This is a genomic window from Streptomyces sp. NPDC001231 (assembly GCF_042896885.1).
GTDB lineage: Bacteria > Actinomycetota > Actinomycetes > Streptomycetales > Streptomycetaceae > Streptomyces.
Window position 1 is genome coordinate 23,169 of sequence record NZ_JBIAXS010000003.1, and the last position, 111,066, is coordinate 134,234.

Sequence of the window (111,066 nt, forward strand, 5' to 3'; positions counted from 1 at the left end):
TCTGGGCCTGATGTCCGGCCTGGTTCCGGGACCTGACCTGGTCTCTGGGCCTGATGTCCGGCCTGGTTCCGGGACCTGACCTGGTCTCTGGGCCTGATGTCCGGCCTGGTTCCGGGACCTGACCTGGTCTCTGGGCCTGATGTCCGGCCTGGTTCCGGGACCTGACCTGGTCTCTGGGCCTGACGTCCGGCCTGACCCCGGGACCTGACCCGACCCCGGGACCCGACCTGACCCCGGGACCCGACCTGACCCCGGGGCCTGACCTGCCCCGGGACCGACCCGACCCCGGTACCGCGCAGGCGTATGGCGGGCATCTCTCGGTCCCGGAGTCAGGTCGGGTTCCGGGGTCACGCCCCGCCCGCGAATGAAGGAAGACGGTGGGCGGCTCCCCAGCCGCCCACCGTCTTCTGCCTGCTACGCAGCTACTCCCGTACTCCCGGCCGAGGAGGCCGGCGAAGCCGGAACCCCTACGCCGTCACCTCCGACCGGTCCCCGCCCCACAGCGTGTGGAAGGAACCGTCGCGGTCCACCCGCCGGTAGGTGTGGGCGCCGAAGAAGTCCCGCTGCCCCTGGGTGAGCGCGGCGGGCAGCCGCTCGGCGCGCAGGGCGTCGTAGTACGCGAGGGCGGCGGAGAAGCCGGGGGTCGGCACGCCCTGCCGGGTCGCGGCGACCAGGACCTCGCGCCAGTCGTCCTGGGCCGCCGCGATCTCCTGGGCGAAGGTGTCGTCGGACAGCAGGCTCGGCAGGTCCGGGCGGGCGTCGTAAGCCGCGCGGATCCGGTCCAGGAAGGCCGCGCGGATGATGCAGCCGCCGCGCCAGATGGCGGAGACCGCGCCGAGGTCGATGTCCCAGCCGTACTCCGCGCTGCCGGCGGCGATCTCGTGGAAGCCCTGGGTGTAGGACACGATCTTCGAGGCGTACAGCGCCTGTTCCACCCGGTCGGCGAAGGCGGCCGCCTCCGACTCGCTCAGCGGGGACGCCTTCGGGCCCGCCAGTCCGCGCGAGGCCTCCCGCAGGTCCGCGTGGCCCGACAGGGAACGGGCGAAGACCGCCTCCGCGATGCCCGAGACCGGCACGCCCAGGTCGAGGGCGATCTGGACCGTCCAGCGGCCGGTGCCCTTCTGCTCGGCCTGGTCCACCACCACGTCCACGAACGGCTTGCCGGTCGCCGCGTCCACGTGGGACAGGACCTCCGCCGTGATCTCGATCAGGTACGAGTCGAGCCGGCCCGTGTTCCAGGTGCGGAAGATCTCCGCGATCTGCGCGGGGGAGTACCCGGCCACGTCCCGCAGCAGCTGGTACGCCTCGCCGATCAACTGCATGTCGGCGTACTCGATGCCGTTGTGCACCATCTTCACGAAGTGCCCGGCACCGTCGGGGCCGACGTGCGTGACGCACGGCGCGCCGTCCTTCGCCTTCGCGGAGATCTTCTCCAGCATCGGACCGAGCGACTGGTACGACTCCTTCGAGCCGCCCGGCATGATGCTCGGCCCGTGCAGCGCGCCCTCCTCGCCACCGGAGATCCCGGCGCCCACGAAGTGGATGCCCTGCTCGCGCAGCTGGCGTTCCCGGCGCCGGGTGTCCGCGAAGTGCGCGTTGCCGCCGTCGATGATCATGTCGCCGGGCTCCAGGAGCGGGGCGAACTCCTGGATCACCGCGTCGGTCGGTTCGCCGGCCTTCACCATGATGACCAGGCGGCGCGGCCGCTCCAGGGCCGCCACGAACTCCTTCGCGGTCTCGGCCGCGACGAAGTCCCCCTCGTGCCCGAACTCCTCGACCAGGGCGTGCGTCCGGGCCACCGTCCGGTTGTGCAGTGCGACCGCGTAGCCGTTGCGCGCGAAATTGCGGGCGAGGTTGCGGCCCATGACCGCGAGTCCCGTGACGCCGATCTGGGCTGTAGTGCTCATACCGCCTGCTCCTCGAAAATCCGGTGAATCATCAAGTGGAACGCTGGGGCCCGCCGCCGGTGCCGTCGGCCGGTCCGCCGCCGGTGCCGCTGACGGCCGGTCCGCCGCCGGTCTCGTCGTCGGCCTGCCGTCCGCCGCACCGCTGCCCGCCAGTATCGCCGTTCATACCCTTTCGACCATCCTGACGTGCCGGTACGGCGGGCGCACATCCGGACCCGGCACCCTTCCATACGCGCGGCGGGGGCCCAGTGGCTCAGCGTGCGGCCCGCGGATCCGGCCAATCAGGGTCCGTAACTGGCCGGTTGGGGTGACGAACCGGCCGATAGCCGTCTTGTCACGGCCTGTTCGCGGCGGTTACTTTCGCCCCTCCTGACGCATGTCGAGGGGGGCTTGAGATGGCCGTACGCGGCCGGCACCGCCGGTACCAGCCGAACAGGATCAACCGCGCCTCGCTCACCGTCACGGCGGGCGGCGCCGGTATGGCCATTCCGCTCATCGGCGCCGGAGCCGCGCACGCCGCCGACGCGTCCACCTGGAACAAGGTGGCCGCCTGCGAGTCGAGCGGCAACTGGCACATCAACACGGGCAACGGCTACTACGGCGGGCTCCAGTTCACCCGGTCCACCTGGGAGGCGTACGGCGGGACGCGGTACGCGCCCCGAGCGGACCTGGCCACCCGGGACCAGCAGATCGCCGTCGCGGAGAAGGTGCTCGACGGGCAGGGGCCCGGTGCCTGGCCGGTGTGCTCGACGCGGGCCGGTCTCGCCCGGGGCGGCGGCGCCCCCGACGTCCACCCGGACACGGCCGGACAGCGGACCGTGCGCGGTGCCAAGAGCACCGCCCGCGAGGTCGACGTACGGCCGCAGACCGCCCCGCAGGCGCGGGCCGGCAGCGCCGAGATGTACAAGGTGGTCCGCGGCGACACCCTCTCCGGCATCGCCGAGGAGCGTCATGTCTCGGGCGGCTGGCGGCAGTTGTACGCGGCCAACCGTACGACCGTGGGCACCGACCCGAACCTGATCCTGCCGGGCCAGCGGCTCGCCGTGCCCAAGTCGCGTACGACGACCGAGCCGCACCGCAAGCCGTCCACCGCCACGCGTCCCGCCAGAGAGGCCAAGCCCGCCGCCGGCACGCCCAAGTCCCGGCCCCATGCCACCACGCACACCCTCGTCGCCCCTGTCGGCGGCAGCGTCGGCACGCCCTACCACGCGACCGGCGCCCACTGGTCGAAGGGCTACCACACCGGCGTCGACTTCGAGGTGCCCACCGGCACCTCGGTGAAGGCGGCCGCGGCCGGCCGGGTGGTCAGCGCGGGCTGGGGCGGCGCCTACGGGTACCAGGTGGTCATCCGGCACGCCGACGGCCACTACACACAGTACGGCCACCTGTCGGCCATATCCGTGCGGGCCGGGCAGACGGTCGCCGCCGGGCGCGGCATCGGCCGCTCGGGGGCCACGGGCAACGTCACCGGACCGCATCTGCACTTCGAGGTACGGACGGGGCCCGGCTTCGGCACCGACGTCGACCCGCTCGCCTATCTGAGGGCCCGCGGCGTCAGGATCTGAGCCGCCGCAACAGGTCCGGAACCCGGGTCCAGAGCCGGACTCGGACCCGTACCCGGATCCGGACCTGTACCCGGACCTGGACCCGCACCCACCCAGACCCAGTCCCAGGTCCGGGCGCCGGAGGTCAGGATCCGACGCGGGACTCCTGTCGGTCGGGCGCGGGCACCGGTACGCAGGGGTTCGCGTAGAACTGCCCGCCGTAGCACGGGGCACCGTAGAACAGGCCGAGGATGAGCGGCGGTTCGCCCTGCGCGGGGTCCTCCTCCCGCGCCGCCGGTACGACCGGGACGACGACCGCGTCCACCCTCACGCCCCGCCCGGAGGCCCCGGACGCCTCGGCGGACAGCGCCGCCTCGGCGGGCGACGCCAACCCGGCGGGCGACGCCTCCCCGTCCGGGACCGGCCCGCTCACCACGACCGGAGCCGTACGCTCGATGCGCTCGGTCGTCAGCAGGATCAGCCCGCCCGCGGCCACCACACCGCAGCCGAGGGCGAGCACGGTGCCCGTCGTGCCGTAGCGGAAGGTCTCGCCGAACAGCGTGAGCCCGACCGCGGCCGCCATCACCGGGTTCACCACCGTCAGCGTGGCCAGCGGCGCCGCCAGGCCACCACCCCGGTACGACGCCTGCGACAGCAGGATCCCGGCCGTGGCCAGGACTCCTATCGCGGCCAGGGACGGCAGTTCCGACGCCGCGATCCCGCCGGTGAAGTCGACCGTGACGGTCTTGGTGAACACCGAGGACATGCCGAAGGCGATGCCGGAGCCGGTGGCGAGCAGCACGCTGCGCACCGCCGGATGCCGGTGCGCCGCCCGGCCCGCGACCGTGAGCGCCGTGACCACACCGGCGGTCACCACGGCCAGGCCCCCGCGCTGCGCGGTGCTCAGCGACTGGGCCTGGGAGGCGCCCACCAGGGACAGCAGACCCGCGAGCCCCACCGTCGCCATGATCGCGCCACGCCAGGCGGCCGCGCCGGCCCGCCGGCCGACGAACAGCGCCGCCATCGGCAGCGCGAACACGATGGTGAGGGCGCCCAGCGGCTGCACCAGGCTGAGCGGTCCGCAGGCCAGGGCCACCACGTGCAGCAGCCCGCCGAGACCGTTCAGCACCAGCGCCGCCCACCAGGCGGGCCGGCGCAGCGGCGCGTACCGCTCGCCGGGCGAGGACACCGCGACCCGCTCCTGGACGATCGCACCGCCGGCGTAGGCCACGGCGGACACGAAGGACAGCAGCACGGACAGCGCGAGGGCGCTCATGAGCTGCACCTCCGCGTGGGGCTGGGGCGGCGACCCCGGCGCGACGAACGGTCGGCTTCCATGGTTGACCACCCTGCCGTGCCGATCGCCTCCCGTCGTCGTCCCTGAGCAGTCATTAGGTCCTACTGCCGATGGAGTACGCCCCGCCCGCCGTCCTCCCCTGGGTGGGCGACACGGGGGCGCGCAGCGCCTGCCGGAACCCCTTGCGCACCGCTCGACGGGCCTTGGTACTACTGCTTCCCGTGAACCTCGCCCCCGACCTCGCCGCACTGAACGACCTCGGCGGCTTCTTCGTCCTGCGCACGGGCGCCCCGCCGCACCGGCCACTGCCCTCCCTCGCCCAGGCCTACGCCACCCCCGTCACCGATCCCACGACCGCCCCCGTCACCGATCCCACGACCGCCCCCGTCACCGATCCCACGACCGCCCCCGTCACCGATCCCACGACCGCCTCCACCACCGACCCGGCGACCGACCCCGACGGGCATCCCCTGGCCGTACGGGTCCGCCGGGTCGCCGACGGCATCGGCGCCCCCGAAGCCCGGGTCGCCGCCTCGGTCGCGCACCAGGCACTCGCCGCCCGGCTGTGGTCGGCCGCGCTCGGCTGCGCCGTGCTGTACGGGCGGCTCCCCGACCTGGACGCCCGCCTGATCCGCTGGGACCCCGCCGGCAGCGCCCCGGACGACCTGTGGCTCACCGAGGTGCGCGCCCGCCCGGCGGACCCGGACACGGTCGCGGACGCCGTCCTGCACGGGCACCTCGAACCCCTGGCGGCCGCCCTGCGCGCCCGCTACCGCCTCGCACCCGGGCTGCTGCGGGGCAACGCGGCCTCCGCGCTGGCGGCCGCGGCACGCCTGCTGGAGAGCCGGGCGCGCGACAGCGGCCGTACCGCGGCAGGCCACCACGCCCGGGAACTGGCCGCACGCCTCCTCGCCCACCCCCTCCTCCACGGGGCCGGCACGGGCACCGGCACCGGCTTCCGGCGGCGCAGTTGCTGCCTCTACTACCGCGTCCCCGGCGGCGGCCTCTGCGGGGATTGCTGCTTCACCCGGGTGCCGGGCTCTTCCCCACGGGCCGCATCTGAGTGACCATGAAGGCGACCGGCCGCTTCGGACCAGGGGGTTGCGGGTGCGCGTGGGACTGCTGACCCGGGAGTACCCGCCGGACGTCTACGGCGGTGCGGGCGTCCACGTCGAGTTCCTCGCGCGGGAGCTCGGGCCGCTGGTGGACCTGGAGGTGCACTGCTGGGGCGAGGGCCGCGCCGACGGCGTCGTACGCCACCGTCCCTGGACCGCGCTGGACGGCGCCAACGACGCGCTGCGCACCTTCTCCGTCGACCTCGCCATGGCCGCCGCGCTCCAGGGCCGCGAACTCGTCCACTCCCACACCTGGTACGCCAACCTCGCCGGTCACCTCGGCAAACTGCTGTACGGCGTGCCGCACGTGATGACCGCGCACTCCTTGGAGCCCCTGCGCCCCTGGAAGGCCGAACAGCTCGGCGGCGGCTACGCCCTGTCCGGCTGGGCCGAGCGCACCGCGATCGAGTCCGCCGACGCGGTCGTCGCCGTCTCCGGCGCCATGCGCGAGGACATCCTCGACTGCTATCCGGCGCTCGACCCGGCCCGGGTGCGCGTCATCCACAACGGCATCGACACCACCCTCTACCGGCCGGACCACGGCACGGACGCCCTCGAACGCGTCGGCCTCGACCCGGACCGCCCGTACGTGCTGTTCGTCGGCCGCATCACCCGGCAGAAGGGCGTGCCCCATCTCCTGCGGGCGGTACGGGACATCGACCCGGCCGCGCAGGTGGTGCTGTGCGCGGGTGCGCCGGACACACCGGAGATCGACCGGGAGTTCCGGGACCTGTACCAGGAGCTGAGCCGGACCCGCGACGGCGTGCACTGGATTCCGCGGATGCTGCCGCGCCCGGACGTGATCCAGCTCCTCACCCACGCCACCGTCTTCGTCTGCCCCTCCGTCTACGAGCCGCTGGGCATCGTCAACCTGGAGGCGATGGCGTGCGGCACCCCCGTCGTGGCCTCCCGGGTCGGCGGGATCCCCGAGGTGGTCGACGACGGACGGACCGGGGTACTCGTGCCGGTGGACGACGATTTCGAGACCGGGCTCGCCCGCGCCCTCGACACGGTGCTCGCGGACCGGGACGGCGCCGGCCGCATGGGTGAGGCCGGAAGGCGGCGCGCGGTGGAGGAGTTCGGCTGGGACGCGGTCGCCCGGCGCACCGTGCGGCTCTACGAGGAGATCCTCGGACAGGCTTAGGGCTCCATCCCTCCTGCTCAGGTGCAGGAGGGAGGCAACCGGGTGAGGGGAGCGACCATGCGTCGTGGTGGACCTTCGGTCCTCGGGATCGTCCTCGCGGGCGGAGAGGGCAAACGGCTGATGCCCCTGACCGCGGACCGCGCCAAACCCGCGGTCACGTTCGGCGGCACCTACCGGCTCGTCGACTTCGTCCTGTCCAACCTCGTGAACGGCGACATCCTGCGCATCTGCGTGCTGACCCAGTACAAGTCGCACTCGCTGGACCGGCACATCACCACCACCTGGCGGATGTCCAGCCTGCTCGGCAACTACATCACCCCGGTCCCGGCCCAACAGCGGCTCGGGCCCCGCTGGTACCTGGGCAGCGCCGACGCGATCCTTCAGTCGCTCAACCTGATCCACGACGAACAGCCCGACTACGTAGCGGTGTTCGGTGCTGACCACGTCTACCGCATGGACCCGCGGCAGATGCTCAAGGAGCACATCGAGGGCGGCGCGGGCGTGACGGTCGCGGGCATCCGGGTGCCGCGCGCCGAGTCGTCGTCGTTCGGGGTGATCACCCCCGGTTCGGACGGGCAGACCGTGCAGCGCTTCCTGGAGAAGCCTGCCGACCCGCCGGGGCTGCCCGACGACCCGCAGTGCGTCTTCGCCTCGATGGGCAACTACGTCTTCTCCACCAAGGTGCTGATCGAGGCACTTCAGCGGGACGCGGAGGACGAGCGGTCGGTGCACGACATGGGCGGCTCGATCCTGCCCCAGCTCACCGACCGCGGCGAGGCGCAGCTGTACGACTTCGGTTCCAACCACGTGCCCGGCGAGACCAGCCGCGACCAGGGCTACTGGCGGGACGTCGGCACGCTCGACGCGTACTACGAGGCGCACATGGACCTGATCGCCGAGCGCCCCGCGTTCAACCTCTACAACCGCGACTGGCCGATCTACACCCACTCGGGTCAGCTCTCACCGGCCCGGTTCAACGCGGGCGGGATCGCGGGCGAGTCGATCATCAGCGCCGGCTGCCTGATCCGGGGGCAGGTCACCCGCTCCGTGCTGTCGCCGGGTGTCCGGGTCGACCCGGGCGCGGTCGTCCAGGGCTCGGTGCTGCACGACAACGTCCGGGTGGGCCGGGGCGCCATCGTGCGCGGCGCGGTCCTGGACAAGAACGTCGAGGTGCCGCCCGGCGCGACGATCGGCGTCAACCCCGAGCGGGACGCCGAGCTGTACACCGTCTCCCGGGGCGGGGTGATCGCCCTCGGCAAGGGACAGCTGGTCCCGTAGCCCGACGCGGCGCGTCCGAGGGCCGCGCGGGGGGCGCCGATCCGCGACGCGTCGCGCGCGACACCCGCCGGTTGCCGGGCTGACCGGCCCTCAGACCTGATCATGCAGGCAGTGACGTCTCCTTCGGAGGTCTTCCTGCATGAGATGGACCCGGCACCTGCGCCTGTGCGCGACGGTGGCGGTGGCAGCGTCCGCGCTGACCGCCGCTCCCGTCGCCGCACCGGCCGCCGAAGCGCGCGACGACCGGCTCACCGATCTGGTCGACCCGTTCATCGGCACCGCGAACGAGGGCAACACCTTCCCCGGCGCTGCCGTGCCCTTCGGCATGGTGCAGCTCTCGCCGGACACCGGTCACAGCACCGGTTACGACCACGCCCAGGACCGTGTCCGCGGCTTCTCCCTGGTCCACCTCTCCGGCGTCGGCTGCCGCATCGGCGGCGACCTGCCGGTGCTGCCGACCACCGGTGACGTCACTCGGACGGACTACGCCAAGTACGCGGCCGTCTTCAGCCACGGCACCGAGCGGGCGAGCCCCGGCTACTACCGCGTCGGCCTGTCCTCCGGTACCGGCGGTGCCGGCGGTATCGGCGCCGAACTGACGGCGAGCGCGCGTACCGGGGTGCAGCGCTACACCTTTCCGGCCACCGGCAAGGCCAACATCCTGCTCAACGCGGCCCAGGCGCTGCACAAGCCGGTCGCCGCGAAGGTGGAGATCCTGGACGACCGCACCGTGCGGACCGCGATCACGGGCCGCGGCTTCTGCCGGGACACCCGGCCCTACACGGTCTACACCGTCACCCGCTTCGACCGGCCGTTCACGGCGTACGGCACCTGGGACGGCACCACGGTCACGGCGGGGTCCAGAACCGGACACGGCGGCGCCTATGTCCGCTTCGACACCACCGAGGACCGCACGGTGGAGGCGACGACCGCGCTGTCCTACGTCGACGCGGCCGGCGCGGCGGGCAACCTGGCCGCGGAGGGCGGGCGTTCCTTCGACGCGGTGCGCGACGCGGCCCGGCGGTCCTGGGAGAGGCGGCTGGGCGACGTGCGCGTCCGGGGCGGCGGGGCGGTCCTGCGCCGTACGTTCTACTCGGCGCTGTACCACTCGTTCCTGGCGCCGAACACCGGCAGCGACGCCGACGGCCGCTACACCGGCTGGGACGGGCGGATCCACCGCGCGCGGGGTTTCACCTACTACCAGAACTGGTCGCTTTGGGACACCTACCGCACCCAGGCCCCGTTGCTGGCCCTGCTCGCGCCGCGCGAGTCCCGGGACATGGCGATCTCGGTGATCAGGGTCGCAGAGGAGAGCGGCTGGCTGCCCAAGTGGGGCTACGGCACCGTCGAGACGAACGTCATGACCGGCGACCCGGTCACCCCGTTCCTGACCAACGCCTACCAGCAGGGTCTGCTGAAGGGGTACGAGGAGCGGGCCTACCGGGCGCTGAGGCGGAACGCCGACGGGGTGCCGCCCGCCGACTCCCCGGCCGTGGGCCGCGACGCCAACCGGGACTACCTCGGCCGCGGCTACGTCCCGTACCGCAAGGGCCACGAGCCCGCGAAGCCCGGTCACTCCGACTACGCGTTCGGCGCGTCGGCGACCCTGGAGTACGCCCTGTCGGACGCGATGCTCGCGCAGATGGCCCGCGCCCTCGGCCACCACGGGGACGCCGCGCGGTACGCCGCCCGCTCCCGCGCCTACCGCGAGCTGTTCGACCCCGCCACCGGCTTCTTCCGTGCCCGCGACGCCTCCGGCGCCTTCACCGGACCGGCGGACCCGGCCCGCGGCGTCGGCTTCCACGAGGGCACGTCCTGGCAGTACCAGTGGCTGGTGCCGCAGGACATGCCCGGCCTGGTGCGCCTGATCGGCGGCCGGCGCGCCGCCAACGAGCGGCTCGACGCGTTCTTCGCCTACGCCGACCTGCTGAGGGACCCGGAGCGCACCGTCCGCGAGACCTGGGTCAACGGGCCGTACGCCTACTACGGCGCGGACAAGTACAACCCGATGAACGAGCCGGACCTCGCCGCGCCGTACACCTACCTGTCGACGGGGCAGCCGTGGAAGACCACCGACGTCGTGCACGCCGCGCTGACCCTGTTCACCGACGAGCCGGCCGGGCTGAGCGGGAACGACGACCTGGGCACCATGTCCGCCTGGAACGTGCTGGCCTCCGTCGGCCTGTTCCCCGTCCAGCCCGGCTATCCCGCCTGGGGCCTGTCCACGCCCGTCTTCGAACGCGTCGACCTGCGACTGGACCGCCGCTACTACCCGCGCGGTGGCCTCACCATCACGGCACCGGGCACCTCGCGGGAGGACCGGTACATCCAGTCGGTCCGGGCCGGCGGGGTGCCGCACGAGCGGACGTATCTGACCACCCGCGCCCTGCGGTCGCTCGGCACCCTGAGCTACACCGTGGGACCGCGGCCCTCGGCGTGGGGCACGTCCGCGCAGGCCGCGCCACCCGCCCTGCGATGACACCCGCGGCAGGCCCGAAGTGACCTCAAAGGCCCCATGTGTCCCACCCCTTTCTCCGAGGGTCCGACTTAATCTGTTGTTAACTGAGAGTAGCTTGATCGTACTTGACTGTAATCAGTCGAGGGCGGTTGACTGCCTACACACCCACCGCCGATGCGAGGCAAGCCATTGACTCCCGACCTGCTCGCTCCCCTCGACCTGGCGTTCTGGAACATCGAGTCCGCCGACCACCCCATGCACCTCGGTGCCCTCGGGGTCTTCTCCGCCCACTCGCCGACCGCCGGCGCGCACGCGGCCGACCTGCTGGCCGCCCGCGCGGCCGCCGTGCCCGGCCTGCGCATGCGGATCCGGGACGTGTGGCGGCCGCTGGACCTGCGCCGGCCCCTCGCCCAGGCGCTGCGCCCGCCGCTCGGCTTCGGCGGCGCCGCCCGCGAGCCCGACCCCGGCTTCGACCCGCTCAACCACGTCCGGCTGCACGCCCCGGCCACGGACTTCCATGCCGAGGCGGGCCGGCTCATGCAGCGCCCGCTGGAGCGCAACCGCCCGCCCTGGGAGGCGCACGTGCTGCCGGGCGAGGACGGAGTCTCCTTCGCCGTGCTGTTCAAGTTCCACCACGCCCTCGCCGACGGCCTGCGCGCCCTGACCCTCGCCGCGGCTGTTCTGGACCCCATGGACATGCCCACCCCGCGGCCCCGTCCGGCCGCGCCCGCCCGCGGTCCGCTGCCCGACGTCCGCAAGCTGCCCGAGGCGCTGCGCGGTGCCCTGTCCGACGTGGGCCGCGCCCTGGACATCGGCGCCTCGGTCGCCCGCTCGTCCCTCGCCACACGGTCCACCCCGGCGCTCACCGCCGAGCCCACCGGAACCCGCCGCACCGCCGGCGCGGTCGTCGACATCGACGACGTGCACCTGGTCCGCAAGGCCGTCGGCGGCACCGTCAACGACGTGCTGATCGCGGTCGTCGCCGGCGCCCTGCGGCGCTGGCTCGACGAGCGGGGCGAGGGCACCGAGGGGATCGCGCCCCGCGCCCTGATCCCGGTCTCCAGGCGCCGCCCGCGCACCGCCCACCCGCAGGGCAACCGGCTCTCCGGCTACCTGATGGAGCTCCCCGTCGGCGACCCGGACCCGCTGCGCCGGCTCGGCGCCGTGCGCACCGCCATGGACCGCAACAAGGACGCCGGGCCCAACCGGGGCGCGGGCGCGGTCGCGCTGCTCGCCGACCACGTGCCCGCCCTCGGCCACCGGCTCGGCGGACCACTGGTCGCCCAGGCCGCCCGGCTGTGGTTCGACATCCTGGTCACCAGCGTGCCGCTGCCCGGCATCGGCCTGAAACTCGGCGGCCACCCGCTGACCGAGGTCTACCCCTTCGCGCCGCTGGCCCGCGGCCAGTCCCTGGCCGTCGCGATCTCCACCTACCGCGGCCAGGTCCACTACGGGCTCGTCGCCGACGCGCAGGCCGTGCCCGACCTCAACCGGCTCGCCCGCGCCGTGGCCGAGGAGGTGGAGACCCTGATCACGGTCTGCGGATCCTGATCACCGCGGTTTGGCCTACTGGCCCGGCGCTGCCGTAAAATCCCCGGTTCGAAAGCGGACGCGAGTCGGAGCGCCGCACGGGTGATCAGGGAACGGCAGCGCGATGACGGTGACAGACGAAGGCTCGACGGCCACGGACGAAGTGGTGTACGGGCCCGGGATCGACCCCGAACGCCTCGCCGTGTGCCTCGGCGTGCTCAAGGAGCTCGACGGGATCGACGTGGACCACCCGGACGCCGTCGCCGTGCGCCGGGCCACCTCGCACATCTACCGCACGGTCAAGCAGCGCCGCCGCCAGGAGCGCCGGGCCGCCAAGACCGCGAACGACAAGGCGGTCACGGAGGCCACGGCCACCGGCTCCGCGCAGCGCATCGACGACGAGACCGAGGGCATCCTGCCCTCGTCCGTGACGCGGGCGGGGCAGATCGCGGGCATTCTCCAGCGCCCGCGCTCCTGCTACGTCTGCAAGACCCGCTACGTCGAGGTCGACTACTTCTACCACCAGCTCTGCCCGCGGTGCGCCGCCGAGAACCGCGCCCGCAGGGACGCCCGCGCCGACCTCACGGGCAAGCGCGCCCTCCTCACCGGCGGCCGAGCCAAGATCGGCATGTACATCGCGCTGCGGCTGCTGCGCGACGGTGCGCACACCACGATCACGACCCGCTTCCCCAATGACGCCATCCGCCGCTTCAAGGCCCAGCCCGACAGCGACGAGTGGATCCACCGGCTGAAGATCGTCGGCATCGACCTGCGCGACCCGGCCCAGGTGGTGGCCCTGGCCGACTCGGTCGCCGCCGAGGGGCCCCTGGACATCCTGATCAACAACGCAGCCCAGACCGTACGGCGCTCCCCGCAGGCCTACAGCGAGCTGGTCGCCGCCGAGTCGGCCCCGATGCCGGCCGGTGAGCTGCCCGCGGCCGAGGTGATCGGCACGTTCGGCTCGGGGGCGGTCGCGGAGCTGCCGGTGGCGGGCGGCGGCGCGCTCACCGCCCAGGACGTCACCGACCTGGCACTGGTCTCCGGCTCGGCGTCCCTGGAGCGGATCGCGGCCGGCACGGCCATCGACGCCGGCGGGCTGGTGCCCGACCTGCACCACACCAACAGCTGGATCCAGGCGGTGGAGGACGTCACGCCGGTGGAGCTGCTGGAGGTCCAGCTGTGCAACTCGACGGCGCCCTTCATCCTGATCAGCCGGCTGCGTCCGGCGATGGCGGCCGCCGCGGCCCGCCGCACCTACATCGTGAACGTCTCCGCCATGGAGGGCGTGTTCAACCGCGGCTACAAGGGCGCCGGCCACCCGCACACCAACATGGCCAAGGCCGCCCTGAACATGCTCACGCGCACCAGCGCCGAGGAGATGTTCGAGAAGGACCGCATCCTGATGACGGCCGTCGACACCGGCTGGATCACCGACGAGCGCCCGCACCCCGACAAGGTGCGCCTCGCCGAGGCCGGCTTCCATGCCCCGCTCGACCTGGTGGACGGCGCCGCCCGCGTCTACGACCCGATCGTCCGCGGCGAGGCGGGCGAGGACCTGTACGGCGTCTTCCTCAAGGACTACGCGCCGGGCAAGTGGTGAACCGCCGGCCGGGACGGCCCTCCGGCCGCCCGGCCGGGCCCCTCCCGACGTCGTGTCAGTCCACGGTCCGCAGCCGGTAGTTGCCCGCCGCGAGCAGCTCCAGGACCGTGCGCCAGTCCTCCAGTACGCCGGCGTCGAAGCCGGTGCTGCGGGCCTCCTCGGCCGCCTGGCGCAACGACAGCGCGTCCTCGTCGGACTCGTCGGGCAGACGGCCGCCGGCGGGCGCCGCGTGCCGCCGTACGAGGCGGGAGACGCGCTCGCCGAGCAACGCGTGCACCGCGTCCGCCGCCGGGTCGGAGGCACCGGTTCGGCCACCTGGCCGCAACAGCCCGCCGATGCCGTGGACCAGGCCCGCCACCTGGAGCTCCTTGTCGGCCGGATGGTGCCGGCGCAGCAGGGCGGCGGTGCGCAGGGCGTGGGCGCGGGCGTCGGGCGGGCAGGCGTACAGCAGGTCCATGAGCTCCTCGGCGCTGCGCAGCTCCATGCGTCGGTCCTCCCGCGAGAAAGCCGTCGTGGTGGGTCAGCAGATCATGGCGAGCTTGCGGCGCGGCCAACGGAACCTGAACTGTCCCATGGATGTGCCGGGTAGCCCTCAGGGATGAATCCCGCCCCGCACATGATGCGACAAATCACCCTGTAAGTGGTCCAATCAACACGCGCGACGTCAGATAGTTACCTGCTCTTTGCAGCCCCATCGAGCAGGGGTCCGCTCATTTGGTTAATCTGGGGTGGACGGACAGCGACTAGGGGTTCCATCCACACCCATGGTCCGTCCCGGGGCAAGCCGGTGCACCACGGCCTGCTCGCACCTCAGTTGCCGACGCCACCGCGTCCGAGATGCCAAAGAACCAGACCCGAGCGGGCTTCGGGCGGCGCGGTGCGTACCGGCCGCTGCCCCGAGGGTGACCGACACATAAGGAGTGCGCGGTGACACCGGAGAAGACGAATCGCGAGCAGCGCCCCAACGAACGCACGGAGCGCGCGGGCCGACGGCCCGCAGAACTGGGCAGCCTCGACGTGTGGGCCCGCTCCGCCCCGATCCGCCTGGCGGGCTACGAGGACGACCTGGCCGAGCCGCACATCCTGCCCAGCGTGGACTGACCGGCCAGAACCCGTCGCGATCGCCGACCGCATGGGCGTGCCAGACTCACGCCCATGCTGATCAGAGAAGCCGCGGCCGAGGACTGGCCGCGGATCTGGCCCTTCTGGCACCGGATCGTCGCCGCCGCCGAGACCTACGCCTGGGACCCGGACACCTCCGAGGAGGATGCCCGGGTCCTGTGGATGAGCCCCGCCAAACGCGTGTACGTCGCCGAGGACGACACCGGGACGATCGTCGGCTCCGCCTACGTCACCCCCAACTACGGCGGTCCCGCGGCCCGCGTCGCCAACGCGGGCTTCATGGTCGACCCCGACCAGGCCGGACGCGGCATCGGCCGCGCCCTGGCCGAGCACGTCCTCGAAGCCGCGACGGCCGCCGGCTACCGCGCGATGGTCTTCAACGCCGTAGTGGAGACAAACCCCGCCGTCGGGCTGTGGACCTCGCTCGGCTTCCGGATCCTCGGCACGGTGCCGGAGGCGTTCGAGCACCCCCGGCACGGCCTGGTGGCCCTGCACATCATGTACCGGGCCCTCTAGAGCGGGTCCTGCGGGCCCGGCGGCAGGTCCGCCGTACGGGGCCACGGGCGCAGCCGCTCGACCTGTTCCGCCAGGTCCAGCAGGTCCGCCTCCGAGCCCGGCCGGCCCACCAGCTGAACGGCGCACGGGGCGCCCGAGGGCAGCGTGCCGAACGGCACCGTCATCGCGGGCCATCCGGTCAGGTTCCACGGCGGGGTCATCGGCGAGTAGGAGGTGTCGGCCAGCACGTTGCGCAGCCAGCCACGCTCGTGCCAGGGCCCGGCCTGCGGGGAGCGGCGGGCCAGCGCAGGGGTGAGCAGCACGTCGTACTCGGCGAAGAACGGCTCCATCCGCCGCCGCAGCGCCTCCCGCCGCGTGTCAGCGCGCACCCCGTTCAGGAACCGCCGCCCCACGGCCGCATGCACCCGGGTGCGCCGGGTCAGCCGCCGCGGGTCCAGGCCCGCGGCGTCGACGGCCGTGCCCGCCGTCCAGTGCCGCAGAGCCGTCACGCCCAGCGACATCGGGTACGGCGGCTCGGCCCGGCGCACCCGGTGACCGGCCCCGGCCAGCAACCGTGCCGCGTCCCGGGTGGCGGCGGCGTAGGGCCTGCTCACGCCCACCCCGGCGAGCGGGCTGCGCACGGACACGGCGATGGAGCGCGGGGCCGCCTCCCGACCGCGTACGGCCTCGGTGCCGGTCAGTACGGAGAGCATCAGCCGCGCGTCCTCGACGGTCGTGGCGAGCGGCCCGTTCTCGGCCATGCCGAACCAGTCGCCTTCGCCGATACCGGCGGGCACCACCCCGTGACCCGGCTTGATGGTGACCAGGCCGCAGTTGGCGGCCGGGATGCGCAGCGAGCCCATGCCGTCGTTGCCGAGGGCGATCGGGACCATGCCGGCGGCGACCGCCGCCGCGCTGCCGCCCGAGGAGCCGCCCGCGTTCCGGGAGGTGTCCCACGGGTTGCGGGTGGTGCCGTGGACGCCCTCCGTGGTGCCGAAGACGCACAGCTCGGGCACGTTCGTCACCCCGACGACCACCGCGCCCGCCGCCCGCAGCCGGGCCACCGTGACATGGTCGTCGACGGCCGGCGTGTCCGAGGTCGCGGCCGAACCCACGCGGCTGGACTCGCCCCGCACCGCCAGGTTGTCCTTGACGGCCACCGGCACACCCGCGAGCGGCAGCCCGGCCAGATCGCCGCGGGCCGCCACCTCGTCGGCCTCCTCGAGCGCGGCCTCGGCACGGACGGCGCGGAAGGCACCGACGCGGCTGTCGAGCCGCTCGATACGGGCGAGGTGCTCGGCCACCACCTCGCGGGGCGTGGCCCGCCTCTCGCGTACGGCGGCGGCGATCTCGGCGGCACTGCGGCCGGCCCAGCTGGTCACGGGCGCTCCTCGGATGGGGGACGGGCGGTTTCGTACTCGTGAGTACGCAGGGAGAACTGTGCCCGGCGGCGGGTGCCGCGGTCGAGAGGTGCCCGTCGCGGAAAGGCCGGTGCAGCGGCGTATGCGGCCCGTCCGAGTGGGTCTAAGGTCGAAGGCAGAGGACGCGTACGAGGGGAACCGGTCGGCGATGGCACAGGACGAGGCCGTGATCGGCTGCACGGGGGAGCTTCTCATCGGAACGCGCGGATCCGCCGGTCCGGGCGAGATCCTGGTACGGGTCAGAGGCGGTTCCGAGACCTTCCTCGCCTGGTCGCAGGAACCGCTGCCGATCGGTGCGACGGTGCTCGTGGTCGAATCACGCGGATGTCGCGAGGTCGACGTCATCGCGTGGGGCGACCCCTTGGAGAGATTGCGGGACGATCTTGTGGATCGGGGCTGATCCGGCCTGATCCGGCCTGATCCGGCCTGATCCGGACTGATCCGGACTAAGGAGAACAAGACCATGTTCGGTTACCGCGTTCCCGCCCCCGACGAGGCGATGCTGATCTCCGGAGGCAGGCGGGGACTGGGTGGCGCGCCGTTCCGGGTGGTGACGGGCCACGGCAAGTTCGTGCTCCCCGTCTTCCGCAAGGTCCGCTTCCTCACCCTGTCCATGTGCGAGTCCGAGGTCGTCGAGACCTGCGTCACCAGGCAGGGCATCGCGCTGCACGTGCGCGCCGTCATCGCCTTCAAGGTCGGCAACGACACCGAGAGCATCATCAACGCGGGCCAGCGGTTCCTCTCCGACCAGGACCAGATGTCGGTCCTGACCGGCCGGATCTTCGCCGGCCACCTGCGGGCCATCATCGGCTCGATGACGGTCGAGGAGATCGTCACGGAACGGCAGAAGCTCGCCGCCGAGGTGCTGGACACCTCGAAGACCGAGATGGCGAAGATCGGCCTGATCGTGGACTTGCTGCAGATCCAGTCGATCGACGACGGGGACACCGGCTACATCGACGCGATGTCCGCGCCGCACAAGGCGGCCATCCGGCGGCAGGCCCAGATCGCCCAGGCCCAGGCCAACCAGGCCGCAGCCCAGGCGGAGCAGGAGGCGGCGCGCAAGCAGGCCGAGTACGCCCGGCAGACCGCGGTGGTGAAGGCGGAGTACTCGGCCGAGGTGGACCGTGCCCAGGCGCAGGCGGCCCAGGCCGGCCCGCTGGCGCAGGCACACGCCCGGCAGGAGGTGCTCGACGCCCAGACCGAACTCGCTCAGCGGCAGGCCAGGCTGCGCCAGCAGGAGCTGGTGGCCGAGATCGTGAAGCCCGCCGAGGCCGAGGCCGAACGCGTCAGGGTCCTCGCCGCCGCGGAGGCGCAGCGGATGAAGGTCCAGGCCGAGGCCGCGGCGTCGTACGACCGTGTCGCCCTGGACCGGATGCTCATCGACCAGCTGCCGCTGATCGTGAAGGAGGCGGCGGGAGGCCTCTCCGGGGCCAACGTCAACGTCCTGAACGGTGCCGACGGGCTCGGCGAGATCGCCGCCGGTCTGGTCGCCCAGGGCCTGACGATCCTGGACTCGGTCCGGCAGAACCTGAACGGCCACGGCGACCGGAACTCCGGCGGCGCCCGGCCCGAGGAGGGCGACGGCCGGCTCGCACTGCGGGGCCCGAGCGCACCGCGGCCGGACACCGGGGAAACCGAGCCGCGCGAGGGCAGGGCCGACGGGGAACGGCCGGACCCCCGGACCCGCTGATGCCCGCGCCGGGCCTGGACTCTCGGACTCGCTGATGTCCGCGCCGGGCCTGGACTCTCGGACTTGCTGATGCCCGCGCCGGGCCTGGACTCTCGGACTTGCTGATGTCCGCGCCGGGCCTGGACCCCCGAACTCGCTGATGTCCGCGCCGGGCCTGGACTCTCGGACCCGCTGATGCCCGCGCCGGGCCTGGACTCTCGGACTCGCTGATGTCCGCGCCGGGCCTGGACTCTCGGACTCGCTGGTGTCCGCGCCGGGCCTGGACCCCCGAACTCGCTGATGCCCGCGCCGGGCCCGGACCGCCGCCCGCCCACCCCCACGGAGCGTCCCGTATGCATGATGACCGCGGCCTCGTCGAGGCCCGCCTCCGGCGGGTGCTCGACGAGCGCATCCGTCCCGCCGTGTATCCCGAGTCCGTCCCGCTGGAGGTGGCGGTGTGGCACGCGCCCGGCGAGCCCGTACCCGTCGCCGAGGGCCTAACCGCCGAGCCCGAGCCGATCGAGGTGGGCAGCCGGTGGGGTGCGCCGTGGGGCACCAGCTGGTTCCGGGTGACCGGCACCGTGCCCGAGGCATGGGCCGGGAGAACCGTCGAAGCCCTGCTCGACCTCGGCTTCGACGAGAACATGCCCGGCTTCCAGTGCGAGGGCCTGGTCTACCGGCCGGACGGCACCCCGGTGAAAGGGCTCAACCCGCGCAACCAGTGGGTCCGCGTCGGTGCCCCCGCCCTGGGCGGCGAGGAGGTGCGTCTGCACATCGAGGCCGCCTCCAACCCCGTCATCCCCGGTTTCCTGCCCACCCCGCTCGGGGACCGGGAGACGGCGGGCGACGAGCCGCAGTACACGCTCACACGCATGGACCTCGCCGTGTTCGACGAGAACGTGTGGCAGCTCGTCATCGACCTGGAGGTGCTGGGCGAGCTGATGGCCGAGCTGCCGGCGGACGCGCAGCGCCGCTGGGAGATCCTGCGCGCCGTGGACAGGGCGCTCGACGCGGTCGACCTCCAGGACGTGAACGGCACGGCGGAGCGCGCCCGCGCCCGGCTCACCGAGGTGCTGGCCGCGCCCGCCGCCGCCTCCGCGCACCGGATCAGCGCGGTCGGGCACGCCCACATCGACTCGGCGTGGCTGTGGCCCCTGCGCGAGACCGTGCGCAAGGTGGCCCGCACCGCGTCCAACATGACCGCGCTGCTGGAGGACGAGCCGGAGTTCGTCTTCGCCATGTCCCAGGCCCAGCAGTGGGCGTGGCTCAAGGAACGGCGGCCCGAGGTGTGGGCGCGGGTGAAGAAGGCCGTGGCCGACGGGCGGTTCGTGCCGGCCGGGGGCATGTGGGTGGAGTCCGACACCAACATGCCCGGCTCGGAGGCGATGGCCCGGCAGTTCGTGCACGGCAAGCGGTTCTTCCTCGACGAGTTCGGCATCGAGAACGACGAGGCCTGGCTGCCCGACACGTTCGGCTTCGCCGCCGGACTGCCGCAGATCATCAGGGCGGCGGGCTCCACCCGGCTGCTCACGCAGAAGATCTCCTGGTCACGCACGAACGCGTTCCCGCACCACACCTTCTGGTGGGAGGGTGTCGACGGCACGCGGATCTTCACCCACTTCCCGCCCGTCGACACCTACAACTGCTCCATGACGGGCGGCGAGATCGCCCACGCGGCACGTACCTTCAAGGACAAGGGCGCCGCCCGGCACTCCCTCGCCCCCACCGGCTGGGGCGACGGAGGCGGCGGCACCACCCGGGAGATGGTCGCCAAGGCGGCCCGGCTGCGCGACCTGGAGGGCTCCGCGCGGGTGGTGTGGGAGACACCGCGGGCCTTCTTCGACCGGGCCGAGGCCGAGTACCCGCAAGCCCCCGTCTGGGTCGGTGAGTTGTACCTGGAGCTGCACCGCGCCACCCTCACCAGCCAGGCCGGGACCAAGCGGGGCAACCGGCGCAGCGAACACCTGCTGCGGGAGGCCGAGCTGTGGGCGGCGACGGCGGCCGTACGCACCGGATTCGCCTACCCCTACGAGGAGTTGGACCGGATCTGGAAAACCGTGCTGCTGCACCAGTTCCACGACATCCTGCCCGGCTCCTCCATCGCCTGGGTGCACCGCGAGGCGCGGGCCACGTACGAGCGGATCGCCGGGGAGCTGAACCGGATCGTCGAGTCCGCGCAGCGCGCCCTGGCGGGTGAGGGCGCCACACCGCTGGTCTTCAACGCGGCCCCGCACGCGCGGGCGGGCGTCCCGGCCGGCGGCGCCGCCACCCCGGCCACCGGGGGAAGCACGGAGCTGAGGCCCCGCGCGGGCGGCGGACACGTGCTGGACAACGGTCTGCTGCGGATCGGGATCGACGACCGGGGCCTGGTCGTCTCGGCGTACGCCCTCGAGGCCGGCCGGGAGACGATCGCTCCGGGCCGGGCCGCGAACCTCCTCCAACTGCACCCGGACCTCCCGAACATGTGGGACGCCTGGGACGTGGACGAGTTCTACCGCAACACGGTCGCCGACCTCACCGACGCCGAGTCCGTCACGGCCGGCGAGGACGGTGCCTCGGTACGGGTCGTACGGTCCTTCGGGGACTCCCGGGTCACCCAGGTGCTGTCGCTTCCGGCGGGGGAGCGGCGGCTGGTGCTGGACACCGAGGTGGACTGGTACGAGACGGAGAAGTTCCTCAAGCTGGCCTTCCCGTTCGACGTGCACGCCGAACGGTACGCGTCGGAGACGCAGTTCGGGCACTTCTACCGGCCCACCCACACCAACACCTCCTGGGACGCGGCCAGGTTCGAGGCCTGCAACCACCGTTTCGTGCATGTGGCCGAGCCCGGCTGGGGCGTCGCCGTCGTCAACGACTCGACGTACGGCCACGATGTGACCCGCACGGTCCGCACCGACGGCGACCGGGGCACCACCACCACGGTCCGGATGTCCCTGCTGCGCGCCCCGCGCTTCCCCGACCCCGAGACCGACCAGGGCACGCACCGCTTCCGGCACGCCTTGGTGCCCGGCGCGGACATCGGGGACGCGGTCCGCGAGGGCTGGCGGATCAACATGCCCGAGCGGCGGCTGACCGGCGGCGGGGAGGTGGCTCCGCTGGTGACGGTGGACGAGGACGCGGTGGTCGTGACGGCGGTGAAACTGGCCGACGACGGCAGCGGTGACGTGGTGGTCCGTTTCCACGAGGCCCACGGCGGCCGGGCGAGGGCGACCTTGACGGCCGGGTTCGGGGTCGCGGACGTGACGGTGACGGACCTGCTGGAGCGTCCCCTGCCCGAGACGGCCGAACCGGAGCGGGACGGCGGCCGGATCGTCGTGCGGCTGCGCCCGTTCGAGCTGGTGACGCTGCGGCTGCGGCGCGTGTGAGGTCCTGAACCGGGGGCGGCGCGGCGGGATCGCGCGCCGTGCCGCTCTTTCCCGGTGAGGTGCGCGGCCACGATGATGTGGCGATGACACGAAGAACGGTGCCCGACCACTCCTGGGCCGCCCAGCCGGATCCGTTGCTGGCTCTGGCCGAAAGGGAGTTGACGTTCTACATCCGGTCCTGTGACCGGGCCAGGCGGCTGCACCGCGGCACGGAGCTGGGCGCCCTCGCCACCACCTCGGTGACGGTCGTCGCCGCCGGTCTGCACGCACCGGCCTGGCTGACCGCGGTGATCGCGGGCGGTGCCGTGTTCTTCACCGGCATGCGACAGCTGTTCGACCCCGGCTCCCGCTGGGTGCTCACCGCGCGGGCACGCGAGACCCTGCGCCGGGCCGTCGACCGGTATCTGCTCCTGCCCGAACCGGAACGCGACGCCGCGGCCCGGCAGACCCTGCGGACAGTGATCGAGGAGGTCGGCGCCGATGAACTGCGCGAATGGTCCGAGTCCCGGACCCGTGGTCCGGAACCGCCACTGCCGGCCCCCGGCCCCTGAGTACGACCGGAATTCAGGCCCGACCGCGCGAGTTCCCCCGCCACCGACCGAAAGGCCATCCGTGTCCGCGACGCCCGCCCGCATCACCGCGGTCGACACCTACGACATCCGCTTCCCCAGTTCGCGCGAACTCGACGGCTTCGACGCGACGAGCCCGGACCCCGACTCCTCGGCGGCCTACGTCGTACTGCGCACGGACGCCGACGACGGACCCGGAGGGCATGCCGCCGCCCCCGATCCGGCCGCCGAACGCGCCGCGCCGGAGGCCCGCCGGCCCAACGGACGCATGGTCGCCGCGGTTGGAGTCGCCGCGGCCGTCGCGTACTTGGCGAGCCCGCTGTCCGGTGCCACCACCGGCACCGCCCTCGCCGTCGCCGGCGGCATGCGGGGCCTGCGGCCGCGCCGGGAGGCCCGGTGAGGACGCTGGGCGGGAGCGGGGTCGAGGTCAGCGCCCTCGGCTTCGGCGCCGCCGCCATCGGCAACCTCTACACCGAGGTGGACGAGGAGCAGGCGCGGGCGGCCGTGGCCGCCGCCTGGGAGCAGGGCATCCGCTACTTCGACACCGCCCCGCACTACGGCCTCGGCCTGTCCGAACGCCGCCTCGGCGCGGCCCTGCGCGGCCTTCCCCGGTCGGAGTACACGATCTCCACGAAGGTCGGCCGCCTGCTCGCGCCCACGAACCAGGGCGGGAGCGACCTCGCCCACGGTTTCGCCGTGCCCGCCACCCACCGCCGGGTGTGGGACTTCAGCGCCGACGGGGTACGGCGCGCTCTGGAGGCCAGCCTCGAACGGCTCGGCCTGGACCGCGTCGACGTCGTCTACCTCCACGACCCCGACGACCACGCCGAGCAGGCCTTCCGCGAGGGCTACCCGGCGCTGGAGGAACTGCGTGCCCAGGGCGTGGTCGGGGCCATCGGGGCGGGCATGAACCAGTCGGAGATGCTGACCCGTTTCGTGCGCGACACGGACGTGGACGTGGTGCTGTGCGCCGGCCGGTACACCCTGCTCGACCAGCGTGCCCGGACGGAGCTGCTGCCCGCGGCCGCCGAGCGGGGCGTGTCCGTCGTCATCGGCGGCGCCTTCAACTCCGGCCTGCTGGCGGACCCCAGACCCGGAGCCACGTACAACTACGCCAGTGCAGCAACAGAGTTGGTGGAGCGAGCCCAGCGCATGAAGGCGGTTGCCGACCGCCACGGTCTCACCCTGCGGGGCGCGGCCCTGAGGTTCTGCGCCGACCATCCGGCCGTGGCCTCCGTCCTGGTCGGTACCCGCTCGGCCGAGGAAGTCCGCGACTGCGCCGAGCAGTTCGCCACACCTGTGCCCGCCGCCTTCTGGCAGGAGCTGAGAGACACCGGACTGCTGCCCCCGGAGGAACCGCCACGAGGAGCGATGCCGTGACGGTCGACGCCCACCACCAGTCCGGGACCTGACGGTGCGCGACCAGGACTGGATCAGGGGAGACGAACCGCTGCCGCCGCGCCGGAACCTCACCGTCGAGGACCTTCAGCCGCAGGCCCGTGCCGCTGGAGCCGAACGCCCGGTCCTCGTCCAGACGGTCACCGTGCCCGAGGAGCCCCCGAGCTGCCGGCCCTGGCGGACGCGCACGACCTGATCGCGGGCGTGGTCGGCCGGGTGGACCTCACCCGGCTCGACATCGCGCGCCGAACGGGCCCGGCTGCGGGACCTGCCCGGCGGCCGCCACCTCAAGGGCGTCCGCCACCAGGTCCAGACCGACCCCGCCACCTGGACCACCGCCGGTCTGTGCCCGTACGACGACGTGGTCCTGGACGCCTTCGGCCCGGACCGTCTGATGGACGGCTCGCACTGGCCGGTGTGCGCCCCGGCTGTGGGATACGCCGAGGTCCTCGCCGCGGCCCGGGAACTGACCTCGAAGGCCGCCGCCGAACGCGCGGCGGTCTTCGAGGGGGCGGCGACCCGGGTGTACGGACTGTGACCGGGCGGGCGCGCCTCAGCCGAGTTCGTAGTCGAACCAGATCCGGTGCGTGCCGTCCGCGTCGATCCGCAGGCCGCCGGTGCCGGTGATCCCGGCCAGCTCGCCGGTGCCGCTCGCGGGGACGACGGTGAAGAACTCGGCCGTGCGGTCGGTGCCGGTCGTCGTGGCCGAGTGGACGAAGTTGAAGGCGCCCCGCCGCTCGTTCAGAGTGCCCTCGAACGACTCCATCGCCACATACGTGCCGACGCCGGACTCCTGGTCGTACGCGGCGGTGAACAGGGTCGCCGCACGGCCGGTGATCTCGCCCTCGAAGTGCTTCTCCAGCGTGGCGACGCCGACCGGGAGGCCGGTGGAGACGTCCGGGTCCGGCTTGAGACCGGTGGGGTTGAACGACTTCACGGTGAAGGTGCCCGTAGCTCTCATGCCCGCGACCGTACCGTCCGGGTCCGACGACGGGGTCCGGTCACGGCTCCCGGGCGCCTGCCGCCAGCCGGGTCGGCGGCAGGAAGTCCCGCACATAGGTCCGGTCCCAGCAGGCACCGGTCGCCCGCAGCTGCCGCCAGGTCGTGTAGTGGTAGCGGAAGAGCCGGGCGCGGACGTAGCGCGGGGGCTCGTCGGGCGGGAAGGGGGAGCGGCGCAGCAGCCGGAGGGTGTCGCGGTCGTTCTCCAGGAGCCGCTCCACCAGCGCGCCGAACCAGACGCCCGCGTACGCCGGGGACAGCGCGGCGAACCACATCATCCAGTCCAGGCGCAGATGGTAGGGCGCGAACTGGCGCGGCCAGTGCCGGGGATCACCGGGCTTGCCCCGGAACTCGTACTCCCGCCACTCCGCGTCCTCGTGGTCCTCGTCCCGCACCTCGTCCAGCGTGCCCTCCACCACCACCTCGTAGCGGACGCGGGTGACGCTGCCGAACGCGCCGTAGGTGTTGACCAGGTGCAGCGGGTCGAAGGAGCGGTTCATGACCTGCCGGCGGGAGACCATGTTCACCACCGGGCGGTAGCTGAGGAACACCACCAGCGCGGCCACGGCGAGGACCACGACCTCGTACCACAGCGGCGCGGCCGGCACGGACGGCGCGCCCCCCGGGAAGCGGACCGCGGACAGCGCCAGCACGATGGTGATCCAGTTCAGCCAGGAGAAGTTCCCGGACAGCACCAGCCACAGCTGGGTGACGATCATCAGCGCGGCGCCGGCCGTGGCGATGGGCTGCGGGGTGAACAGCAGGAACGGCACGATCAGCTGCGTGACGTGGTTGGCGGCCACCTCCGCCTTGTGCAGCGGGCCCGGCAGATGGTGGAAGAACCAGCTCAGCGGGCCCGGCATCGGCTGCGTCTCGTGGTGGTAGTGCAGACAGGTCAGCTTCCGCCAGCAGGCGTCGCCGCGCAGCTTGATCAGCCCGGCGCCGAACTCGACCCGGAAGAGGATCCAGCGCAGCAGGAACAGCACGACCACCGGTGGGGCCACCTCGTCGTTGCCCAGGAAGACCGCGAGGAACCCGGTCTCCAGCAGCAGCGACTCCCACCCGAAGCCGTACCAGGTCTGCCCGACGTTGACGATCGACAGGTACAGCGCCCAGGGGACGAGCCACAGCAGCATGCCGGCCCACAGCGGCACCAGCGAGTCCACGCCCGCGACCAGCGCCGCCGACACCGCGCACCCGGCCCAGGCGACGACCGCGAAGAGCCGGTCGGAGTAGCGCAGGTGGAACAGGCTCGGCGCCCGGGTGAACGGCACCCGCTGGAGGAAGCGGGGGATCGGCAGCATGCCCCGTTCGCCGAGCAGCGCCCGGAACTGGAGGGCCGCCGTCAGGAAGGCGACGAGGTACACCACGGCGAGCGCCCGCTGGAAGACCAGCCGGCTCAGCCAGTACTCGGGTGCGGTGAACCAACCCACGGTCGAGCGCTCCTCTCTCTTCGTCCTCCGGGAAAGTCACGGGCCCCGGCTACCCCACCCCCGGCTCGAAGAATCAGCCGATCCCTGGCAAGGTGTCCCCATGGCTGAACAGGGAGCCCCCGCCCTGTCACTCCCGGAGGACTGGCCCGCCCACCCCGATCCCATTCTGGCGCTCAACGGCATGGGCACCTTCGACTGGGACCTGGACGCCGGGCTCGTACACCTGGACGCCCAGGCCCACCGGATCTTCGACCTCACCCCCGGGGAGGACGACCGCCGTCCGGGCAGCGTGGGCCGGCGGCTGCTGCGGTCCGAGCGTGAGCGCCTGGACGCCCTGCTGGCCCGGGCGATGAAGGAGGGCCGCCAGAACTACGGCACCTACGTCCGCCTGCGCCTGCGCGACGGCGGCCTGCGCTGGGCCCACGTGCAGGGCTACATCCAGCGCGACGAGACGGGCCGGCCGCGCAGGATCACCGGGATCCTCCGCGACGCCTCCGAAGAACTCGGCGACCTCGCCGCCCGCCGGGAGCGGGCCGACCAGGCCGCGGCCCGGCGCAGGCAGACCAACGTCGTGGAGACCGCCACCGCCGCCCTCGCCCACGCGCGCACCGTGCAGGACGTCATCGACGTCGTCAAGGACTCCCACGGGCTGGCCCTCCTCGGTTCCAAGAGCCTGGTCCTCGGCCTGGTCGAGGCCGGCCGCATCCGGCTCGTCGCCGAGGGCCCCGAGGGCTCCTCCGTGCCCGGCACCCGCGTCACCCGGATCGACGAGCCCTACCCGATGAGCGAGGCCGTGCGCACTCTCAGCCCCCGCTTCATCGAGTCCCCCGAGGACTTCGCCGAGCGCTACCCCATCCTGTGGCCGCACATCACCGGACTGGACATCACCTCGGCGGCCTATCTGCCGCTGATCGCCCAGGCCCGCCCGATCGGCGGTATGGGCCTGCTCTACAGCGACCGGCGGGGCTTCACCCCGGAGGAGCGCAACGTACTGATCGCCCTCGGCAGCAGCATCGCGCAGAGCCTCCAGCGGGCCATGCTCTACGAGCAGGAGAAGGACCTCGCCCAGGGCCTGCAACAGGCCATGCTGCCGCGCACGATCCCCAGCGTGCCCGGCGCCGACGTCGCCGTCCGCTACCGCTCCGGCTACGCGGGCGGCTCCCTGGGCCGGGACATCGGAGGCGACTGGTACGACCTGATCCCGCTGCCCGGCGGCCGGGTCGGCGCCGTCATCGGCGACGTCCAGGGCCACGACACGCACGCCGCCGCCGTCATGGGCCAGCTCCGTATCGTGCTGCGCGCCTACGCGGCCGAGGGCCACGCACCGGCCACCGTGATGGCCCGCGCCTCGGTCTTCCTGCACGAACTCGACACGGACCGCTTCGCCACCTGCCTGTACGCGGAGGCCGACCTGTCCACCGGCGTGGTCCAGCTGGTGCGGGCCGGGCACATCGATCCGCTGGTCCGGCACAACGACGGAAGCTGCCACCGGGTCGCCGTCGACGGGGGGCTGCCGCTCGGCCTGTCCGCCGAGTTCGGCAGCCTGGAGTACCCGGTCGGCACCATGGAGCTCGATCCCGGGCAGTCCTTGGTGCTGTGCACCGACGGCCTGGTCGAACAGCCCGGCGCCGACCTCGACGACGGCATGCGGGCCCTGGCCCGGTCCGTCGCCGCCGGCCCCGGCGACGTACGGGACCTCGCCGACCGGCTGATCGCGATGGCCGAGGCACGGGGCGGCGACGACGACGTGGCCCTGCTGGTGCTGCGCCGCCGGGTGCCGGCCGAGCGGCAGCCCGTCGGCCGGCTCCAGCAGTACGTGGCCCCCGGCGATCCCGAGGCCCTGACCCGGGCCCGCCACATGATCCGCACGGCGGTGCGGGACCGGGGCGCCGGGGAAAACGCGTACGAGATCGAACTCGTGGCCGACGAGCTGATCACCAACGCCCTGATACACACCGAGGGCGCCGCGATCGTCACCCTGCGGGTCCTCAGCGGCCCGAACCGGCGGCTGCGGATCGAGGTCGAGGACTCCTCCAGCGCCCTGCCGCGCCGCCGCGAACCGGGAGAGGAAGGCGTCTCCGGCCGGGGACTGCTGCTCGTGGACCGGCTCACCGACGTGTGGGGCGTGGAGGCGCGCGGCGGCGGCAAGTGCGTGTGGTGCGAGTTCGCGGTCCCTGACCAGAGTTGAGGGGCGAGAACCGAGAGCTGAGAGCCGGGAGCCGAGAGCCGAGGCGTTCGGCGCACCGTATGGCGCCCCGGGCCCGCGGTGGCACTCTGGACCCATGCCGGAACTGCCCGAGGTCGAAGCGCTCAAGGACTTCCTGGCCGACCACCTGGTCGGCCACGAGATCGTGCGCGTGCTGCCCGTCGCGATCAGTGTGCTGAAGACGTACGACCCCCCGGTCACCGCCCTCGAGGGCCGCGAGGTCACCGCGTTGCACCGGCACGGCAAGTTCCTGGACCTGAGCACCGACGGCGGCCCCCACCTCGTCACCCACCTGGCCCGCGCGGGCTGGCTCCAGTGGAAGGACCGTCTGCCCGACGGCGCGCCCCGCCCCGGCAAGGGCCCGCTCGCCCTGCGCGTCGCCCTGGAGAACGGCGCGGGGTTCGACCTCACCGAGGCAGGCACCCAGAAACGGCTCGCGGTGTACGTCGTACGGGATCCGCAGGAGGTGCCCGGTGTTGCCCGCCTCGGTCCCGACCCGCTGGCCGAGGACTTCGACGAGGAGCGGTTCGCCCGGCTGCTCGCGGGGGAGCGCCGGCAGATCAAGGGCGCCCTGCGCGACCAGGGCCTGATCGCGGGTGTCGGCAACGCCTACAGCGACGAGATCCTGCACGCGGCGAAGATGTCCCCGTTCAAGCTGGCCGCCTCCCTGACGCCGCGGGAGACGCGAACCCTGTACGAGGCGCTGCGCACCACCCTGACGGAGGCGGTCGCGCGCTCCAGGGGCCTGGCGGCCGGACGGCTGAAGGCGGAGAAGAAGGGCGGCCTGCGCGTGCACGGCCGGACCGGCGAGCCCTGCCCGGTGTGCGGGGACACCATCCGCGAGGTGTCCTTCAGCGATTCCTCGCTCCAGTACTGCCCGACCTGCCAGACGGGCGGGAAACCGCTGGCAGACCGGCGCCTGTCCCGGCTGCTCAAGTGACGGCTCAGCGCGCGTCGAGGGTCACCAGGGGCCGCCCGTCCGCGGTGCGCACCTCGAAGCGGTCGATCTGGCCGGGATGCATCGTCGTGCCGCCCGCCACCGTGCTGGACCCCGCGTCGTGCGGGGGGACGTTCCAGGTGGTCACGGTCTGCTCCGAACCGTCCCGGCCGATCACGACGAGCCGGCAGGAATGGGGGCCCGCGCCGTCCTTGACCCGCACTTCCACATCGGTGCCCCAGTCCCGGTCGGCGGCCCTGACCTCGGCCCACACACCCGTGGTCGCGTCGGTCGCCGCGTACCGGGCGGGCCCGCCGTGGTGCCCGACGACGGCAACGACCGCGGGTCCGCCCACGGCGAGCACCACCGAGGCGGCGAGACCGTAGAGGACGCGCCGGCGTCCGGCCCGGCGCCGCCGCGCCACTTCGCCGAGCAGCCGGTCCAGCAGCGCGGGGCCGGGCCGGGTCATGGGGTGCACGAAGCGCGGCGTGGCCCGCCGGTACAGCATCAGCTGCCGCGCCGTGGGTCCGAACTCGGTGACCTGCGCCGCGCAGCGAGGGCACTCCATGAGGTGGTCCTCGAAGCGGAAGGCGTCCGCCTCGTCCAGCATGCCGAGCGCGTACGCGCCGACGTCGCGATGCCGTTCCAGGGACCTCATGCCGAATCCTCGTGCCTGTGAGTGCGGGTGGGGTTACTCCTTGCTCCCACCCGTACGCACCCGGCACCGGATTCACTCAGCCACGTTCCGAATCGTAATCAAGACGTTCGGAGCAGCCGGCGCCGCGGATTGGTCGGATTCCAAGAAAGATCTAGAAGAGGTGGATGGCCAGATGCCCGAGGGGCAGTCCGAGCCGCCAGGCGGGCGTCCACACCTTCGGCCCCTCGTCCTCGCCGACCACGCCCGCGCCGCCCGGCACCGCGTCCAGATCGGGCGCGAGCAGTTCGGTCTCCTCCAGCCAGCGCCAGGCCGCCTCGGCCAGCGCCAGGTCCGGCGAGGGCACCCCGCGGGCGTCCGCCTCGGCCGCGAGGCAGGCCATCCGCTCGCCCACCCAGTCCTGCCACGGCTGGTCGTACGCGGTCAGCGACAGCCAGGTCTCCAACTGGGAGACCACCCGGACACGGGAGAGCTCGCCGCCGGTGTCGGAGAGGAAGATGGTGAGCGCCAGCGCGTCCCGCCCGGCGCGGAACTCGAACGACGTCGGCGGCATCAGATCGCCGGTGCGCAGCAGTTCGTCGGCGATGTACTCGGCGTACAACCAGGCCATGGGGACGGCCAGTTCGCCGCCGCCCTGGCCGTCCGTGCTCTCGTGACCTCTGTGCAGCATCCCTTCCTGCCTTCCTCCGGTGCGCGCTCCTCGCCCGACCCCGGGTCCCGGGGTCATGCCCCCTGTCGGAACACGGATGAGGACAGCCGATTACTCAACAGCGGTCCACGGCAAGGCGCTTTACGGAGGTTTGACTCGGCAGTCGGTTTCACCGCAGGTCGGCCGCGTATCCCGGAAGCATCCGGCGCAGGGCGCGCAGCGCGTAGTACGCGCGGGACTTCACGGTACCGGGCGGGATGCCCAGGGTCCGGGCGGCCTCCGCCACACTGGCCCCCCGGAAGTACACCAGCACCAGGACTTCACGGTGCTCGGGAGTGAGTGTCTTCACAGCCTTCCGGACGTCGAGCGTCGCGGCGGACCGCTCGGCGTGGTCGGCGATGACCCGCGCGTTCTCCAGGTCCGCGTCCCCGACCTCGGGCGGCCGGGCCTGCCGGGCGCGGCGCGCGTCGATGGCGAGCCGGCGCGCCACGGTCAGCAGCCACGGCCGCACCGAGTCGAAGGCGTCGGCGCGCAGCGCCTCGGGGTGCTGCCAGGCGCGCACGAGCGTCTCCTGGAGCAGGTCCTCGGCGCGCTGGCGGTCGCCGTCGCACAGGCGCAGCAGCAGTGCGAAGAGCGGTCGGCCGTGCTCGCGTTGCAGTGCGGCGAGCTCGTGCTCGGCGGTCGTCGTCCCGTGCGGGAGGGTGGTTCCGGCCGTCATGGCCGTATGGCATCGCAGGGGGCCGCACGGGGACAGGGCGCTCACACTGCTGTGCGACGGACGGTCGATCGCGTCGACGAACGGTACGACGAACGGTCCGTCAGGCCCCTTGTCGCACACGGACGGGCTAACGAAGCCCCGATACCGTTTGCGAAAGCCGTCAGATTCGTACCCATTTGTCTGTCCATACGACCGCCCTGGGGTGAACTGATGATCGCACGCAGACAGCAGGTGTCCCTGGTCGTGACGGCCCTCCTCACCGCGGCCGCCGCCTGCCAGGCCCACCAAAGGGAAGAGCAGCACCCTCCGCCCGGACGGGCCGCCCCGGCCCCGGCCCCGGCCCCGGACTCCGCGACCGCGCCCGCCGCGTTCACGCTCGTCGCCTCCGGCGGCATCCTGCCCGAGACCCCGGTGCTGGAGCGGGCCGCCTTCGACGCGGGCGGCTCGGGCCACGACTTCCGTCCGATGCTCGAAGGCGTCAAGGACATCGTCTCCCGGGCCGATCTGGCGCTGTGCCAGCTGGGCACCGTCTTCGGCGCGAACGCGCCCTACACCGGCGCCCCGAGCTACAAGTCCCCGCCCGAGCTGGCGCCGTCCCTCGCCGCGGCGGGCTACGACAGCTGCGCCACCGCCTCCGAACACGCCCTGGACGACGGCGCCGACGGCGTCCGGCGTACCCTGGACGCCCTCGACGAAGCCGGGCTGCGGCACGCCGGTACGGCGCGCGGCGAGAGCGAGTCGCGCGGCACGCTCCTCCAGGCCGGGCGCGCCGTGGTCGCCCACCTCGCCTACACCTACGGGACGAACGAGGACCTCCCACCCGATCAGCCGTGGGCCGTCCGCGTGATCGACGAGAAGCGGATCATCGAGGACGCCAGAGCCGCCCGCCAGGCGGGTGCCGAGGTCGTGGTCGTGTCCCTGAACTGGGGCCGGGCATGGCAGGACGCGCCCGACGCGCAGCAACTGGACCTCGCCCGGAAGCTGACCGCCTCGCGTTCCGGCGGCCGGCCCGACGTCGACCTGATCCTCGGCAGCCACGCCCATGTCCCGCAGGCCTACGAGAAGGTCAACGGCACCTGGGTGGTCTACGGCCTCGGTGACCAGATCACCGGAGCCACGACCGACGACAGCGGCGCGCGGAACCCGCGCGCCAACCAGAGCACCCTCGCCCGCTTCACCTTCTCCCCGCCCGCCCGGCCCGGCGGGCGCTGGGAGGTGGCCCGGGCCGAGTTCGTCCCCGAGGTGTTCGACCTCGACGCCGGCCGGGTGCTGAACCTGAGCAGGGCCATCGCCCAGGGCGCCGACCTCCGGGGCGTGCGCGACCGGATCCGCGCCGTGGTGCTCAGCCGGGGCGCGGCGAAGGACGGGCTCGTCATGGGGGAATGAGGCCGGTCAGTCGACGTCCACGTGCTCGAAGAGGTCGAGCATCTCCCCGAGCACGCGCAGGCAGGCCCGTACCTCGGACTCCGTCAGATCGCCCCCGACCCGGCGCAGCAGCAGGTGCTCACGGGCCAGCACCGCGATGATCGCCGCCCGGCCCGCGTCCGTGAGCCGGATCAGCGACGAGCGCTGGTGCGCCGGGTTCGGGACGCTGCGCACCAGGCCGCGGGCCGCCGCGTCGTTCACCATACGCTGCACGAACTGGCGGCTGATCGCCTGCGCGCGGCCCATCTGCGGAACGGTCATCGGGCCGTGCTTGTGCAGCAGGTCGAGCACGGCCCGTACGCCGACGGACAGCCCCTCGACGGCCTCGCCCTGCTCGACCTTGCGCTGCACCCGCCGGTACAGCGGGCCCACCAGGTCGAACACCTCGGTGAGGCGGCGGCCGAGTTCGTCGGGCGGGAGGGGGGCCCCGGGATCGTCGTCGATGTCGCTGTCGATGTCGCTCATCGCACCATCATGACACCTCGGTTGCCAAACCCCGCCCCGAAATGACACCCTGGTTGTCATGACTGCTGCTGCGGATCTGCGTTTCCTCCCTTCCTCCGACGGCGACCTCGCCTACCTCGACTCCGGCAGCGGGGACCCCGTGGTCCTTCTGCACTCCGGCTGGGTCGACCACCGCGTCCTCGGCGCCCAGATCACGGCCCTCGCCGCCGAGTTCCGGGTCATCGCCCCGGACGTACGCGGCCACGGCTTCTCCGCCAACGCGACCCGGCCGTTCCGGTGGGCCGACGACCTCGCCGCGCTGCTGCGCCACCTCGACGCCGGCCCGGCGGTCCTCGTCGGCGTCTCGATGGGCGGCGCCATCGCCACCGACACCGTGCTGGAGTACCCCGAACTGGTCCGCGGGGTGGTCCCCTGCGGCGCCGCCACCAGCGAGTTCCAGTACACCGACCCGTGGGCGCGGCAGACGCAGGCCGAGTCGGCCCGCGCCCTGGGCGCCGGCGACATCGAGGGCTGGCTCGCGTCCTTCCTGAGCTTCGCGGCCGGCCCGCACCGCACCCCGGACGACATGGACCAGGACATCCTGCGCCGGCTGCGCGACATGGCCCTGCACACCCTGTCCAAGCACACCGCCGACGAGAAGAACTGGCACGTGCCGCTGACCGGCTCCTGGGACCGCGTGCCGAAGATCGGCGTACCCGTGCTCACCGTCAACGGCGCCCTCGACGTGCCCGACCTCATCGCCGAGGCCGAACGCCTCGCCCGCACCGTCCCCGACGGCCGCTCCGTGACGATCGAGGGCACCGCCCACTACCCGAACCTGGAGAAGCCGGAGGAGTTCAACGAGATCGTCGCCGACTTCGTCCGCGCCCTCCCGGCCCGCTGAACGCCGCCGCGGTCCCCGGCCCGGCACGACCCGAACGAGAGGCCCTAACGCCGGGCCAGCTCCGAGCGCTTGTACGAGTACCCGAAGTAGACCACGCACCCGATCAGGAACCACACGGCGAACCGCACCCAGGTCTCCCACGTCAGGAACGTGATCAGCCAGAGCGAGAAGACCACACCCAGCGCCGGCACGAACGGCATCCACGGCGTACGGAAGCCGCGCGGCAGGTCCGGCTGCCGGTAGCGCAGCACGATCACCGCCGTGCACACCACCACGAACGCCAGCAGGATGCCGATGTTGGTCAGTTCGGCCGCCTCCGCGATCGGCAGGAACCCCGCGATGACGGCCGACGCCACCCCGACGATCCACGTCACCCGCGTCGGCACGTGCCGCGTGGGGTGCGTCTTCGCGAACCACTTGGGCAGCAGCCCGTCGCGGGACATGGCGAACCACACCCGGGTCACGCCCAGCATGAACGTGAACATCACGGTGAGGATGCCGATGATCGCGCCCACCGCGATCACGTCCGCCAGCCGGCTCAGCCCCACCGACTTGAACGCGGTGGAGAAGCCGCTCTCCTTGTTGATGTCCTTGTAGTTCTGCATGCCGGTCAGCACCAGACACGCCGCCACGTACAGCACCATCGCGATCGCCAGCGAGTAGATGATCGCCTTCGGCATGTGCCGCTGCGCGTCCTTGGACTCCTCGGCCGCCGTAGACATCGCGTCGTAGCCGAAGACCGCGAAGAACACCGTCGCCGCACCGGTGAACGCCCCGCCGACCCCGTAGGGGAAGAACGGGTGGTAGTGGGCGGTGTTGATGTGGAAGACGCCGACCACGATCACCACCAGCACGACCAGCACCTTCAGTCCCACCACGATCGTCTCGAAGCGGGCCGCGCTGCGGATACCGAGGTTCAGCAGCCAGGCGATCAGCAGGCACAGGATCGCCGCGAACAGGTCGACCTTGTGCCCGGCGCCGGTGCCGGGCGCGCCCAGCATCCAGGCGGGCAGATGCGCGCCCATGTCCTCGACCAGGAAGCTGAAGTAGCCGGAGATGCCGATCGCGACCACCGCCACGATCGCCGTGTACTCCAGGAGCAGGTCCCAGCCGATGAACCAGCCGGCGAACTCGCCGAGCACCGCGTAGCCGTAGGTGTAGGCCGAGCCCGCCTTCGGGATCATGCCCGCGAACTCGGCGTACGACAGGGCCGCCGCCGCGCTGGCGACGCCGGCGACGAGGAAGGACACCAGCACCGCGGGACCCGCCGTACCGTTGGCCACCGTGCCGGCGAGAGTGAAGATGCCCGCCCCGATGATGCCGCCCACGCCGATCGCGGTCAGCTGCCACAAGCCGAGTGATCGCTCCAGCCGTGGTCCCTCGGCGGCTTCCGTCTCCTCGATGTGTTCGATGGGCTTACGACGGAGAATGCCCTCACCCATCCGGAGCCCGGCCATGCGTCTCACCTCTTCACAGACGGCAAACGGCTGACGGCGGATCATGATGGCCCAGCACCGCCGGGTACGGAAGACGCCACGCACGGTCCGGGCGGCGGCCCCCGGCCGCCCGCCGCGCCGGCCGAGCGCCGTGAACGGGCCCTACGGAACCACCGTCACCGGCCAGCGTCCCGCCTTCACCAGGCGGACCGCGACCGATCCGATGATCCGGTGGCCGGCCTGCTCGGAGGCGCCCACCACCACCGCGTCCGCCCGCAGCTCGTCGGCGGCCTTCATCAGACCGTTGTACGGGTCGCCGGGGAAGGTGTGGAACTCCCAGCGGACCTCGAATATCCCCTTCAGCCGCTCCGCGGACTCCCGGATCTGCTGCACGAGGTCCTCGGCGATCTCGTCGGTCGTCTCCGCCACCGGAGCCCCGAGCGCCGCCCCCGCCGTCATCACCGGCTGCACGTACACCACGGCGAGCAGCGCGCCCTGCCGGCGGGCGAGACCGGCGGCGTACGCGGCGGCCCGCATGGAGGAGTCGGAGCCGTCCACGCCGGCGACGATGACCTTCGGCCCGTCCGTGCCCCGCTCGAACCGGTGCGCGTGCCGCTCGTGCTGCTCGTGCTGTTCCGTCACATGTGCGAGGCTATCGGAATCCCCCGTTCCCAACGCCGCGCGGGTCACCTCTCGACGGGCGCCCCGCGCGCCCGGTTCCTACAGTCGGAACCATGAGCGCCACCACGTCAGAGCCATGACCGCCGCCACCGGTGCCGCCCCCTCCCGGGGCGCCGCCGATCCCGCCCGGACGCCGCGGAGGAAGGGCCTCCTCAGCAGGGTGCCGCAAGGCTTCGCCACCTTCTTCGGCGCTCTGGCCATGCTCTGCGCGCTGCTGGACCTCATCGCCCCGCTGCGGGTCCTGCTCCACCCCGTCGTCCGCGTCCTGGACCTGCTCCTCGTCCCGGTCAGCGTCAACCTCGCCTACGCCGTCTTCCTCGTCCTGCTGGCCGGCGCGACCGCCGCCCGCAAGAAGGTCGCCTGGTGGCTGGTCGTCGGCTATCTGGGCCTGGTGATCCTCGGCGACGTACTCGGCCTCGCGGCCGGCGAGTACGCCGAGTCGGTACCGTCCCTCGTGCTGTGCGGTCTGGCACTGGTGCTGCTGATCACGGCCAGAGGCGAGTTCTACGCCGCCTCCCGCCGCGGCTCCTGGTGGCGGGCGCTGGCCGTGCTGGCCGCCGGACTCGCCGTGGCCGTCCTGGCCGGCTGGGGCCTGGTCGCGCTCTTCCCCGGCACCCTGCCCTCCGGCCTGCACCTGGCGTGGTCCGCCAACCGGGTCATGGGCGGACTGGTATCCACCCGCGACTTCGACGGCCGCCCGCCGCGCCCGGTGACCTTCCTGCTCGGCCTGTTCGGAGCGCTCGCCCTGCTCAACGCCGCCGCCACGCTGTTCCGTTCGCAGCGCCTGGAGGCGGCCCTGCACGGCGACGAGGAACCCCGCATCCGCGCCCTGCTCAAGGCCTACGGCGAGGACGACTCCCTCGGCTACTTCGCCACCCGCCGCGACAAGGCCGTCGTCTTCTCGCCCAGCGGCAAGGCCGCCGTCACCTACCGCGTCGAGGCCGGAGTGTGCCTGGCCAGCGGCGACCCCGTCGGCGACCGCGAGGCCTGGCCGCACGCCATAGCCGCCTGGCTGGACGCGGCCCGCCGCTACGCCTGGGCGCCCGCCGTCATGGGCGCCTCCGAGGAGGGCGCCCGGGCCTACGCCCGCGCCGGACTCGGCGCCCTCCAACTCGGCGACGAGGCGATCGTGCACGTCGCCGGCTTCGACCTCGACGGCCGGGACATGCGCGTGACCCGGCAGGCGGTGCGCCGCGTCCGCCGCACCGGCGCCACCTGCCGCATCCGCCGGCACGCCACCCTCACCGACGCCGAGATGGAGGAGATCGTCGACAAGGCCGACGCCTGGCGCGACACCGAGACCGAACGCGGCTTCTCGATGGCGCTGGACCGCCTGGGCGACCCGGCCGACGGCGACTGCCTCCTGGTCGAGGCCCTCGACGCGGAGGGCCGGCTGCTCGCACTGCTGTCCTTCGTGCCCTGGGGCCGCGACGGCGCCTCCCTGGACCTGATGCGCCGGGACCGCGCCGCACCCAACGGCGTCATGGAGTACATGGTCGCCGAACTCTGCGCCGCCGCCCCGAAGCTCGGCGTACACCGCATCTCGCTGAACTTCGCGGTGTTCCGCTCGGTGTTCGAGGAGGGCGCCCGCATCGGAGCCGGACCCGTGCTGCGGCTGTGGCGCGGCCTGCTGCTGTTCTTCTCCCGCTGGTGGCAGCTGGAGGCCCTGTACCGGTCCAACGCCAAGTACCACCCCGCGTGGTACCCGCGTTTCATCTGCTACGGCGAGACCGCCTCCCTCGCCCGTATCGGCCTGGCCTCCGGCATCGCCGAGGGCTTCGTCGCCGTACCCTCGCTGCGCAAGCTCTGGGGCAAGGGCCACCCGGCTCATCCGGCCACCGGACCGCGCCCGGCCACCACCGAGGGCCTGCCCCCGCTGACGGCGCTCGGACTCGACGAGGAGGCACGGGCCGAAGCCGGCGGTCCGCTCGCCGGCCTGCCCGAACAGGTCCGCGTCCGGCACGCCGGGCTCGACCGGCTGCGCGCGGCCGGCACCGACCCCTACCCGGTGGGGACGAAGGCCCGCACCCGCACCCTCGCCGAGGTCCGCGAAGGGGAGCAGCTCACCGTGGCCGGCCGGATCCTGCTCGTCCGGGACTTCGGCGGCATCGTCTTCGTCGTGCTGCGGGACTGGTCCGGCGACCACCAACTCGCCCTCACCCGTGACCGGACCGGGCCGGCCGCCCTGAAGCGCTTCACCGCCGACACCGACATCGGCGACCACATCACCGCCACCGGCCGGGCGGGGCGGAGCGACAAGGGCGAGCCGACCGTCTTCGTCACCTCCTGGCGCCTGCTCGGCAAGTGCCTGCGCCCGCTGCCCGACAAACGCCGGGGCCTGACCGACCCCGAGACCAAGGTGCGCCTGCGCTACCTCGACCTGGTCACCAGCCCCGAGGCCCGCGAGGTCGTCCGCATCCGCTCCACCGCCGTACAGGCCCTGCGCCAGGGGCTGCTGGACCGCGGCTTCCTCGAAGTCGAGACGCCGATGCTCCAGCAGATCCACGGCGGCGCCAACGCCCGCCCGTTCACCACTCACATCAACGCCTACGACCTCGACATGTACCTGCGCATCGCACCCGAGCTGTACCTGAAGCGCCTGTGCGTCGGCGGTCTGGAGAAGGTCTTCGAGATGGGCCGCACCTTCCGCAACGAGGGCGTCTCCCACAAGCACAACCCCGAGTTCACGATGCTGGAGGCCTATCAGGCCTACGCCGACTACGACGTCATGCTCGACCTCGCCCGCGAGCTGATCCAGGGCGCCGCCACCGCCGCCTTCGGCCGACCGGTCGCCCACCAGGACGGCATCGGGTACGACATCTCCGGGCCCTGGCCGGTCAAGACCGTGCACGGCGCGATCTCCGAGGCGCTCGGGGAGGAGATCGGCCCCGGCACCGGCCCGGAGACACTGCGCCGGCACTGCGACCGCGCCGGCGTGCCGCACACCGCGGACGACACCCCCGGCGAGATCGTCCTGGAGATGTACGAGCGGCTGGTGGAGGAGCGGACCGGGCCGCCCGTCTTCTACAAGGACTTCCCGACCGAGGTCTCCCCGCTCACCCGGCAGCACCGCACCGACCCGCGGCTCGCCGAACGCTGGGACCTCGTGGCCTTCGGCACCGAACTGGGCACCGCCTACTCCGAGCTCACCGACCCCGTCGAACAGCGCCGCCGGCTGACCGCCCAGTCCCTGCTCGCCGCCGGGGGAGACGCCGAGGCGATGGAACTGGACGAGGACTTCCTCGACGCCCTCGAATACGCCATGCCGCCCACCGGCGGCCTCGGCCTCGGCGTCGACCGGCTGATCATGTTCCTCACCGGCCTGACGATCCGTGAGACGCTGCCGTTCCCCCTCGTACGCCGCCGCTGAGGCACCCGCGCACAATTGCCGCCGGGCGCTGGGCCGGGCGGGTGCTTTCGTGGCGCCGTGCCGGTGGAGAGGCGGAAGGCCCGGACACTGATGAGTCATGCAGAAGGATCAGTTGCTCACGCGGCGCCGGGCGTTGTTCGCCGGGGCCGTCGCCCTCGGAGCGGCGGGCACGGCCGGCACGGCCGGTCTGCTGCTCTCCGGTTCCTCCGACACTCCGGTACCGCCCGCCCCCGCCGCGGGCCCCGAGGCGCGCGGCGCCCTCAACTCCTCCGCCTACCGTCTGCGGCCCCTGGCCGGTGACGTCCCGCAGCGGGCCGCGCCGCTGCCCGCCAAGGTGCGGACCACGCCGATCCTGCGTTTCACCGGCCGCGGCGACACCATGATGCTGTCGTTCGACGACGGACCCCACCCCGAGTTCACCCCGCACGTCCTGGACACCCTGGCCAAGTACGACGTCCGGGCGACGTTCATGGTCTGCGGGGAGATGGCCGACTGGAACCGGGACCTGCTGGCCCGGATGGCCGACGAGGGACACGTCGTCGGCAACCACACCTGGAGCCACCCGCTGCTCACCCAGCTCGGCCGCCACGGCATCCGCGACGAGATCGAGCGCACCAGTGACGTCATCGAAAAGGCCTACGGCGAGCGGCCGTTGTGGTTCCGTGCCCCCTACGGTGCCTGGAACCGCGACGTGTTCCGGATCAACGCCGACCTGGGCATGGAACCGCTGGCCTGGAGCGTCGACAGCCTCGACTGGACCACCCCCGGCACCGGCGTCATCGTGCGCCGGATCGAGCACGGCGCCGCCCCCGGGGTCGTGGTGCTCTCCCACGATGCCGGGGGCGACCGCTCGCAGACCGTCCGCGCGCTGCGCGACTACCTCCCCAAGCTCCTCGACGAAGGGCACCACTTCACCGTGCCGCGCCGGGAGTACACCTGAGCCGGGCCGCGCGCACGGCCCGGCGCCCGCCGGGTCGGGGTCCGCTCAGCGGACCCCGACCAGGCGGGCGAACACGACGACGTTCCCCTGATATCCGTTCTGCTTCGTGTAACCGCCGCCGCAGGTGATGACCCGCAGTTCCGGCGTGCCCTTCGAGCCGTACACACGGTCTCCGGGGAAATCGTTCTTCGCGAACACCTCGACGCCGTACACCTCGAATACGGCCGTCTTCCCGTCCTGGCGGTTGATTTCGACGCGGTTTCCCTTCCGCAGGGCGCCGAGTCCGTAGAACACGGCGGGTCCCGCATCGTTGTCCACATGGCCGACGACGACCGAAGTTCCCTTTTCCCCGGGCGTCACCGCGCCGTTGAACCAGCCGGCCAGATTCGGGTCCGCGGGCGGCGGCGCGGCGACCCAGCCGTCGGAGTCCACACCGACCGGGGTGATGGGCGCGTCGATCTGGAGGACGGGGATCCTGACCCGGTCCGGCACCGAGCGCGACAGAGGCTGCAGGATCCCGCCCGAGGGGAGCGGCGTGTGCTTGAGGTCCGGTGCCGCCGCCGTCGCGGGCTGGGGCGGGCCGACGTCGAACTCCCCGGAGCCGTTGCGGATCAGGGCGAGTCCGGTCAGCAGGGCTAGCGCTATCACGCCCCACGGTGCGCGCTTCCTCGGTGTCTCCCGCTCCTCCTCGACGAATCCGGTCAGCTCTCTCGCAGGCATTCGGCATCCCCTCTCGACACGGCCGTCGCCGTGTCAATCGCGCATGCGAGAAACGCTAAGTCCGGCGCGCGCAACCGGCGACGGGACGCACGCGAACGGGTGGCGGAGCCGTTTTGCCGTGCGCCATCCGAGGCGGTCCGGAAGGGTCATTTCTGACGGTCCGTGACCTGCATCGATATTCAATGGGGTGAAAGTCCTGGTGGATTCGCTCACCGAGACGGACCAGCCCCGAAATGCGCCCGCGTGGAGCGCGTCCGAGGGTCGGTGGCGGGAGGTGCTTTCTCACCGATCGACCGGGTACGGGTCCCCGGGGCGCCTTCCGCGGAGGATCACATGCGTACTACTCGTACCCTCATGGCCCGCTCGGCCCCCTCGGTCTCCTTGGTGGTGCTGGCCGCGGCGGTCGCCGCGGTGGGATTCACCGCCCCGGGGGCGGTGGCGAAGGCCGGCGAAGTCCTCGGCATCACACGGGACGGCGGCGTGGGTGGGGGCCAGGGAGGCGGTGCAGGTGGAGGTCCCGGAGTGGGTCCGGGAGGAGGCACGGGACTGGGACCGGGGTTCGGGACGGGAGTGGGCCCGGGGTTCGGGACGGGAGTGGGTCCCGGATTCGGAACGGGAGTGGGTCCGGGATTCGGATTCGGCCCTGGAGTGGGCGGCCGGGGGGATCGGTTCGACGAGTTCCGTGGTGGCGGCCGGGGGGATCGGTTCGGTGAGTTCCGTGGCTTCGGTGAGTTCCGTGGTGGCGGTCGGGGGGATCGGTTCGGTGAGTTCCGCGGGTTCGGTGAGTTCCGTGGTGGCGGTCGGGGGGACCGGTTCGGTGAGTTCCGCGGGTTCGGTGAGTTCCGTGGTGGCGGTCGGGGGGACCGGTTCGACGAGTTCCGTGGTGGCGGCCGGGGGGATCGGTTCGACGAGTTCCGTGGTGGCGGCCGGCGGGACCGGTTCGATGAGTTCCCCGGTGGTGGCCTTGGCGTTGGCGGCTTCGGAGGGAACTTCGGCGGGGACTTCGTTGGCCCCGTCGGCCCCAATGGCCTGGGGGGCCTCGTTGACAAGGGAGGCGAGGGCGCGGGCGTCGGCGGTCTGGGGAGCCTCGGTGACAAGGGAGGTGAGGGGGCGGCGCCCGGCGTCGGAACGGGTGGCGGTTCCGGGGTCGCTCCGGGCACCGGCCTCAGCGGCAGCCAGGGCCCGGGTGGCGTCCAGAGCATCGTGCCCTCGCCCGGCGTGATCGCCCGCGGCGGTCAGCTGGTGGTCACGATCGACGGCTGCCGCGGCGGGACCATGTCGTCGACCGTGTTCTCCCGGTCGACGCTGCGGCCGTTCGACGGCGTCGGCGAGCGCGCGAGGGGTGTCGTGACGATCCGCGACGACGCCCGTCCCGGGACGTACGACATCACGGTCGACTGCAACGGCCGGCGGCTGACCCGGCCGGAGGCCTTCACCGTCGTCGGCGGTGTCCGCGGCGGAGTGGGCGGCGGCACCACCACCGGTGCCACCCCGGCCGACATGGCCATCGGCGGCGGGCTGATGGCGGCGGGTGCCGTCGGCGGCGGCGTGCTCTGGATGCGGCGCCGGTCCGACAAGCGCTCCTGACGGCTCCGTACTCCGGATCCGGCCCCCGCCCTCGTGTGCGGGGCCGGATCTCTTTCTGCCGGCGGGGCCCTCGGTCTTCCTGCCGACGGGGCCTTCGCCTCTGGTCCGTGTACGCCGGAAGGCCTTCGCCCCGGACCTGGAGAGGTCCGGGGCGAAGGCCTGTCCCAAGGGAGAGGGCACGGTCAGGCGGTGCCCTCCTCGCCGGTGCGCCGGCGGGAGAGGCGGTACGCCGTGCCGACCGAGCCGCCGATGAGCGCGGTGCCCAGGCCGATCTGCTTGAGGTCGAAGCCGGCGACGGTCCCGCCCACGCCCGCGCGGACGCCGTGCCGGAAGTGCTCCGAACCGCCACCTCCGCCGCCTCCGCCGCGACCGCCGAAGCTCCCCTCGTCGTCACCGCCGTAACCGGAGCGGCCCTTGCCGCCGTAGGAGCTGCCGCCCCCGCCGCCGTAGCGGTCCTCGTCACCGCCTCCGCCTCCGCCTCCGTAGGAACGGCTGTCGCCGCCCCCGTTGCCGTAGGAGCGGCCGTCACCGCCGCTGGCGACGGCGGCCGGCGCGCAGAAGGTGAGGGCGCCGACGCCCAGCAGTGCGGCCGATACAACACCTATTACGCGCATGGTGGGTCCTCCGGTCCCCGAGGAGCAGCAGCGGACCTCTTCCGCTTGTGCCGGGTATGCGCCTCGCTGACCAAAACGCTAGGGAGGTGTGCACTCCGGCGCGATTGCACCCGGGCGAACGGGGCAACGGTTGGGCCGCACAGGGGATTCACACGGGGCCGTCAGTGTGTCAGATGGGGGAACAGGTCCAGGAACGGCCCGGCGGTGGCAGAGACCCCGCGGCTGTAGGGGGCGTCGAAGTCCCAGATCAGGAAGAGGAGGAAGGTGATCAGCGCGGAGAACAGCCCGGCGAGGATCAGCTCCCGTTTCGTGCGCCGGATCTGGAGCGCGAACACCATGCCGATGGTGATGACGCCCCCCGAGATCAGACCGAACCACACCACACCCGGCATCGTCGCCCCCATGGAGCCGGCGCGTGCGGTGCGGGCCTGGGCGGCGGCGGCCACCTGGTCCACGAGTGGCTGGTAGGCCTGCGCCTCGAAGTCCGATGTGGGCTGGTAGTCGGTGACGTCGGCGCGGAGGCGGGCGAGCAGCGCGTCGCCCCGCTCGGTGACATGGCCGTGGTCGGTCATGGTCTTCCACTCGGTGGTCACGACGTGTCCGGCGTAGGTGTCGACGTCGGCGCGGATGCGGTCGCGGACGTCGGGCGGATAGACGCGGACGCGCTCGGAGACCTCGTGCAGCGCCTGGGCCTCCGCCTGGACGTGGTCCTGGGCGGCGACGCGCGCCTCCCAGACACCGGCGATGGCCAGCCCCAGCACGATGGCGTAGACCACGCCGATCCACATGGTCATGTACTCGATGACGTCCGGGGTCTCGGTGGGATCGTCGTCCACGGCCTTCGTGCGGTGCCGAAGGAGGGTGATGACCACGACCACCGCACAGGCGGCCAGCATCGCGAGAACGAGAACAAGCCATTCCGACAACGGGTTCCTCCAGGGGGTCAGCGCGGGCGGAGCGCGGCCACGGCGGCCAGTGCGGGTACCGCGATGAGCAGGACGTAGGTGAGGGGTGAGGGGCTGCGCCGTGGTGTCGGCCGGTGCGGCTGGGTGTAGTGGCGCGGGTAGGTCACCGGCGCCACGGACGGGCGGGGACGGGGCTTCGGGGCCGGCGGTGCGGGTGGCGGGGGTGGTGCGGGCGGTGGGGGCGGTGGGGGAGTGGGCCGGGGCTGCGGGGCGGCCGGGGCCGGGCGTGGGGGCGGCGGGGGTTTGGGCTTGGGAGTGGGCGTCGGCTTCGGCGGCGGTTCCGGCTTGGGCGGCGGAGGCGGCGTGGGCGTCGGTGTGGGTGTGGGCGTGGGCGTCGGTGTGGGTGTGGGCGTGGGCGTCGGTGTGGGGGTGGGACTCGGGCTGGGCGGCGGCGTCGGCCGCGGGCACGGCGGCGGAAGAGGCGGAAAGGAGGGCCAGGAGCCGCTGCCGGCCACTGCCACCGCCTCTGTGCCGTCCGGGCCCGTGGAGGCGTACGCGCAGGCGTCGGCCGCGGCCGGGGCGGCTCCGCCCACACACGTCCACGCCAGCAGTGCCGGCGCCAACACCCGCAGCACCAGGGCGGATCGCGTTGGTTCGGGTCGTTGCACGAGCAAGATCATGAGCTGTCGCGGACCGTGGCACGCCGCGGTGGACGCGGATTGCCCCGAAGGTGGGATGCCGCAGGCCGGAGGGTTTGATCGGCGGGCCGGCTCGACGCCGCCGATGGGTACGCGCGTACGAGGTGGCGCGGAACGTGTCACGGGTTCCGGAAAGAAATCTCTGCCGCGGTTGAACACAACCACCTGTGCCGTGCGTACCCAGTGTCGTGCGGCGGCGCAGTAGGGCGCTGCAACACCTTTTTGATTATGGGGAGTTGACGATGAACACCTCCTGGCGGAGCGCCTCACTCGTGGCGGCGGCCGCGGCCGTGCTGGCGCTGACGACGGCGTGCGGTCAGGAAAGCGTCCCTTCGGCGGGCAGTCAGAACGTGGGTGCGACCGCCGCGGCCGGCGGATTCGGCAGCGCCGGGACGAGCACCGGCACCGGTGCCGACACCGGCAACGGTTACGGCGCCGACGGTCAGCAGGCTGCCGCCAAGGCCGCCGGGGAACTCGCGGTCTCCGCCAACGCGGAGCTGGGCAAGGTGGTCACCGACAGCGCCGGGATGACGCTGTACCGATTCGACGCGGACACGGCCCAGCCCCCCAAGTCCACCTGCGACGCCGACTGCGCCACGGCCTGGCCGCCGGTTCCCGTCGACGACGCCACGGCCGGCGCCGGAATCGACAAGGCCCTGCTCGGCGAGGTCACCCGCGCCGACGGCACCAAGCAGCTGACCATCGCCGGGTGGCCCGCCTACCGCTACGCGAAGGACACCAAGGCCGGCGAGACCAGCGGCCAGGGCGTGAACGGCAAGTGGTTCGCGCTGGCGCCCGACGGCAAGAAGGCCTCGTTGGTGAACCTGCCGGGCCTGTCCGTGAAGAAGACCGAACTGGGCGACGTCGTCGTCGACAAGAACGGCATGACGGTCTACCGCTTCTCGAAGGACCAGGCGTGGCCGAAGTCGGTCTCCGCCTGCACCGGTTCCTGCCTGGAGAAGTGGCCGGCCGTGGCGCCCGTCGCCGTCAGCGACACCAAGGGCGTGTTGAAGAAGGGCATGATGCCCTTCACCCGGCCCGACGGCGTCAAGCAGATGACCATCAACTGCTGGCCCCTCTACACCTTCTCCGGGGACGAGGCGCCCGGGGACGTCAACGGCCAGGGCGTGGGCGGCACATGGTTCGCCGTCTCCCCCGACGGGAAGGCGATCGGCGCGCCGCAGTAGGGGCCGCTTTCCCCGGCTTTCCCCCTGCTCCCCCCTGCCCCCCTGCTCCCCCCCTGCTTTCCCCTGCTTTCCCTCCAGACCGGACCGCCCCCTCCGTACCGCACGGAGGGGGCGGTCCGCCGTGTGCGCAGATCGTGGCAATCCACCGCGATGCGGGTGCGACGAGCGGGCCGGAAGCGCAGGTGGTGACCGGGAACGGATGGTCAATTTCCGTTTCCGCTCGCCCGTTCGGCGGGCGATCAGTAGCCTCAGCTCGAACACCGGATCGCCTACGCAGTGGAGAGATGGATGGAGCGTCCCGCCTGGGCTCCGCGAAGCATCGACATCTCGGTGCCGAGCGTCGCTCGAATCTACGACTTCTACTTGGGCGGTTCGCACAACTTCGAGGTCGACCGGGAAGCGGCCCGCAGGGCCATGGAGTTCATGCCGGGGCTGCCCAAGATCATGCAGGCCAACCGGGCCTTCATGCGCCGGGCCGTGGACTTCGCCCTGGAGGAGGGCATCACCCAGTTCCTGGACATCGGGTCCGGCATCCCCACCTTCGGCAACGTCCACGAGGTCGCCCAGGCCGCCCGGCCCCGCGCGCGGGTGCTGTACGTCGACCACGACCCGGTGGCCGTCAGTCACAGCAAGGCCGTTCTGGCGGGCAACGAGGACGCGGACGTGGTCGCCGCCGACCTGCGCAAGCCCGGGGAAATCCTCGCGAGCCCCGAGTCGGGGCGGCTGATCGACCTGAATCGGCCAGTCGCGCTGCTTCTCGTTGCCATACTGCACTTCGTGGAGGACGCGGACGACCCCTACGGTGCGGTGGCCGAGCTGCGCGACGCGCTCGCGCCGGGCAGCCTGCTCGTCCTCTCCCATGCCGCGTACGAGGGAATCCCGCTCCCCACGGCGCGGAGCCGGTCCCTGGTGGACGTGTACAAGGACATTCGCAACCCGCTGATCATGCGTTCGCGCGAGGAGATCGCGCGGTTCTTCGAGGGGTACGACATGGTGGAACCCGGGCTGGTGCCGATGCCGAACTGGCGGCCGCGTACGGCGCCGGAGGACGAGGACCCGTATGCCTTCTCCGGTTTCGCGGGCGTGGGGCGTACGGCGTGATCGCGGAACAGGACGGGCCGGAGGGCAGACTGCGCCGACTGACGACGATCTGGAGCCGGGCCGTCTTCCCGGTGACCTCGACGTCGCTGACCCGCCCGGAGTTCGAGGAGCGACTCCTTCCGCTCGCCCGCCGGTTGAGCACGGCGCTACGGGACCGGGCCTTCGCCGCGGAGGAGGGTGAGGCGGTCGGCGCGGCCCTGGTCGACGCGCACTGCACCGCGCCCGAGGCGCTCAGCCGCTCCCTGGACTGCCTCGACGCCTACCTGGTGCTGTACTGCGGTGAGGACGGCGACCAGGAGGACCTGCGGGCCCGCTCCGCGCGGTTGCAGCACTCGATGGCGGCCGGGTTCGCGCGGGCGCTGCGCGAACGCACACTGGCCGAGCAGGAGGCGATAGCCCAGGCGGCGCTGCGCGCCCAGGGCGTGGTCGCCCAGGCCCTGCACGCCAGCGAGGCCCGCTTCCGCGCCGTGTTCGAAGGCGCGGCGATAGGCATCGCCATCGCCGACCTGGAGGGCAACGTCCTCCAGGTCAACAGCGCGCTGCTGCGCATGTTCGGCGGCTCCGAGCAGACCGTGCGCGGCCGCAACGTACGGGAGTGGACCCACGCCGACGACGCCCCGCAGATGTGGCGGCTGTACGAGGAGCTGGTGCGCGGCGAGCGCGAGCACTACCACGTGGAGAAGGCCTTCTACCGGCCGGACGGAACGGTTCTGTGGACCAACCTGACGGTGTCCCTGCTCCGCGACGCCGACGGCTACCCGCAGTACCAGCTCGCCCTCATGGAGGACACCACCGAGCGGCGGCTGCTCAATCTGAGACTGCGGTACGAGGCCACCCACGACGCGCTCACCGGCCTGCCCAACCGCACCCTGTTCTTCGAACGCCTGGAGAAGGCGCTGAACGCGGGTGAGGACCAGCGCTTCGGCCTGTGCTACCTCGACCTGGACGGCTTCAAGACCATCAACGACAGCCTCGGCCACGCGGCCGGCGACCGGCTGCTCGTCGAGGTCGCCGACCGGCTCCAGGCCTGTGCGACCGCGCCCGGCGAGATGGTCGCCCGGCTCGGCGGTGACGAGTTCGTCGCGCTGACCACCGGCCCCGGCACCCGGCACGAGGTCGACGAGCTCGCCGCCCGGATCATGAACGCGCTGGTCGCTCCGATCCGCATCGACGGCCGGGAACTGGCCGTACGCGGCAGCATCGGCATCGTCGAGGGACCGGCGGGCGAGCGCAGCGCGGCCGAGGTGCTGCGCAGCGCGGACATCACCATGTACCGGGCCAAGTCGGCCGGCGGCAACCGCTTCGAGCTCGCCGATCCGGAGGCCGACGCCCGCGCCATCACCCGGCACGGACTGACCACGGCGCTGCCGGCCGCGCTCGACCGGGGCGAGTTCTTCATCGAGTACCAGCCCCTGGTGCACCTCGGCGACGGCAGCGTGCGCGGCGCCGAGGCGCTGGTGCGCTGGCTGCATCCGCAGCACGGCGTCCTCGGCCCCGACCGGTTCATCCCGCTCGCCGAGCACACCGGGCTGATCGTCCCGCTGGGCCGCTGGGTCATGGAGCAGTCGGTGCGCCAGGCCCGCCGGTGGCGGGAGACGCGCGGGGACGGCGCCGAGGGACCGCTGCGCATCAACGTCAACCTCTCGCCGTGCCAGCTCACCCACCCCGGGCTCGTCCAGGACACCGTCGACATCCTGGAGCGCGCGGGCGTGCAGCCGGACGCGCTGTGCCTGGAGGTCACCGAGACGGCGCTCATCGGCGCCGACGACGACCTGCTCAAGCCGCTGCGCCGGCTGGCCGAGATGGGCGTCGACATCGCCCTGGACGACTTCGGCACCGGCTACTCCAACCTGGCCAACCTGCGCCGGCTGCCGGTGAGCGTGCTCAAGCTGGACCGTTCCTTCACCCAGGGCATGCAGCGGTTCCCGGCCGACCCCGTCGACCTGAAGATCGTCGAGGGCATCGTCGCGCTCGCCCACAGCCTGGACCTCGCGGTCACCGTGGAGGGCGTGGAGACCGCCGCCCAGGCCGAGCAACTGCGCGTCCTGGGCTGTGACACCGCCCAGGGCTGGTACTACGCCCGCCCGGGCCCACCGGACCGCCTGCACGACCTGGCCCTGGCGGACGCGACAACGTAACCGGCGACGCCCGACGGCTCCGAGGGGCGCGGGGAACAACGCGCCCAGCCACGACGGACCCGCGGACGAGCACGTTCCTCGGGGCCCCGAAGGGGTCCACAGGGGCGCGGGGAACCGCGCGCCCAGTGACAACGGACCCGCGGCCGAACACGGTCCTCGGCCCCCAGGACGTGGGCCCGACACGGGCGAGCGCCTGCCGACACCCGTTTGGACCCGGCTCTACCGGGCGGCGTCCGCGGCGCATCCGCAGACCATCTCGCTGTCGGCCACCATGCCGGTGTCCGGTGCGCACCGCACCCTGCGGATGTACGAGTCGGTGGTGGCCGGTCTTGAGCGCGGCGGATGGCCGACCGCTTCGGTCGTCCCCGTCATGGTCGGCGTGGAGGGGATGGTCGACCGCTTCGGTCATCCCCGTCATGGTCGGCGTGGAGTCGTTCGTCCTGGGTTCGGCGCTGGATCTGGTGGCACCGGCCGCGATGTTCGACCCGGGGCCGGACTCGTCCCAGGTGCCCAGGTTCACCGCCGCGGTGCACGCCCGGGACGAGGTCTCCGCCGCGCAGGGGCGGCCCGCCGCGGACCTGGCCTTCGAGGTAGCCCTCGCGGCGCCGGTCGACGGCCTGCGTGCTCGACCGGCCGCGGAAACCGCCTCCGGCGCATGTTAGTTGACGTCGAGTCGGGCAGACGCTCAGTCAAACTGACTGGCAATCAAGTGCACGTTCGGAAGCGCGGAGGCCGCTCAACGGTCACCGCTCCAGCAGCATCCGCTGAAGTTCCCTCGCCGCCCTGGGCGGAGCCACGTCGCTGCGGTGGGCCAGCGCGATCGTGCGATGCAGTCCGGGACGGGCCAGCGGGGTGACCCGCAGACCGTGGCCGGCGCGCGTCGCGACCATGCGCGGGACGACGGCCACCCCGAGCCCCGCCCGTACGAAACCCAGCACCGCGTCCATCTCGCCGCCCTCGACGGCGAGGTCCGGCTCGAAGCCCTCGGCGCGGCACGCGGCGACCGTCAGCTCCCGCAGGTCGTAGCCGTGCCGGAACATCACCAGACGCTCGCCCTCCAGATCCGCGATGCCGACCGAGCGCCGCCCCGGGCCACCGGGCGCCGACGCCTCCGGCGAGGAGACCACCACCAGGTCCTCGCGCAGCAGCTCCACCGTGGTCAGGGCGGGGGAGGGGGTCGGCAGCGGCAGCACGACCAGCGCCAGGTCCAGGGCGCCGCGGGCCAGCTCCCGCACCAGGTCGTGGGAACCCCCCTCCTCGACCAGCAGCCGGATGCCCGGGTAGCGGTCGTGGAAGGCGCGCAGCACGTCCGGCAGCAGGCCGGTGCACAGGCTCGGGGTGGCGCCGAGCCGCACCCGGCCCCGGCGCAGCTGCACCAGTTCCTGCACCTCGTGCCGCGCCGTGTCGGCGTCGGCGAGGATGCGCCGGGCCAGCGGCAGCAGCGCCTCCCCGGCGTCGGTGAGCGTGATGTTGCCCCGCGCCCGCAGGAACAGATCCGCGCCCAACTCCCGCTCCAGCGCCTTGATCTGCTGCGACAGGGACGGCTGGGCGACATGCACCAGATCGGCCGCCCGGGTGAAGTGCCGGGTCTCGGCGACCGCCACGAAGTACTGGAGCTGCTGGAACTGCACGAGACCAGCATAGCCAATACCTATCGAAACCAGCTGGACCATGTCTTGGACCGATGGGGTCCTTCGGCCCTAGCGTGCTGAGACATGGCACTGGCAACGCGGACGGACCGACGGCCGTCCATGGCACGCACCGTGTGGGGCTCGACCGTCGGCAAGAAGACCGTGATGGCGGTCAGCGGGCTGATCATGCTGCTGTACCTGGTCGTCCACATGATCGGAAACCTGAAGATCTACTTCGGGGCGGCCGAGTTCAACCACTACGCCCACTGGCTGCGCACGCTCGGCGAGCCGTTCATGCACTACGAGTGGACGCTCTGGCTGGTCCGCGTGGTGCTCGTGGCCGCCGTCGTCGCCCACGCCGTCTCCGCCTACCAGCTCAGCCGCCGCGACATCAAGGCGCGGCCCAGCAAGTACGTGCACGCCAGGCCCCGGGCCAGTTACGCCACCCGCACCATGCGCTGGGGCGGGATCATCCTCGGCCTGTTCATCGTCTGGCACATCCTCGACCTGACCACCGGCACCGTGCACTCCGGTGGATTCCAGCCGGGCCACCCGTACCAGAACGTCGTGGACACCTTCTCCACCTGGTACGGCAACGTCATCTACATCGTCGCCATGCTGGCGCTCGGCCTGCACATCCGGCACGGATTCTGGAGCGCCGCCCAGACCCTCGGCGTCGGCAGCCGCACCCGCGACCGTGCCCTGAAGACCGCCGCCAACGTTCTCGCACTGCTGCTCACGGCCGGCTTCATCGCCGTCCCGGTGGGCGTCATGACCGGAGTGGTGAGCTGACATGACCTCCTACGCCGACTACGCGACCGGTGCGCCGGTCGCCGACACCAAGGCCCCGTCCGGCCCGATCAACGAGCGCTGGGACAAGCGCCGCTTCGAGGCCAAGCTGGTCAACCCCGCCAACCGGCGCAAGCACACGGTCATCGTGGTCGGCACCGGCCTCGCGGGCGGCTCGGCCGGCGCCACCCTGGCCGAACAGGGCTACCACGTCGTCCAGTTCTGCTACCAGGACTCCCCGCGCCGCGCCCACTCCATCGCCGCGCAGGGCGGCATCAACGCGGCGAAGAACTACCGCAACGACGGCGACTCCATCCACCGCCTGTTCTACGACACCGTCAAGGGCGGCGACTTCCGCGCCCGCGAGTCCAACGTGCACCGCCTCGCGCAGATCTCGGTGGAGATCATCGACCAGTGCGTGGCGCAGGGCGTGCCGTTCGCCCGCGAGTACGGCGGCCTGCTCGACACCCGCTCCTTCGGCGGCGTCCAGGTCTCCCGCACCTTCTACGCCCGCGGCCAGACGGGCCAGCAGCTCCTGCTCGGCGCCTACCAGGCGCTGTCCCGGCAGATCGCCGCCGGCAACGTCGAGATGCACCCGCGCACCGAGATGCTCGACCTGATCGTCGTCGACGGCCGGGCCCGCGGCATCGTCGCCCGCGACCTGATCACCGGGAAGATCGACACCTACTTCGCGGACGCGGTCGTCCTGGCCAGCGGCGGCTACGGCAACGTCTTCTACCTGTCGACGAACGCCATGAACTCCAACGCCACCGCGATCTGGCGGGCGCACCGGCGCGGCGCGTACTTCGCCAACCCCTGCTTCACCCAGATCCACCCCACCTGCATCCCGCGCACCGGCGACCACCAGTCCAAGCTCACCCTGATGAGCGAGTCGCTGCGCAACGACGGCCGCATCTGGGTCCCGAAGGCCTCGGGCGACAACCGCCCGCCGAACGAGATCCCGGAGGACGAGCGCGACTACTACCTGGAGCGCATCTACCCCTCCTTCGGCAACCTCGTCCCGCGCGACATCGCCTCCCGCGCCGCGAAGAACGTCTGCGACGAGGGCCGCGGTGTCGGCCCCGGCGGCCAGGGCGTCTACCTGGACTTCGCCGACGCGATCCGGCGGATGGGCCGGAAGAAGGTCGAGGAGAAGTACGGCAACCTCTTCGACATGTACGAGCGGATCACCGCGGAGAACCCGTACGAGGTGCCGATGCGGATCTACCCCGCCGTGCACTACACGATGGGCGGCCTGTGGGTCGACTACGACCTCCAGACCACCGTGCCCGGCCTGTTCGCGGTCGGCGAGGCCAACTTCTCCGACCACGGCGCCAACCGCCTCGGCGCCTCCGCCCTGATGCAGGGCCTGGCCGACGGCTACTTCGTCCTCCCCGCCACGATCAACGACTACCTGGCCCGCAACCCGCACCAGGAGGCCGTCACCGGGGACCACCCCGCCGTCCAGGAGGCCGTCGCCGAGACCGAGGACCGCCTCAACCTGCTGCTGGCCGTCGACGGCGACCGCACCCCCGACTCCTTCCACCGCGAAGTCGGCGAACTCATGTGGGAGTTCTGCGGCATGGCCCGAACCGAGGCGGGCCTGCGCAAGGCACTGGACCGCATCCCGCAGATCCGCGAGGAGTTCTGGCGGCGCATCAAGGTGCCCGGCACCGGCGAGGAGTTCAACCAGTCCCTGGAGAAGGCCAACCGCGTCGTCGACTACCTGGAGCTCGCCGAGCTCATGTGCCTCGACGCGCTGCACCGCGCCGAGTCCTGCGGGGGCCACTTCCGCGAGGAGTCCCAGACCCCCGACGGCGAAGCGGCCCGTAGGGACGAGCAGTTCGCCTACGCGGCGGCCTGGGAGTTCGCGGGCACGGGCGAGGCGCCCACCCTGCACAAGGAAGACCTGGTCTTCGAGTACGTCCACCCCACCCAGCGGAGCTACGCATGAGGCTCACCCTGCGCGTCTGGCGGCAGAAGAACGCCGACGCCGACGGCGCCATGTCCACCTACGAGGTGGACGACATCTCGCCCGACATGTCCTTCCTGGAGATGCTGGACGTCCTCAACGAACGGCTCATCCTCTCCGGCGAGGACCCGGTCGCCTTCGACCACGACTGCCGCGAGGGCATCTGCGGCGCGTGCAGCCTGGTCATCAACGGCGACGCGCACGGCCCCGAGCGCACCACCACCTGCCAGCTGCACATGCGGTCCTTCGAGGACGGCGACACGATCGACATCGAGCCGTGGCGCGCCGCCGCCTTCCCGGTGGTGAAGGACCTGGTGGTGGACCGCTCGGCCTTCGACCGGATCATCCAGGCCGGCGGCTACATCAGCGCCCCCACCGGCTCCGCGCCCGAGGCCCACGCCACCCCCGTACCGAAGCCGGACGCCGACTTCGCCTTCGAGCACGCCGAGTGCATCGGCTGCGGCGCCTGCGTCGCCGCCTGCCCCAACGGCGCGGCGATGCTGTTCACCTCCGCCAAGATCAACCACCTCAACGTGCTGCCGCAGGGCGCGCCCGAGCGCGAGACCCGCGTCCTGGACATGGTGGCCCGGATGGACGAGGAGGGCTTCGGCGGCTGCACCCTGACCGGGGAGTGCGCCACCGCCTGCCCCAAGGGCATCCCCCTCGTGTCGATCACCAGCATGAACAAGGAGTGGCTGCGCGCGACCCGCAAGGCGTCGAAGCGGTAGCCCAGCAGAGAACGTTCGCCGAGGGGGCGGACGGGCGGGGCCGGGAGTGGTGCTCATCCCCGGCCCCGCCTCGGTTTTCTCTCCACGTGGACCCGGCCGCGGGCGGGCGGCCCGGTCCCCGAACGGGTCCTCGACGCAGAGGGGAGCGTCAGGCGGGCCGGCCGGACGGGGCGCCGCCCGCGCCGTTCAACATCCCCACATCCGTTCTCCCGGCACAGGTCACGTGGACGCCAACCGGCATCGGAAGAACAGGGACGACGGACCGCACCGCCGGTCCGCCGTCCCTCTTCCGTACCGGGTCCACGACCAGGAGAGAACATGACCGGCGTCTCCACGCTCGAAAGTCCCCCGCAGCCCGCGCCGCCCACCCGCTACACCGTCGCCCTCGCCCGTGACGAGGCGGACGTGCGGGCCGCGCAGCGGCTGCGGTACGACGTCTTCGCCGGGGAGATGGGCGCCCTGCTGTCCACCCCGCAGCCGGGGTACGACGTCGACCCCTTCGACGCCTACTGCGACCACCTGCTCGTGCGCGACACGACCACCGGACAGGTCGTCGGCACCTACCGGCTGCTGCCGCCGGAGCGGGCCGCGATCGCCGGACGGCTGTACGCGGAGGGCGAGTTCGACATCACCGCGCTGGCCCCGATCCGTCCCGGACTGGTGGAGGTGGGCCGCTCCTGCGTGCACCCCGACCACCGCGACGGCGCGGTGATCGGGCTGATCTGGGCCGGGCTGGCCCGCTACATGGTGGACCGCGGCCACGAGTGGCTGGCGGGCTGCTGCTCGATACCACTGGCCGACGGCGGCGCCCTCGCCTCCGCCACCTGGGAGCGGGTGCGCGGCAAGAACCTGGCACCGGAGGAGCACCGGGTGCACCCGCTGCTGCCGTGGATCCCGCGGGTCGACCTCCCGGCCGCGCCCCGCACCGAACTGCCCGCCCTCCTGCGCGGCTACCTCCGGCTCGGCGCCCAGGTCTGCGGAGCACCCGCGCACGACCCCGACTTCGGGGTCGCCGACCTCTACGTCCTGCTGTCGATGCGCCGGGTCAGCCCGCGCTACCTGCGGCACTTCCTCTCCCTCGTACCGGCCTGATGAGCCTCTGGCTGCCCAGCGCGCCCTGCACTCCGAGGGCGTGCGTGGAGGCGACGGGGTCCACGGGGGCCGCCGTACCGCGCGCCGTGCTGCGGCTCACGCTGGTCACGGCCCTCGTACTCGCCGGGGTCGTGCTGTCACCGCTCGGCGCGCTGATCCCCGCCGGCTGGGTCCGGCGCTGGTGCCGGGCGGTCGTCAGGGCCTCGGGGGTCCGGGTCCGCATCACCGGCACCGCCCCGCCCACCGGCGGCCTCCTGCTGGTCGCCAACCACATCTCCTGGCTGGACATCCCGCTGCTGGCCGCCGTCCGCCCGGCCCGGATGCTCGCCAAGACGGAGATCCGCCGCTGGCCGGTGGCCGGCGCGCTCGCCGCGCGTGGCGGCGCCCTGTTCATCGAACGGGACCGGCTGCGCGCCCTGCCCGCGACGGTGGCGCACATCGCCGGGGAGCTGCGCGCCGGCGCCGCGGTCGCCGCCTTCCCCGAGGGCAGCACCTGGTGCGGCCGTGCCCAGGGCGCCTTCCACCGAGCCGTCTTCCAGGCCGCCCTCGACGCCGGGGTGCCCGTCCAGCCGGTCCGCATCCGCTATCTGGGGCACGCAGGGGGAGCGGCCAGCACGGCCACGGCCTTCGTCGGCGACGACTCCCTGCTCGCGTCCCTGTGGCGGGTGGCGACCGCACGCGGCCTGGTCGCCGAGGTCGATGTGCGCCCCGTGCTTCCTCCGGGTGCCTGTCCGGACCGGCGCACACTGGCCCGCGCGGCCCGGCAGGACCTGCCCGACGGCCGCGACCACGGTGCCGACCCGCGCTCGCCCGCGACCTGCGGCCACACCCCTTCGGGTCGCGCCCCCGCCGGTCACGCTCTCGCGGGTCGCGCCCCCGCCGGTCACGCTCTCGCGGGTCGCGCCCCCGCCGGTCACGCTCTCGCGGGTCGCGCCCCCGCCGGGGACGCCCTCGCGGGTCGAGGCTCCGCCGGTCACGCCCCCCGCCGGGGCGGCCATCCGGCCGCCCCGGCCCCACGTGCCGGCTCAGACGCGGCGCACGGTGTGCAGGGACTCGGCGTACAGACCCGTGCCGTCGAGCAGTGAGGCGCCGGCCAGGTCGGCCATGGTGGGCCCGTTGACCGTCTTGCGACTGGACAGGAAGCGCCGCTTGCCGGCCGCGTCCCGTCCGAGGTAGATCCCCACGTGGTCGACCGTGGCGGTCCGCGGGTCCCCGTCGTCCCCGGAGTCGGCGTTGAACAGTACGAGGTCACCGGGCTGGAGCAGGTTCGCGGCCGGTGGGCGGACGCCGTCGGTCCGGTCGATCAGCACACCGGGCGTGTGGTCGGCCATGTCGCGGGACTGGCGCGGTATCCGTTTCCCGGACGTGTCCGCCTTCGCGGCCATGGGCACGCCCATGTGGTAGCCGTAGACCATGCGGGTGTACCCCGAGCAGTCGAGATTCCCGACCTGTCTGCTCGACGGTCCGGTGTAGGCGCCGTCGGGGAAGGTCCAGCCGACGTCCATGTACTCGTGGAAGTCGGCGCCCACCATGCGGTATCCCTGCGCGTTCATATAGCCGTAGCCGGCCTCGCCCAGGACCTGCCTGCCCTGCGCCGGTCCGTCCCCGGCGGTGACCGCGGGGGCGCCCGGAAGGAACATCGCGGCGTAGGAGAGCACGTCCGGCACGGTGGAGCCGGCCCAGCCGCGGACCGTCCGCTCCAGCTCGGCCGTCCAGGTGCCGTCGAAGGGTTCGGGCAGCACCCGCACCCAGTCGCCGTGGGTGACGCTGGGCGGGGTGTGCCAGTTGGCGGCGCTCACCTCGAAACGGCTCGCCTTCAGCGTGACCGGCAGGTTGGTGCAGCCGGTGTTGGCCAGGGCGCGCAGCCCCACCCGGCCCTTGCTGAAGGCCGAGTCGTCGACGTCGAAGGTCCACGTGGACGGCTCGGCGGTGGCGGAACGCCATGCCTTCGCCCGGATCCGGGAGCCCTCGCGGCGCACCCGGATCGTCCAGTCCGTGTTCGCCGGGTTGCCCGTCGCCAGCGTGACGGCCGGAGCCAGCTGGGTGACGGCGTCGTCGACCTCCTTCTCGACGCGGAACTCGACCGCCCCCGTGGTCAGGAAGGACAGCCGGGCCCGGTAGTTGTTGTGGGTGCTCTGGTAGCCGAAGGTCAGCCCGTACGAACAGGCCTGACCGGTGGGCACCTTGTCGAACCGGGCCACGGACCGCACGTCGAGATCGGTGACCTCGTCGTCCCGCAGACTGGCGTGCCGGCTGACACCCGTGGTGGTGAGGGCGATCAGGCCAGTGCCCGGTACGACCGAGTAGTCGTCGGGGCTGGAGGGGAGCGTGTTCCAGCTGCCGCCGCCCGGCGAGCTGCCCCAGCCCGTCAGCGTGCGCTGGAAGTCGTCCACGAAGGACCGCTTGTTCTCGGTGAACGTTCTTCGCGGGCCCGGCAGGACGACGGTCCGGGCGCCGTGGGTCAGCAGCGCGACCCGTCTGCCGTTCGAAAGGACCTCCGTGCGGGCCGGGGTCCCGGACAGCACGGAGACGGCGAGCGGGGACGCCAGCGTCACCGGCGTGAAGTAGGAGGCGTCCAGCGCGGGCAGGGTCACCGAGGAACGGGCCGAGGTCAGGCCCGCCGGTGCCGGGAGGGGATCGACGGGCGCGGGGGCGGCGTCGGCCCGGGCGGGAGCCGCGGCCAGGCCGGTGAGCGGGACGGAGGCCGCGGAGGCGGCGAAGGCGGCGAGGAGGCCGCGACGCGAGGTGTGGATCATGAACGTCATGATCTCGCGCGTACCGCGACCGGACCCGCCGGACGCGTCAATTCCCCTCAGATACGGAGGCGTTGTGCGGCCGAGGCCTTCATGAAGTTCTAGACATCCCGCAGTACGGCCCGCGCCAGATACGAAGCCGTGGCGCTCCCCGCCGCCCGCGCGACCTCGACCGGCGGTCCCGCCGCAACGATCCGGCCGCCCGCGTCGCCGCCGCCCGGGCCGAGGTCGACGACCCAGTCGGCGCCGGCCACGACGGACATGTCGTGCTCGACGACGATCACGGTGTGTCCGGCGTCGACCAGGCAGTGCAACTGCCGCATGAGTACCTCGACATCGGCCGGGTGCAGTCCGGTCGTCGGCTCGTCGAGGAGGTAGAGGGTGTGGCCGCGGCGGCTGCGTTGCAGCTCGCTCGCGAGCTTGATGCGCTGGGCCTCACCGCCGGACAGTTCGGTGGCGGGCTGGCCGAGGCGCAGATAGCCGAGGCCGACGTCGAGGAGGGTGCCGAGACTGCGGGCCACGGCCGGGGTGTCGGCGAAGAACTCCGCCGCGCTCTCCACCGTGAGGTCCAGCACCTGGCCGATGTTCCGCCCGCGGTACGTCACTTGCAGCGTCTCGGGGTTGTACCGGGCCCCGCCGCAGTTCGGGCACGGGGTGTATGTGCTCGGCAGGAACAGCAGCTCCACGCTGACGAATCCCTCGCCCTGGCAGGTCTCGCACCGGCCTCCCGCGACGTTGAAGGAGAACCGTCCGACCCCGTAACCACGCGTCCGTGCCTCGTCGGTGTCCGCGAACGCCTTCCGTACCACGTCGAACAGCCCCGTGTACGTGGCCAGGTTGGAGCGTGGCGTGCGCCCGATCGGCTTCTGGTCGACGCGGACCAGCCGCCCGACACCGGCCTGCTCCTCCGTGATCTCACCGATCAGCGTGGACTTCCCGGACCCCGACACACCGGTGACCGCGGTGAACGCGCCGAGCGGGAACTCCGCCGTCACCGCGCGCAGGTTGTGCCGGGTGACCGGTCCCACCGTCAACTGCCCACGCCCACACCGTACTTCCCGCACCGGCCCGGGGGAGCCGTCGAACAGGAACCGGCCCGTCGCCGACTCCGCGACCCCCGCCAGCTCGGCGACCGGCCCGCTGTGCAGCACCCGCCCGCCGTGCTCCCCGGCCCTCGGGCCGACGTCGACGACCCAGTCGGCACCGCGCACCACGTCGAGGTGGTGCTCCACCACGAACACGGAGTTGCCCGCCGCCTTGAGCCGTTGCAGAACCATGAGCAGGGCCTCGGTGTCCGCCGGGTGCAGCCCCGCCGACGGCTCGTCGAGCACGTACACCACCCCGAACAGCCCCGACCGCAGTTGCGTGGCGAGGCGCAGCCGCTGCAACTCGCCCGCCGACAGCGTGGGCGCCGCCCGGTCGAGGCTGAGATAGCCCAGACCCAGTTCGACGACGGGCGCGATACGGGACTTCAGGTCCGCGGTGAGCACCCGCGCGGCCTCGGAGGTGCCCCGCAAGTGCTCCGCGAGTTCGGTCAGCGGCAGCGCGGCCAGCTCGGCGATGGTGCGCCCCGCGAAGGTCACGGCCAGTGCCTCGGGCCGCAGTCTGCTGCCGCCGCAGGCCGGGCAGGGGGCGGCGGTGAGGAAACGCTCGGCCTTGGCCCGCAGGGCAGCGCTCTTCGAATCGGCGAACGTCTTCATCACATACCGCCGGGCGCTCATGTACGTGCCCTGGTAGGGCCGTTGGATCCGCTCGGCGTCCCGCACCGGGTGCACGGTCACCACCGGCTGCTCGTCCGTGAACAGGATCCACTCCCGCTCTCCGGCCGGCAGCTCACGCCACGGCCGGTCCACGTCGTACCCCAGCGCGTCGAGGATGTCCCGCAGGTTCTTGCCCTGCCAGGCGCCCGGCCAGGCGGCGATCGCGCCCTCACGGATCGACAGCGAGGGGTCGGGCACCAGCAGCGCCTCCTCCGTGCGGTGCACCTGTCCGAGACCGTGGCACCGGGGGCAGGCCCCGGCCGCCGTGTTCGGCGAGAACGCGTCCGAGTCCAGCCGCTCGGCCCCCGGCGGACAGTGCCCGGCCCGGGAGAACAGCATCCGCAGCGAGTTGGACAGGTTGGTGACGGTACCCACGGAGGAGCGCGACGTCGGCGCCGCCCGCCGCTGCTCCAGCGACACGGCCGGCGGCAGCCCGGAGATCTCCCCGACCTTCGGCGCCCCCACCTGGTGGATCAACCGCCGCGCGTAGGGCGCCACCGACTCGAAGTAGCGCCGTTGCGCCTCCGCGTAGATCGTCCCGAAGGCCAGCGACGACTTCCCCGACCCCGACACCCCCGTGAACACCACCAGCGCGTCACGCGGAACATCCACGTCCACCCCTTGGAGGTTGTGCTCACGAGCACCGCGGACGCGGACGTACGGGTCGTGCGGGCTGTGCATGGAGGGGCTCCGTACGGGGGTGCGGGCGGGAAGGGGCAAACCCTGAAATTCTACGCGAGCGGTCCTGCCGGCCACCGGGCCCGGCGGATGGGCCGTCGCTCAGGGGGTGGCGGGGCCCCGCAGTGAGGTGGCGAGCAGCTCGATCATGCGGCCGTAGCGGGCGGGGAAGTCGACGTGCGCGGTGAGGAGCGCGGGGTCCTCGACGGCCGCGACGACGGTGGATCCGGGGTGGGCGAACGGCCACAGGCCGGCGATGAGCACGAGGGTCGCCGAGGCCAGTTCCTTCGCCGCTGTCGGGTTCAGTTCGGGGAGGCGGGCGTGGATGATGCCGGCGAGCCGGTCGTTGTCGGCCAGCGCCTGGCGCTTGTAGGCGCGGACCGTCTCCACCGAGACCGTGCGTTCCAGCACGCTGGCCAGCACGCTCGCCAGCTCGCACATCACCGGCCGGGCGGCGAGTGAGGCGGCGTAGGCCTCGGCGAAGCCGCGCACCCGTGCCGCCGGCCCGGTGGCGTCCGCGGCGGCGGGCGCCAGCTCGGCCGGGAGCGCGTCCAGCCAGGCGCCGTAGTCCCGGTTGAGGAGCTCCAGGAAGACCGCCTCGCGGTTCTCGAAGTACCGCAGCACGTTCGAGGTGGCGATCCCCGCCTGCCGGCCGATGTCGCGCAGGGTGATGTCCGCGACCTGCGACGTCTCCAGCAGGTGCTCGGCCGCGTCCAGGATCGACTGTCTGCGCAGCTCCCGGTTCTCGGGGCTGCGCGCGCGGATGAACCCCTGCTTCGTCTCGCTCATGACCCTCTCTTCGCTCGCGGTGTCCCCGCGGTCAGGATAGCGACCGCCCTGGTTAAGGGAACTGGATTCTGTTACGGTCGCAGAGGAGTTAAGAGAATGCCGTTCGATTAACTTGGCCGGACCGCTCCGGACGGATCTGGGAGGACATCGTGATCACGTTCGACAAGCTGCTGGTGGGCGGTGCCTGGACCGCCCCCGCCACCTCCGACGTCCTGGAGGTCCGCTCCCCGCACGACCAGTCCCTGGTGGGCGTCGTGCCCGAGGCGTCCTTCGCCGACGTCGACCGTGCCGTGGCAGTGGCCCGAGAGGCCTTCGACCACGGCCCCTGGCCGCGGCTGGCGCCCGAGGAGCGGCGACGGGTGGTCGCCCGGTTCAACGAGCTGCACGCGGCGCGCGCCGGCGAACTGGCCGCGCTCATCACCTCGGAGAACGGTTCGGCGATCTGGTTCACCGGCTGGCTCCAGCGCAGCCTGAAGGACTTCAACGACGACTTCCTCGACGTCGCCGCCGGCTTCGACTGGGAGTCCGAGCTGCCGGGCCGGGACGGTCACCGCACCGTGGTGCGCCGGGCCCCCGTGGGAGTGGTCGCGGCGGTGATCCCGTGGAACGCGCCGCACCAGTCCGCCCTGGTCAAGCTGGTCCCCGCGCTGCTCGCGGGGTGCACGGTGATCCTCAAGCCGTCGCCCGAGACGGCCGTGGACGGCCTGCGGCTCGCGGAGCTCCTCGCCGAGGCGGGTTTCCCGGAGGGCGTGATCAGCGTGCTGCCCGCCGACCGCGAGATCAGCGAGTACCTCGTCGCCCATCCCGGCGTCGACAAGATCGCGTTCACCGGCTCGACCGCGGCCGGGCGCCGTATCGCCGCCATCGCCGGTGAGCGGTTCAAGCGCGTCAGCCTGGAACTCGGCGGCAAGTCCGCCTCCATCGTCCTGCCGGACGCGGACGTCGACCGGGCCGCGGCGGCCCTGAGGGGCCTGTCGCTGGGCAACAACGGCGAGGCCTGCGTCGCCCACACCCGCATCCTGGCCCCGCGCAGCCGCTACGACGAGGTCGTCGACGCGATCGCCGCCATGATGCGGGGCGTCACCGTGGGCGACCCCATGGACCCGGACACCTGGATCGGCCCCATGGTCAAGCAGGCCCAGCAGCAGCGCGTCCAGTCCCACATCGAGGCCGGTATCGCCGAAGGCGCCCGCCTGGTCCTCGGCGGCCCCGGCGCTCCGGACACCCCGGGCCTGGAGAAGGGCTTCTACGTGCGACCGACCCTCTTCGCCGACGTCGCCAACACCATGAGGATCGCCCAGGAGGAGATCTTCGGCCCGGTCCTGGCGGTCATCCCGTTCGACACCGAGGACGAGGCCGTCGCGATCGCCAACGACTCCGCCTACGGGCTCGACGGCGGCGTATGGACCGCCGACCCGGAGCACGGCCTCGAAGTCGCCCGCCGCATCCGCACCGGCACCTTCAGCGTCAACGGCGCCTCCCGTGACATGCGCGCACCGTTCGGCGGCTTCAAGGCGAGCGGCCTCGGCCGCGAGTTCGGCCCGGCGGGCCTGAGCGCCTACACCGAGTACCAGTCCATCGCCCTGTGATCACCCCGAGGTGCCCGGCACCGCCCGAACAAGACGTACCCACCTCCGCAAGAACCGCGCCTACCGACTCCCGGGCGGCACCCTCTCTTCCACCGCGTAGCCGGGCACGGACGGCCACCGAACGGTCAGCACCACCGACTCCTCCTCCGCGAACCACGAGTGGTCCACTCCGCGCCCCCACACGACGTAGTCCCCCTGCTCCTCCAGCAGAACGCTGCAACCCGGGAGTTCCACCCGGAAGCGCCCCCTGATGAGCACCAGCAGAGCCGTACGTTCCTCCCCCTCCACCCACCGCAACCGCTCGTCGCCACGAGGATGAACCCCCCACTTGATCTCCACGGCCTCACTACGACGCGGATCGCCGACACCCTTGAAGTGCCCGAGCAGCCACCCCCGGTCGAGCGCCGCATCCTTGCCCGCGTTCCCCACGTACACACTGTCACTCACGCGGGCGGACGCTAGCAGCCGGGCGCCCACGTGGGGCGGGCTCGGCCGGCCGGCGGCTGCGAGCACCTCCTCAGGACTTGCGATCGTCCGCCGTGGACACGGCAGGATCCGTCAACTCTCCTATCCGGATGAGAGTTTCGCGCCGTGTCCGCGCCGCGGGGCCCGGCGGCGCAGCTTCGACAGGGTGAGAACGGCGGGGCATCCGGGTGAGAGAACGCGCCGCAGGTTTACGGGGCCGCCCCACCGCTGTGGGCGTTTGACGCACGTCGGGGATGCGCGGCGCCACCGAGCACGCAGGATGCGGGTCGGCGTACGACAATGGTGGGTGGTACTGCGGTGTTGCCGGTGCTTGCAGTGCGAACCGCTGATCGACAGGCTGGGAGGCTCGTCGTGAGCGCACCTCTCCACGAGTGGCCGGTGCTGGTCTACGAGGACCTGGCTCCGATGGTCGCCTACGTGAACCGGTTGGTACAGATCGCGGGTAAGTACACCCTCGACGAGCCGTTCGAAGTCGGCTGGGGAAACATCGTCCTCAATGTCACTCCCCGTGGGCTCAGGACGCCGACGCTCCGGCAGCAGGACGTGACCTTCACCGTGCATCACCGGCTGCTCGACGGCGACGTGGTCATCGAGACCGACAGGGGCTCGCGGACCTTGCCCATGTCCGATGGGTCACTCGCCTCGTTCTACGCGTCGTTCTGCGGCGCGGCGGGCGAGTTCGGCCTGCGCAGGCCGCGCACCTCGCTGATCTGCGAGATTCCCGGCGCCCCGCCGAACTTCGGAGATGATCACGTGGAACGTCACTGGGATCACCGCGCGGCGCGGCTGATCTGGACAGCGCTGAATCTCGCCGCCGACGGGCTTGAGGAGTGGCAGGCGTCCTACCTGGGGCACCGTCCGCGGGTCGGGGTGATGTGGGGCGGCTTCGACCTGTCCGCCACGCGCTACCGTGCGCAGCCCACTGTGCCACCGGCCCACGGCCCGACCTTCCAGCAGAACGCCCAGACCGAGGCGTATGTCTCGGTCGGATTCTCCTTCGGCAGTTCCGAGGCGCAGGACGTGGGTATGTACGCCTACATCTGGCCCCAACCGGACGGTCTGGAGAACCGGTCGTGGGGTGTCGACGGCGCGGCCTGGCATCCTGATGCCGGTCTGGTTCTCCTGCCGTGGGACGTGCTCAGGGAGACCGCCGACCCGCACCGCGCCATCGTGGCGTTCGGTGACGCCGTCTACGACGCCGCCGTCGAAACGGCGGGCTGGCCGTCGGACCTCATCGGGGTCCGCTGCGACGGTTGGTACATGAGCAGGACGCCGCCTGCCCTGGCCCACACCCAGTACCACCATTGAGAGCAGCAAGCGACAAGGAGCGCCAGGAAGCGGGCGGCATGGTCCGCTCACCCGGGTGTTGCGTCAGGAACATCGACGTCCACCCACCGCAAGGCGACGTCGTCAGCCGCCCAGCCCGCCCGAGGCGAGCCTGTCGCTCACGTCACTCACCAGCCGGCGCCCCAGGCCCTCGGCACGCATGAGAAGTTCCTCGAAGTCCGTGAGACGACGGAAAGCCATGGCATGGGCGCGCTGTTCCTCAAGGGGTAGGGGCAGAACCTGCAGTCGTCGGATGTCCACCCGGGACGAGCTGGAGGCGTGGGTTCCCGCCTGGCGTCCGTTGGCGGGGGCCCGCAGGCAGCCGGCCAGGAAGTGGGCGTCCAGTTTCTCCGGGAGACGTTCCCCCTCGACCATGGCTTCCACGAGACCGACCAAGGCACCCGCTACACCATCGGCCTACTGGCACGGACCGAGATCATCGACCGCCTGCGTCAGTTGAACCACCAGGCGTACGCCGACGAGGTTCACCTCGGCCGACACAAGGGGGTGACGGAGAAGAAGACGAGGGAGAAGCACCCCGACCTGCCCCCGCCATCTCCCGAGGCCATTCGTAAGGGCAAGGAAGAGCTGGCCGCGCGAGGTGGGTCGGATTTCGGTGAGGGCGCTGAGGGCGTCCTGTTCTGAACCGACGGCATGATAATGGGCTCGCTCCCGTCATCCCAAGTGACGTGAGCGAGCCTGTTGTTCCGCTCAGAAGCCGCGTTCGGCTCTACTTCATCGCAAGCGCCACGAACGCCGCCCACTCGCCCCGGCCAACCCGCAGCACCGGCCCGTGACCCGAGGCCTTCGAGTCCCGTACGTACACGGCGTCCAGGCCGGCAGCCACCTCCACGCAGTCGCCACCGCTTGTTCCGCTGTAGCTGCTCTTGAACCAATCCAGTCCAGCAGGCTCCGTGGTGTGCCGGTCGGTGCTCATAGCTCCCCTGCCATGCGCTCGATGAGACGAGAGGACTCCTAGGAGAAAAGGGAGGCGGCAGCCAACTGGCCATTGGCAGGATGTCCGCGCTGAACACCCAAGGGGAAAGGACCACACGACCGTGGCTCGTGCCATCACTTTGATTCGCTCCACCGCCCTGTCCGACGTCGCCGAGTACGCCTACGCGGCCACAGCGCCCGCCGAGTCACGCCTGATCTTCCTCGCAGGGGCGTGTCCGCTGAACGATGACGGCTCCACAGCAGCGATCGGGGACTACGCGGGCCAAGCAGCGAGAGCCATCGAGAACATGCAGGCCGCTCTTACTGCCTCAGGCGCGTCACTCCAGGACGTCATCAGCACACGGGTTCTCGTCGCATCGGTCCGGCGGGAGGACCTGGTGGCCGCCTGGCAGGTAGTCCGGGACTCGTTCGCTGACCATGACGTCCCCAGCACGTTGATGGGCGTCACCGTGCTCGGTTACAAGGACCAACTCGTCGAGATCGAGGCCGTCGCCGCCGTGCTCGATTCTTGAGTCCTCTTCCAAGGACACCGCAACGCGGGATGGCCAGACGTCCGCCAGGACGGCTGGCCAACGAGGAACGTAGGCTGCGGTCAGCCCGCCTTGGCGGGTTCCTCGGCTCGGGCTCGTGTGCTGGCGAGGCGGTAGTCCCTGGCGCCGGACATCAGCCGGCTGCTGACGCATGCGGGCAGATGACAGGCCGTCACGCGTCCGGCTGCGAACCCGTGACGAAGCACCGCATGCCCCGGCCTCGCGGCCGGGGCATGCGGTGTCGTTGCTCCACGACGGAGGTACCGCCTAGTCGTCGATCGCCGCCCCGTACAGGGCGTCCGTCGGCAGGCCGCCGAACGCCCTCAGGCTGTAGGTCCAGGAGCCAGAGGTGGTCAGGCCCGAGCGGCCCGCGGAGAACACCCAGACGTAGCCGTCGTTCGTGTTCTCACCGGGTGCCGAGACGAGCAGGCCGAAGCGGCCGTCGCCGTTCGGGTCGGTGAAGGAGACCTGGCCGCCGAACTTGTCGCCCTTCTCGACGGTGCCCGGGACGTTCTTGGTGCCCTGGTTCACGGACAGTGCGCCCTTGGACGTCAAGCCCTTGGCCGAGCCACGCAGGACCGTGACGGCGCCCGCGTCCGCGACGCGGCCGATGTCCTCGCCCGCGACACCGATCGCCACGTCCGCGTATCCGTCGCCGTTGCTGTCACCGACGGAGAGGTCGGTGCCGAAGCCGTCGCCCCGCTCGTTCGTGCCCGGCACGCCCGCCGAGTTCTGGGTCCACCACACGGGAGGGGTGCCCGGCCCTTCCCGGCCGACGGGGCCGGCCGCGCTGCCGTAGTAGACGCCGACCATGCCGCCGGTCATGCTCTCGCCGCCGTCGTCCGGGCTGTGCGGCTCGCCGGTGACCAGGTCGTCGTAGCCGTCGCGGTTGATGTCGCCGGACGCGACGACCGGGCCGCCGCGCACCGCGGTGATCGGCAGCGGCTCTTTGTTCGACGCGGTGCCGAGCAGGATGTACGACCAGCCGTAGCCCGGCTCGTTGCCCACGCTGGTGCCGGAGACGACCAGGTCGGCGAAGCCGTTGTTGTCGTAGTCGCCCGTGGTCATCGACTTGGGCCGGATGCCCGGCGCGTTGGCGGCGGAGGCCTTGCTGAGCGTCTTCCGCGGAGGCGAGGTGAGCGTGGTGCGTGACTTCTGGACCGGCCGCCGCGCCTGCGCGTCCGCGCTCTTGGCGGCGGCCTGGGGGGCGGGCCCGAAGGTGTAGACCGTCAGCCCGACCGAGTCCATGACGGCGAGGGAGTCGCCGGGAGTGGTGTCGTCGAAGCGGGCCGCGGCGAGCGCGGCGCCGAACCTGCCGCCCTTGGTGAGGTCGTCGGACTGCAGCCAGGTGCTGGCCGATCCGGTGAGGCCCTTCGGCGTGCCCCACAGGACGACCGCGGCGCCCGCGTTGGCGACGGCGCCGAGGTCCTCGCCGGGGATGCCGATGATCGCGTCGTCGTAGCCGTCGCCGTCGAGGTCGCCGGTGGCCAGCGACTTGCCGAAGTTGTCACCGGTCTCGGCGGCGCCGGGGACGCCCGGGGAGTTCTGGCTGAAGGCCTTGGCCCTGGTCGTGCCGATGCCCTTGGGTCCGCCGTACTGCACGGTCACCATGCCGGCGCCCTTGTGCCCGCCGACCGTCGCCCCGGGGGCGCCGATGAGCACGTCGTCGTATCCGTCGCCGTTGAAGTCGGTGTTGCGGTCGTTGGCGTGTGTTCCGCCGGGTGTTCCGGCGTAGGCGCTCGGAGCGGTCGCGATGACCACGCCCGTCATGAGGAGAAACGATGCCGCCGCGACGGCGGCCGAGCGGTGCTTGCGCATGAGGGGCTCCTTGGCTCAGATACGACCGGCTGGCTCGGGGCGCGGGGGTGTCCGGACAGGTCCCGTGCCTATGTCCGGCGCCGTGTTTGACACCGCATGGGGAGGAAGGGTTGTACAGGAGGCATGTCCTTTTTGCTGGAGAAGATCACCTCTTCGCCGAAGAAGATCGCTTCGAGTCGGGCATCCGGGGCGAGGACGGCCCGCGTGCCCCGTACCGCCTTCACGCAGCCACGCCCTTCCGTCCCCTGAGTCGCCACCCCGCCCACCACCCACGGCTACGCTCGTCACCCGCACGCCACCGGGGCCATGTCCAACGCGACCTGCAGGGACGGAGGCACGACGTGTGGCCCGTACAACACCCGTACAGGCCCCCGTACAACAAGGGCACCAGCGAACCGCCCCGGCCGTACGACAAGCCCGACGTACGGCCGACGTACCTGGTCAGCGACACACCCACGCGCCCACGCTGACCCCGTGACCCAGCATCAGATTACCGACGAGACGGCGCCATCCCGAACCCCCGCCACCCACCGGCTGACCCTGCGTTTCAGCAGCACCAGACGCGGCGCCCGACTGGCCCGGCGCCTCGCCGTCCAGCAGTTCACCGAGTGGACCGGCCTCCCGCACGACGCCGAACCCGCCCGCACCCTCGCCCTCGTCACGGCCGAGCTGGCCTCCAATGCGATCCGTCACGGCAGCCTCCCGGGCCGCGACTTCCTGCCCTTTAGCATGCAAGCTTCCTGTCCGACCGGGCTGGCCGACGGCAATCCAATAAGGGGCTCGGGCGTGAGGGGGCCGGCCGATGGCCGCCGTTGTGCGGTGGCGGCGCGGGACGAACGCGCCGTCACCAGGGTGGGGGACTGGCTGGAACGTACGTGTTCGGGTCAGCCGACAGAGAGTTCGGTCAGCAGAGGGAGACACCAGGGAGCTGACGACGACGCGCTCCGGGACCAGTGTGTGGCGGGAGCGGTTTTCAGGCGTGCGTCGATGTCCTTTGCCGAAAACCTCCCAAGACGCGGGAGCGGCGGACGCCAGACCTCAACGTCCGGGTGCCGTACGCCGACCACGGCGGACACCTCTGCTCGCCATCGGCGAATCGGGACTGTCTGCGACGCGGAGGTCGCAGCTCCCCGCGCGACCCCGACCGAAGCAGGAACTGCCCGGTGACGGCGGTTCCCCCGACGGGTTGAGGCGCCCCCGGGGGCTCGCCGCGGCCGTGGCCGTGGCAGGGAGACGAGCGGGGTTCCCGTCCCGTTTCCTGCAGGACGGGGACCCTTCCCGGCGCGCGGTGGTAGGACAGGGCTGTGACGGGCACCGCGGACAGCAGCCGGAGTGCGGGCCGAACGAGGGCCCTGCGAGAGGGGAGTTGGGCGTGACGGCAGAGAACATCGACGATGTCGTGGACGGGCTTGCCGGGATCGTGCGGGAGGCCGGCCGGGCCGGTGACCGGGTCGGGTACTTCGCGGCGCTGTACCGACAGGTGACCGTTGAGGTCCGCACGGCCATTCACGGTGGGCTGTTCGACGACGGCGCCCGAATGGATCGTTTCGACACGCTCTTCGGCAACCGCTACTTCGACGCGTACGACGCCTGGCGTCGTGACCGGAGCGGGCCGCGTTGTTGGCGTGAGGCGTTCGGGCTGCTCGACGAAGCCGACACCATCATCGTCCAGCACCTGATACTCGGCGTGAACGCGCACATCAACCTCGACCTGGCCATCGCCGCCGCGCGGACCAGCCCGGGCGAGGCCATCCACGGGTTGCGGCGCGACTTTTTGCTGATCAACGACATCCTTGGGAGGGTGGTGTTGACGGTGCAGGACTCGGTCGGCGCCCTGTCGCCGTTCCTGTCGCTGCTGGATCGGGTCGGAGCCCGCAACGACGAGCGGATCCTCGACTTCAGTGTCCGTCAGTCCCGCGAGGAGGCGTGGTACAACGCCGTCCTGCTTGCCGGCCAGAACGAAAAGGAGCGCGAGGCCACCATCCAGCGGCTCGACATCCGGGCCGCCGTGCTCGCACGGTTGATAGCGCGACCGGCCGGACTCGTCCGGCCGGCTTTGCAACTGATCCGGAGCACCGAGAGCGATGACGTGCCGGCCGTCATCGCTCATCTGGACAACGCCATGGAGCGACCCTCCGTCCGGCAGGGGACGGGGTGAGACCCGGCGGCGGGGGAGGCGGTGACGGCGGCTCCTGGTGAGCGCCGGGCCGTTGCCCGGTGAGCGTCCGGGAGGCCATGAGCGAACGAGGCCGCCGCAAACTGCCCCAGTGCCGCGGCCGCCATCCGCACCTGGGCACGTACGAGCCGAACGGCTACGACCGCGACCCGGTCCTCATGGTCGCGGGTGCGTCCAACCAGTGGTTCCCGCTCACCCTCAGTGCCCTTGCCCTGCCCAAGGGACAGGGCGGGGACATCGACACTGAGTCCGCATCCCGACGCAACATCGAGGCGGGGGTGCTCGTGAGCGGTGGTGAAGCACCTCGACGCGCGGCGGAGCATGTCGTCGAGCTGCAACGGCTGGGGGTACTTCAGCCCATGGATGCCGTGGGGCGCAAATCAGCGTCCCGTCGTCCGTGACCGCGAACATACTGAGCCGCAGGAGGGGCTGCCTTTCGTACTCACGCCCAGTCCGCTGTCCCGGCACAGCCGAGGCGGGATCAGCCCTCTCAGCCTTCGCCCGCCTCCCGTGCGGTGCGCTCCAGCCGGCGCCGGTGGTTCTCCCACCAGGCGCGATCGCCCGCAGGGATGCTGTCGGCGCCCTTCGACAGGCCTACGGTCCCGTCGATGAGTTCCCGGACGATGTCGGCGTGGCCGGCGTGCCGCTGGGTATCGGACAGCACGCGGACCAGGACGTGGTGCAGGGTCACCTCTCGCCGCTCCTCCGGCCACCACGGGACGTGACCGGTCGCGTCGAGCGGCAGCCGCGCGATCGTGCCGTCCGCGTGCTCCCACGCCCGGCGGTACAGCCCGACGATCTCCTCGCGCGACTCGTCCGCGGTGGCCCACATGTCCGCGTTGGGCTCGGCGCTCTCCGTGTACCACCAGGACGGCGGGTCTCCCTTGAAGAACGGCCGTCCGAACGTGTCGCCGAAGTAGCCGAGTTCCACGCCGGCGGTGTGCTTGACCAGCCCCAACAGGTTGGTGCCGGTGGGAGTCAGAGGACGGCGTACGGCGTATTCCGAGAGCCCTTCGAGCTTCCACAGCAGGGCGTCACGGGCGTCTTGCAGATAGCGGAGGAGATTCGCCTTCGGGTCTGCTGCGATCATGCCGGGCAGTCTTCCGGCCGCCACTGACACTGATCCTCGTAGGCGGGTTCCGGCGGCCGTGGCCCAGCCCACTGACTGACGCCCTGCTGGGCTGTCCCGCGTTGTTCCGCCGGCCGCCGGAGCTGGTTCCCAGGGCCCCGGCCGGGCGGATCACGACCTGATGATGTGCGGTGAGGCCATGTGGCCCTATGACACAGGGCGCCGGCCGGGCGAGTCTGGAAGGGCGCGGGACCCGAGCGCGGCAGCGGGAAGGAAGGGCGACGTCATGGCCTGGGCATCTTGGACCACCCCCGGGGTCTTCACCGGCCGGGGCGGCGTACGAACGGACGAGGCCGGCGTCGTCACCGGCAATCTGACCGTCCACACGACCTGGGACGGGAACGAGGCCGACGTGACGGTCGGGTACACCGGCACCTCCGAGTGGTTCACCCTCACCGGAAGCCCCGTGCCCTGCCGTTCCGAGCGGCAGAGCCGGGAACTGCACCAGGCCGTGGTGGCCGCCGTCAGCGCCGGTGGCGGAGCCACCGTCCAGCAGACGCGGGTGAGGGAGACGACCTGAACCGCGGCGCTCAGGCGCGCGTGTCGTCGGTTTCGGGACCCCAGTACTCCGGGCCGCCCCCGCGCCAGTCGATCAGCGGGGATACTGACACCTCCACGGGATCGACGTCCAGCCCCGCGCGGCGCAGGAACTCGGCGACGTCGGCGACGCTGTAGGCCAGTCCCAGGATCTCGCCGTTCACGCGGACGCGCCGGCCGCCCGTCGGGGAGGGCGGGTGCACGATCACAGGCAGTGCTCCGGGCATGTACCCAGCATCGGATGCGGGCCGCGCCGCCGCATCCGGACGGCGGCGTTCCGCGCCCCCGGCCCGCTCCGTGGGGGCCCGATTACGCTGTCGGGGTGACGGACAGCAACAGACGACCGCTCGCCGTGTTCGACCTGGACAACACCCTCGCCGACACGGCGCACCGGCAGCGCTTCCTCCAGCGCCGCCCGCGCGACTGGGACGCCTTCTTCGCGGCCGCGCCCCACGATCCGCCGATCGGGCAGGGCGTGGAGCTGGTCCGCCGGAGCGCGGCGGAGTGCGAGGTCGTGTACCTCACCGGGCGGCCCGAGCGGTGCCGCCGGCACACCCTGGACTGGCTGGTCGCCCACGGGCTGCCCGAGGGGCGCCTGCACATGCGACGCGACGGCGACCGCAGGCCGGCCCGCCGCACCAAGCTGGAGATCCTGCGGCGGCTCGCCCACGACCGGGAGATCCGTGTCCTCGTGGACGACGACGAGCTGGTGTGCGAGGACGCCGAACAGGCGGGGTTCCGCGTCCTGCGCGCCCGCTGGACGGCGCCGTCCGAAGCGTTGAGGACCGCGCAGGAGAGCAAGGGGCGTACCTGAGCCGCGGGAGGGCCGGCCACGCATCAAGAGGGACGCCCCAAGTGGGACGCGGCAAGTGGGGCGCGCCAAGACGGACGTACGAGAGGGACGTACGCGAGCGGGGGACGCAGGCGCGTCAGTCCGCTTCCTCGATCCGGAAGCCGACCTTCAGGCCGACCTGGTAGTGCTCGATCCGCCCGTCCTCGATCTGGCCCCTCACCTGGGTCACCTCGAACCAGTCCAGGTTGCGCAGGGTCTGCGAGGCGCGGGTGATGGCGTTGCGGATGGCCTGGTCGACGCCTTCGTGCGAGCTGCCGACGATCTCCGTGACCCGGTAGGTGTGGTCGGTCATGCGGGTGGCTCCTCTCGGCCGGCGGCGCCGGTGACGCGAGTGAAGGGCGTCACGACTTCCGGGCGCGCGTGTGGCGCGCGTCACTCCACCGTGCCGTATACGCAGGCGGGGCGCGAGACGAAGAAGTGTGGCAAGCGGGACATCACTTGACCCGAGCATTGGTCCATACCAAAATCGCAGCCACACCCGCGCGAGCCCCTGCTCGTCCCCCCACGTCGGGCCCCTTCCCTGTGCGTCGGAAAGAACAGGACCCCTCGTGAGACCTCGCCTCCTCGCTCTGGTGTGTGCGTCCTCCTTCCTGGTCAGCGCCTGCGGCGTGCTGTCGCTGGGCGGAAGCGGGCGGCACACCGTCACCGTGTGGATGATGAAGGGCAGCGCGTCGCAGGACTTCCTGGACCGCTTCACCGAGGACTTCGAACGCACCCACGGAGACCTGCGTCTCGACATCCGCGTCCAGGAGTGGACCGGCATCGGTCCGAAGGTCCAGGCCGCGCTCACGAATCGCTCCGAGGGCGGCCCCGACGTCATCGAGGTCGGCAACACCCAGGTCGCGCAGTACGCCAAGGGCGGCAGGCTGACCAACCTGACGCTGGAGTCGATGCGGGACTGGGGCATGCGGGACTGGCTGCCCGGCCTGGCCGAACCGGGGCTGGACAACTCCTCCCAGTACGGCATCCCGTGGTACGCGGCCAACCGGGTCGTCATCTACCGCAAGGACCTGTTCGAGCAGGCGGGCATCACCAAGCCGCCCCGCACCCGGACCGAGTGGCTGGCCGCGAGCGAGAAGCTCAACTCCACGGCCGACCAGGGGATCTATCTCGCCGGACAGGACTGGTACACGCTCTCCGGCTTCATCTGGGACGAGGGCGGCGACCTTGCCACGGAGACCGACAGCGGCTGGAAGGGCGCCCTGGACAGTGCCGCCGCGCTGCGCGGCATGGACTTCTACCGGCAACTCCAGGCGCTGGGCCGGGGCCCGGTCGACGCCGACGAGGAACACCCGCCGCAGGCAGAGGTGTTCGCCGAGGGGAAGGTGGCGCAGATCGTGGCGGTGCCCGGCCTCGCCCAGACCATCGTGGAGGAGAACCCCGACCTCAAGGACAAGTTGGGCTTCTTCCCCGTGCCGGGCAGGACCGCCTCCCGGCCGGGCACGGTGTTCACCGGCGGCTCCGACCTCGTCGTGCCCCGTAACACCAGCGACCGGGACGGCGCCGTCGCCGTGGTCGCCGCCCTCACCGGCGCCAAGTGGGACACCGACCTCGCCCGCACCATGAACTACGTCCCCAACAAGACGAAGCTCGCCGCCGCCGTCGCGGACGAGGAGGGGGTCGCGGCCATGGCGGCGGGCGCCGCACACGGCCGCGCGACCCCCAACACGCCGCAGTGGGCCACAGTCGAGGCCGACAACCCGATCAAGGACTACATGACGAAGGTGCTCTCCGGCGGCGACCCGGTGACGGAGGCCCGCCGCGCCTCACAGCGGATCACCAAGCAGTTGGCGTAACCCCCGGGGCCCCGGGTGGTGATGGCCCCCCGAATCCTCCGGGCAACGGCCCGGAGGACCGGGAGGAGGGCTCGGAGGGCGCGGAGTGCCTCAACGGCGTCCGGTCGGTGCCCCACCCCCGTCACCGGCCCAAGTCACCGCGCCACACTCAGCGACAGCGCGAAACGTTCCTCGCCGTCGGTCCACCACCGCTCCAACTCAAGCCCCGCAGCGGCCAGTTCCGCGCTCACCCGGTCCTTGCGGAACTTCGCCGACACCTCGGTGCGCAACTCCTCGCCCGCCGCGAAGTGCACGGCGAGATCGAGCGCGGGCACCTTCACCGTCTGCGCGGTGCGTGAGCGCAGCCGCATCTCGATCCACTCGTTCGTCGCGTCCCAGAGCGCCACGTGGTCGAAGGCGTCCGGCTCGAAGTCGGCGCCCAGTTCGCGGTTGACCACGCTCAGGACGTTCTTGTTGAACGCGGCCGTCACTCCGGCCGCGTCGTCGTATGCCCTGACCAGCACGTCCTCGGCCTTGACCAGGTCGGTGCCGAGCAGCAGCGCGTCGCCGGGGGAGAGCAGGGCACGTACCGAGGCCAGGAACTCGGCGCGTTCGCCGGGCAGCAGGTTGCCGATCGTGCCGCCGAGGAACGCCAGCAGCCGTGGGGCGGGGGAGTGGGGGAGGGCCAGGGCGGCGGTGAAGTCGGCGATCAGCGCGTGCACGTTCAGTCCGGGCCGCTCGGCGACCAGGGCCCGCCCGGCCTGTTCCAGCGCGGTGTCGCTGACGTCGACGGGGATGTAGGTGTGCAGCCGGGGCAGCGCCTCGATCAGATGGCGCGTCTTCTCCGAGGAACCGGAGCCCAGTTCGACGAGGGTGCGGGCGGGCAGCGCGGCGGCGATCTCGGCGGCGCGGCCGACGAGGATCTCCCGCTCGGCACGGGTCGGGTAGTACTCGGGCAGTTCGGTGATCTGCTCGAACAGCTCGCTGCCGCGCGCGTCGTAGAACCACTTCGGCGGCAGCGTCTTGGGGTCGGAGGTCAGGCCGTTCTGGACGTCGGCGCGCAGGGCCGCGGCCATGGCGTCCTCGGGCAGGGTGCGGGTGATACGGAACTCACTCACGTGCGGGGCTCCTCGGATCGTGCGGATGCCAGGTCCTCGGTGGGGTCCTTCAGCGGGGTGAGCAGGACGTCCGTGCGGCTCGCCGCGAGCAGGGCGCGGTCGGGCACCTGAACCCAGTGCGGGTCGTCGTCGTAGGGTTCGGAGGCCACCACCGTGCGGCGGCCGGGCTCGGTCAGGTACCACAGGCTGTCGCCCCAGGCGGTCGCGGTGATCGTCTCGCCGTTGGTGAGCAGCAGGTTGAGCCGCGAGCCGGGGGCCGCCGCGGCGACCTCCAGGACGGTGTCGGCGAGCGCCTGCCCCTCCGGGTCACCGCCGCGGAGCCGGGCCAGCACCAACGCCCACACGAGCGCCGAGTCGTTGCGGGCCTCCAGCGCCAGCAGGTCCCGCGACGGCAGGGTCCGGGACACCGCGGCGAGCGAGTCCGGCCATCCGGTGACGGCGCCGTTGTGGCTGAACAACCAGGTGCCCGCGGCGAACGGCGCCGCCGCGGCCTCCGCGTCCGCGCCCGAGAGGGTCGCGTCCCGCACCGCGGCGAGCAGCGCCGAGGTGCGTACGACCCGGGCCAGGTCGGCGAAGGACAGGTCGGCCCAGATGGGGCCGGCCCGGCGGTAGCGGGCCGGCACCGGGTCGCCCTCCGCGTACCAACCCACCCCGAAGCCGTCGGCGTTGACCGTCCCGTGCCGCTGGTGCCGGGGCGCCCACGCCTGCCGGTACAGGCTGTGCGCCGGTTCCACCAGATACCGGCCGAGCGGCTCCTCGGGTCCCAGATACGCCAGGTGACGGCACATCAGGTGGCCTCCGAGCGGGCCGTGCGGAACCCTGAGAAGATCTGCCGCCGGATCGGGTAGTCCCAGTTGCGGAACGTGCCCCGGCAGGCCACTGGGTCCACCGCGAACGAACCGCCGCGCAGCACCTTGTACTCGGGCCCGAAGAACACCTCCGAGTACTCCTTGTACGGGAACGCGGTGAAGCCCGGGTAGGGGACGAGGTCGCTCGCCGTCCACTCCCACACGTCCCCGATCAACTGCCTTACGCCGAGCGGCGACTCCCCGGCCGCATAGCTGCCGGCCGCGGCCGGGCGCAGGTGCCGCTGGCCGAGGTTGGCGTGCTCCGGCGTGGGGTCGGCGTCGCCCCACGGGTAGCGCGTCGAGCGCCCGGTCACCGGGTCGTGGCGCGCCGCCTTCTCCCACTCGGCCTCGGTGGGCAGCCGGCGCCCGGCCCAACGGGCGTAGGCGTCGGCCTCGTACCAGCACACGTGCAGCACGGGCTCGTCGGGCGGTACGGCCTCGGTGACGCCGAACCGGCGCCGGAGCCACTGCCCGCCGTCACGCCGCCAGTACAGCGGCGCGTCGATGCCGTGCCGCCGTATGTGGGTCCAGCCGTCCGGTGCCCACCAGCGGGGCTCGGTGTAGCCGCCGTCCTCGACGAACGCCTGGTAGGCGGCGTTGGTCACCGGGGTGGTGTCGATCCGGAACGGCGGCATCTCGCGCACGTGCGCGGGGCGCTCGTTGTCCAGCGCCCACGGCTCGGTGGAGGTGCCCATGGTGAACGGGCCACCGGGGACGAGGACTTCGGGCGGACCGGTGAACGGTGGGGCCGGCTCCGGGTCCGGTGCGGTCAGCGCCTGCGGGCCCCGGCGGAGCTGGTGGGTGATCAGCATGGTCTCGTCGTGCTGCTGCTCGTGCTGCGCGATCATGCCGAAGGCGAAGCCCGCCTCGGTCAGCCGGGTGCCGTGGAACGCGGTGGACTCCAGTACGTCCAGCACCCGGCCGCGCACCTCGGACGCGTAGCCGCGGGCCTCGTCGGGGGCCATCAGCGGCAGCGACGGGCGTTCGGCACGCGGGTGCTCGAAGGCGTCGTAGAGGCTGTCGATCTCGGGGCGCATCGCCTCGCGGCCGGCGACCGCCCGCAGCAGCCACAGCTCCTCCTGGTTGCCGATGTGGGCGAGGTCCCACACCAGCGGGGACATCAGCGGCGAGTGCTGGGCGGTGAGGTCGGGCTCCTCCACGCAGGTGGTCAGCAGCGTGGTGCGGTCACGGGCCGCGGTGAGCGAGCGCAGCGCGCGCTCGCGCAGCGTCTCGGCGTCGAACGTCTCGGCGTCGAACGTATCGACGTCGAGGGCGGGATCGGTCATGGCGCGATGTCCTTCCCGTGGGCGGTGGGGGTTCCCCGGGGCGTACGGAGGCCGGACCCGGGGTTCTCCGAGCCGTGCAGCCGGTCCAGCAGGTCGTCGGCGGGACAGCGGCCCCGGCGGACGTAGCGGTCCTGGAACGCCGCGACGGTGTCCGTGACCTCGGTGGTGGCGCCGAGCCGGGGCAGGGCCTCCAGGGCGGCGGCGAAGCAGGCGACGGCGGCCTCGCGCAGGTCGGGGTCGGCGAGCCCGGAGCGGGCCGCCTCGGTCCACAGCGGATTGTGCGGCGCGGGCAGCGGCCCGGACCGCTCGGCGAGGGGCTTCACCACCCGGTAGACGGTCTCCGCCGCCTCCGGGTCGTCGAAGAGCGCCGCGGTGACCGCCAGCGGCACGATCCACCCGTCGTCGCCGGGCTGCGCGTCGATCATGCGCAGTTCCAGATGGCCCCGCGGCCGGACCGGTGGGAACAGCGTCGTGAGGTGGTAGTCGAGATCCTCCCGGGTCGGCGGCCTCGGTCGGCGCGAGCTGATCCACCTGCGGAAGGTGAGCCCGTCGGGCACCTCCCACGGCCTGTCCTCGTGCCGTACGCACATCACCGGCGCGTCCAGCACGTGCCGGGCCCAGGCGGTGCGGGGACTGCCGTTCAGCGTGGGGGCGCCGGCCCGGCCCGGGCCGATCTCCATCCACATCAGCTGCCGCGTGGAGAGCCAGCCGGTGGGGCGCCGCGCCACCAGCGGGGAGTGCGCGAACGCGGCCACCAGCACCGCGCCCAGGTGGTGCGCCAGCCACCAGCGGCGCCCGTGGCCGAGCGGTCCGGGCTCCTCGTGGCCGGCGTCCACGCAGACCTGCACGGACGCCGAGGCGCACATCATGTGCCGGCCGGCCGGGCCGGAGCGGTCCAGGCAGGCCTCCAGGGCGTCGTAGCGCCGCTCGCGCAGGAATCTGCGGGGCGTGTGCCAGGGATCGTGGCCGACACCTACGAGACGGAGTCCGTCCTCGGCCAGTACGGCGCGGACGGTGTCGAGGTCGGCGGAGACGGTACCGATGCACTCCATCAGGGAGGCGGCGGGCGGCGAGCTCAACTCCAGCTGGCCGCCGGGTTCGACGGTGAACGCCGACCTCAGGGGCATGGTCCGCAGTGCGGCGTAGGCCGCTTCGAGACGTTCGGGTGTCACGGGGAGCCGCGGCGCACGCAGCTCATGGACGAGCCATTCCACTTCGACCCCGAGGGTGCGGGGCGGTCCGGTCTTGAAGCAGATGCCGCTGACCAGAGCCTCGGCCTCGGCTTCGGTGACGGCGGTACGGGGTTCCGCACGGCCGCCCGCCGAGGTGGGTTGCGCATCGGACATGTCGGGATCCTCCTGAGATTCCACCATGCCGCCGGCCCGGCGGTCGGAGGGCCGGGCCGGGGCCGCACCGTCCCAGCCAAAACCCTCCGGCCGATTCGCACAAGGGTGCAAATCGCGACAATCGTGGCGCCAAATCTCCGTATCCGCGATATTTCAGACGCTCACCCGCGGTGCCGGGGCCCGGCACATCCGCATGGGTCCGCCCTCTTCGCGGGAGTCCCGCGGGCAGACCGGGCCCCGTGTCCGGTGCTACTCCGACCGGGTGATCCACGCGCCGTGGCGCGCGGCCCGCGCGTCAGCTCCAGCCGTAGCGCTCCCGCAGGCGGTGCACCACGAGGCCGAACCGCATCCGGTCCAGCGCGCACGCCTCACGGCGCATGCCGTCCTCGTGCAGCCGCAGCACCCGGTCGACGTCCACCCACGAATCCCGTCCCGACCGGTCCCAGGGGCCGCTGCCTATGGCCACCCACTCGCGGTCTCCGTCGTGTGTCTTGCTGGACAGCTGCACGGCCAGGAGCGTCCCGGCGGACTCCCGCGCCACCACCAGCACCGGCCGGTCCTTGCCCCGGCCGTCGTTCTCCTCGAAGGGCACCCAGGTCCAGACGATCTCCCCGGGGTCGGGGTCGCCGTCGTGCGCGGGCGCGTACTCGGTGCGCACCCGGCCGACCTCGCGCGGGTCGGCCTCGGTGGTGGCGGCGGGGCCGTAACGGCCGGGTACGTTCTCGTCGGTCTCATCGGTAAAGGCAGTCACGGGGGAACCCTAGAGCGTGCGCGTCAAGCCCCGTCACGGGGGCGGATCCGCATGCCGGGGCGGCGCCGGTGGACGGTGAGGCAGGTCAGGCCGTCCGGGCCGGCGGTGAGGCTGCGGGTGGAGCCGTGCGGCAGCCAGACCGCCGCGCCCTCCGTCAGCTGCCGCGGCTCGTCGCCGGTGCCCGCGCCGAGCACACCACCGCCCGCGACGACGAACAGCAGGACGTCCAGGTCCGGTTCGCGGTGCGGCGCCACGCCCGTGCCGGGCGCCAGTCGTACGACGTTCGCGTCGAGCTGGCGCCCGGACTCCGCCAGCTTCCACAGCACGCCGCCCGGTAGCGGCGGGGCGTCGGCCAGCGCCCGGGCGTCGCACAGGACCCGCGGTTCCGGCTCCGCCGGGCCGCCCGGCCCGGTGCCGTGCTCGGAAGGCGATGTCATCGTGCACCCTTCATTCCCCAGGACGGCCATTTCTCCCGGGGTTCGCGTCCCGGGCCAACGATTATTACATGTAAGATTCGTGAAAACTGCTCGGTGAGAAGAGCTTCGGGTGAAAAGAGCTGAGTGGACGTGACCACCCCACGGGAGAGCCCCCGCCGACGCGAGGTGCTGGACATGCTGCGGGTCGCGGCCGAGCCTCTGGGGGTCGCGGAGGCGGCCGAGCGGATCGGGCTGCACCCCAACACCGTGCGCTTCCATCTCGACGCCCTGGTGGCCGAGGGCGTCGTCGTACGCCAGGTCGAGGAACCCTCGGGGCCCGGCCGCCCCCGTACCGTCTACGCCCCCCGGCCCGGTATGGACCGCCGGGGCACGCGCAGCTACCGGCTCCTGGCGCAGATCCTGCTCGGGCAACTGGCGTCCCAGGGTCCCGGGGCGCGGGAGGCCGCGACGGGGGCGGGCCGCGCCTGGGGCGGTTTCCTGGTCGATCCATTGCCGCCCTCGCCGCCGCCCACGGCCGAGCGGGCGGCGGCCCGGCTCGTCGCCCTCCTGGACGACCTGGGCTTCGCCCCGGAGCCGGAGGGCGGCGGCGCCGGAGAACCACCGGAGCGGATCCGGCTGCGCCACTGCCCCTTCCTCGAACTGGCCGAGGAGCACGGCCAGTTGGTGTGCCCGATCCATCTGGGCCTGATGCAGGGGGCGCTGGCCGAACTGCGTGCCCCGCTGGTCGCGACCGGCCTGGAACCGTTCGCGGCCCCCGACTCCTGCCTGGCCCACCTGGCCACCCGCCGGGCCGAGGCGCCCGCGCCGGTGCCGGGCGGGTGACGTGAATGGCGGCGGGGGCCGAGCTTTGGCGGACCCGGTGGACCCGGTGACCGAGCGGGCTCGGCTGCCGGCCGGGCGGATCCGGTGGCCCGACGGTCTGGTTGTCCGGGGGCCGGGTGGGCCGGTCGTCCGGGTGGTCCGGCGGCCGTGGTGGCGTGGCGTACCTGCGAGCCTCGGTGGACCTGCTAGACCCGGCAGACCTGGTGGGTCAGGCGGCCAGGCGGGCCCGATGGTGCGGTGGCTTGCGGTCTGGTTGTCCGAAGGCCGGGTGGGCCGGTCATCCGGTGGTCCGGGTGGTCCGGGTGGTCCGGCGGGCCTGGCGGCCTCGGTTGGGCCTTGTCGGTCCGGCGGCCGTGGTGGCGCGGCGTACCTCGAACCTCGGTGGATCGCCAGATCCGGCAGACCTGTTGGGTCCGGTGGCCCGGTGGGTCCGGCGGCCTGGCAGACACGCGGCCTCGGTGGGCCCGGAGGCGCCTTGTCGGTCCGGCGGTCCTAGTGGCCCGGTGGACCTGCCGGACCTGCCGGACCTGCCAGTCCAGCGCAGACCTGCCAGTCCTGGCAGGCCTGGTTGTCCGGTGGCCTGGCGGGTCGGTGGTCCGGTGGGCTCGTTGGCCCTGAGGGCCGGTGGTCCGGTCGGCCCGGCAGGCCAAGGCAGTTCCTGCACACCTCGCAGAGAGGCGACACATCGATGAACACCACGGCGGCCGCCGTCGCGGGCGCGGTCACCTTCGTCTGGCTCGGTATGGTGCTGGCCATTTCCTTCCTGGAGGCCCCGTTGAAGTTCCGGGCCCCCGGCGTGACCATCCCCATCGGACTGGGCATCGGCCGGCTGGTCTTCCGGGCGCTGAACCTCGTCGAGAGCGTCCTGGCCGTCGTGGTGATCGCCGCGGTCGCCGCGGGCGGGCCTCCGGCGGGCGTCGCCGGGCTGACCGCGGCCGTCGCCGTGCTGCTCCTCGCCCAGTTGGCCTTCGTACGCCCCCGCCTCAACCGCAGGTCCGACCTCGTCCTGGCCGGTGAAGAGGCCGGCGAAGACCGGCCTCGCTCACGCGGACACCTGGCCTACGTGGCCCTGGAGATCGTCAAGGTGGCCGTCCTGATCGCCCTCGGCATCAGCCTGCCGGCGGCGTGACCGGCGGCCCCGGGGGCCACGGAAGCGAGTCCCCGGGCACACGGCCCTGCCGCCGGGCCCCGACGGACGCCTCGCCGACACCGTGCTGCGGTCAGTCGTTCCGCAGCCAGTGCGCGACCTGCTCCGGAGTGGAACGCGGCGCGTCGATGAGGTGGGGAACGAAACGGGACCGGCGGTCGGTGACGATCTCGTTGGACTCGCGGATGCCGATCCCGGCCGACCTGCCGCCGATGACCCACGAGCCGATCACCATGTGGTTGCCGTCGAAGGACGGCGGCCGGTGGAACTGCTGGAAGAGGAACGGGCCGTCGTCGAACGGGCCGGCCTGGTCGAAGTGGTGCTCCGCGGAACGGACCTTGATCGAGGCACCCTCCCAGCCCCACAGGGGCTTGGCGACCCATTCGACCAGATCGCGGGGACCTTCGAGGTAGGACGGCAGGAGGTTCGGGTGGCCGGGGTGAAGCTCCCACAGCACCGCCAGCAGCGCCTTGGTGGACAGCAGCGCCTTCCACATCGGCTCGAGCCAGTGCGTCGAACGGGGCTCGGCCTCCAACTGCGGGGCGTAGACGCTCTCGAACGCCCAGTCCCACGGATACATCTTGAAGCAGGAGTCGATGGGTACGTCGCTCAGATCCACGAAGCGCCGGATGCCGCTGTGCCAGCCGACGTTCTCCATCGTCAGGCCCACCGTGGGCAGGCCCGCCTCGACGGCCGTGTCCCGCAGGTACGCCGTGGTGATGATGTCCTCGTCGGGCTCGTCGACGGAGTGCGCGAAGTGGACCTGGCCGCCCAGCCGCGGAGCCAGCCGCTGCCACGTCCGCACCAGGCGCTCGTGGATCGTGTTGAACTGGTCGCGGTCCGGGTGCACGTCCTCCAGCCACTGCCATTGCAGCACGGCGGCTTCGAGGAGCGCCGCCGGAACGTCGCCGTTGTACTCGTACAGCTTGGCGTCGCCCGTGCCGTCCCAGGCGAAGTCGAATCTGCCGTAGACGCTCGGCGACTCGTTCTCGAGGGTCTCGAGCATGGGTCTCGCCCAGCGGCGGTCGATGCCGAGGCGTTCGACGTCGCCCTTCTCCAGGACGTGCCGGGCCGCCGCCACGCACATCGCGTGCAGTTCCTCGGTGACGTCCTCCAGGTAATCCACCTCGCGAGAGGTGAGCACGTAGGCGGCGCTCTCGTTCCAGTAGGGCAACTTGCGGCCGTCGGGCCGTATTTCGGTGTGGAACGGAAGGCCTGACCGCAGGACCGTCTGCTCCCAGCCGGCCCTCGGGGTGCGGGGTTCGCGTCGCATGGATCAGCCGCCGACCGAACCGGCCTTGCCGCCCTTGGCGGAGAAGCCGCCGCGGACGACGCTGCCGGACTTCGGCGCAGTGAACGAGCCGTTGCCCTTGCTGAGGTCGACCTTCTGCCCGACGGCGGGAACGTCCTTGCCCCTCGGGGTGTACCACCAGGCGTAGTTCCCCCCACCGGCCCCGCCGGCTCCACCGGAGTTGCAGTGATGGTCCGTCACGCGTTTCTGGGTCAGCTTGTTCATGCATGTGCCCTGGTAGTCCGGGCCGCTGGAGCAGCCGCTGAGGGCTATCGCCATCGCGACCGCACCCACGGCGCCGACCGAGACCTCGAAGGAGCGGCGGCGTGAACTGGTGCGCTGCTGACTCGTCACGAACAGATCCCTCCGGATACGTCTGCTGATCCGCGGCAGTGGTGTGCCGCGCGATACGGCGTCGCGACGGGCGGAGTCACCGGGTAACGGCCAGGCCGCGTAGGCGACTTGAAAACGCCCGCGACAGGTCGACATGCCCCGTTCATTCCGACCGTCCCTCGCCATGTACAGGTACTTGGCCTGTCAAACATACCGTTGGCCCATTTGCGTAAGAACGGCGGACTCATGTTCCGGTCGCCGTACGGGGGTTGCCGGAGAAACAGGGAGTGGCCTGGGCCGTTGTCCGCGCGACCGGTGTCCGGGACCGGACGGTGGATTTCCCCTCTCTTTCATGATTGGTCTACCGTTATTCCCCTGTACCAGCATTACTTGGGGGGAATCCGTGCGAACCCGTCTCGCCGCCGCTGTTCTGACCTGTGCCGCGGCCGGCGTCCTCGTGGCCTGTGACCCCGCGGACGGCACCAAGTCGCCGGGCGGCGCCACTCCTTCGGTGTCGGCCCCCGTCGCCTCGGGCGGCAGCGAGCCCGCGCAGGACGGCAAGCCGGGAGCGGACCAGCGGAAGAAGATGCCGGCCTTCGTCGGTATGGGGTTGCAGTCCGCGCAGGACGCCGCCCAGGAACAGGGCTTCTACTCGCTGAAGTCGCACGACGCCCTGGGCCGCGACCGGATGCAGGCGTTCGACCGGAACTGGAAGGTGTGCAGCCAGAACGTGGCGGCGGGCACGACGGTCCCGACCGATACGACCTTGGACTTCGGCGCGGTCAAGCTGGAGGAGTCCTGTCCCGCGAAGGACGAGGCTCCGCCCTCGGCCGAGGGCGGGAGGATGCCCGACTTCAAGGGGAAGTCGGTGAAGGCGGCTCGCGCCGCCCTCGACGCGAGCACGTCGCTCACGGTGAAGGACGCGTCGCCGGACCACCGGTGGGTGCTGGTGGAGAGCAACTGGCAGGTGTGCTCGCAGACCCCGGGCCCGGGTACCGAGCTGAAGGGGCAGCCGGTGTCCTTCACGGCGGTGAAGTTCGGGGAATCCTGCCCGTAGGCACCGGCGCGGAGGGCGGGACCCGGTCGCGGATCCCCGCGGAAAGCCGGAAGGGGCCGGCGCCCACTGGGCGCCGGCCCCTTCCGGGGTGCTCAGGCGGCAGCCACGTCGCCGGTGTGGCCGTGCAGGCGCGCGACGACCTCGGTGAGCTGGGCGGCGACCTCGGCGTCGTCGACCGGGTGGGTCTCGGCGAAGCGGGTCACGGAGCCGGGGATGGAGAGCTTGATGTCCTCGATCACCTTGCCGCCGGCGATGCCCACGGCCTTGCGGGTGTCGTCCTGCGCCCACACGCCGCCGTACTGGCCGAAGGCGGTGCCGATGACGGCGACGGGCTTGCCGACGAAGGCACCGGCGCCGAACGGGCGGGACAGCCAGTCGATGGCGTTCTTCAGAACGGCCGGGATGGTGCCGTTGTACTCGGGGGAGAACAGCAGGAAGGCGTCGGCGGTACCGGCGACCTCGCGCAGCTTGGCGGCGGCGGCCGGCACGCTGCCCTCGACGTCGATGTCCTCGTTGTAGAACGGGACGTCGGCCAGGCCCTCGAACAGCTCGACCTCGGCGCCCGCGGGGGCGAGCTTGGTCGCGGCCTCGGCGAGCTGGCGGTTGTGCGAGCCGGCGCGGAGGCTGCCGACGAGCGCGAGGATGCGAACAGACATGGGGGACTCCAAGGGGGATGACACAATGGCGTTACAGATCCGGACCGAGGTCCGTTTAATTTTCTACCACCTTAAGCGGACCACGGTCCAGTTCTGTTCCCGATGCCTTACGCTGTCTTCATGTCCCGCCCCCTGCCGCCCTTTCCGAAGCCCCAGGAGCCTCAAGAACCTCAGGAGACCCGGGAGCTGTTGGCGCAGCCGGTGTTGCTCGACTTCGGCACCGGCGAGGACGAGCCCTGTCTGCGGGCCGACGCGGCCCGCAACCGCGCCCGGCTGCTGGACGCCGCCGCGCGCCTGGTCGCGGAGCACGGCGCGGCCGGAGTCACGATGGAGGCGGTCGCCGCGGCGGCCGAGGTGGGCAAGGGGACGGTCTTCCGGCGCTTCGGCGACCGCACCGGCCTGCTCAGGGCGCTGCTGGACCACTCGGAGCGGAAGTTCCAGGCCGCGTTCCTCAGCGGGCCTCCGCCCATGGGCCCCGGCGCGCCGCCCGCCGAGCGGCTGAGGGCCTTCGGCTGCGTGGCGCTGCGCCGTGCGGCCGACGACCTGGAACTGCAACTGGCGGCCGACCCGGGCCCGGCCCGCCGCTTCGGCGTACCCGCCCGCCAGGTCCAGTACGCCCATGTGACGATGCTGCTGCGGCAGGCGGCCCCGGGCGCGGACAGCGAACTCCTCGCCCACACGCTGATGGGGTACCTCGAGCCCGCCCTCATCCACCACCTGACCCGGCAGTGCCAGATGCCGATGGAGCGGTTGCAGTCCGGCTGGCACGACCTCGTCGCCCGGATCACCTCCACGGGGCCGGCCTGCTGAGAGCCGGGGGCCGGTACGGCCGACTCGGCCGCGATCGGCGTGTGTTTCCGGCGAACGCCTCCGGCGGGCTTGCGCGGTGTTCGCGCCGAGGAGCGGAAGAGCCGCGCATGCGCGGCTCTCCCGTCCGTCGGTCTGCGTGCGCGCGGCTTTCCCGTACGTGGCCTACGCGCACGACCGGCCTTCCCGTACGCGGACACGGCCGCCTCGACATCACCCGGTCGGGCGATGCGGGCGGGCCGCGCGCCGGCCGGCCCGGTGAGGTCGGCGGCGATGTCCCCGGGGTCGCGCCGCGGGGCCGGCACCGGCACCGACACCGACACCGGTATCGGCACCGGCACCGACGCCGGCACCGGCACTGGCGCTGACATCGGCACCGACATCGGCGTCGTGTCCTCGCCCCCCGGGCCATCGAACAGACGGCGCGGCCCGGCAAAGCACCCGGCAGGGTCGCTCGGCCCGGCAGGGCGACCTGCGCGCCCTCGCCCTCCGCGCACCCACCCCGTATCTGTTGCTGCTTCAACTTCCGTCTGGAATAGGGCAGTTCACCAGACGGACCGCCCACGGCTTCTGCCAAGATGCCGTACGTCATGGTGCAGATTCCCAAACCCGCCGCGCCCCCGTCGCCCGCTCCGCGCTCCGTGCCCACGAGCGCCGACGTGGCCCGACTGGCCGGCGTCTCGCGCGCGACCGTCTCCTACGTCCTGAACAACAGCAGAGCGGTCCGCATCAGCGAGCCCACCCGCCGCCGGGTCCACGAGGCCGCCGAGGAACTCGGGTACGTGCCGCACGCGGCGGCGCGCAGCCTGCGCGCGGGGCACAGCCGTATGGTCCTGATGCCCGCCCCGGCCATCCCGGCAGGCCCGCTCTACAGCCGCTTCCTGGAAGAACTCCAGTGGGCGCTCGGCCTCCTCGACTACACCGTGGTACAGCACGCCACCGCGGGCCTGCCCGGTGACGAGGCCGCCCGGGCCTGGGCCGAACTGCGCCCGGTCGCCGTCCTGGTGTCCGGAGCGGGGCTCGGACCCGCAGGCGTCTCGGTGCTCAAACGCTCCGGCGCGCGTGCCGTCGTCACCCTCGGCCCGGAGCCCGTCGAGGGGGCCCACGCGCTGCTCATGGACCACGAGAGCGTCGGCCACCGGGCCGGTGTCCACCTGCACGCCCGTGGCCGCCGCCGTATCGGCGTGGTCGTGCCCGAGGAACGCGGACTGGACATGTTCTCCCGGCCCCGGCTCGCCGGCGTACGGCGCGCCCTGCGCGGCACCGACGGCAGCGTGACCGAACTGCCCCTCGGATACGACGAAAGGTCCGCCACCCGCCTGGCCGCCCGCTGGCGCGACCTCGATCTCGACGCGGTGTTCGCCTACAACGACGAGTACGCCATGCTGCTGATGCGCGCCTTGCAGGACGGGGGCGTACGCATCCCCGAGGAGACGGCCGTGATCGGCGCCGACGACCTCATGCTCGGGCGGCTGCTGCGGCCCCGGCTGAGCACCGTCCACATCGACCTGCCCTCCGGCCGCGACCTCGCCGAACTGGTCGACCGCGCCGTTCGCGACCCCGGCGCCCCGCCCGAGCGGCACGCGGTGCTGGGCGCGACGGTGGTCCACCGCGAGTCCACATGACCCGCGATTCCGCATGACCGCGAGTGCACGTGATCCGCGCGACCTCCGTACGAGTGACCTGCGGCAGGCCGACCGGCCCCACGACAAAGCGGTGGGCGCCACTCCCGCAGGGAGGACACCCACCGCCCGGCACGCTCGGAAAGCAGCCCGTCGAGACCTCGCGGTCCGATCCGCCGACCGATCCACTGACCGTTTCTACTGACCGTTCTGCTGCTCGGCGACCGCCTTGCGGACCTCGTCCATGTCCAGCTTGCGGGCCTGGCCGATCACGTCCGCCAGAGCGGCCTCGGGCAGCGCACCCGGCTGCGCGAACACGGCGACCTGGTCACGGACGATCATCAGCGTCGGAATGGACTGGATGCCGAAGGCCGCCGCCAGTTCCGGCTGGGCCTCGGTGTCCACCTTGCCGAACACCAGGTCCGGGTTGTCCTCGGCGGCCTTCTCGTAGACCGGGGCGAACTGACGGCACGGTCCGCACCAGGACGCCCAGAAGTCGATGAGGACGAATTCGTTGTCCGTGACGGTCTGGTCGAAGTTCTCCTTGGTCAGCTCCACGGTGCTGGTCATGACGTATCCCTCTTCCTGGTGCTTCCTGGTGTCGGCTTACCGGCGTGGGGCGAAGCCGTGGGCACAACACGGCCGACCCTACGGGTATTCCGCGCACGTACCCGTGTGGCCAGGGCGCACACCACCCACCAGACTGACCCCATGACCGAAACGGAAACCATCGCGTACGACGTCGTGGTGCTGGGCGCCGGACCCGTGGGGGAGAACGTGGCCGACCGCACCCGGGCGGCCGGCCTGTCCACCGCGATCGTGGAGAGCGAACTGGTCGGCGGCGAGTGCTCGTACTGGGCGTGCATGCCCAGCAAGGCCCTGCTGCGCCCGGTCATCGCCCGCGCCGACGCCCGCCGTCTGCCGGGTCTGAGCCAGGCGGTGCGCGGACCCCTCGACGCCACCGCGGTCCTCGCCCGCCGGGACGAGTACACCTCGCACTGGCACGACGACGGTCAGGTGCGGTGGCTGGACAGCATCGGCGCCGACCTCCACCGCGGGCACGGCCGGCTGGCCGGTCCGCGTACGGTCACGGTCGACGGCCCCGACGGCACGCGCAGGACGCTGACCGCCCGGCACGCCGTCGCCGTCTGCACCGGAACCCGCGCCCTGCTGCCGCACCTTCCCGGGCTCGACGCCGTCAAGCCGTGGACCAGCCGCGAGGCCACCAGCGCCGAACAGGTGCCCGGGCGGCTGATCATCGTGGGCGGCGGTGTCGTCGCCACCGAGATGGCCACCGTCTACCAGGCGCTCGGCGCACAGGTCACCGTCCTGATCCGGGGCAAGGGGCTGCTGCCGCGCATGGAACCCTTCGCCGGCGAACTGGTCGCCGACGCCCTCACGGAGGCGGGCGCCGACATCCGCACCGGCACCGCGGTGGAGTCGGTCGCCCGCGAGAACGGCACCGTCGTGGCCGTCACCGGCAACGGCGACCGTGTCGAGGCCGACGAGATCCTCTTCGCCACCGGGCGCGCGCCGCACACCGACGACATCGGCCTGGAGACGGTGGGCCTGGAGCCCGGCTCCTGGCTTCCGGTCGACGACAGCCTGCGCGTGCTGGGCAGCACCTGGCTGTACGCGTGCGGCGACGTGAACCACCGCGCGCTCCTCACCCACCAGGGCAAGTACCAGGCCCGGATCGCGGGCGACACGATCGGCGCCCGTGCGGCCGGTGTGCCCCTGCTGGAGACGGACCCGTGGGGCGCGCACGCCGCCACCGCCGACCACCACGCCGTACCGCAGGTCGTCTTCACCGATCCGGAGGCCGCGGCCGTGGGCCTGTCCCTGGCCGAAGCCGAACAGGCCGGCCACCGCGTCCGGGCCGTCGACGTCGACCTCTCCTCGGTCGCCGGGGCCGGCCTGTACGGCGACGGGTACCGCGGCCGCGCCCGCATGGTCGTCGACCTCGACACCGAGATCCTGCGCGGTGTCACGTTCGTCGGCCCCGGCGTCGGCGAACTGCTCCACTCGGCGTCCGTCGCCGTCGCCGGCCAGGTTCCGATCAGCCGCCTGTGGCACGCGGTCCCGTCCTACCCGACGATCAGCGAGGTGTGGCTCCGCCTGCTGGAGGCCTACCGGGGCTGACCACGCGCCCACGGAACCGCCCCGGCTGTTCGGGCAGTTCCCCGCAGGGGCGGTGCTCCGGTGCTCGCCTACGGCAACTCGAAGCCGAGCGCCCGCGCGGCCTCCGCCGGGGTCGGCTGGGTCCAGCGGCGCGTCATCGCGTCGCCGGAGGAGAGGGAACGGAGTTCGGCGCGGTCGAGGTAGAGGGTGCCGCCGAGGTGGTCGCTCTCGTGCTGGACGATCCGGGCGGGCCAGCCCGAGAGCACCTCGTCCACCGCGCGCCCGTGCTCGTCCAGGGCCCGCAGGCGCACCTCGGCGTGCCGCGCCACCACGGCCTGCCAGCCAGGGACGCTCAGGCAGCCCTCGTAGAACGCGGCGCGCGCGGTGCCGACGGCCTCGTACGACGGATTGACCAGCACGCGGAAGGGGAGTGGCACCCGTCCGCGCGCCACTCGCACCTCGTCCGGCACCGGTGCCGGGTCCTCCACGACCGCGATCCGCAGCCCCACCCCGACCTGCGGCGCGGCCAGTCCCACGCCCGGCGCCGCGTGCATGGTCAGGCGCATCGCCCGAACGAAGCGGGCCAGCAGCTCGGGCTCCAGCTGGCCGTCGAACGGCTCGGCCGCGCGCCGCAGCACCGGGTCGCCGGCGGCGACGATGGGCAACGGGCCGCCGTCGGCGAGGAGTTCCTCGACCTGCTCGGCCAGGGGCGTACGCGCACGGGGAGAAGCCATCACGCCAGGATGCCACGGCGCTCGCCCGGCCCGGTCCGCCTGGCGCAGGCAGGCCACCAACCTGGCGCGTAACCGGCGCCCGTGCGGCCTGAGCGGGTGAGGACGCGCCGGTTCCCGCGGGGCGTGCGGGAACCGGCGTGCAGCACCCCCGGCCGCACCGCAGGTGTGAAGTAGCGTGGTGCGACACGCCGACGCCGGAGGGAGACGCACATGACGACACAACACCGGCGTGCCCGGCGCGGGCAGGGCGAACTGGAGAGCCAGGTGCTCGGCGCGCTCCGCGAGGCGGACGGCCCGGTCACCGCGGCCTGGGTGCAGCAGCGGCTCGGCGGCGATCTCGCCTACACCACCGTGGTCACCATCCTGACCAGGCTGCTCGCCAAGGACGTCGTCTCCCGCGAGCGCCGGGGCCGCTCCTTCGTGTGGACCCCGACCGCGGACGTCGCCCGCCTCGCGGCGCTCCGGATGCGCCGGCTGCTGGACGGCGAACGGGACCGCGAGGCGGTGCTGACCAGCTTCGTCACCACGCTGCCGCCCGGCGACGAGCAGGTGCTGCGCGCACTGCTGGACATGGCGGACGCCGCGGACGACGCCGGCAACGCGGGACGCTCGAGGGGCGACGGTACGGAACACTGACGTCTCATGGGGCTCTACGTCTTACTGCCGCTGGTGCTGCCGCTGTCCGCCTGGCCCGTCGCACGGCTGGCCGCACCGCGCCTGCACCCGCGCACGGCCACCCGGCTGCTGACCCGGGTGGCCGCCGTCCTGGGCGGATCCAGCACACTGTGCCTCGCCCTGCTCACGGTCGTCGGCAGCGCCCAGCTGACCGGCAGCCCGGTTCCGGACGAGTGGGCCGATCCCGAGTTCAGGGCGGCCGTCTCGCGCGACCGGGGCGCGAGCCGTGCGGCGATCCCCGCCCTGGGACTGGTCGCGGTGGCCTGCGGGCGCACCCTGTGGTGCCACCGGCGGGTGGCCCGCCGCGCCCGGCGGGCCCTGACCGGGCTGCGCGGCGCACCCGTCGTGGTCCTGCCCGACACCACGCCGTACGCCTACGCCCTGCCCGGCAGTCACGACCGGATCGTCGTCACCACGGCACTTCTGGACGGCCTCGCCCCGGATGAACGGCGGGCCCTGTTCGCGCACGAACGCGCCCACCTGGCGGCCCGCCACCACCGTCACCTGCTCACCGTCCACCTCGCGGCCTGCGCCAACCCCTTCCTGCGGCCGCTGCGCTCCGCCGTCGTCTACACCGCCGAGCGCTGGGCCGACGAGGACGCGGCCCGCGCGGTCGGCGACCGGCGCGTGGTCGCGCGGGCGATCGGCAAGGCGGCCCTGCTGTCGTCCGCCGCGCCCGCGCCCACCCTCGCCGCGGCGGCCGCCGGCGGCCCGGTGCCGCGCCGGGTCGCCGCCCTGCTGGCGCCGGCACCGGCGGGCCGGCACCGGCCATCGGCCTTCACGGCGGTCGGCGCCGCCGTGTGGGGCGCCGCCGCCGGTGCTCTGGTGTCCGCGATGTCCTCGGCGAACTCCGCGGTCACCCTGTTCCTGCTCCTCCACCCGGGGGCGCCGCTCTGACCGGCTATTCGCTCCGGTCCCCGAAGTCGCCCGCGAGGGCGGAGGCGACGCGCAAGTGCGTCTCGGCCTCGTCCTGGCGGCCCTGCCGCTGGAGGGTGCGGCCCAGCATCAGCCGGGCGTAGTGCTCCACCGGGTCACGCTCGACGATGACGCGCAACTCGGCCTCGGCCCGGCGCAGTTGGGCCGAGTGGTAGTAGGCACGCGCCAGCAGCAGCCGGGGGCCGGTCTGCTCCGGCACCTCCTCGACCAGCCCGTTCAGCACGCGGGCCGCGGCGGCGTAGTCCCGGGCGTCGAAGAACATCTGCGCCCGCTCCCAGCGCTCCGCCAGGGTTCCGTGCTCGTAGTACGTCGTGTCCACCAGTGACCTCCTCCGGTGCCTCGTTCGGAGCCACCGGCCGCAACAACGGGCACGATTGGTTGAATATTCCACTACGCTGCCGTGGCCGGCCGCGAAGGCCCGCGAAGACCCGCGAAGGCCCGCGAACGACGGCGAGCGGAGGCTGTCAGCGTCCCCATGGGACTAGGTTGGGCGCCATGAGCAATCTCGATCGCGAGTCGGTCCCCGCGGTGTGCGGCGGCCGTGGCTTCGTGGTGGCGGAGCCCGTACGGGAACTCCTCAGCCCCCGCCGCGTCAAGCTCGGCGAGTCCACCGAGGTGAGGCGGTTGCTGCCGAACCTGGGCCGCCGCATGGTGGGCGCCTGGTGCTTCGTCGATCACTACGGCCCCGACGACATCGCCGACGAGCCCGGCATGCGGGTCCCGCCGCACCCGCACATGGGCCTCCAGACGGTGAGCTGGCTGCACGAGGGCGAGGTGCTGCACCGCGACTCGACGGGCAGCCTCCAGATGATCCGCCCCGGCGAGCTGGGCCTGATGACCTCCGGCCGGGCCATCAGCCACTCAGAGGAGAGCCCCAGGTCGCACGCCCGCTTCCTGCACGGCGCGCAACTGTGGGTCGCCCTCCCGGACACCCACCGCCACACCGACCCGCGCTTCGAGCACCACGCCGAACTGCCGACGGTCACCGCCCCCGGCCTCGAGGCCACCCTGATCCTGGGCGACCTCGACGGCGCGACCTCGCCGGGCACGACGTACACCCCGATCACGGGCGCCGACCTGGCCCTGACCCGCGGCGCCGACGTACGCCTCCCGCTGGACCCGGACTTCGAGTACGCCGTGCTCTCCATGTCCGGCGAGACCCACGTCGACGGCGTACCCGTCCTGCCCGGCTCGATGCTCTACCTGGGCTGCGGCCGCACCGAACTCCCCCTGCGCGCCGAGTCGGACGCGGGCCTGATGCTCCTGGGCGGCGAGCCGTTCGAGGAGGAACTGATCATGTTCTGGAACTGGATCGCCCGCTCCCAGGAGGAGATCACCCAGGCCCGCCGGGACTGGATGGAGGGCACCCGATTCGGCGAGGTGAAGGGCTACGACGGCGCTCCGCTGCCGGCTCCGGAGCTCCCGGCGGTCCCTTTGAAACCTCGGGGAAGGGTGCGCTGACCTGCGGAAACGTCTGAGTGTCGGCGGCTGGCGGGTGGGAGGCGGTCGGGTACTGCCTCCCACTCTTCGATCGCTCGCGGGAGGACGGCTGAGCGGGTCGCGGACCTGAGTGGGGGTGGCGGGCGGTTCCGTGGTGTGGCTGTCTATGAGCAGCTGTGGCAGTGCTTTTGCTGACCTGATGCCGACTTTGCTGACACCTCGCCAGATGCGTTTGGAACGCTCTTTCCGTAGCTCTCTCGCGCGCGCCGGTCTTTGCGGGATCGGTTGCCGGCCGGACGAGTGCTGACCTGACGGACGGTTGCGCCGCCTGCCGGGGTGCGAACCTGGCGCGGGCCGCGTCCTGTTGTGGAGAGCCAACAAGTTTTGAGTGCTTTGAGTGCCGTGGTTGTTGGCTGGTGAGCGCCGATGGGCCCGCGCGACGGCTCCGTGAAGTCGGGGCTCTCGTCCATCGCGATACCGCATCGATCGGTGCGGCTGCCGCGTCGTCGGCCCAGCGTAGGGCGAGGCCGACATCGTGGGTGGCTATCACCGCGGTGGGGCCACTCTGAGCCACCTCGGGGTGCTGGGGCGGCACGCGTTCGACAGGCCGCGCCGTCTCTTGTACGGCTGGGTGCCCTTTGGCGCACCGTAACGGAACAGTGGCCGGTTTCAGTCCGTGGATGTCGGTCACGGCCCATTGCCACCCCCACTGCATGGGCAACAGCGCCATCCATCCATGACCCATGTCACAGCAACGCCCCGGAACTGGAACGCCGATGCCTCCGACACCTGAAGCGGTACGGCTCGAAAGGACTGTTGCCGTACGACGTGACCTGGAGACTAGGTGATGAACCAGATTCCGCACCCCACACTCGGCGCTGCGGTCGAAGCGTTGCGGAAGGCGCTGCCGCCGCCCGCCCTGTGGGGGTTCCTCCTGCTGCTGGTACTCATGTTCACCGCCTCCTACGCCGTGGGAGCGTCCGTCGGGCCCGTGGCCCCCGGCATGCACGGAACGCGTACGACCCCGGACGGCACGGGCGGCCACGACGACGGTGACATGGGTGACATGGGCGGCATGCACATGAACCACGGAAGCGGGGGCTGATGGCTGCCGAACCGGCATCCCTGGAGGTCGTCACCGATCTCACTGTCGGCGGAATGACCTGCGCGGCCTGTGTGAAGCGGGTCGAGAAGAAGCTCGGCAAGCTGGACGGCGTCACCGCCACCGTCAACCTGGCCACCGGCCGTGCCCGGGTCAGTCATCCGCCGCAGGTCGGCCCGGAGCAGCTGATCGCCGCCGTCGAACAGGCCGGATACACGGCCACGTCGCCCGAGCCGCCCCGAGCGCGGCGTGAGGAGCAGGCTGAGGACGAGCCCGCGGAACTGCGGCAGGAACGGGACAGGCTGATCGTCACGGCCCTGCTCGCGGTTCCCGTGCTCGTCCTGTCGATGGCCCCCGGTCTGCAGTTCCGCAACTGGCAGTGGCTGTGCCTCGTCCTCTCCGCACCGGTCGCCGTGTGGGGGGCCTGGCCCTTCCATCTGCGCGCGGTGCGCGGGCTGCGTCACGCGGCGGCGACCATGGACACGCTGGTGTCGCTCGGCGTGGCGGCCTCGTTCTCCTGGTCGGCGTACGCGCTCTTCCTCGGTGGCGCGGGCGCCCCCGGTATGCGGATGCCGTTCAGCCTCCTGCCCTCAGCCTCCCACGGCGTCGCGCATCTCTACCTGGAAGCGGCTGTCGGGGTGCCCCTGTTCGTGCTCGCGGGCCGTTTCCTGGAGGCGCGGGCCCGCCGGGGTACGGGAGCCGCGCTGCGTTCACTGGCCCGTATTACGGTCAAGGAGGTGTCCGTACGCCATGGCGATGGGGAAAGGCTCGTTCCTCTGGAGGCACTACGGGTCGGGCAGGTCTTCGTGGTCCGGCCCGGGGAACGCGTCGCGACCGACGGCACGGTGGTCGAGGGCAACTCCGCCGTCGATCTCGCGCTGGTCACCGGGGAGAGCGAGCCGGTCGAGGCCGGTCCGGGCGACTCGGTGGTCGGCGGAGCCGTCAACGTGGGCGGGCTGCTGCTCGTACGGGCCACCGCGGTCGGCGCCGACACCCAACTGGCCCGCATCACACGACTGGTGACCGACGCCCAGGCCGGCAAGGCACGGGCGCAGCGCCTCGCTGACACGGTCGCCGGAGTATTCGTCCCGGTGGTGCTGGCCCTGGCCGCCACCACGCTGGGGTTCTGGCTGGGGGCCGGCGCGGAGCCGCAGGCCGCGATCACCGCCTGCGTGGCCGTGCTCGTCGTCGCCTGCCCGTGCGCACTCGGCCTGGCCACCCCGACCGCGCTGATGGCCGCGACGGGCCGGGGTGCTGAGCTGGGTGTCCTCGTCAAGGGCGCCGAGGCTCTGGAGGGGTTGCAGCACATCGATGCCGTGGTGCTGGACAAGACCGGCACGCTCACGTCCGGCCACATGAGCGTCGCCAAGGTCACCGCCGTGCCCGACGGACTCGGCACGGAGGTGGTGCTGCGGCTGGCGGGCGCCGTCGAGCAGGGCTCCGAGCATCCCATCGGCCGGGCCGTCACGGCATACGCCGGGCGGATCCTGATCGGGCAGCGCCTGCCCGGTGTGCGTGACTTCGTCGCCCTGCCGGGGCGTGGCGTACGCGGCCGGGTCGAGGAGCACCAGGTCGAAGTCCTGGTTCCGGACGACGAGCTGCCGCAGGACCTCGCGGGCGCACTGCCGGCCGCCGAGGCCGCCGCGCACACGGTGGTCATGGTCCGGGTGGACGGGAGGACGGAAGCCCTGATCGAGATCGGGGACGTCCTGCGACCGGGAAGCTACCGGGCCGTGGACCGGCTGCGACGGCTGGGCGTGCGCCCCGTCCTCGCCAGCGGTGATCGCGAGGTCTCCGCCCGGGCCGTCGCGGCGGATCTGGGCATCGACGACGTGCACGCCCGGTGCACGCCCGAGGACAAGGCCGCCCTCGTCCGCGAGTTGCAGGCCGAGGGCTACCGGGTCGCCGTTGTCGGCGACGGTGTCAACGACGCCGCCGCTCTGGCCGGCGCGGATCTGGGCCTCGCCATGGGGAGCGGCACGGACGTGACGATCGGCGCCGCGGACGTGACGCTGGTCCGCGGCGACATCGAGGCCCTGGCGGACGCGGTACGGCTCGCCCGATCAGCGCTCGGCACCATCCGAACCAACCTCGTATGGGCGTTCGGCTACAACGTGGTCACCGTGCCGCTCGCCATGGTCGGTCTCCTCAACCCGATGCTCGCGGCCGTGGCGATGTCCGCCAGTTCCCTGCTCGTGGTCGGCAACAGCCTGCGGCTGCGCGCCTGGCAGCCTTCGCGCGCGTCCGGGCGCAAGCGGCGGCCGGTCCCTCGGAGCATGCCGTGACGCCTTCCTCCGCCGGGGGACGGCCCCACACCTGTCCCCGCTGCTCGACGCCGACCGGGAGTGCCCGCCGATGACAGCCCACCCCTGGATCCCCACCCGCCGTCGCCTGACCGACGCCCTGCTCGCGGCGATCGCCCCCGTGTGCGCCTGCGTCCTCGCGCTGGGCGGCCTGTCGGCATGGGCCGCCTCCGGAAACGCGGGCAGCCCACCGCGCATCGGGGTCACCCACGCACGGCTCTACCTGCCATTCGGGGACGTGCCCGAGACCGCCGCGTTCTTCAAGGTCACCAACACGGGCGACGCACCGGACCGGTTGGTGCAGGTGACGTCGCCCGCTGTCGCGGGAGAGATCTCCCTCAGCCGCCACCGGATGAGCAAGGGGGCATCCGGCTACCGTGAGGCAACGGACAGCCTGCCGGTTCCGGCCGGCGGCACGCTGGACATGTCACCGCACACCGGTGACGTCACCGTGCCGGTCACCCGCCGGTGGCAGGCCGGCGATCTGGTGCCCTTCACCCTGCACTTCGAACACGCGGGACGCGTCGAGACCCTCGCCGTGGTGGTCCGCCCCGGCCAGGACGGGGTGTGATCGATCGGGACCGTCCAGGCGTGTGGCCCGGCCCCACCCACCCGCCTTGTACGGGCAGGCGGGCCCGACGGTGAGCGTGCTCGCGCCACGAGGGCGAACCCTGGCAGATCCCCGGGGAACTCACCGGCCTCTCCACCCGACTGCTCTGGTGACGAAGCAGGGAGGTGGCATGGAGGGGTTGGACGTCCGGATGTCCGGCGTCGTGTGCCGGCACGGCCGGCTCGAGGCGGTACGCGAGGTGTGCCTCGACGTAGCGGCGGGGCAGCGGGTGGCGCTGACCGGCACCAACGGGTCGGGCAAGACGACGCTGCTGCGTGCCGTTCTCGGCCTGCACCGGCAGTTCTCCGGCCGGATCCTGGTCGGTGGGCGGGACACCGGGAGTGCGGCCGAGTGGGCGTGGCGGCGCCGGATGTGCGCGTGGATCCCGCAGAAGCCGGCGGCCGGCCGGTTTCCGCTGCTGGGCCGGGAACTGCTGGCGAGCAGCGCATCTGCCGCCGAAGCGGTCGAGGCGGCGGACAAGCTCGGCGTCGGGCATCTCGCCGACCGGCCGCTGCACACGCTGTCCGGAGGCCAGCTCCAGCGCATGTACCTGGCACGGGCGGTGGGTTGCGTCGCCGCGGGCGCAGGGGTGCTGCTCGCCGACGAGCCCACCGCCGCGCTCGACTTTTCCGGCCAGGAGGAGGCGGCCGATGTCCTGCTGTCCCTGCCGGTGACCGTCGTGGTCGTCACACACGACCGAGCCCTCGCCGACCGGTGCGACCGGGTGCTGGAGATGGCCGCGGGCAGGTTGCGGGAGGTCCGGTGAGCACGCTGGCCGCGGCCGACGTCGGCCAGCTGCTGCAGCTCGTGCCCGTCCAACGGGCGGGCGTCGCCCTGTTGGTGGCGGCACTCGGGCTGCCCGTGATCGGGGTTGTCATCGTGGGTCTCGACATCATGCCGGTGCGGTTCGCGATGATGCATGTGGCGCTGCTGGGTATCGCGGTCGGTCTGCTGACCGGACTCGATCCGATGCTGTGCGCGCTGGTGGCGTGCGCGCTCGCCGGGGCCGGGGTCGCGCCGCTGGCCCGCACCCCGGACGGGTTGTCCGGCGCGATGGGCCTGCTGATGAGCCTGGCGATCGCGGCCGCGCTGCTCTTACTCGCCGTCTCGGGCGTCAACGCGGCGGGAGCCTTCGCGCTGCTGTGGGGGTCCATCCTCTCCGTCGGCACCGCCGACCTCTGGCTGCTGGCCGCACTGGCCGTGGCCGTGCCGGGCCTGTTCTGGTGGCGCAGGAGGGACATCGCCCTTCTTCTGTACGACCGTGAACTCGCCCTGTCCTCGGGCGTGCGCGTCGAGCGACTCACCCTCCTGCTGCTGGTCCTGGTCGCGGTGTCGGTCGCCGGGGCCATCAAGCTCACCGGCGCACTGCTCGTCGACGCGCTCACCCTTCTGCCGGCGCTGGCCGCACGGCGGTTGGGCCGCTCCCTGTCCTCCATCATCCTCTGGGCGGTCGGCACCGGTGTCGTCGTGAACCTGACCGGGTTCCTCATCGCGCTCCGCTTCGACTGGCCACCCGGACCCGTCCTCGTCCTCACCGCCGGCGTGGTCGTCCTCGCCGTGCATCTCGTCCCCGAACGGAGAATCAGCTCATGGCGCGCACCCGCGTCCACATCACTTCCGTCCTCGCACTGACCCTCGGCACCGCGCTCACGGTCACCGGCTGCGGCAGCGAGAACACCGCGTCGTCCTCCTCGTCCTCCTCGTCCTCCTCGTCCTCCTCGTCCGAGGCGAAGCCCGGGGGCAAGAGCGAGGACGCCCCGGTCGTCGTCGCCACCACGAGCTGGGAGGGCGCCTTCGCCAAGGCGGCGGGGGCGAAGGACGTCAAGGTCATCGTGCCGGAGTCGGTGCAGCACGCGCCGGACTACGACCCGAAGCCGTCCGACCTGGCGGCCGTGGCGGGCGCCGACTTCGTGCTGTACGCGCCCTTCGAGCCCTACGCCGCGAAGTTCAAGGAGGCGGCCGGATCGAACGCCAAGCTGGTCGAGGTCAACCTCGACAACGACGCCGACAAGGCCAAGGCCGAGGTGACGCGTCTGGGCAAGATGTTCGGCACAGAAGAGGCTGCCGCCAAGTGGATCACGTCCTTCGACACCGAGTACGCCACGTTGCAGAAGGACCTCAAGGCCGCCTGGCCGGAGGGCAAGGCGCCGACCGCCGTCGCCCAGGTGTTCTCGACGTGGTCGGCGAAGATGGCGGGCGCGAACCTGGTCGGTGCGTACGGCCCTGAGGCGGTGACGGCCAAGCAGCTGTCCGACCTCTCGAAGAAGAGGCCGCAACTGGTCCTGGACAACGTCCATATGACGACCGGCTCGGTGCTCCCCGACTCCGGTGCCCGCCAGGTGGAGATCGTCAACTACCCGGCCGAGGACCTGGATCTGCTGGCCGTGTACAAGAACGCGGCGACGGCGGTGGAGAAGGCGATGGCCTCATCCTGAGCCGCAGGGGTGGCGGACACGCGGAGGGCCGCCCGGGATGTCACCGGGCGGCCCTCCCGCTCACCGGGGGTCAGCCGGCCGGTGTCAGAGACCGCTGCTCCTCGGCCTGAGCCGTGCACTGTTCCCGTAGCGCCGCGCGGTCCGGCTTGCCCGCCGGCGTCAGCGGCAACTCGCCCAGCACCAGCAGCAGCCGTTCGGGGTGCTTGCGTCGCTCCAGACCACGGGTGTCGAGGTGGGCGCACAGGTCTTCCAGCGTGATCCTCGCGCCCTCCCGGGGCACGACGCAGGCCGCGAGCCGCTCACCCAACAACGGGTCGCGTACCCCTACGCACACCACGTCCCGCACGCCGGGATGCCTGGCGAGTTCGAGCTCCACTTCCGCGGGGCTGATGTTGGCCCCGCCCCGGATCACCACGTCCTTCAGCCGCCCGACGACCCTCAGCGTCCCGTCCTCGTCGATGAGCCCCAGGTCCCCGGTGCGCACCCAGCCCTCCGCCGTGCGGTAGCGGGAGTCGAGGTCGGGCGCGGCGACGTAGCACAGTGGGGTCATCGGACCGCGGGCGACGATCTCGCCGACCGTGCCCCGGGACACCTCCTCCAGCTCCTGAGCGTCGGGGACGGCGATCCGTATGTCGGCGACCCGGGGATCGGGGTGCCCCGCAGCGATGCCGGGCCTCCCCTCGCCGTCGGAGGAGTCGTCCACCAGTCCGGTGTGGCAGTTGACGCCGTCCGCCGAGCCGTAGAGGTTCACGACCGGGCAGCCGAAGGCCTTGCGTGCCTCCGCCGCCGTGGCCTGGTCCAGCGGTGACCCTCCGACGATCACGGCCGTGGGCGGGGTGAACTCCCGGTGGCCGCCTTCCGCCATGCGGTCCAGCATCATCCGGATCATGGTCGGCACGCCCAGGACATGGGTCGGCTCGTGCTCGGCGAGCGCCTCCAGCGCCGCCTCGGGGGTGAACTGGTCGAGCAGGACAAGGGTTCCGCCATGCCGGGCGAGGGTGACGGCGGTGCCGTTGCTGCCGAAAGCGGAGGCCAGCGGCACGAGGAACAAGCAGCGCGGCGGGCGGCCGTCCGGGATGAGGGAGCCGAGGAAGTTGCCGCGCCCACCGGCCAGCGCGTTGTGCGAGTAGGCCACCATCTTCGGCTCGGCCTCGGAGCCGGATGACACCAGGATGCGGGCGGCGGAGTCGGGGTCGGGGCGGGCCGGGACCAGGGTCTTGGGGTCGGTGCGCAGCAACTTCGAGAGTGCGGTGGTCCCTTCGGGGGCCGCTCCCGCGGCGATCACTGTCCGCAGCGCGGGCAGTTCATCGGCCACTGCCAGGAGGTCGGCCGCGTGGTGGTTGCCCCGGTGCTCGGCCGTCGCGATCACCGCGACCGCCTCCGATCTGCGCAGCAGTGAGGCCGCCTCGCGCCCGCCGCGCCCGACGGGGAAGGGCAGCGCGACCGCGCCCAGGGCTGCCAGCGCCAAGTCGACGATCACTGCGTTGCGTCCGTTGGGTAGTTGGACGCCGACGACGTCGCCGGAACGTATGCCGAGGCCGGTGAGTCCGGCGGCGAGACATCGGGCCTTGCGATCCAGCGCGGTGTAACAGAGTTTGCCCTTGGCGTCGAGGATGGCCGTGCGGTGCGGATCGGAGATCTGGTGGGCGCGGTAGAGGCTGTAGAGGTCCAGGTCGGGGCAGGTTCCGTCCACGGCCCAGGTACGGCGCAGTTCGGCGGGCAGCAAGTCGTGCAGGGCGACGGTCATGCGAACCTCCAGGGGGCGGAAACGGCGGGGGCGCCGTGTGCGTCGAGGCTGATCGAGCCGGAGGAGAGCAGGTCGGCGAGGTCGGTGACGACCGGGACGGCAGGCAGACCGCACCCGCGCAGCCGTTCCAGCGCCCGCGCCGTGGGCAGGTCGTGGACGTCGCAGGGGATCGCGGGGCGGTCCGGGAGGGCGATCCAGCCGTCGGTTGTGGGCAGGGGCCGGCGGAACCCCGCCGGGCGACGCGGGTCGAGACCCTGCGCTGCGCGCGCCCGGGCGGCTGAGGTGAGTACGTCGGCGGCCCCCAGCAGGGACGAGTCCACCCGCACACCGGCTCCCGTGCGCTGCCGCAGCAGCAGCCCAGCGAGGACGGCCTCGGCACCGATGAGCCCGCCGAGCACGTCGAGCAGGGTCATCAGGGACGGCGCGGGCGGCTCGTCGGCCGGTCGCGCGGCCTCACTGACACCGGTTCGGGCCTGCACCATGAAGTCGGTGCCCATCGGGGCGCCGGGCAGCCGGCCGGCCCAGCCGCTGGTGTAGGCGTAGACGAGCGTGGGATTGGCCGCGGACAGGTGCTCGTTGTCCAGGCCGAGCTCGGCAGCCTTGCCCGGCGCCCAGTTGTGCAGGAAGACATCGGCCTCCGCCGCCATCGCGCGCAGCCGCTTGCGGTCCGCCGGGGACTTGATGTCGACTTCGACGGCCTTCTTGCCACGGTTGAGCGCGAGCCAGCGTGCTGAGACCCCCGAGCAGGCGGGGGGCATGCCGCGCAGCGGGTCCCCGCCGGGCGGCTCGATCCGCACCACCTCCGCGCCGAGCAGGCCCAGCAGATGCGCGGTGAGCGGTGCCTGGATACGGCGGCCGGCCTCCAGGACCGTCAGGCCGGCCAGAGGAGCGTCGGCCTGTCCCCGTGACCGGCCGGAGTACGACGCGTCCTGCGGGGACAGTTCCCACGGCGGAGCCCCGTCGTACTCGGCGGCCCGCTCGGCGAGCGAACGCAGCGGGCACACCTCGGCACCGGAGGAACAAGCCGCCTCCTGGATCAGCTCCCAGGCGGCGGCCCGGGCGGAGTCGTGCAGCGACTGAGGAAAGGGCGCGCAGGCCGTGGCGTACCGGAACTGGAAGGGCCGCCAGCCGCGTCGTATCGCGTCCCCCGGAGCGTCCAGCGCACGCCAGAAGGCGGCCCACGCGCCCGGGTCGAGCGTTTCCAGTTCGAAGACAACCCCGTCGGCTGAGGTGAACGGCGGCCCGCCCGGAGCGACTTCAGCGGCCTCACCCTCCTCCGCGCCTGCCGCGGCCAGGTACTGCGAGACGGCGAGCAGCCCGGCCCGTTCGGCGGTGACCTCCGCACCCGTGACCTGTCCGCCGCGAGCCTGGGCGAGGAGCCCGGCCAGCAGGGCCTGCACGGCGAGGACGCCGGTGGCGGTGGCGGCGTAGTCGACGGCCAGGCCGCGCGGGGTGCCGTCGCGCCGGCCGTGTACGGCCATGATGCCCGTGGCCGCCTGCACGGTTGCCTCGTCGACGACTTCGTCGCCCCACCTCGTGTGGGCGGTGATCCCGCTGAACCCAGGTCCGGAGAGCCTGATCCGGCCGCCAGTGTGTCCGTCCCCCTCCGCGCCGAGCAGCCGCAGGTGCTCCGCGACGAGTCCGTCCGCCGGTCCCGGCGGACCCGAGGCGTCCAGGCTCAGCCCGTCGAGCGGCCGGGCCGTCGAGTGCGCGGTGGCCGGTGTGGCTGGTGATGTCATGCCTCTCCTTTCCTGACGCGCGGGAACCTGGGAGCGGCCGCCCCCGACCAGTTCCACGAAGAGGTGGTCGGCCCGGCAGGGGCCAGAGTTCCCGAAGGGGTTGGGGGAGACGTGCTGGATGTGACGCTCGGCGACCCGCAATGTCCGCCGGATGTAGTGGAGTTGAGGGATCGAGTGGCGGACTTCGTTCGCACGCGGGTCGTGCCCTGCGAGCCGGTGCTGGACGGCGGCGGCCCGGCCGCGGCGGCCGCGTTGCGCCGGCTGCGCAAGGAGGCCAAGGCCGAGGGCCTGTGGGCGCTGCCTCTCCCGACGGAACTGGGCGGCCAAGGGCTGCCGTTGCGGTCGTATGCCCATGTCGCGGAGGCCGAGGGTGCAAGCGACCATGGTCCGGCGGCACTTGGATCGGCCTCGCTGCTGGACGCGCTCATGTTGTGGCGGCACGGCAGCCGAGGCGTCCGTGAGCGCTATCTCTCTCCGCTGGTTGCCGGGGACCTGAGGGCCTGCTACGCGATGACCGAGCCGGACGTCCCCGGCACCGACCCCTTCCTCACCACCACCCGCACCGACGGAAGTGAGGGCGGCGGCTGGCGGGTGACCGGACGCAAATGGTTCGTCAGCGGGGCCGCAGACGCCGACCTCGTCACGGTCCTCGCCCGCACGGACGGCCGGGCCCCTGACCGGGACGGCCTGACCCTTCTGTTGGTCCCCGCTGCTTCCCCCGGCTTCCGGGTGGTGCGCGAGCTGCCTGTACTCGGCGCGACCGGACAGGCGGAGATCGAACTCGACGGCGTCGCAGTGGACGGTGACCACCTGATCGGCGAACGCGGCAAGGCTCTCGCCGTAGCCGCCGAACGGCTCCAACTCGGCCGCACCCTGCGCAGCCTGCGCTGGCTCGGCCAGGCCGGCCGTGCCTTCGAGCTCATGCGGGAACGAGCCGTCACCCGCACCCGCTCCCGTGGCCCGCTCGGCGACCTGCAACTCGTCCAACGCCACGTCTTCGAGTCCTTGCTCGCCCTGCGCACGACACGGCCTCTGGTCCACGAGGCCGTTTCCCGGCTGGACGCGGGTGGCGATGCCCACGTGGAGGTAGGCCTGGCCAAGGTCGCCGCAGCGCGCACGCTGCACCTGGTGGCCGACGCGGCCATCCAGGTCCACGGCGCGGCGGGCCTCGGCCCGGACACCGCGCTCCCCGCCCTCTTCCGAACCGGCCGCGCGGCCCGCATCCTCGACGGCCCGGACGAACTGCACATCACGTCGGTGGCGCGGCGGGTGCTGCGGACGGATCCCGCCCAGTGCTGTGACGGATCCGTTCGCAGCACTACTGGGGGCCGGCCACGGGGCCCACGGGCGTGAGGCCGGTGAGCACGGCGAGGGAGTACGCCAGGAAGAAGTCGCCCCAGATCAGCTCATGCCGCACGGCTGTTTTGGCCGCCAGGTCGTAACAGCCGTCCAGGAGGCGGCCGTCGGCGGTCAGATGGCTGTCGACCAGTGCCTCGAGCATGGCGACGGCACGGTCCCGGTGGCCGAGGCCGAGCAGTGCCAGCGCGGTGATGGCGGCGGCAGAGGTGTCGCGGGGGCCCTCGGGGTGAGCGGAGTCGGCGGGCGGTACAAGGTGTTCGGTCAGCAACGTGTCGACGCGGTCGGAGAATTCGTCGCCGCCTGTCAGGTGGGTGGCCTCGGCGAGCGCGAGCAGCAGCCACGCCGGCCCCCGACTCCAGCCCGAGGGCGGATCGGCGCACGCGGTCCAGCCCACACCGGGGTCGTGCCGCCATGACCAGCGGGACGGTCGCGCACCGAGGCACAGGTCGACATGACGCCGCAGATGCGAGTGAGCTGCCTCCGCGTCCGCCGTCGCCAACAACGGCACCATGCCGGGCACGCCGTCCACGCGGGCCATCAGCCGCGGCCCGCCGAATGCCGAACCCCACGGCACGAGACCCAGTTCCGGGGCGAAGGTGTCCAGGCAGGCCCGGGCGGCCTGGTCCCTCAGACCCAGGTCGTCGTCAGCGAGGGCGGTGCCGTACCAGAAGACGAGTCCGCGGGTGGCGGTGTCCACCTCGGTCCAGTCGGCCAGGCGGGCCGTGCAGGCCCGCGCGGCCGCGTGGTCGGTGCTGTCGCCGGTGTACCGGGCGCGCAGCCACAGCAGCCCCGCCCAGAAACCACCTGTCCAGGAGCCGCGCGCGGTCGTCCGCCACGTGCCGGTGTCCGGGTCCGCGTACAGGGGGTACCGGTCGCCGACTCGGGCACGGGTGGCGGCGACCCGGGCCAGGATGGAGGCGAGAGCCGGGGCGGCCCAGTCGGGCGCGGTGCGCGGGCCGGGGGGCGCCTGCCGGTCATCCGGCGGGGTGCTCTCACCCATGCGTGCCCTCATGACCTACGCGCACCCGACGCTCCCTCACGGCCCACAGCAGCGCCACCGTCCCGGCTCCCGCGAACTCGGCGGCCACGAGCAGCCACCCGCCCCCGTACCGCCCGGCCTCCGCCAGCACCCCGAACAGCGGCGGCCCGACCGCGAATCCGGCGAAGAAGCCCGCCGAGACCAGCGCCGAGTCCTGGCCCGCCCGGCCGGGCGCGGCTCGCTGCATCACCAGGACCATCGACACCGCGTTCGCCGCCACGGCGAAGACGCCCACCGCGACGGCCGCCACCCACGCCAGCGGACGGAACGACGACGAACCGGCCAGCAGCAGGGCCGCCGCCACCGCGCCCACGGCCAGAGAACCCGGCAGCCAGGGCGCCCGGTCCGGCCGCCCCGCGACCTTCGACCAGCCCACCCGACCCGCGATCCCGGCCACACCCAGCACGGCGACCAGCGCACCCGCCGCAGTCGGACCGAGGCCGAGGCGTTCGGTGCCGTACAACGACAGGTAGGTGTTCACCGAGGCGATGCCGCAGCCGAGCAGCAGTGAGAACACCAACAGCCACGCGATCACGCCGCGCGGCACCCAGACCGCCGGCGTGGACTTCGCCGGCGGATCAGGGGGCAACGCCCGCGCCGCCCATACCGCCGCCACCACCGCGGCGCCCGCCGCCGTCCACACGGCACCCCGCCATCCGGTGAATCCGGCCAGCGCCGCGAGCGGCAGTCCGGCCGCGAACGCCCCGAGCTGCACCCCCGACTGCTTCATCCCGGTCACCGAGCCGCGCTGTACGGGCGGTACCGCGGCGAGAATCGCCTTGTTCGTGGCGGGGTTGGCCAGCGCCTGCGGCAGCCCGCCGAGCGCGACGGCCGCCAGCAGGAACCCGGCACCCGGAGCCGACCCGATCAGCGCCAGCGCCACCGCCGCCACCGCCAGCAGGGCCACCAGACAACGCCGCGGTCCCACCCGGTCCACCACACGCCCTCCGACCGGGGAGAGCACGGCCGCCGTACTGAACCCCACGGTGGTCGTCAGCCCCAGTGCGGTCGGTGAGATGTCCAACTCGGCCACGAGCCGCGGGCCGAGCGCTCCCAGCAAGAACAGTTGCATCATCGAAAAGGCCATGGCACACGTCAGCAGCGTGGTCAGGGCACCCGGTCCCCGTGCACCCGCCACCCCGGCCGCCCGCCGGGTCCCACCCTGTCCGGCACGACCCGCCTGTTCCGTCGTCACAGACGCACCTCCCGGGACAGCAGTCGGACCCAACTCTTCTCGAGTTCCCGCCGTTTACTGTGATGTGTATTACGGGGAGAGTGTTGAGCGTGGGGCAGGGGGAGTTCTCGTACCCCTCCGTAACGGCCGAGCAGGAATGCGAGGATGAGCCGCCATGACGGTCGGGTGGTGTTCGCGCACGTTACGGGCCGCGGTGTTCGCGGCCGTCTGCGTGCTGCTCGCCACCTTGGGGCACGTCCTGATGTCGGACACCGCGGTGCCCTGGTGGGCCCTTGCCGCCGCGGCGGTGGTGACCAGCGGTACGGCGTGGTGCCTGGCCGGCCGGGAGCGCGGACTCCTCCTCGTCCTCTCCGTCGCGGTGACCGTCCAGGCGGCCCTGCATGTGTGGTTCTCGTACGCGCAGGAACTGTCGACACCATCCATGCCCCCGATGCCCATGGACACCATGGCCATGGACGGTATGGGTGACGGCACTCCCTTCATGGACTACATGGTCTCGATGGCTCATATGGGCCACGCGATGGACCACATGACTCAGGCGGGCTCCTCCACGGAGTCGCTGAGCGCCCCGTATTCCATGACGGGAACAGGTCACGTCATGAGCGGGATGTCCACCACGGGGATGCTCGCCGCCCACCTGCTGGCCGCGCTGCTGTGCGGCCTGTGGCTCGCGTACGGCGAACGCGCAGCCTTCCGCATTCTGCGGGCCTTGGCCGGATGGCTGGCCGCACCCCTGCGGCTGCCCCTCACCCTGCCCACACCACCACACCGCCCGAACATCCGCGCCCGCCGCAGCCGCTCGGCCCGTACGCCGCGCAGGCTGCTCCTTGCTCACGCGATCACTTCTCGGGGCCCGCCCGCGGGGACCGCTGTCGTCTGAGACAGCCGGTTTCCCGGGCCGTCCGTCTGCGCCACGCCCGGACGGCCTGGGCAACGGGCGTACGCAGCCATGCGCGCGTACGCCCGCCACACTCCCACCTCAACACCGGATCCGCCGTGCCCAGCGCCGGCCCGATCCGGATGCCGGATTTCCGGATTCCCGAGAAGGACATCAGGTGATCAGTCCTGCCCTGCCCGCCGCATGCGACAAGACGCCGTCCAGAACAAGGGCGCATGACCAGAAGACGGCTGCCGACGAGTCGATAACGGCCTGGGCGCTCGCCGCCCGCGGCGGTGACCCCGAGGCCGTCGAGAACTTCGTCCGCGCCCTGCACAGAGACGTCCGCAACTACGTCATCTACCTGTGCGGCGACCCCCAGGCCGCCGACGACCTGGCCCAGGACACCTTCCTGCGGGCTCTCGGCAGCCTGCACCGCTTCGAGGGCCGTTCCTCCGCCCGCACCTGGCTGCTGTCCATCGCCCGCCGCACGGTGATCGACAGCTACCGGTACCACTCGGCGCGGCCCCGCTTGTCCGACACAGACGACTGGCAGACCGCCGCCGAGTCTGCCCAGCCGCGTGGCCTACCGAGCTTCGACGACGGCATCGCCCTTACCGAACTGCTGGATACATTGCCCGACGAGCGCCGACAGGCGTTCGTCCTCACGCAACTCCTCGGCCTGCCCTATGCCGAAGCGGCCGAGCTCAGCGACTGCCCGATCGGTACGGTCCGTTCACGCGTGGCTCGGGCTCGCTCCTCGCTGATGCGATCCCTGCACGATGCCGAGAGAGCCGAATTAGTGGGCGCAGCGGCCTGACGGACGCCGGCGCCGTCCCTGTGAGCGCATCAGTGACGGAAGCTCCGGACCATTCGGAGGTCGTCCGGAGCGTCCAGGCCTCAAAGGGCAGCCGCGGGCCGGCACGCAAGCCGGATGGAGCAGATGGAAAACGACGACGCCCAGTGGTCGGAAGAAGAGAGGGTGGCCTGCGCCCAGCCCTGACCAGGCCGGAGGAAGGCTACCGCGCGAGGCGAGCGGACCGAGGCGAGCAGCCGGGCACGGCCGTCGCCTACGTCGACTCCCACCGCCTCCAGCAGGCCGGTGGTGGGACCGATGCCGTGGGCGGCGGAGCGGCCGGCGAGCTCGTCATGTGTGTCTCCAATGAGTGCGCGTGGACCGGCGCCCGTCGGCGTGTCCCAGTGGACGGCGTGGTCGCACCAGCGGTGGAGCAGGGCGCGGTCGTGGCCGACGGCGAGGGGACCCGCGCCTGAGGTGGCGCGGTAGTCCTCGACGACCGCGACCAGGGCGGCCGTCGTGGAGACGTCGAGCATCGCGGTCAACTCGTCGCAGATCAGCCAGCGGGGGCGCAGGACGAGGGCACGGGCCAGGCAGGCGCGTCGGAGTTGGCCGTCGCTGATCTGACCTGCGGAAACGTTGACCGATGCAATGGTTCTGGAACTGGATCGCCCGCTCCCAGGAGGAGATCACGCAGGCCCGCCGGGACTGGATGGAGGGCACCCGATTCGGTGAGGTGAAGGGCTACGACGGCGCTCCGCTGCCGGCCCCCGAGCTACCGCCGACGCCGCTGAAACCACGGGGAAGGGTCCGTTGACCTGCGGAAATGAGTGGGTGGGTGGCGTGCCGTCGGGCTCTGTGTCTCCCGCTCTCCCGGCACCCGGCAGTCGCGACCGGCGAGGTAGCGGCGCACCGGCCGCTCCTCCGCAGCCAGCGGGATGGCGACCTCCGCCGTGCAGCGGACCGTCAGTGCCCTGTGTCGCCCGAGGAACGACCCCTAGGGGCCACCGCTCCGCCGCCCCCTGGCGCAGTACACCGCGTGTCTCACGTACTGCTCCGCCTACGACAATGCCCAACCACGGGTCCGCTCCGCCTTGCCCGCTGTGGAACCGGCCAGTGGAGCCGAGGCTGCCGCATACCGAAGTGCGGGAAACCGCGCAGGTCTGCGCCCTCGTGGGACGTGACTGGCCCCTCAGGCCCCCCGGTTCTGTTCGTAGGCCTGTCGTACGGAGGCGGCGGCGCGGTCGATCAGCTCGGGGAGCGCTGATCGCACCGCTTCGCTCAGGCCCGTGCCGAGTTCGGTGTCGGCGACTTCCACGGCGTGCACCACGAGCGTCGGCGGCAGTTGACCGAGGGCCTCGGCCAGCGCGAGGCACTCTCCGAGGCCGAGCGCATGCGTGCTCGCCG

At 72.4% G+C, this 111,066-nt stretch carries 102 protein-coding genes and 5 pseudogenes (1 of these 107 cut by a window edge); 60 read left to right on the forward strand and 47 right to left on the reverse strand.

Going from position 1 to position 111,066, the window contains the following annotated elements; all coding sequences use genetic code 11:
- Nucleotides 1–467: 467 nt before the first annotated feature.
- A complete protein-coding gene (gene gndA, locus ACFY3J_RS04585; RefSeq protein ID WP_384176646.1) occupies nt 468–1,907 on the reverse strand; it encodes an NADP-dependent phosphogluconate dehydrogenase in 1,440 nt (479 codons plus the stop codon).
- 31 nt (nt 1,908–1,938) lie between these two features.
- Entirely contained in the window at nt 1,939–2,073 is a 135-nt protein-coding gene (locus ACFY3J_RS04590; protein WP_384176648.1) for a hypothetical protein, read from the reverse strand.
- A 229-nt stretch (nt 2,074–2,302) separates the two neighbouring features.
- Between ACFY3J_RS04590 and ACFY3J_RS04595 the strand changes: the two genes are divergently transcribed.
- Entirely contained in the window at nt 2,303–3,472 is a 1,170-nt protein-coding gene (locus tag ACFY3J_RS04595; protein ID WP_390840231.1) for a transglycosylase family protein, read from the forward strand.
- 124 nt (nt 3,473–3,596) lie between these two features.
- Here ACFY3J_RS04595 and ACFY3J_RS04600 read toward each other — a convergent pair whose 3' ends face one another.
- A complete protein-coding gene (locus tag ACFY3J_RS04600) occupies nt 3,597–4,727 on the reverse strand; it encodes a DMT family transporter (protein ID WP_384176652.1) in 1,131 nt (376 codons plus the stop codon).
- A gap of 242 nt (nt 4,728–4,969) precedes the next feature.
- Here ACFY3J_RS04600 and ACFY3J_RS04605 point away from each other — a divergent pair, with 242 nt between their 5' ends.
- The 6 genes from ACFY3J_RS04605 to ACFY3J_RS04630 all read left to right on the forward strand — a co-directional run bounded on the left by ACFY3J_RS04605 (nt 4,970) and on the right by ACFY3J_RS04630 (nt 13,873).
- Entirely contained in the window at nt 4,970–5,815 is an 846-nt protein-coding gene (locus tag ACFY3J_RS04605) for a (2Fe-2S)-binding protein (protein ID WP_390840234.1), read from the forward strand.
- A gap of 40 nt (nt 5,816–5,855) precedes the next feature.
- The gene (glgA, locus tag ACFY3J_RS04610; protein ID WP_390840235.1) at nt 5,856–7,007 is read left to right on the forward strand and encodes a glycogen synthase; all 1,152 of its coding nucleotides are present in this window, start codon (nt 5,856–5,858) and stop codon (nt 7,005–7,007) included.
- A gap of 57 nt (nt 7,008–7,064) precedes the next feature.
- On the forward strand, nt 7,065–8,285 hold the full coding sequence (glgC, locus tag ACFY3J_RS04615; protein ID WP_384176659.1) for a glucose-1-phosphate adenylyltransferase: 1,221 nt from the start codon (nt 7,065–7,067) through the stop codon (nt 8,283–8,285).
- Between the two features lie 139 nt (nt 8,286–8,424).
- Nucleotides 8,425–10,764: a GH92 family glycosyl hydrolase gene (locus ACFY3J_RS04620; protein WP_384176661.1), complete on the forward strand. Its 2,340-nt coding sequence runs from the start codon at nt 8,425–8,427 to the stop codon at nt 10,762–10,764.
- Between the two features lie 168 nt (nt 10,765–10,932).
- The gene (locus ACFY3J_RS04625) at nt 10,933–12,294 is read left to right on the forward strand and encodes a wax ester/triacylglycerol synthase family O-acyltransferase (protein ID WP_384176901.1); all 1,362 of its coding nucleotides are present in this window, start codon (nt 10,933–10,935) and stop codon (nt 12,292–12,294) included.
- Between the two features lie 103 nt (nt 12,295–12,397).
- A complete protein-coding gene (locus tag ACFY3J_RS04630) occupies nt 12,398–13,873 on the forward strand; it encodes an SDR family NAD(P)-dependent oxidoreductase (protein WP_384176663.1) in 1,476 nt (491 codons plus the stop codon).
- Nucleotides 13,874–13,928: 55 nt separating this feature from the next.
- Here ACFY3J_RS04630 and ACFY3J_RS04635 read toward each other — a convergent pair whose 3' ends face one another.
- On the reverse strand, nt 13,929–14,357 hold the full coding sequence (locus ACFY3J_RS04635; RefSeq protein WP_390840238.1) for a hypothetical protein: 429 nt from the start codon (nt 14,355–14,357) through the stop codon (nt 13,929–13,931).
- A 443-nt stretch (nt 14,358–14,800) separates the two neighbouring features.
- Between ACFY3J_RS04635 and ACFY3J_RS04640 the strand changes: the two genes are divergently transcribed.
- On the forward strand, nt 14,801–14,974 hold the full coding sequence (locus ACFY3J_RS04640; RefSeq protein WP_225076828.1) for a hypothetical protein: 174 nt from the start codon (nt 14,801–14,803) through the stop codon (nt 14,972–14,974).
- 54 nt (nt 14,975–15,028) lie between these two features.
- Entirely contained in the window at nt 15,029–15,511 is a 483-nt protein-coding gene (locus ACFY3J_RS04645) for a GNAT family N-acetyltransferase (protein WP_384176667.1), read from the forward strand.
- Here the strand turns inward: ACFY3J_RS04645 and ACFY3J_RS04650 are convergent.
- A complete protein-coding gene (locus ACFY3J_RS04650; protein ID WP_384176669.1) occupies nt 15,508–16,872 on the reverse strand; it encodes an amidase in 1,365 nt (454 codons plus the stop codon). The genes ACFY3J_RS04645 and ACFY3J_RS04650 overlap by 4 nt on opposite strands.
- Nucleotides 16,873–17,059: 187 nt before the next feature.
- Here ACFY3J_RS04650 and ACFY3J_RS04655 point away from each other — a divergent pair, with 187 nt between their 5' ends.
- The 7 genes and pseudogenes from ACFY3J_RS04655 to ACFY3J_RS04685 all read left to right on the forward strand — a co-directional run bounded on the left by ACFY3J_RS04655 (nt 17,060) and on the right by ACFY3J_RS04685 (nt 24,453).
- Nucleotides 17,060–17,311: a hypothetical protein gene (locus ACFY3J_RS04655; protein ID WP_384176671.1), complete on the forward strand. Its 252-nt coding sequence runs from the start codon at nt 17,060–17,062 to the stop codon at nt 17,309–17,311.
- 63 nt (nt 17,312–17,374) lie between these two features.
- On the forward strand, nt 17,375–18,604 hold the full coding sequence (locus ACFY3J_RS04660; RefSeq protein ID WP_390840241.1) for an SPFH domain-containing protein: 1,230 nt from the start codon (nt 17,375–17,377) through the stop codon (nt 18,602–18,604).
- A 332-nt stretch (nt 18,605–18,936) separates the two neighbouring features.
- Entirely contained in the window at nt 18,937–21,948 is a 3,012-nt protein-coding gene (locus tag ACFY3J_RS04665; protein WP_390840243.1) for an alpha-mannosidase, read from the forward strand.
- Between the two features lie 83 nt (nt 21,949–22,031).
- On the forward strand, nt 22,032–22,499 hold the full coding sequence (locus tag ACFY3J_RS04670; RefSeq protein ID WP_384176677.1) for a DUF4231 domain-containing protein: 468 nt from the start codon (nt 22,032–22,034) through the stop codon (nt 22,497–22,499).
- 61 nt (nt 22,500–22,560) lie between these two features.
- A pseudogene (locus ACFY3J_RS04675) lies at nt 22,561–22,845 on the forward strand (fuconate dehydratase); the annotation flags it as partial.
- Between the two features lie 68 nt (nt 22,846–22,913).
- The gene (locus ACFY3J_RS04680; RefSeq protein ID WP_384176679.1) at nt 22,914–23,897 is read left to right on the forward strand and encodes an aldo/keto reductase; all 984 of its coding nucleotides are present in this window, start codon (nt 22,914–22,916) and stop codon (nt 23,895–23,897) included.
- Nucleotides 23,894–24,453: pseudogene (locus ACFY3J_RS04685) on the forward strand (amidohydrolase family protein). Before ACFY3J_RS04680 ends, ACFY3J_RS04685 begins: the two are co-directional and overlap by 4 nt.
- 15 nt (nt 24,454–24,468) lie before the next feature.
- On the opposite strand, the gene ACFY3J_RS04690 reads toward ACFY3J_RS04685, so the two are convergent.
- Together ACFY3J_RS04690 and ACFY3J_RS04695 are read right to left on the reverse strand one after the other, a co-directional pair.
- Entirely contained in the window at nt 24,469–24,876 is a 408-nt protein-coding gene (locus ACFY3J_RS04690; protein ID WP_384176681.1) for a DUF3224 domain-containing protein, read from the reverse strand.
- A gap of 40 nt (nt 24,877–24,916) precedes the next feature.
- Nucleotides 24,917–26,347 (reverse strand): lipase maturation factor family protein, encoded by a 1,431-nt coding sequence (locus ACFY3J_RS04695; protein WP_390840244.1) that lies wholly within the window; start codon nt 26,345–26,347, stop codon nt 24,917–24,919.
- Between the two features lie 100 nt (nt 26,348–26,447).
- On the opposite strand from ACFY3J_RS04695, the gene ACFY3J_RS04700 reads away from it, so the two are divergent.
- On the forward strand, nt 26,448–28,535 hold the full coding sequence (locus tag ACFY3J_RS04700) for a SpoIIE family protein phosphatase (RefSeq protein ID WP_390840246.1): 2,088 nt from the start codon (nt 26,448–26,450) through the stop codon (nt 28,533–28,535).
- A 94-nt stretch (nt 28,536–28,629) separates the two neighbouring features.
- Nucleotides 28,630–29,493 (forward strand): Fpg/Nei family DNA glycosylase, encoded by an 864-nt coding sequence (locus tag ACFY3J_RS04705; RefSeq protein ID WP_390840248.1) that lies wholly within the window; start codon nt 28,630–28,632, stop codon nt 29,491–29,493.
- A gap of 4 nt (nt 29,494–29,497) precedes the next feature.
- Here the strand turns inward: ACFY3J_RS04705 and ACFY3J_RS04710 are convergent, their stop codons facing one another.
- From ACFY3J_RS04710 to ACFY3J_RS04720, 3 genes are all read right to left on the reverse strand, one after another.
- Nucleotides 29,498–30,148, reverse strand: a complete 651-nt coding sequence (locus ACFY3J_RS04710) for a zf-HC2 domain-containing protein (protein ID WP_384176688.1) — start codon at nt 30,146–30,148, stop codon at nt 29,498–29,500.
- Between the two features lie 151 nt (nt 30,149–30,299).
- On the reverse strand, nt 30,300–30,815 hold the full coding sequence (locus ACFY3J_RS04715; RefSeq protein WP_384176690.1) for a hypothetical protein: 516 nt from the start codon (nt 30,813–30,815) through the stop codon (nt 30,300–30,302).
- A gap of 148 nt (nt 30,816–30,963) precedes the next feature.
- The gene (locus ACFY3J_RS04720; RefSeq protein WP_384176692.1) at nt 30,964–31,512 is read right to left on the reverse strand and encodes a sigma-70 family RNA polymerase sigma factor; all 549 of its coding nucleotides are present in this window, start codon (nt 31,510–31,512) and stop codon (nt 30,964–30,966) included.
- Between the two features lie 210 nt (nt 31,513–31,722).
- Between ACFY3J_RS04720 and ACFY3J_RS04725 the strand changes: the two genes are divergently transcribed.
- A complete protein-coding gene (locus ACFY3J_RS04725) occupies nt 31,723–32,898 on the forward strand; it encodes a CapA family protein (RefSeq protein WP_390840250.1) in 1,176 nt (391 codons plus the stop codon).
- A 6-nt stretch (nt 32,899–32,904) separates the two neighbouring features.
- On the opposite strand, the gene ACFY3J_RS04730 is transcribed toward ACFY3J_RS04725, so the two are convergent.
- Nucleotides 32,905–33,402 carry a MarR family winged helix-turn-helix transcriptional regulator gene (locus ACFY3J_RS04730; RefSeq protein WP_384176695.1) on the reverse strand — a complete coding sequence of 166 codons (498 nt, stop codon included), beginning with the start codon at nt 33,400–33,402 and terminating at the stop codon, nt 32,905–32,907.
- Nucleotides 33,403–33,460: 58 nt separating this feature from the next.
- On the opposite strand from ACFY3J_RS04730, the gene ACFY3J_RS04735 reads away from it, so the two are divergent.
- Nucleotides 33,461–34,285 (forward strand): alpha/beta fold hydrolase, encoded by an 825-nt coding sequence (locus tag ACFY3J_RS04735; protein WP_390840251.1) that lies wholly within the window; start codon nt 33,461–33,463, stop codon nt 34,283–34,285.
- Nucleotides 34,286–34,329: 44 nt separating this feature from the next.
- Here the strand turns inward: ACFY3J_RS04735 and ACFY3J_RS04740 are convergent, their stop codons facing one another.
- The gene (locus ACFY3J_RS04740) at nt 34,330–35,742 is read right to left on the reverse strand and encodes an amino acid permease (protein WP_390840252.1); all 1,413 of its coding nucleotides are present in this window, start codon (nt 35,740–35,742) and stop codon (nt 34,330–34,332) included.
- Nucleotides 35,743–35,883: 141 nt separating this feature from the next.
- Nucleotides 35,884–36,363: a universal stress protein gene (locus ACFY3J_RS04745; protein ID WP_384176701.1), complete on the reverse strand. Its 480-nt coding sequence runs from the start codon at nt 36,361–36,363 to the stop codon at nt 35,884–35,886.
- A 115-nt stretch (nt 36,364–36,478) separates the two neighbouring features.
- Here ACFY3J_RS04745 and lysX point away from each other — a divergent pair, with 115 nt between their 5' ends.
- Nucleotides 36,479–39,772 carry a bifunctional lysylphosphatidylglycerol synthetase/lysine--tRNA ligase LysX gene (lysX, locus tag ACFY3J_RS04750; RefSeq protein WP_390840254.1) on the forward strand — a complete coding sequence of 1,098 codons (3,294 nt, stop codon included), beginning with the start codon at nt 36,479–36,481 and terminating at the stop codon, nt 39,770–39,772.
- Between the two features lie 97 nt (nt 39,773–39,869).
- Nucleotides 39,870–40,712, forward strand: a complete 843-nt coding sequence (locus tag ACFY3J_RS04755; RefSeq protein ID WP_384176704.1) for a polysaccharide deacetylase family protein — start codon at nt 39,870–39,872, stop codon at nt 40,710–40,712.
- Nucleotides 40,713–40,757: 45 nt separating this feature from the next.
- Here the strand turns inward: ACFY3J_RS04755 and ACFY3J_RS04760 are convergent, their stop codons facing one another.
- Nucleotides 40,758–41,432: a class F sortase gene (locus tag ACFY3J_RS04760; RefSeq protein ID WP_384176706.1), complete on the reverse strand. Its 675-nt coding sequence runs from the start codon at nt 41,430–41,432 to the stop codon at nt 40,758–40,760.
- Nucleotides 41,433–42,635: 1,203 nt separating this feature from the next.
- Here ACFY3J_RS04760 and ACFY3J_RS04765 point away from each other — a divergent pair.
- Nucleotides 42,636–43,019 (forward strand): hypothetical protein, encoded by a 384-nt coding sequence (locus ACFY3J_RS04765; RefSeq protein ID WP_384176708.1) that lies wholly within the window; start codon nt 42,636–42,638, stop codon nt 43,017–43,019.
- A gap of 182 nt (nt 43,020–43,201) precedes the next feature.
- On the opposite strand, the gene ACFY3J_RS04770 is transcribed toward ACFY3J_RS04765, so the two are convergent.
- The 3 genes from ACFY3J_RS04770 to ACFY3J_RS04780 form a co-directional block, all read right to left on the reverse strand.
- Nucleotides 43,202–43,633, reverse strand: coding sequence for a hypothetical protein (locus tag ACFY3J_RS04770; RefSeq protein ID WP_384176710.1), 432 nt, complete (start codon nt 43,631–43,633; stop codon nt 43,202–43,204).
- 161 nt (nt 43,634–43,794) lie between these two features.
- Nucleotides 43,795–44,559, reverse strand: a complete 765-nt coding sequence (locus tag ACFY3J_RS04775; protein ID WP_384176903.1) for a hypothetical protein — start codon at nt 44,557–44,559, stop codon at nt 43,795–43,797.
- A 17-nt stretch (nt 44,560–44,576) separates the two neighbouring features.
- Nucleotides 44,577–44,705 (reverse strand): hypothetical protein, encoded by a 129-nt coding sequence (locus ACFY3J_RS04780; RefSeq protein WP_390840257.1) that lies wholly within the window; start codon nt 44,703–44,705, stop codon nt 44,577–44,579.
- A gap of 773 nt (nt 44,706–45,478) precedes the next feature.
- Here ACFY3J_RS04780 and ACFY3J_RS04785 point away from each other — a divergent pair.
- From ACFY3J_RS04785 to ACFY3J_RS04795, 3 genes are all read left to right on the forward strand, one after another.
- Nucleotides 45,479–46,423, forward strand: coding sequence for an SCO0930 family lipoprotein (locus ACFY3J_RS04785; protein WP_384176712.1), 945 nt, complete (start codon nt 45,479–45,481; stop codon nt 46,421–46,423).
- Between the two features lie 288 nt (nt 46,424–46,711).
- Nucleotides 46,712–47,524, forward strand: coding sequence for an SAM-dependent methyltransferase (locus ACFY3J_RS04790; protein ID WP_390840259.1), 813 nt, complete (start codon nt 46,712–46,714; stop codon nt 47,522–47,524).
- Entirely contained in the window at nt 47,521–49,662 is a 2,142-nt protein-coding gene (locus ACFY3J_RS04795) for a putative bifunctional diguanylate cyclase/phosphodiesterase (protein ID WP_384176716.1), read from the forward strand. The genes ACFY3J_RS04790 and ACFY3J_RS04795 overlap by 4 nt, the downstream gene beginning before the upstream one ends.
- A 219-nt stretch (nt 49,663–49,881) precedes the next feature.
- Here the strand turns inward: ACFY3J_RS04795 and ACFY3J_RS04800 are convergent, their stop codons facing one another.
- The gene (locus ACFY3J_RS04800) at nt 49,882–50,034 is read right to left on the reverse strand and encodes a hypothetical protein (protein ID WP_384176718.1); all 153 of its coding nucleotides are present in this window, start codon (nt 50,032–50,034) and stop codon (nt 49,882–49,884) included.
- A gap of 44 nt (nt 50,035–50,078) precedes the next feature.
- Between ACFY3J_RS04800 and ACFY3J_RS04805 the strand changes: the two genes are divergently transcribed.
- Entirely contained in the window at nt 50,079–50,324 is a 246-nt protein-coding gene (locus tag ACFY3J_RS04805; protein ID WP_384176720.1) for a hypothetical protein, read from the forward strand.
- A gap of 81 nt (nt 50,325–50,405) precedes the next feature.
- On the opposite strand, the gene ACFY3J_RS04810 is transcribed toward ACFY3J_RS04805, so the two are convergent.
- Nucleotides 50,406–51,293, reverse strand: a complete 888-nt coding sequence (locus tag ACFY3J_RS04810) for a LysR family transcriptional regulator (protein ID WP_384176722.1) — start codon at nt 51,291–51,293, stop codon at nt 50,406–50,408.
- Between the two features lie 120 nt (nt 51,294–51,413).
- Between ACFY3J_RS04810 and ACFY3J_RS04815 the strand changes: the two genes are divergently transcribed.
- The 5 genes from ACFY3J_RS04815 (at nt 51,414) to ACFY3J_RS04835 (ending at nt 56,959) form a co-directional block, all read left to right on the forward strand.
- Complete coding sequence (locus tag ACFY3J_RS04815; RefSeq protein WP_141355881.1) at nt 51,414–52,085, forward strand: succinate dehydrogenase; 672 nt, start codon at nt 51,414–51,416, stop codon at nt 52,083–52,085.
- Nucleotide 52,086: 1 nt separating this feature from the next.
- Nucleotides 52,087–54,036 (forward strand): fumarate reductase/succinate dehydrogenase flavoprotein subunit, encoded by a 1,950-nt coding sequence (locus ACFY3J_RS04820; RefSeq protein WP_384176724.1) that lies wholly within the window; start codon nt 52,087–52,089, stop codon nt 54,034–54,036.
- Entirely contained in the window at nt 54,033–54,782 is a 750-nt protein-coding gene (locus tag ACFY3J_RS04825) for a succinate dehydrogenase/fumarate reductase iron-sulfur subunit (RefSeq protein ID WP_141355877.1), read from the forward strand. The genes ACFY3J_RS04820 and ACFY3J_RS04825 overlap by 4 nt, the downstream gene beginning before the upstream one ends.
- A 318-nt stretch (nt 54,783–55,100) precedes the next feature.
- Nucleotides 55,101–55,874, forward strand: a complete 774-nt coding sequence (locus ACFY3J_RS04830) for a GNAT family N-acetyltransferase (RefSeq protein ID WP_384176727.1) — start codon at nt 55,101–55,103, stop codon at nt 55,872–55,874.
- Nucleotides 55,874–56,959, forward strand: a complete 1,086-nt coding sequence (locus ACFY3J_RS04835; protein WP_390840262.1) for a 1-acyl-sn-glycerol-3-phosphate acyltransferase — start codon at nt 55,874–55,876, stop codon at nt 56,957–56,959. Before ACFY3J_RS04830 ends, ACFY3J_RS04835 begins: the two co-directional genes overlap by 1 nt.
- On the opposite strand, the gene ACFY3J_RS04840 is transcribed toward ACFY3J_RS04835, so the two are convergent.
- The 3 genes from ACFY3J_RS04840 to ACFY3J_RS04850 all read right to left on the reverse strand — a co-directional run bounded on the left by ACFY3J_RS04840 (nt 56,900) and on the right by ACFY3J_RS04850 (nt 61,854).
- Nucleotides 56,900–58,639, reverse strand: a complete 1,740-nt coding sequence (locus ACFY3J_RS04840) for an NlpC/P60 family protein (protein ID WP_390840264.1) — start codon at nt 58,637–58,639, stop codon at nt 56,900–56,902. The two genes, ACFY3J_RS04835 and ACFY3J_RS04840, sit on opposite strands and share 60 nt — an antisense overlap.
- A gap of 89 nt (nt 58,640–58,728) precedes the next feature.
- Nucleotides 58,729–61,068 carry an ATP-binding cassette domain-containing protein gene (locus ACFY3J_RS04845; RefSeq protein WP_390840265.1) on the reverse strand — a complete coding sequence of 780 codons (2,340 nt, stop codon included), beginning with the start codon at nt 61,066–61,068 and terminating at the stop codon, nt 58,729–58,731.
- 99 nt (nt 61,069–61,167) lie between these two features.
- Nucleotides 61,168–61,854 (reverse strand): TetR family transcriptional regulator, encoded by a 687-nt coding sequence (locus ACFY3J_RS04850; protein ID WP_384176733.1) that lies wholly within the window; start codon nt 61,852–61,854, stop codon nt 61,168–61,170.
- Nucleotides 61,855–62,003: 149 nt separating this feature from the next.
- Here ACFY3J_RS04850 and ACFY3J_RS04855 point away from each other — a divergent pair, with 149 nt between their 5' ends.
- Complete coding sequence (locus ACFY3J_RS04855) at nt 62,004–63,443, forward strand: aldehyde dehydrogenase (RefSeq protein ID WP_390840267.1); 1,440 nt, start codon at nt 62,004–62,006, stop codon at nt 63,441–63,443.
- A gap of 60 nt (nt 63,444–63,503) precedes the next feature.
- Here ACFY3J_RS04855 and ACFY3J_RS04860 read toward each other — a convergent pair whose 3' ends face one another.
- Nucleotides 63,504–63,890, reverse strand: coding sequence for a signal peptidase I (locus ACFY3J_RS04860; RefSeq protein WP_390840269.1), 387 nt, complete (start codon nt 63,888–63,890; stop codon nt 63,504–63,506).
- 390 nt (nt 63,891–64,280) lie between these two features.
- Here ACFY3J_RS04860 and ACFY3J_RS04865 point away from each other — a divergent pair, with 390 nt between their 5' ends.
- Entirely contained in the window at nt 64,281–65,237 is a 957-nt protein-coding gene (locus tag ACFY3J_RS04865; protein WP_384176739.1) for a DUF5996 family protein, read from the forward strand.
- A gap of 102 nt (nt 65,238–65,339) precedes the next feature.
- Here the strand turns inward: ACFY3J_RS04865 and ACFY3J_RS04870 are convergent.
- Nucleotides 65,340–65,609: pseudogene (locus ACFY3J_RS04870) on the reverse strand (N-6 DNA methylase); the annotation flags it as partial.
- Between ACFY3J_RS04870 and ACFY3J_RS04875 the strand changes: the two are divergent.
- A complete protein-coding gene (locus ACFY3J_RS04875) occupies nt 65,589–65,900 on the forward strand; it encodes a hypothetical protein (RefSeq protein WP_384176741.1) in 312 nt (103 codons plus the stop codon). The pseudogene ACFY3J_RS04870 and the gene ACFY3J_RS04875 overlap by 21 nt on opposite strands.
- Nucleotides 65,901–65,985: 85 nt before the next feature.
- Here ACFY3J_RS04875 and ACFY3J_RS04880 read toward each other — a convergent pair whose 3' ends face one another.
- Nucleotides 65,986–66,192 carry a DUF397 domain-containing protein gene (locus tag ACFY3J_RS04880; RefSeq protein WP_384176743.1) on the reverse strand — a complete coding sequence of 69 codons (207 nt, stop codon included), beginning with the start codon at nt 66,190–66,192 and terminating at the stop codon, nt 65,986–65,988.
- Between the two features lie 121 nt (nt 66,193–66,313).
- On the opposite strand from ACFY3J_RS04880, the gene ACFY3J_RS04885 reads away from it, so the two are divergent.
- The gene (locus ACFY3J_RS04885; protein WP_384176745.1) at nt 66,314–66,724 is read left to right on the forward strand and encodes a RidA family protein; all 411 of its coding nucleotides are present in this window, start codon (nt 66,314–66,316) and stop codon (nt 66,722–66,724) included.
- 285 nt (nt 66,725–67,009) lie between these two features.
- On the opposite strand, the gene ACFY3J_RS04890 is transcribed toward ACFY3J_RS04885, so the two are convergent.
- A complete protein-coding gene (locus ACFY3J_RS04890; protein WP_390840271.1) occupies nt 67,010–68,560 on the reverse strand; it encodes an esterase in 1,551 nt (516 codons plus the stop codon).
- A gap of 1,372 nt (nt 68,561–69,932) precedes the next feature.
- On the opposite strand from ACFY3J_RS04890, the gene ACFY3J_RS04895 reads away from it, so the two are divergent.
- Together ACFY3J_RS04895 and ACFY3J_RS04900 are read left to right on the forward strand one after the other, a co-directional pair.
- The gene (locus ACFY3J_RS04895) at nt 69,933–70,718 is read left to right on the forward strand and encodes a DUF5995 family protein (RefSeq protein WP_390840273.1); all 786 of its coding nucleotides are present in this window, start codon (nt 69,933–69,935) and stop codon (nt 70,716–70,718) included.
- A gap of 77 nt (nt 70,719–70,795) precedes the next feature.
- Nucleotides 70,796–71,137 carry a hypothetical protein gene (locus ACFY3J_RS04900; protein WP_384176753.1) on the forward strand — a complete coding sequence of 114 codons (342 nt, stop codon included), beginning with the start codon at nt 70,796–70,798 and terminating at the stop codon, nt 71,135–71,137.
- 89 nt (nt 71,138–71,226) lie between these two features.
- On the opposite strand, the gene ACFY3J_RS04905 is transcribed toward ACFY3J_RS04900, so the two are convergent.
- Nucleotides 71,227–71,826, reverse strand: coding sequence for a DinB family protein (locus ACFY3J_RS04905; protein WP_384176755.1), 600 nt, complete (start codon nt 71,824–71,826; stop codon nt 71,227–71,229).
- Nucleotides 71,827–72,091: 265 nt separating this feature from the next.
- Between ACFY3J_RS04905 and ACFY3J_RS04910 the strand changes: the two genes are divergently transcribed.
- Nucleotides 72,092–72,385, forward strand: coding sequence for a hypothetical protein (locus ACFY3J_RS04910; protein ID WP_384176757.1), 294 nt, complete (start codon nt 72,092–72,094; stop codon nt 72,383–72,385).
- A gap of 10 nt (nt 72,386–72,395) precedes the next feature.
- Here ACFY3J_RS04910 and ACFY3J_RS04915 read toward each other — a convergent pair whose 3' ends face one another.
- Nucleotides 72,396–72,629, reverse strand: a complete 234-nt coding sequence (locus ACFY3J_RS04915) for a hypothetical protein (protein WP_384176759.1) — start codon at nt 72,627–72,629, stop codon at nt 72,396–72,398.
- 95 nt (nt 72,630–72,724) lie between these two features.
- Between ACFY3J_RS04915 and ACFY3J_RS04920 the strand changes: the two genes are divergently transcribed.
- Entirely contained in the window at nt 72,725–73,216 is a 492-nt protein-coding gene (locus tag ACFY3J_RS04920) for a hypothetical protein (protein ID WP_390840276.1), read from the forward strand.
- Nucleotides 73,217–73,331: 115 nt separating this feature from the next.
- Here the strand turns inward: ACFY3J_RS04920 and ACFY3J_RS04925 are convergent, their stop codons facing one another.
- Complete coding sequence (locus ACFY3J_RS04925) at nt 73,332–73,547, reverse strand: dodecin (protein ID WP_225076789.1); 216 nt, start codon at nt 73,545–73,547, stop codon at nt 73,332–73,334.
- A 256-nt stretch (nt 73,548–73,803) separates the two neighbouring features.
- On the opposite strand from ACFY3J_RS04925, the gene ACFY3J_RS04930 reads away from it, so the two are divergent.
- A complete protein-coding gene (locus tag ACFY3J_RS04930) occupies nt 73,804–75,051 on the forward strand; it encodes an extracellular solute-binding protein (protein ID WP_390840278.1) in 1,248 nt (415 codons plus the stop codon).
- A gap of 134 nt (nt 75,052–75,185) precedes the next feature.
- Here the strand turns inward: ACFY3J_RS04930 and egtD are convergent, their stop codons facing one another.
- The 6 genes from egtD to ACFY3J_RS04960 form a co-directional block, all read right to left on the reverse strand.
- Nucleotides 75,186–76,148, reverse strand: coding sequence for an L-histidine N(alpha)-methyltransferase (egtD, locus tag ACFY3J_RS04935; RefSeq protein WP_390840280.1), 963 nt, complete (start codon nt 76,146–76,148; stop codon nt 75,186–75,188).
- Nucleotides 76,145–76,936 (reverse strand): ergothioneine biosynthesis protein EgtC, encoded by a 792-nt coding sequence (egtC, locus tag ACFY3J_RS04940; RefSeq protein WP_390840282.1) that lies wholly within the window; start codon nt 76,934–76,936, stop codon nt 76,145–76,147. Before egtC ends, egtD begins: the two co-directional genes overlap by 4 nt.
- Nucleotides 76,936–78,282, reverse strand: coding sequence for an ergothioneine biosynthesis protein EgtB (gene egtB / locus ACFY3J_RS04945; RefSeq protein WP_390840284.1), 1,347 nt, complete (start codon nt 78,280–78,282; stop codon nt 76,936–76,938). The genes egtC and egtB overlap by 1 nt, the downstream gene beginning before the upstream one ends.
- Nucleotides 78,279–79,628: an ergothioneine biosynthesis glutamate--cysteine ligase EgtA gene (egtA, locus tag ACFY3J_RS04950; protein WP_390840286.1), complete on the reverse strand. Its 1,350-nt coding sequence runs from the start codon at nt 79,626–79,628 to the stop codon at nt 78,279–78,281. Before egtA ends, egtB begins: the two co-directional genes overlap by 4 nt.
- 295 nt (nt 79,629–79,923) lie before the next feature.
- Nucleotides 79,924–80,379 (reverse strand): type II toxin-antitoxin system PemK/MazF family toxin, encoded by a 456-nt coding sequence (locus ACFY3J_RS04955; RefSeq protein WP_384176775.1) that lies wholly within the window; start codon nt 80,377–80,379, stop codon nt 79,924–79,926.
- Nucleotides 80,380–80,402: 23 nt separating this feature from the next.
- A complete protein-coding gene (locus ACFY3J_RS04960; RefSeq protein ID WP_384176777.1) occupies nt 80,403–80,816 on the reverse strand; it encodes a hypothetical protein in 414 nt (137 codons plus the stop codon).
- A 129-nt stretch (nt 80,817–80,945) separates the two neighbouring features.
- Here ACFY3J_RS04960 and ACFY3J_RS04965 point away from each other — a divergent pair, with 129 nt between their 5' ends.
- Both ACFY3J_RS04965 and ACFY3J_RS04970 read left to right on the forward strand, forming a co-directional pair.
- Entirely contained in the window at nt 80,946–81,638 is a 693-nt protein-coding gene (locus tag ACFY3J_RS04965) for a helix-turn-helix transcriptional regulator (protein ID WP_390840289.1), read from the forward strand.
- A gap of 688 nt (nt 81,639–82,326) precedes the next feature.
- Complete coding sequence (locus ACFY3J_RS04970) at nt 82,327–82,767, forward strand: hypothetical protein (RefSeq protein ID WP_390840291.1); 441 nt, start codon at nt 82,327–82,329, stop codon at nt 82,765–82,767.
- 91 nt (nt 82,768–82,858) lie between these two features.
- Here the strand turns inward: ACFY3J_RS04970 and ACFY3J_RS04975 are convergent, their stop codons facing one another.
- Complete coding sequence (locus ACFY3J_RS04975; protein WP_390840293.1) at nt 82,859–84,058, reverse strand: glutathionylspermidine synthase family protein; 1,200 nt, start codon at nt 84,056–84,058, stop codon at nt 82,859–82,861.
- Nucleotides 84,059–84,061: 3 nt separating this feature from the next.
- Nucleotides 84,062–84,430: a hypothetical protein gene (locus ACFY3J_RS04980; RefSeq protein WP_384176783.1), complete on the reverse strand. Its 369-nt coding sequence runs from the start codon at nt 84,428–84,430 to the stop codon at nt 84,062–84,064.
- Between the two features lie 331 nt (nt 84,431–84,761).
- Here ACFY3J_RS04980 and ACFY3J_RS04985 point away from each other — a divergent pair, with 331 nt between their 5' ends.
- Nucleotides 84,762–85,466 carry a PASTA domain-containing protein gene (locus tag ACFY3J_RS04985; RefSeq protein ID WP_384176785.1) on the forward strand — a complete coding sequence of 235 codons (705 nt, stop codon included), beginning with the start codon at nt 84,762–84,764 and terminating at the stop codon, nt 85,464–85,466.
- A 92-nt stretch (nt 85,467–85,558) separates the two neighbouring features.
- Here the strand turns inward: ACFY3J_RS04985 and ACFY3J_RS04990 are convergent, their stop codons facing one another.
- Nucleotides 85,559–86,122, reverse strand: a complete 564-nt coding sequence (locus ACFY3J_RS04990; RefSeq protein ID WP_384176787.1) for an NAD(P)H-dependent oxidoreductase — start codon at nt 86,120–86,122, stop codon at nt 85,559–85,561.
- Nucleotides 86,123–86,242: 120 nt separating this feature from the next.
- On the opposite strand from ACFY3J_RS04990, the gene ACFY3J_RS04995 reads away from it, so the two are divergent.
- Together ACFY3J_RS04995 and ACFY3J_RS05000 are read left to right on the forward strand one after the other, a co-directional pair.
- Nucleotides 86,243–86,932 carry a TetR/AcrR family transcriptional regulator gene (locus ACFY3J_RS04995; RefSeq protein WP_384176789.1) on the forward strand — a complete coding sequence of 230 codons (690 nt, stop codon included), beginning with the start codon at nt 86,243–86,245 and terminating at the stop codon, nt 86,930–86,932.
- A 587-nt stretch (nt 86,933–87,519) separates the two neighbouring features.
- Nucleotides 87,520–88,554, forward strand: a complete 1,035-nt coding sequence (locus tag ACFY3J_RS05000) for a LacI family DNA-binding transcriptional regulator (RefSeq protein ID WP_384176791.1) — start codon at nt 87,520–87,522, stop codon at nt 88,552–88,554.
- Between the two features lie 195 nt (nt 88,555–88,749).
- On the opposite strand, the gene trxA is transcribed toward ACFY3J_RS05000, so the two are convergent.
- Nucleotides 88,750–89,121 (reverse strand): thioredoxin, encoded by a 372-nt coding sequence (gene trxA / locus ACFY3J_RS05005; protein WP_384176793.1) that lies wholly within the window; start codon nt 89,119–89,121, stop codon nt 88,750–88,752.
- A 141-nt stretch (nt 89,122–89,262) separates the two neighbouring features.
- On the opposite strand from trxA, the gene ACFY3J_RS05010 reads away from it, so the two are divergent.
- Entirely contained in the window at nt 89,263–90,693 is a 1,431-nt protein-coding gene (locus ACFY3J_RS05010) for a dihydrolipoyl dehydrogenase family protein (RefSeq protein ID WP_384176795.1), read from the forward strand.
- A 68-nt stretch (nt 90,694–90,761) separates the two neighbouring features.
- Here the strand turns inward: ACFY3J_RS05010 and ACFY3J_RS05015 are convergent, their stop codons facing one another.
- Nucleotides 90,762–91,406, reverse strand: a complete 645-nt coding sequence (locus ACFY3J_RS05015) for a peptide deformylase (protein ID WP_384176797.1) — start codon at nt 91,404–91,406, stop codon at nt 90,762–90,764.
- Between the two features lie 210 nt (nt 91,407–91,616).
- On the opposite strand from ACFY3J_RS05015, the gene ACFY3J_RS05020 reads away from it, so the two are divergent.
- On the forward strand, nt 91,617–92,042 hold the full coding sequence (locus tag ACFY3J_RS05020; protein ID WP_390840297.1) for a BlaI/MecI/CopY family transcriptional regulator: 426 nt from the start codon (nt 91,617–91,619) through the stop codon (nt 92,040–92,042).
- 6 nt (nt 92,043–92,048) lie between these two features.
- The gene (locus tag ACFY3J_RS05025; protein WP_390840299.1) at nt 92,049–92,978 is read left to right on the forward strand and encodes a M56 family metallopeptidase; all 930 of its coding nucleotides are present in this window, start codon (nt 92,049–92,051) and stop codon (nt 92,976–92,978) included.
- 4 nt (nt 92,979–92,982) lie between these two features.
- Here ACFY3J_RS05025 and ACFY3J_RS05030 read toward each other — a convergent pair whose 3' ends face one another.
- Complete coding sequence (locus tag ACFY3J_RS05030; protein WP_390840301.1) at nt 92,983–93,336, reverse strand: tetratricopeptide repeat protein; 354 nt, start codon at nt 93,334–93,336, stop codon at nt 92,983–92,985.
- Nucleotides 93,337–93,512: 176 nt separating this feature from the next.
- Here ACFY3J_RS05030 and ACFY3J_RS05035 point away from each other — a divergent pair, with 176 nt between their 5' ends.
- From ACFY3J_RS05035 to ACFY3J_RS05065, 7 genes are all read left to right on the forward strand, one after another.
- Nucleotides 93,513–94,478, forward strand: coding sequence for a pirin family protein (locus ACFY3J_RS05035; protein WP_384176805.1), 966 nt, complete (start codon nt 93,513–93,515; stop codon nt 94,476–94,478).
- 826 nt (nt 94,479–95,304) lie between these two features.
- Nucleotides 95,305–95,562, forward strand: coding sequence for a hypothetical protein (locus tag ACFY3J_RS05040; RefSeq protein WP_390840304.1), 258 nt, complete (start codon nt 95,305–95,307; stop codon nt 95,560–95,562).
- Nucleotides 95,562–97,844: a heavy metal translocating P-type ATPase gene (locus ACFY3J_RS05045; protein WP_390840306.1), complete on the forward strand. Its 2,283-nt coding sequence runs from the start codon at nt 95,562–95,564 to the stop codon at nt 97,842–97,844. Before ACFY3J_RS05040 ends, ACFY3J_RS05045 begins: the two co-directional genes overlap by 1 nt.
- Nucleotides 97,845–97,914: 70 nt before the next feature.
- The gene (locus ACFY3J_RS05050) at nt 97,915–98,433 is read left to right on the forward strand and encodes a copper chaperone PCu(A)C (RefSeq protein ID WP_390840308.1); all 519 of its coding nucleotides are present in this window, start codon (nt 97,915–97,917) and stop codon (nt 98,431–98,433) included.
- Between the two features lie 169 nt (nt 98,434–98,602).
- The gene (locus ACFY3J_RS05055) at nt 98,603–99,238 is read left to right on the forward strand and encodes an ATP-binding cassette domain-containing protein (protein WP_384176812.1); all 636 of its coding nucleotides are present in this window, start codon (nt 98,603–98,605) and stop codon (nt 99,236–99,238) included.
- On the forward strand, nt 99,235–100,104 hold the full coding sequence (locus tag ACFY3J_RS05060) for a metal ABC transporter permease (protein WP_384176814.1): 870 nt from the start codon (nt 99,235–99,237) through the stop codon (nt 100,102–100,104). The genes ACFY3J_RS05055 and ACFY3J_RS05060 overlap by 4 nt, the downstream gene beginning before the upstream one ends.
- Entirely contained in the window at nt 100,062–100,907 is an 846-nt protein-coding gene (locus ACFY3J_RS05065) for a metal ABC transporter solute-binding protein, Zn/Mn family (protein ID WP_384176816.1), read from the forward strand. The genes ACFY3J_RS05060 and ACFY3J_RS05065 overlap by 43 nt, the downstream gene beginning before the upstream one ends.
- 70 nt (nt 100,908–100,977) lie before the next feature.
- On the opposite strand, the gene ACFY3J_RS05070 is transcribed toward ACFY3J_RS05065, so the two are convergent.
- On the reverse strand, nt 100,978–102,654 hold the full coding sequence (locus tag ACFY3J_RS05070; RefSeq protein ID WP_384176818.1) for a class I adenylate-forming enzyme family protein: 1,677 nt from the start codon (nt 102,652–102,654) through the stop codon (nt 100,978–100,980).
- Entirely contained in the window at nt 102,651–104,393 is a 1,743-nt protein-coding gene (locus ACFY3J_RS05075; protein ID WP_384176820.1) for a CoA transferase, read from the reverse strand. The genes ACFY3J_RS05070 and ACFY3J_RS05075 overlap by 4 nt, the downstream gene beginning before the upstream one ends.
- A 111-nt stretch (nt 104,394–104,504) precedes the next feature.
- Here ACFY3J_RS05075 and ACFY3J_RS05080 point away from each other — a divergent pair, with 111 nt between their 5' ends.
- Nucleotides 104,505–105,746 carry an acyl-CoA dehydrogenase family protein gene (locus ACFY3J_RS05080; RefSeq protein ID WP_384176822.1) on the forward strand — a complete coding sequence of 414 codons (1,242 nt, stop codon included), beginning with the start codon at nt 104,505–104,507 and terminating at the stop codon, nt 105,744–105,746.
- Here ACFY3J_RS05080 and ACFY3J_RS05085 read toward each other — a convergent pair.
- Together ACFY3J_RS05085 and ACFY3J_RS05090 are read right to left on the reverse strand one after the other, a co-directional pair.
- Nucleotides 105,712–106,752: a sugar ABC transporter permease gene (locus ACFY3J_RS05085; RefSeq protein ID WP_390840312.1), complete on the reverse strand. Its 1,041-nt coding sequence runs from the start codon at nt 106,750–106,752 to the stop codon at nt 105,712–105,714. The two genes, ACFY3J_RS05080 and ACFY3J_RS05085, sit on opposite strands and share 35 nt — an antisense overlap.
- On the reverse strand, nt 106,745–107,878 hold the full coding sequence (locus ACFY3J_RS05090) for an MFS transporter (RefSeq protein WP_390840314.1): 1,134 nt from the start codon (nt 107,876–107,878) through the stop codon (nt 106,745–106,747). The genes ACFY3J_RS05085 and ACFY3J_RS05090 overlap by 8 nt, the downstream gene beginning before the upstream one ends.
- A 262-nt stretch (nt 107,879–108,140) precedes the next feature.
- On the opposite strand from ACFY3J_RS05090, the gene ACFY3J_RS05095 reads away from it, so the two are divergent.
- Both ACFY3J_RS05095 and ACFY3J_RS05100 read left to right on the forward strand, forming a co-directional pair.
- Nucleotides 108,141–108,866 (forward strand): hypothetical protein, encoded by a 726-nt coding sequence (locus ACFY3J_RS05095; RefSeq protein WP_384176828.1) that lies wholly within the window; start codon nt 108,141–108,143, stop codon nt 108,864–108,866.
- Nucleotides 108,867–109,041: 175 nt separating this feature from the next.
- The gene (locus ACFY3J_RS05100; RefSeq protein WP_390840317.1) at nt 109,042–109,683 is read left to right on the forward strand and encodes a sigma-70 family RNA polymerase sigma factor; all 642 of its coding nucleotides are present in this window, start codon (nt 109,042–109,044) and stop codon (nt 109,681–109,683) included.
- A 374-nt stretch (nt 109,684–110,057) separates the two neighbouring features.
- On the opposite strand, the pseudogene ACFY3J_RS05105 reads toward ACFY3J_RS05100, so the two are convergent.
- Nucleotides 110,058–110,285 (reverse strand): annotated as a pseudogene (locus ACFY3J_RS05105) (ABC transporter ATP-binding protein); the annotation flags it as partial.
- Between the two features lie 29 nt (nt 110,286–110,314).
- Here ACFY3J_RS05105 and ACFY3J_RS05110 point away from each other — a divergent pair.
- Nucleotides 110,315–110,476: pseudogene (locus ACFY3J_RS05110) on the forward strand (pirin family protein); the annotation flags it as partial.
- 375 nt (nt 110,477–110,851) lie between these two features.
- Here the strand turns inward: ACFY3J_RS05110 and ACFY3J_RS05115 are convergent.
- Nucleotides 110,852–111,066: the 3' portion of a hydrogenase maturation protease gene (locus ACFY3J_RS05115; protein WP_384176832.1), read on the reverse strand. The gene runs 265 nt beyond the window's last position; only the last 215 of its 480 coding nucleotides appear in the window; its start codon lies beyond the right edge, outside the window; its stop codon occupies nt 110,852–110,854.

Bases quoted from the DNA above. Each gene is read 5' to 3' on its own strand.
- ACFY3J_RS04710 (WP_384176688.1), bottom strand. From the start codon at position 30,148: ATGAGGTCCCTGGAACGGCATCGCGACGTCGGCGCGTACGCGCTCGGC.
- ACFY3J_RS05095 (WP_384176828.1), top strand. From the start codon at position 108,141: ATGACGGTCGGGTGGTGTTCGCGCACGTTACGGGCCGCGGTGTTCGCG.
- ACFY3J_RS04690 (WP_384176681.1), bottom strand. From the start codon at position 24,876: ATGAGAGCTACGGGCACCTTCACCGTGAAGTCGTTCAACCCCACCGGT.
- ACFY3J_RS05055 (WP_384176812.1), top strand. From the start codon at position 98,603: ATGGAGGGGTTGGACGTCCGGATGTCCGGCGTCGTGTGCCGGCACGGC.
- ACFY3J_RS05000 (WP_384176791.1), top strand. From the start codon at position 87,520: ATGGTGCAGATTCCCAAACCCGCCGCGCCCCCGTCGCCCGCTCCGCGC.
- ACFY3J_RS04985 (WP_384176785.1), top strand. From the start codon at position 84,762: ATGATTGGTCTACCGTTATTCCCCTGTACCAGCATTACTTGGGGGGAA.
- ACFY3J_RS04990 (WP_384176787.1), bottom strand. From the start codon at position 86,122: ATGTCTGTTCGCATCCTCGCGCTCGTCGGCAGCCTCCGCGCCGGCTCG.
- ACFY3J_RS04725 (WP_390840250.1), top strand. From the start codon at position 31,723: ATGATCGCACGCAGACAGCAGGTGTCCCTGGTCGTGACGGCCCTCCTC.
- ACFY3J_RS04845 (WP_390840265.1), bottom strand. From the start codon at position 61,068: ATGCACAGCCCGCACGACCCGTACGTCCGCGTCCGCGGTGCTCGTGAG.
- ACFY3J_RS04730 (WP_384176695.1), bottom strand. From the start codon at position 33,402: ATGAGCGACATCGACAGCGACATCGACGACGATCCCGGGGCCCCCCTC.
- ACFY3J_RS04630 (WP_384176663.1), top strand. From the start codon at position 12,398: ATGACGGTGACAGACGAAGGCTCGACGGCCACGGACGAAGTGGTGTAC.
- ACFY3J_RS04620 (WP_384176661.1), top strand. From the start codon at position 8,425: ATGAGATGGACCCGGCACCTGCGCCTGTGCGCGACGGTGGCGGTGGCA.
- ACFY3J_RS04590 (WP_384176648.1), bottom strand. From the start codon at position 2,073: ATGAACGGCGATACTGGCGGGCAGCGGTGCGGCGGACGGCAGGCCGAC.
- ACFY3J_RS04595 (WP_390840231.1), top strand. From the start codon at position 2,303: ATGGCCGTACGCGGCCGGCACCGCCGGTACCAGCCGAACAGGATCAAC.
- ACFY3J_RS04825 (WP_141355877.1), top strand. From the start codon at position 54,033: ATGAGGCTCACCCTGCGCGTCTGGCGGCAGAAGAACGCCGACGCCGAC.
- ACFY3J_RS05090 (WP_390840314.1), bottom strand. From the start codon at position 107,878: ATGGCCTTTTCGATGATGCAACTGTTCTTGCTGGGAGCGCTCGGCCCG.
- ACFY3J_RS04880 (WP_384176743.1), bottom strand. From the start codon at position 66,192: ATGAGCACCGACCGGCACACCACGGAGCCTGCTGGACTGGATTGGTTC.
- ACFY3J_RS05040 (WP_390840304.1), top strand. From the start codon at position 95,305: ATGAACCAGATTCCGCACCCCACACTCGGCGCTGCGGTCGAAGCGTTG.
- ACFY3J_RS04735 (WP_390840251.1), top strand. From the start codon at position 33,461: ATGACTGCTGCTGCGGATCTGCGTTTCCTCCCTTCCTCCGACGGCGAC.
- ACFY3J_RS05035 (WP_384176805.1), top strand. From the start codon at position 93,513: ATGAGCAATCTCGATCGCGAGTCGGTCCCCGCGGTGTGCGGCGGCCGT.
- egtA (WP_390840286.1), bottom strand. From the start codon at position 79,628: ATGTCCGATGCGCAACCCACCTCGGCGGGCGGCCGTGCGGAACCCCGT.
- ACFY3J_RS04760 (WP_384176706.1), bottom strand. From the start codon at position 41,432: ATGCCTGCGAGAGAGCTGACCGGATTCGTCGAGGAGGAGCGGGAGACA.
- ACFY3J_RS04720 (WP_384176692.1), bottom strand. From the start codon at position 31,512: ATGACGGCCGGAACCACCCTCCCGCACGGGACGACGACCGCCGAGCAC.
- ACFY3J_RS05065 (WP_384176816.1), top strand. From the start codon at position 100,062: ATGGCGCGCACCCGCGTCCACATCACTTCCGTCCTCGCACTGACCCTC.
- ACFY3J_RS04850 (WP_384176733.1), bottom strand. From the start codon at position 61,854: ATGAGCGAGACGAAGCAGGGGTTCATCCGCGCGCGCAGCCCCGAGAAC.
- egtB (WP_390840284.1), bottom strand. From the start codon at position 78,282: ATGACCGATCCCGCCCTCGACGTCGATACGTTCGACGCCGAGACGTTC.
- ACFY3J_RS04790 (WP_390840259.1), top strand. From the start codon at position 46,712: ATGGAGCGTCCCGCCTGGGCTCCGCGAAGCATCGACATCTCGGTGCCG.
- ACFY3J_RS04995 (WP_384176789.1), top strand. From the start codon at position 86,243: ATGTCCCGCCCCCTGCCGCCCTTTCCGAAGCCCCAGGAGCCTCAAGAA.
- ACFY3J_RS04890 (WP_390840271.1), bottom strand. From the start codon at position 68,560: ATGCGCAAGCACCGCTCGGCCGCCGTCGCGGCGGCATCGTTTCTCCTC.
- ACFY3J_RS04840 (WP_390840264.1), bottom strand. From the start codon at position 58,639: ATGACGTTCATGATCCACACCTCGCGTCGCGGCCTCCTCGCCGCCTTC.
- ACFY3J_RS05085 (WP_390840312.1), bottom strand. From the start codon at position 106,752: ATGGGTGAGAGCACCCCGCCGGATGACCGGCAGGCGCCCCCCGGCCCG.
- gndA (WP_384176646.1), bottom strand. From the start codon at position 1,907: ATGAGCACTACAGCCCAGATCGGCGTCACGGGACTCGCGGTCATGGGC.
- ACFY3J_RS04785 (WP_384176712.1), top strand. From the start codon at position 45,479: ATGAACACCTCCTGGCGGAGCGCCTCACTCGTGGCGGCGGCCGCGGCC.
- ACFY3J_RS04740 (WP_390840252.1), bottom strand. From the start codon at position 35,742: ATGGCCGGGCTCCGGATGGGTGAGGGCATTCTCCGTCGTAAGCCCATC.
- ACFY3J_RS04645 (WP_384176667.1), top strand. From the start codon at position 15,029: ATGCTGATCAGAGAAGCCGCGGCCGAGGACTGGCCGCGGATCTGGCCC.
- ACFY3J_RS04770 (WP_384176710.1), bottom strand. From the start codon at position 43,633: ATGCGCGTAATAGGTGTTGTATCGGCCGCACTGCTGGGCGTCGGCGCC.
- ACFY3J_RS04835 (WP_390840262.1), top strand. From the start codon at position 55,874: ATGAGCCTCTGGCTGCCCAGCGCGCCCTGCACTCCGAGGGCGTGCGTG.
- ACFY3J_RS04755 (WP_384176704.1), top strand. From the start codon at position 39,870: ATGCAGAAGGATCAGTTGCTCACGCGGCGCCGGGCGTTGTTCGCCGGG.
- ACFY3J_RS04905 (WP_384176755.1), bottom strand. From the start codon at position 71,826: ATGATCGCAGCAGACCCGAAGGCGAATCTCCTCCGCTATCTGCAAGAC.
- ACFY3J_RS05050 (WP_390840308.1), top strand. From the start codon at position 97,915: ATGACAGCCCACCCCTGGATCCCCACCCGCCGTCGCCTGACCGACGCC.
- ACFY3J_RS05015 (WP_384176797.1), bottom strand. From the start codon at position 91,406: ATGGCTTCTCCCCGTGCGCGTACGCCCCTGGCCGAGCAGGTCGAGGAA.
- ACFY3J_RS04815 (WP_141355881.1), top strand. From the start codon at position 51,414: ATGGCACGCACCGTGTGGGGCTCGACCGTCGGCAAGAAGACCGTGATG.
- ACFY3J_RS04655 (WP_384176671.1), top strand. From the start codon at position 17,060: ATGGCACAGGACGAGGCCGTGATCGGCTGCACGGGGGAGCTTCTCATC.
- ACFY3J_RS04635 (WP_390840238.1), bottom strand. From the start codon at position 14,357: ATGGAGCTGCGCAGCGCCGAGGAGCTCATGGACCTGCTGTACGCCTGC.
- trxA (WP_384176793.1), bottom strand. From the start codon at position 89,121: ATGACCAGCACCGTGGAGCTGACCAAGGAGAACTTCGACCAGACCGTC.
- ACFY3J_RS04975 (WP_390840293.1), bottom strand. From the start codon at position 84,058: ATGCGACGCGAACCCCGCACCCCGAGGGCCGGCTGGGAGCAGACGGTC.
- ACFY3J_RS04670 (WP_384176677.1), top strand. From the start codon at position 22,032: ATGACACGAAGAACGGTGCCCGACCACTCCTGGGCCGCCCAGCCGGAT.
- ACFY3J_RS04830 (WP_384176727.1), top strand. From the start codon at position 55,101: ATGACCGGCGTCTCCACGCTCGAAAGTCCCCCGCAGCCCGCGCCGCCC.
- ACFY3J_RS05020 (WP_390840297.1), top strand. From the start codon at position 91,617: ATGACGACACAACACCGGCGTGCCCGGCGCGGGCAGGGCGAACTGGAG.
- ACFY3J_RS04715 (WP_384176690.1), bottom strand. From the start codon at position 30,815: ATGCTGCACAGAGGTCACGAGAGCACGGACGGCCAGGGCGGCGGCGAA.
- glgC (WP_384176659.1), top strand. From the start codon at position 7,065: ATGCGTCGTGGTGGACCTTCGGTCCTCGGGATCGTCCTCGCGGGCGGA.
- ACFY3J_RS04705 (WP_390840248.1), top strand. From the start codon at position 28,630: ATGCCGGAACTGCCCGAGGTCGAAGCGCTCAAGGACTTCCTGGCCGAC.
- ACFY3J_RS05070 (WP_384176818.1), bottom strand. From the start codon at position 102,654: ATGACCGTCGCCCTGCACGACTTGCTGCCCGCCGAACTGCGCCGTACC.
- ACFY3J_RS05075 (WP_384176820.1), bottom strand. From the start codon at position 104,393: ATGACATCACCAGCCACACCGGCCACCGCGCACTCGACGGCCCGGCCG.
- egtC (WP_390840282.1), bottom strand. From the start codon at position 76,936: ATGTGCCGTCACCTGGCGTATCTGGGACCCGAGGAGCCGCTCGGCCGG.
- ACFY3J_RS04925 (WP_225076789.1), bottom strand. From the start codon at position 73,547: ATGACCGACCACACCTACCGGGTCACGGAGATCGTCGGCAGCTCGCAC.
- ACFY3J_RS04900 (WP_384176753.1), top strand. From the start codon at position 70,796: ATGAGCGAACGAGGCCGCCGCAAACTGCCCCAGTGCCGCGGCCGCCAT.
- ACFY3J_RS04915 (WP_384176759.1), bottom strand. From the start codon at position 72,629: ATGCCCGGAGCACTGCCTGTGATCGTGCACCCGCCCTCCCCGACGGGC.
- ACFY3J_RS04970 (WP_390840291.1), top strand. From the start codon at position 82,327: ATGAACACCACGGCGGCCGCCGTCGCGGGCGCGGTCACCTTCGTCTGG.
- ACFY3J_RS04600 (WP_384176652.1), bottom strand. From the start codon at position 4,727: ATGAGCGCCCTCGCGCTGTCCGTGCTGCTGTCCTTCGTGTCCGCCGTG.
- ACFY3J_RS04805 (WP_384176720.1), top strand. From the start codon at position 50,079: ATGGTCGGCGTGGAGTCGTTCGTCCTGGGTTCGGCGCTGGATCTGGTG.
- ACFY3J_RS05045 (WP_390840306.1), top strand. From the start codon at position 95,562: ATGGCTGCCGAACCGGCATCCCTGGAGGTCGTCACCGATCTCACTGTC.
- ACFY3J_RS04910 (WP_384176757.1), top strand. From the start codon at position 72,092: ATGGCCTGGGCATCTTGGACCACCCCCGGGGTCTTCACCGGCCGGGGC.
- ACFY3J_RS04700 (WP_390840246.1), top strand. From the start codon at position 26,448: ATGGCTGAACAGGGAGCCCCCGCCCTGTCACTCCCGGAGGACTGGCCC.
- ACFY3J_RS04660 (WP_390840241.1), top strand. From the start codon at position 17,375: ATGTTCGGTTACCGCGTTCCCGCCCCCGACGAGGCGATGCTGATCTCC.
- lysX (WP_390840254.1), top strand. From the start codon at position 36,479: ATGACCGCCGCCACCGGTGCCGCCCCCTCCCGGGGCGCCGCCGATCCC.
- ACFY3J_RS04960 (WP_384176777.1), bottom strand. From the start codon at position 80,816: ATGACATCGCCTTCCGAGCACGGCACCGGGCCGGGCGGCCCGGCGGAG.
- ACFY3J_RS05025 (WP_390840299.1), top strand. From the start codon at position 92,049: ATGGGGCTCTACGTCTTACTGCCGCTGGTGCTGCCGCTGTCCGCCTGG.
- ACFY3J_RS05010 (WP_384176795.1), top strand. From the start codon at position 89,263: ATGACCGAAACGGAAACCATCGCGTACGACGTCGTGGTGCTGGGCGCC.
- ACFY3J_RS04820 (WP_384176724.1), top strand. From the start codon at position 52,087: ATGACCTCCTACGCCGACTACGCGACCGGTGCGCCGGTCGCCGACACC.
- ACFY3J_RS04665 (WP_390840243.1), top strand. From the start codon at position 18,937: ATGCATGATGACCGCGGCCTCGTCGAGGCCCGCCTCCGGCGGGTGCTC.
- ACFY3J_RS04800 (WP_384176718.1), bottom strand. From the start codon at position 50,034: ATGACGGGGACGACCGAAGCGGTCGGCCATCCGCCGCGCTCAAGACCG.